Source organism: Enterococcus sp. AZ080 (assembly GCF_051714945.1).
Classification (GTDB): domain Bacteria; phylum Bacillota; class Bacilli; order Lactobacillales; family Enterococcaceae; genus Enterococcus_B; species Enterococcus_B pernyi.
Genome location: NZ_JBIOSV010000001.1, coordinates 600,344 through 715,686 on the forward strand (window position 1 = coordinate 600,344; position 115,343 = coordinate 715,686).

General features: G+C 38.3%; 101 protein-coding genes, 1 pseudogene, 1 riboswitch and 1 other annotated feature (1 of these 104 cut by a window edge). Of the genes and pseudogenes, 78 read left to right on the forward strand and 24 right to left on the reverse strand.

What is annotated here, in order from left to right:
* The 5 genes in view from IGK01_RS02800 to IGK01_RS02820 are tightly spaced (at most 12 nt apart) and all read left to right on the forward strand, a layout consistent with a single transcriptional unit that may run on beyond the window.
* Nucleotides 1–461 carry the end of an HlyD family efflux transporter periplasmic adaptor subunit gene (locus tag IGK01_RS02800; protein ID WP_438840484.1) on the forward strand. It extends 793 nt beyond the left edge of the window, so only the last 461 of its 1,254 coding nucleotides appear in the window; its start codon lies beyond the left edge, outside the window; it ends in the stop codon at nucleotides 459–461.
* Nucleotides 448–1,131 (forward strand): ABC transporter ATP-binding protein, encoded by a 684-nt coding sequence (locus IGK01_RS02805; RefSeq protein ID WP_137072014.1) that lies wholly within the window; start codon nucleotides 448–450, stop codon nucleotides 1,129–1,131. Before IGK01_RS02800 ends, IGK01_RS02805 begins: the two co-directional genes overlap by 14 nt.
* Before the next feature lie 6 nt (nucleotides 1,132–1,137).
* Nucleotides 1,138–2,370 carry an ABC transporter permease gene (locus tag IGK01_RS02810; RefSeq protein WP_137072016.1) on the forward strand — a complete coding sequence of 411 codons (1,233 nt, stop codon included), beginning with the start codon at nucleotides 1,138–1,140 and terminating at the stop codon, nucleotides 2,368–2,370.
* 12 nt (nucleotides 2,371–2,382) lie between these two features.
* The gene (locus IGK01_RS02815; RefSeq protein WP_019723143.1) at nucleotides 2,383–3,039 is read left to right on the forward strand and encodes a response regulator transcription factor; all 657 of its coding nucleotides are present in this window, start codon (nucleotides 2,383–2,385) and stop codon (nucleotides 3,037–3,039) included.
* On the forward strand, nucleotides 3,036–4,394 hold the full coding sequence (locus IGK01_RS02820) for a HAMP domain-containing sensor histidine kinase (protein ID WP_438840485.1): 1,359 nt from the start codon (nucleotides 3,036–3,038) through the stop codon (nucleotides 4,392–4,394). Before IGK01_RS02815 ends, IGK01_RS02820 begins: the two co-directional genes overlap by 4 nt.
* 337 nt (nucleotides 4,395–4,731) lie before the next feature.
* Here IGK01_RS02820 and IGK01_RS02825 read toward each other — a convergent pair whose 3' ends face one another.
* Entirely contained in the window at nucleotides 4,732–6,102 is a 1,371-nt protein-coding gene (locus IGK01_RS02825) for an amino acid permease (RefSeq protein ID WP_023519175.1), read from the reverse strand.
* Between the two features lie 241 nt (nucleotides 6,103–6,343).
* Here IGK01_RS02825 and IGK01_RS02830 point away from each other — a divergent pair, with 241 nt between their 5' ends.
* The 6 genes from IGK01_RS02830 to IGK01_RS02855 all read left to right on the forward strand — a co-directional run bounded on the left by IGK01_RS02830 (nucleotide 6,344) and on the right by IGK01_RS02855 (nucleotide 12,099).
* Nucleotides 6,344–7,090, forward strand: a complete 747-nt coding sequence (locus IGK01_RS02830) for a metal ABC transporter ATP-binding protein (protein WP_023519176.1) — start codon at nucleotides 6,344–6,346, stop codon at nucleotides 7,088–7,090.
* Entirely contained in the window at nucleotides 7,087–7,944 is an 858-nt protein-coding gene (locus IGK01_RS02835; protein WP_023519177.1) for a metal ABC transporter permease, read from the forward strand. The genes IGK01_RS02830 and IGK01_RS02835 overlap by 4 nt, the downstream gene beginning before the upstream one ends.
* Before the next feature lie 31 nt (nucleotides 7,945–7,975).
* Nucleotides 7,976–8,911, forward strand: coding sequence for a metal ABC transporter substrate-binding protein (locus IGK01_RS02840; RefSeq protein WP_153830460.1), 936 nt, complete (start codon nucleotides 7,976–7,978; stop codon nucleotides 8,909–8,911).
* A gap of 273 nt (nucleotides 8,912–9,184) precedes the next feature.
* Nucleotides 9,185–9,931 (forward strand): hypothetical protein, encoded by a 747-nt coding sequence (locus IGK01_RS02845; RefSeq protein WP_010736215.1) that lies wholly within the window; start codon nucleotides 9,185–9,187, stop codon nucleotides 9,929–9,931.
* Nucleotides 9,932–9,946: 15 nt separating this feature from the next.
* The gene (queG, locus tag IGK01_RS02850; RefSeq protein ID WP_153830461.1) at nucleotides 9,947–11,113 is read left to right on the forward strand and encodes a tRNA epoxyqueuosine(34) reductase QueG; all 1,167 of its coding nucleotides are present in this window, start codon (nucleotides 9,947–9,949) and stop codon (nucleotides 11,111–11,113) included.
* Between the two features lie 377 nt (nucleotides 11,114–11,490).
* Nucleotides 11,491–12,099: a LysM peptidoglycan-binding domain-containing protein gene (locus IGK01_RS02855; RefSeq protein ID WP_023519180.1), complete on the forward strand. Its 609-nt coding sequence runs from the start codon at nucleotides 11,491–11,493 to the stop codon at nucleotides 12,097–12,099.
* A 64-nt stretch (nucleotides 12,100–12,163) separates the two neighbouring features.
* Here the strand turns inward: IGK01_RS02855 and IGK01_RS02860 are convergent, their stop codons facing one another.
* Both IGK01_RS02860 and IGK01_RS02865 read right to left on the reverse strand, forming a co-directional pair.
* Complete coding sequence (locus IGK01_RS02860; protein ID WP_023519181.1) at nucleotides 12,164–13,270, reverse strand: NAD(P)/FAD-dependent oxidoreductase; 1,107 nt, start codon at nucleotides 13,268–13,270, stop codon at nucleotides 12,164–12,166.
* 178 nt (nucleotides 13,271–13,448) lie between these two features.
* On the reverse strand, nucleotides 13,449–14,825 hold the full coding sequence (locus IGK01_RS02865) for an MFS transporter (protein ID WP_438840486.1): 1,377 nt from the start codon (nucleotides 14,823–14,825) through the stop codon (nucleotides 13,449–13,451).
* A gap of 209 nt (nucleotides 14,826–15,034) precedes the next feature.
* On the opposite strand from IGK01_RS02865, the gene IGK01_RS02870 reads away from it, so the two are divergent.
* The 3 genes from IGK01_RS02870 to IGK01_RS02880 all read left to right on the forward strand — a co-directional run bounded on the left by IGK01_RS02870 (nucleotide 15,035) and on the right by IGK01_RS02880 (nucleotide 16,595).
* Nucleotides 15,035–15,685: a GyrI-like domain-containing protein gene (locus IGK01_RS02870; protein WP_438840487.1), complete on the forward strand. Its 651-nt coding sequence runs from the start codon at nucleotides 15,035–15,037 to the stop codon at nucleotides 15,683–15,685.
* 57 nt (nucleotides 15,686–15,742) lie between these two features.
* Nucleotides 15,743–16,198 (forward strand): arginine repressor, encoded by a 456-nt coding sequence (locus tag IGK01_RS02875; protein ID WP_438840488.1) that lies wholly within the window; start codon nucleotides 15,743–15,745, stop codon nucleotides 16,196–16,198.
* Between the two features lie 190 nt (nucleotides 16,199–16,388).
* Nucleotides 16,389–16,595: a hypothetical protein gene (locus IGK01_RS02880; RefSeq protein ID WP_023519183.1), complete on the forward strand. Its 207-nt coding sequence runs from the start codon at nucleotides 16,389–16,391 to the stop codon at nucleotides 16,593–16,595.
* 50 nt (nucleotides 16,596–16,645) lie between these two features.
* Here IGK01_RS02880 and IGK01_RS02885 read toward each other — a convergent pair whose 3' ends face one another.
* Nucleotides 16,646–17,476, reverse strand: a complete 831-nt coding sequence (locus IGK01_RS02885; RefSeq protein ID WP_010736207.1) for a manganese catalase family protein — start codon at nucleotides 17,474–17,476, stop codon at nucleotides 16,646–16,648.
* Between the two features lie 623 nt (nucleotides 17,477–18,099).
* Here IGK01_RS02885 and sapR point away from each other — a divergent pair.
* The 4 genes from sapR to IGK01_RS02905 all read left to right on the forward strand — a co-directional run bounded on the left by sapR (nucleotide 18,100) and on the right by IGK01_RS02905 (nucleotide 22,438).
* Nucleotides 18,100–18,774, forward strand: coding sequence for a two-component system response regulator SapR (gene sapR, locus IGK01_RS02890; RefSeq protein WP_010736206.1), 675 nt, complete (start codon nucleotides 18,100–18,102; stop codon nucleotides 18,772–18,774).
* A 17-nt stretch (nucleotides 18,775–18,791) separates the two neighbouring features.
* On the forward strand, nucleotides 18,792–19,817 hold the full coding sequence (gene sapS, locus IGK01_RS02895) for a two-component system sensor histidine kinase SapS (RefSeq protein ID WP_375152106.1): 1,026 nt from the start codon (nucleotides 18,792–18,794) through the stop codon (nucleotides 19,815–19,817).
* A gap of 331 nt (nucleotides 19,818–20,148) precedes the next feature.
* Complete coding sequence (locus IGK01_RS02900) at nucleotides 20,149–21,015, forward strand: GRP family sugar transporter (RefSeq protein WP_019724165.1); 867 nt, start codon at nucleotides 20,149–20,151, stop codon at nucleotides 21,013–21,015.
* 43 nt (nucleotides 21,016–21,058) lie between these two features.
* Nucleotides 21,059–22,438: an APC family permease gene (locus IGK01_RS02905; protein ID WP_019724164.1), complete on the forward strand. Its 1,380-nt coding sequence runs from the start codon at nucleotides 21,059–21,061 to the stop codon at nucleotides 22,436–22,438.
* Nucleotides 22,439–22,502: 64 nt separating this feature from the next.
* Here the strand turns inward: IGK01_RS02905 and IGK01_RS02910 are convergent, their stop codons facing one another.
* On the reverse strand, nucleotides 22,503–23,702 hold the full coding sequence (locus tag IGK01_RS02910; protein WP_010736201.1) for a toxic anion resistance protein: 1,200 nt from the start codon (nucleotides 23,700–23,702) through the stop codon (nucleotides 22,503–22,505).
* 89 nt (nucleotides 23,703–23,791) lie between these two features.
* Complete coding sequence (locus IGK01_RS02915) at nucleotides 23,792–24,454, reverse strand: 5-bromo-4-chloroindolyl phosphate hydrolysis family protein (RefSeq protein ID WP_438747696.1); 663 nt, start codon at nucleotides 24,452–24,454, stop codon at nucleotides 23,792–23,794.
* A gap of 217 nt (nucleotides 24,455–24,671) precedes the next feature.
* Here IGK01_RS02915 and IGK01_RS02920 point away from each other — a divergent pair, with 217 nt between their 5' ends.
* From IGK01_RS02920 to IGK01_RS02955, 8 genes are all read left to right on the forward strand, one after another.
* The gene (locus tag IGK01_RS02920; RefSeq protein ID WP_010736199.1) at nucleotides 24,672–25,235 is read left to right on the forward strand and encodes an NUDIX hydrolase; all 564 of its coding nucleotides are present in this window, start codon (nucleotides 24,672–24,674) and stop codon (nucleotides 25,233–25,235) included.
* A 12-nt stretch (nucleotides 25,236–25,247) separates the two neighbouring features.
* Complete coding sequence (gene macP / locus IGK01_RS02925) at nucleotides 25,248–25,532, forward strand: cell wall synthase accessory phosphoprotein MacP (protein ID WP_010736198.1); 285 nt, start codon at nucleotides 25,248–25,250, stop codon at nucleotides 25,530–25,532.
* Between the two features lie 17 nt (nucleotides 25,533–25,549).
* On the forward strand, nucleotides 25,550–26,242 hold the full coding sequence (locus IGK01_RS02930) for a 5'-methylthioadenosine/adenosylhomocysteine nucleosidase (RefSeq protein WP_010736197.1): 693 nt from the start codon (nucleotides 25,550–25,552) through the stop codon (nucleotides 26,240–26,242).
* A gap of 12 nt (nucleotides 26,243–26,254) precedes the next feature.
* Nucleotides 26,255–26,806 carry a cysteine hydrolase family protein gene (locus IGK01_RS02935; RefSeq protein ID WP_023519187.1) on the forward strand — a complete coding sequence of 184 codons (552 nt, stop codon included), beginning with the start codon at nucleotides 26,255–26,257 and terminating at the stop codon, nucleotides 26,804–26,806.
* A gap of 150 nt (nucleotides 26,807–26,956) precedes the next feature.
* Entirely contained in the window at nucleotides 26,957–27,244 is a 288-nt protein-coding gene (locus tag IGK01_RS02940) for a hypothetical protein (protein ID WP_438840489.1), read from the forward strand.
* Between the two features lie 594 nt (nucleotides 27,245–27,838).
* Entirely contained in the window at nucleotides 27,839–28,201 is a 363-nt protein-coding gene (locus IGK01_RS02945) for a hypothetical protein (RefSeq protein ID WP_065096110.1), read from the forward strand.
* 605 nt (nucleotides 28,202–28,806) lie between these two features.
* Nucleotides 28,807–28,893: a putative holin-like toxin gene (locus IGK01_RS02950; protein WP_410779225.1), complete on the forward strand. Its 87-nt coding sequence runs from the start codon at nucleotides 28,807–28,809 to the stop codon at nucleotides 28,891–28,893.
* Nucleotides 28,894–29,049: 156 nt separating this feature from the next.
* Nucleotides 29,050–29,145 (forward strand): putative holin-like toxin, encoded by a 96-nt coding sequence (locus IGK01_RS02955; RefSeq protein ID WP_353629272.1) that lies wholly within the window; start codon nucleotides 29,050–29,052, stop codon nucleotides 29,143–29,145.
* Between the two features lie 188 nt (nucleotides 29,146–29,333).
* Here IGK01_RS02955 and IGK01_RS02960 read toward each other — a convergent pair whose 3' ends face one another.
* Nucleotides 29,334–31,241: a M13 family metallopeptidase gene (locus IGK01_RS02960; protein WP_010736193.1), complete on the reverse strand. Its 1,908-nt coding sequence runs from the start codon at nucleotides 31,239–31,241 to the stop codon at nucleotides 29,334–29,336.
* A gap of 237 nt (nucleotides 31,242–31,478) precedes the next feature.
* Here IGK01_RS02960 and IGK01_RS02965 point away from each other — a divergent pair, with 237 nt between their 5' ends.
* From IGK01_RS02965 to IGK01_RS02980, 4 genes are all read left to right on the forward strand, one after another.
* Nucleotides 31,479–32,333 (forward strand): dihydrolipoamide dehydrogenase, encoded by an 855-nt coding sequence (locus IGK01_RS02965; protein WP_153830468.1) that lies wholly within the window; start codon nucleotides 31,479–31,481, stop codon nucleotides 32,331–32,333.
* Nucleotides 32,334–32,410: 77 nt separating this feature from the next.
* Nucleotides 32,411–33,391, forward strand: coding sequence for a ribose-phosphate diphosphokinase (locus IGK01_RS02970; RefSeq protein WP_010736191.1), 981 nt, complete (start codon nucleotides 32,411–32,413; stop codon nucleotides 33,389–33,391).
* A 166-nt stretch (nucleotides 33,392–33,557) separates the two neighbouring features.
* Complete coding sequence (locus IGK01_RS02975) at nucleotides 33,558–34,688, forward strand: cysteine desulfurase family protein (protein WP_306795947.1); 1,131 nt, start codon at nucleotides 33,558–33,560, stop codon at nucleotides 34,686–34,688.
* Nucleotides 34,689–34,763: 75 nt separating this feature from the next.
* A complete protein-coding gene (locus IGK01_RS02980) occupies nucleotides 34,764–35,111 on the forward strand; it encodes a DUF1831 domain-containing protein (protein ID WP_010736189.1) in 348 nt (115 codons plus the stop codon).
* 142 nt (nucleotides 35,112–35,253) lie between these two features.
* Here IGK01_RS02980 and IGK01_RS02985 read toward each other — a convergent pair whose 3' ends face one another.
* On the reverse strand, nucleotides 35,254–36,033 hold the full coding sequence (locus IGK01_RS02985; RefSeq protein ID WP_010736188.1) for a hypothetical protein: 780 nt from the start codon (nucleotides 36,031–36,033) through the stop codon (nucleotides 35,254–35,256).
* Between the two features lie 91 nt (nucleotides 36,034–36,124).
* On the opposite strand from IGK01_RS02985, the gene IGK01_RS02990 reads away from it, so the two are divergent.
* The 3 genes from IGK01_RS02990 (at nucleotide 36,125) to IGK01_RS03000 (ending at nucleotide 38,940) form a co-directional block, all read left to right on the forward strand.
* Nucleotides 36,125–37,396 (forward strand): MFS transporter, encoded by a 1,272-nt coding sequence (locus IGK01_RS02990; RefSeq protein ID WP_226076711.1) that lies wholly within the window; start codon nucleotides 36,125–36,127, stop codon nucleotides 37,394–37,396.
* A 92-nt stretch (nucleotides 37,397–37,488) separates the two neighbouring features.
* A complete protein-coding gene (locus IGK01_RS02995; protein ID WP_108146445.1) occupies nucleotides 37,489–38,097 on the forward strand; it encodes a metallophosphoesterase in 609 nt (202 codons plus the stop codon).
* 156 nt (nucleotides 38,098–38,253) lie between these two features.
* Entirely contained in the window at nucleotides 38,254–38,940 is a 687-nt protein-coding gene (locus IGK01_RS03000; protein ID WP_438840490.1) for a hypothetical protein, read from the forward strand.
* A gap of 304 nt (nucleotides 38,941–39,244) precedes the next feature.
* Here IGK01_RS03000 and IGK01_RS03005 read toward each other — a convergent pair whose 3' ends face one another.
* A complete protein-coding gene (locus IGK01_RS03005; protein WP_438840491.1) occupies nucleotides 39,245–41,167 on the reverse strand; it encodes a hypothetical protein in 1,923 nt (640 codons plus the stop codon).
* A gap of 1,277 nt (nucleotides 41,168–42,444) precedes the next feature.
* On the opposite strand from IGK01_RS03005, the gene IGK01_RS03010 reads away from it, so the two are divergent.
* The 5 genes from IGK01_RS03010 to mnmA all read left to right on the forward strand — a co-directional run bounded on the left by IGK01_RS03010 (nucleotide 42,445) and on the right by mnmA (nucleotide 47,836).
* On the forward strand, nucleotides 42,445–42,711 hold the full coding sequence (locus tag IGK01_RS03010) for a hypothetical protein (RefSeq protein ID WP_438770569.1): 267 nt from the start codon (nucleotides 42,445–42,447) through the stop codon (nucleotides 42,709–42,711).
* A gap of 1,281 nt (nucleotides 42,712–43,992) precedes the next feature.
* A complete protein-coding gene (locus IGK01_RS03015; protein ID WP_023519200.1) occupies nucleotides 43,993–44,280 on the forward strand; it encodes a hypothetical protein in 288 nt (95 codons plus the stop codon).
* A 389-nt stretch (nucleotides 44,281–44,669) separates the two neighbouring features.
* On the forward strand, nucleotides 44,670–44,933 hold the full coding sequence (locus IGK01_RS03020) for a hypothetical protein (RefSeq protein ID WP_224434552.1): 264 nt from the start codon (nucleotides 44,670–44,672) through the stop codon (nucleotides 44,931–44,933).
* Nucleotides 44,934–45,891: 958 nt separating this feature from the next.
* A complete protein-coding gene (locus tag IGK01_RS03025; protein WP_023519203.1) occupies nucleotides 45,892–46,515 on the forward strand; it encodes a hypothetical protein in 624 nt (207 codons plus the stop codon).
* Between the two features lie 199 nt (nucleotides 46,516–46,714).
* Nucleotides 46,715–47,836 (forward strand): tRNA 2-thiouridine(34) synthase MnmA, encoded by a 1,122-nt coding sequence (gene mnmA / locus IGK01_RS03030; RefSeq protein WP_153830476.1) that lies wholly within the window; start codon nucleotides 46,715–46,717, stop codon nucleotides 47,834–47,836.
* A gap of 50 nt (nucleotides 47,837–47,886) precedes the next feature.
* On the opposite strand, the gene IGK01_RS03035 is transcribed toward mnmA, so the two are convergent.
* The gene (locus IGK01_RS03035) at nucleotides 47,887–49,149 is read right to left on the reverse strand and encodes a multidrug efflux MFS transporter (RefSeq protein WP_023519205.1); all 1,263 of its coding nucleotides are present in this window, start codon (nucleotides 49,147–49,149) and stop codon (nucleotides 47,887–47,889) included.
* A gap of 147 nt (nucleotides 49,150–49,296) precedes the next feature.
* Between IGK01_RS03035 and IGK01_RS03040 the strand changes: the two genes are divergently transcribed.
* The 3 genes from IGK01_RS03040 (at nucleotide 49,297) to IGK01_RS03050 (ending at nucleotide 52,373) form a co-directional block, all read left to right on the forward strand.
* Nucleotides 49,297–49,863, forward strand: coding sequence for a TetR/AcrR family transcriptional regulator (locus IGK01_RS03040; RefSeq protein WP_010736170.1), 567 nt, complete (start codon nucleotides 49,297–49,299; stop codon nucleotides 49,861–49,863).
* 124 nt (nucleotides 49,864–49,987) lie between these two features.
* Entirely contained in the window at nucleotides 49,988–50,365 is a 378-nt protein-coding gene (locus tag IGK01_RS03045) for a DUF1033 family protein (protein ID WP_010736169.1), read from the forward strand.
* Nucleotides 50,298–52,373: a DNA topoisomerase III gene (locus tag IGK01_RS03050; protein WP_080674304.1), complete on the forward strand. Its 2,076-nt coding sequence runs from the start codon at nucleotides 50,298–50,300 to the stop codon at nucleotides 52,371–52,373. Before IGK01_RS03045 ends, IGK01_RS03050 begins: the two co-directional genes overlap by 68 nt.
* Before the next feature lies 1 nt (nucleotide 52,374).
* On the opposite strand, the gene IGK01_RS03055 is transcribed toward IGK01_RS03050, so the two are convergent.
* Nucleotides 52,375–52,860: a YbaK/EbsC family protein gene (locus tag IGK01_RS03055; RefSeq protein ID WP_023519207.1), complete on the reverse strand. Its 486-nt coding sequence runs from the start codon at nucleotides 52,858–52,860 to the stop codon at nucleotides 52,375–52,377.
* A gap of 92 nt (nucleotides 52,861–52,952) precedes the next feature.
* Nucleotides 52,953–53,183 (forward strand) — a binding site (T-box leader).
* 91 nt (nucleotides 53,184–53,274) lie between these two features.
* Here IGK01_RS03055 and IGK01_RS03060 point away from each other — a divergent pair.
* The 4 genes from IGK01_RS03060 to IGK01_RS03075 all read left to right on the forward strand — a co-directional run bounded on the left by IGK01_RS03060 (nucleotide 53,275) and on the right by IGK01_RS03075 (nucleotide 57,054).
* Nucleotides 53,275–53,916, forward strand: a complete 642-nt coding sequence (locus tag IGK01_RS03060; RefSeq protein WP_010736166.1) for an amino acid ABC transporter permease — start codon at nucleotides 53,275–53,277, stop codon at nucleotides 53,914–53,916.
* A gap of 20 nt (nucleotides 53,917–53,936) precedes the next feature.
* Complete coding sequence (locus IGK01_RS03065; protein WP_010736165.1) at nucleotides 53,937–54,572, forward strand: amino acid ABC transporter ATP-binding protein; 636 nt, start codon at nucleotides 53,937–53,939, stop codon at nucleotides 54,570–54,572.
* A gap of 18 nt (nucleotides 54,573–54,590) precedes the next feature.
* Nucleotides 54,591–55,403, forward strand: coding sequence for an amino acid ABC transporter substrate-binding protein (locus IGK01_RS03070; protein ID WP_010736164.1), 813 nt, complete (start codon nucleotides 54,591–54,593; stop codon nucleotides 55,401–55,403).
* A 205-nt stretch (nucleotides 55,404–55,608) separates the two neighbouring features.
* A complete protein-coding gene (locus IGK01_RS03075) occupies nucleotides 55,609–57,054 on the forward strand; it encodes a glycoside hydrolase family 1 protein (protein WP_066025120.1) in 1,446 nt (481 codons plus the stop codon).
* A 136-nt stretch (nucleotides 57,055–57,190) separates the two neighbouring features.
* Here IGK01_RS03075 and IGK01_RS03080 read toward each other — a convergent pair whose 3' ends face one another.
* Nucleotides 57,191–58,645: a metallophosphoesterase gene (locus IGK01_RS03080; RefSeq protein ID WP_438747718.1), complete on the reverse strand. Its 1,455-nt coding sequence runs from the start codon at nucleotides 58,643–58,645 to the stop codon at nucleotides 57,191–57,193.
* A 512-nt stretch (nucleotides 58,646–59,157) separates the two neighbouring features.
* Here IGK01_RS03080 and IGK01_RS03085 point away from each other — a divergent pair.
* The 6 genes from IGK01_RS03085 to IGK01_RS03110 all read left to right on the forward strand — a co-directional run bounded on the left by IGK01_RS03085 (nucleotide 59,158) and on the right by IGK01_RS03110 (nucleotide 66,725).
* Nucleotides 59,158–61,596: a DNA translocase FtsK gene (locus IGK01_RS03085; RefSeq protein ID WP_153830480.1), complete on the forward strand. Its 2,439-nt coding sequence runs from the start codon at nucleotides 59,158–59,160 to the stop codon at nucleotides 61,594–61,596.
* A gap of 467 nt (nucleotides 61,597–62,063) precedes the next feature.
* Nucleotides 62,064–62,474, forward strand: a complete 411-nt coding sequence (locus IGK01_RS03090; protein WP_051377631.1) for a hypothetical protein — start codon at nucleotides 62,064–62,066, stop codon at nucleotides 62,472–62,474.
* A gap of 15 nt (nucleotides 62,475–62,489) precedes the next feature.
* Nucleotides 62,490–62,903, forward strand: a complete 414-nt coding sequence (locus IGK01_RS03095) for a hypothetical protein (protein ID WP_438747722.1) — start codon at nucleotides 62,490–62,492, stop codon at nucleotides 62,901–62,903.
* 120 nt (nucleotides 62,904–63,023) lie between these two features.
* A complete protein-coding gene (gene rlmN / locus IGK01_RS03100) occupies nucleotides 63,024–64,097 on the forward strand; it encodes a 23S rRNA (adenine(2503)-C(2))-methyltransferase RlmN (protein ID WP_010736158.1) in 1,074 nt (357 codons plus the stop codon).
* Nucleotides 64,098–64,182: 85 nt separating this feature from the next.
* Nucleotides 64,183–64,725 (forward strand): aminoglycoside N-acetyltransferase AAC(6')-Ii, encoded by a 543-nt coding sequence (gene aac(6') / locus IGK01_RS03105; protein WP_438840492.1) that lies wholly within the window; start codon nucleotides 64,183–64,185, stop codon nucleotides 64,723–64,725.
* Between the two features lie 332 nt (nucleotides 64,726–65,057).
* Nucleotides 65,058–66,725, forward strand: coding sequence for a peptide ABC transporter substrate-binding protein (locus IGK01_RS03110; protein ID WP_010736156.1), 1,668 nt, complete (start codon nucleotides 65,058–65,060; stop codon nucleotides 66,723–66,725).
* Nucleotides 66,726–66,817: 92 nt separating this feature from the next.
* On the opposite strand, the gene IGK01_RS03115 is transcribed toward IGK01_RS03110, so the two are convergent.
* Nucleotides 66,818–67,162: a DUF3899 domain-containing protein gene (locus IGK01_RS03115; protein WP_010736155.1), complete on the reverse strand. Its 345-nt coding sequence runs from the start codon at nucleotides 67,160–67,162 to the stop codon at nucleotides 66,818–66,820.
* Between the two features lie 80 nt (nucleotides 67,163–67,242).
* On the opposite strand from IGK01_RS03115, the gene opp3b reads away from it, so the two are divergent.
* Genes opp3b through IGK01_RS03140 form a run of 5 tightly spaced genes read left to right on the forward strand, consistent with a single transcriptional unit; the run spans nucleotide 67,243 to nucleotide 72,264 of the window.
* On the forward strand, nucleotides 67,243–68,184 hold the full coding sequence (gene opp3b / locus IGK01_RS03120) for an oligopeptide ABC transporter permease (RefSeq protein WP_019722500.1): 942 nt from the start codon (nucleotides 67,243–67,245) through the stop codon (nucleotides 68,182–68,184).
* Entirely contained in the window at nucleotides 68,185–69,228 is a 1,044-nt protein-coding gene (locus tag IGK01_RS03125; RefSeq protein ID WP_019722499.1) for an ABC transporter permease, read from the forward strand.
* 5 nt (nucleotides 69,229–69,233) lie between these two features.
* On the forward strand, nucleotides 69,234–70,316 hold the full coding sequence (locus IGK01_RS03130) for an ABC transporter ATP-binding protein (protein WP_019722498.1): 1,083 nt from the start codon (nucleotides 69,234–69,236) through the stop codon (nucleotides 70,314–70,316).
* A complete protein-coding gene (locus IGK01_RS03135) occupies nucleotides 70,291–71,244 on the forward strand; it encodes an ABC transporter ATP-binding protein (RefSeq protein ID WP_375152115.1) in 954 nt (317 codons plus the stop codon). Before IGK01_RS03130 ends, IGK01_RS03135 begins: the two co-directional genes overlap by 26 nt.
* A 12-nt stretch (nucleotides 71,245–71,256) precedes the next feature.
* Nucleotides 71,257–72,264 carry an RNA-guided endonuclease TnpB family protein gene (locus IGK01_RS03140; RefSeq protein WP_010736150.1) on the forward strand — a complete coding sequence of 336 codons (1,008 nt, stop codon included), beginning with the start codon at nucleotides 71,257–71,259 and terminating at the stop codon, nucleotides 72,262–72,264.
* Nucleotides 72,265–72,571: 307 nt separating this feature from the next.
* On the opposite strand, the pseudogene IGK01_RS03145 reads toward IGK01_RS03140, so the two are convergent.
* Nucleotides 72,572–73,075: pseudogene (locus tag IGK01_RS03145) on the reverse strand (transposase); the annotation flags it as partial.
* A 207-nt stretch (nucleotides 73,076–73,282) separates the two neighbouring features.
* Between IGK01_RS03145 and IGK01_RS03150 the strand changes: the two are divergent.
* Nucleotides 73,283–80,038, forward strand: coding sequence for a hypothetical protein (locus tag IGK01_RS03150; protein ID WP_438840493.1), 6,756 nt, complete (start codon nucleotides 73,283–73,285; stop codon nucleotides 80,036–80,038).
* Between the two features lie 548 nt (nucleotides 80,039–80,586).
* Nucleotides 80,587–81,039, forward strand: a complete 453-nt coding sequence (tnpA, locus tag IGK01_RS03155) for an IS200/IS605 family transposase (RefSeq protein ID WP_010736145.1) — start codon at nucleotides 80,587–80,589, stop codon at nucleotides 81,037–81,039.
* 124 nt (nucleotides 81,040–81,163) lie between these two features.
* On the opposite strand, the gene IGK01_RS03160 is transcribed toward tnpA, so the two are convergent.
* Together IGK01_RS03160 and IGK01_RS03165 are read right to left on the reverse strand one after the other, a co-directional pair.
* The gene (locus tag IGK01_RS03160; RefSeq protein WP_010736144.1) at nucleotides 81,164–81,985 is read right to left on the reverse strand and encodes an NUDIX domain-containing protein; all 822 of its coding nucleotides are present in this window, start codon (nucleotides 81,983–81,985) and stop codon (nucleotides 81,164–81,166) included.
* A gap of 91 nt (nucleotides 81,986–82,076) precedes the next feature.
* Entirely contained in the window at nucleotides 82,077–82,355 is a 279-nt protein-coding gene (locus IGK01_RS03165) for a hypothetical protein (protein WP_080674305.1), read from the reverse strand.
* A 277-nt stretch (nucleotides 82,356–82,632) separates the two neighbouring features.
* Here IGK01_RS03165 and metG point away from each other — a divergent pair, with 277 nt between their 5' ends.
* Together metG and IGK01_RS03175 are read left to right on the forward strand one after the other, a co-directional pair.
* A complete protein-coding gene (gene metG, locus IGK01_RS03170) occupies nucleotides 82,633–84,642 on the forward strand; it encodes a methionine--tRNA ligase (RefSeq protein ID WP_010736142.1) in 2,010 nt (669 codons plus the stop codon).
* A gap of 340 nt (nucleotides 84,643–84,982) precedes the next feature.
* Complete coding sequence (locus IGK01_RS03175; protein ID WP_438840494.1) at nucleotides 84,983–85,744, forward strand: Fic family protein; 762 nt, start codon at nucleotides 84,983–84,985, stop codon at nucleotides 85,742–85,744.
* A 41-nt stretch (nucleotides 85,745–85,785) separates the two neighbouring features.
* Here the strand turns inward: IGK01_RS03175 and IGK01_RS03180 are convergent, their stop codons facing one another.
* Nucleotides 85,786–86,379, reverse strand: a complete 594-nt coding sequence (locus tag IGK01_RS03180) for a hypothetical protein (RefSeq protein WP_023519221.1) — start codon at nucleotides 86,377–86,379, stop codon at nucleotides 85,786–85,788.
* A gap of 168 nt (nucleotides 86,380–86,547) precedes the next feature.
* On the opposite strand from IGK01_RS03180, the gene IGK01_RS03185 reads away from it, so the two are divergent.
* The 5 genes from IGK01_RS03185 (at nucleotide 86,548) to IGK01_RS03205 (ending at nucleotide 91,100) form a co-directional block, all read left to right on the forward strand.
* Complete coding sequence (locus tag IGK01_RS03185; RefSeq protein ID WP_010736139.1) at nucleotides 86,548–87,870, forward strand: APC family permease; 1,323 nt, start codon at nucleotides 86,548–86,550, stop codon at nucleotides 87,868–87,870.
* 136 nt (nucleotides 87,871–88,006) lie between these two features.
* The gene (locus tag IGK01_RS03190) at nucleotides 88,007–88,783 is read left to right on the forward strand and encodes a TatD family hydrolase (protein WP_023519222.1); all 777 of its coding nucleotides are present in this window, start codon (nucleotides 88,007–88,009) and stop codon (nucleotides 88,781–88,783) included.
* Nucleotides 88,776–89,345 carry a ribonuclease M5 gene (rnmV, locus tag IGK01_RS03195; RefSeq protein WP_010736137.1) on the forward strand — a complete coding sequence of 190 codons (570 nt, stop codon included), beginning with the start codon at nucleotides 88,776–88,778 and terminating at the stop codon, nucleotides 89,343–89,345. The genes IGK01_RS03190 and rnmV overlap by 8 nt, the downstream gene beginning before the upstream one ends.
* On the forward strand, nucleotides 89,338–90,222 hold the full coding sequence (gene rsmA / locus IGK01_RS03200; protein WP_010736136.1) for a 16S rRNA (adenine(1518)-N(6)/adenine(1519)-N(6))-dimethyltransferase RsmA: 885 nt from the start codon (nucleotides 89,338–89,340) through the stop codon (nucleotides 90,220–90,222). Before rnmV ends, rsmA begins: the two co-directional genes overlap by 8 nt.
* 251 nt (nucleotides 90,223–90,473) lie before the next feature.
* The gene (locus IGK01_RS03205) at nucleotides 90,474–91,100 is read left to right on the forward strand and encodes a hypothetical protein (RefSeq protein ID WP_019722490.1); all 627 of its coding nucleotides are present in this window, start codon (nucleotides 90,474–90,476) and stop codon (nucleotides 91,098–91,100) included.
* 93 nt (nucleotides 91,101–91,193) lie between these two features.
* On the opposite strand, the gene IGK01_RS03210 is transcribed toward IGK01_RS03205, so the two are convergent.
* Nucleotides 91,194–92,303 (reverse strand): ABC transporter ATP-binding protein, encoded by a 1,110-nt coding sequence (locus IGK01_RS03210; RefSeq protein ID WP_010736134.1) that lies wholly within the window; start codon nucleotides 92,301–92,303, stop codon nucleotides 91,194–91,196.
* A gap of 413 nt (nucleotides 92,304–92,716) precedes the next feature.
* On the opposite strand from IGK01_RS03210, the gene IGK01_RS03215 reads away from it, so the two are divergent.
* The 4 genes from IGK01_RS03215 (at nucleotide 92,717) to IGK01_RS03230 (ending at nucleotide 94,594) form a co-directional block, all read left to right on the forward strand.
* Nucleotides 92,717–92,950: an AbrB/MazE/SpoVT family DNA-binding domain-containing protein gene (locus tag IGK01_RS03215; protein ID WP_010736133.1), complete on the forward strand. Its 234-nt coding sequence runs from the start codon at nucleotides 92,717–92,719 to the stop codon at nucleotides 92,948–92,950.
* Nucleotides 92,951–93,277: a type II toxin-antitoxin system PemK/MazF family toxin gene (locus IGK01_RS03220; RefSeq protein WP_010736132.1), complete on the forward strand. Its 327-nt coding sequence runs from the start codon at nucleotides 92,951–92,953 to the stop codon at nucleotides 93,275–93,277. It abuts the gene before it with no gap.
* Nucleotides 93,278–93,340: 63 nt separating this feature from the next.
* Nucleotides 93,341–93,772: a methylglyoxal synthase gene (gene mgsA / locus IGK01_RS03225; RefSeq protein WP_023519225.1), complete on the forward strand. Its 432-nt coding sequence runs from the start codon at nucleotides 93,341–93,343 to the stop codon at nucleotides 93,770–93,772.
* 154 nt (nucleotides 93,773–93,926) lie between these two features.
* Nucleotides 93,927–94,024: riboswitch (THF riboswitch) on the forward strand.
* A 36-nt stretch (nucleotides 94,025–94,060) separates the two neighbouring features.
* Entirely contained in the window at nucleotides 94,061–94,594 is a 534-nt protein-coding gene (locus IGK01_RS03230; RefSeq protein WP_375152120.1) for a folate family ECF transporter S component, read from the forward strand.
* A gap of 77 nt (nucleotides 94,595–94,671) precedes the next feature.
* On the opposite strand, the gene IGK01_RS03235 is transcribed toward IGK01_RS03230, so the two are convergent.
* The 4 genes from IGK01_RS03235 to IGK01_RS03250 form a co-directional block, all read right to left on the reverse strand.
* The gene (locus IGK01_RS03235) at nucleotides 94,672–96,447 is read right to left on the reverse strand and encodes an ABC transporter ATP-binding protein (protein WP_438840495.1); all 1,776 of its coding nucleotides are present in this window, start codon (nucleotides 96,445–96,447) and stop codon (nucleotides 94,672–94,674) included.
* A 1-nt stretch (nucleotide 96,448) separates the two neighbouring features.
* Entirely contained in the window at nucleotides 96,449–98,164 is a 1,716-nt protein-coding gene (locus tag IGK01_RS03240) for an ABC transporter ATP-binding protein (protein ID WP_375152122.1), read from the reverse strand.
* Between the two features lie 395 nt (nucleotides 98,165–98,559).
* The gene (locus tag IGK01_RS03245; protein WP_224434567.1) at nucleotides 98,560–99,210 is read right to left on the reverse strand and encodes a lytic polysaccharide monooxygenase auxiliary activity family 9 protein; all 651 of its coding nucleotides are present in this window, start codon (nucleotides 99,208–99,210) and stop codon (nucleotides 98,560–98,562) included.
* Between the two features lie 612 nt (nucleotides 99,211–99,822).
* Entirely contained in the window at nucleotides 99,823–100,764 is a 942-nt protein-coding gene (locus IGK01_RS03250) for a transcriptional regulator (protein ID WP_438840496.1), read from the reverse strand.
* Nucleotides 100,765–100,977: 213 nt separating this feature from the next.
* Here IGK01_RS03250 and IGK01_RS03255 point away from each other — a divergent pair, with 213 nt between their 5' ends.
* From IGK01_RS03255 to IGK01_RS03290, 8 genes are all read left to right on the forward strand, one after another.
* Nucleotides 100,978–102,714, forward strand: coding sequence for a fibronectin type III domain-containing protein (locus IGK01_RS03255; protein ID WP_438840497.1), 1,737 nt, complete (start codon nucleotides 100,978–100,980; stop codon nucleotides 102,712–102,714).
* Between the two features lie 766 nt (nucleotides 102,715–103,480).
* Nucleotides 103,481–104,494, forward strand: coding sequence for an NAD(P)H-dependent glycerol-3-phosphate dehydrogenase (locus tag IGK01_RS03260; RefSeq protein WP_010736124.1), 1,014 nt, complete (start codon nucleotides 103,481–103,483; stop codon nucleotides 104,492–104,494).
* 30 nt (nucleotides 104,495–104,524) lie between these two features.
* Nucleotides 104,525–105,406, forward strand: a complete 882-nt coding sequence (gene galU, locus IGK01_RS03265; protein ID WP_010736123.1) for a UTP--glucose-1-phosphate uridylyltransferase GalU — start codon at nucleotides 104,525–104,527, stop codon at nucleotides 105,404–105,406.
* A 63-nt stretch (nucleotides 105,407–105,469) separates the two neighbouring features.
* Nucleotides 105,470–105,844, forward strand: coding sequence for a hypothetical protein (locus IGK01_RS03270; RefSeq protein ID WP_438840498.1), 375 nt, complete (start codon nucleotides 105,470–105,472; stop codon nucleotides 105,842–105,844).
* Between the two features lie 510 nt (nucleotides 105,845–106,354).
* Entirely contained in the window at nucleotides 106,355–106,960 is a 606-nt protein-coding gene (locus IGK01_RS03275) for an SIS domain-containing protein (RefSeq protein WP_010736121.1), read from the forward strand.
* A 521-nt stretch (nucleotides 106,961–107,481) separates the two neighbouring features.
* Nucleotides 107,482–109,221, forward strand: coding sequence for a putative basic amino acid antiporter YfcC (gene yfcC / locus IGK01_RS03280; protein WP_019722929.1), 1,740 nt, complete (start codon nucleotides 107,482–107,484; stop codon nucleotides 109,219–109,221).
* A gap of 203 nt (nucleotides 109,222–109,424) precedes the next feature.
* Entirely contained in the window at nucleotides 109,425–110,615 is a 1,191-nt protein-coding gene (gene iadA, locus IGK01_RS03285) for a beta-aspartyl-peptidase (RefSeq protein WP_226076671.1), read from the forward strand.
* Between the two features lie 90 nt (nucleotides 110,616–110,705).
* The gene (locus tag IGK01_RS03290; RefSeq protein ID WP_010736118.1) at nucleotides 110,706–110,927 is read left to right on the forward strand and encodes a CsbD family protein; all 222 of its coding nucleotides are present in this window, start codon (nucleotides 110,706–110,708) and stop codon (nucleotides 110,925–110,927) included.
* A gap of 62 nt (nucleotides 110,928–110,989) precedes the next feature.
* On the opposite strand, the gene IGK01_RS03295 is transcribed toward IGK01_RS03290, so the two are convergent.
* Nucleotides 110,990–111,655: an ABC transporter ATP-binding protein gene (locus tag IGK01_RS03295; protein WP_438840499.1), complete on the reverse strand. Its 666-nt coding sequence runs from the start codon at nucleotides 111,653–111,655 to the stop codon at nucleotides 110,990–110,992.
* A gap of 12 nt (nucleotides 111,656–111,667) precedes the next feature.
* Entirely contained in the window at nucleotides 111,668–113,176 is a 1,509-nt protein-coding gene (locus IGK01_RS03300; protein ID WP_438840500.1) for an ABC transporter permease, read from the reverse strand.
* Between the two features lie 473 nt (nucleotides 113,177–113,649).
* Here IGK01_RS03300 and IGK01_RS03305 point away from each other — a divergent pair, with 473 nt between their 5' ends.
* Nucleotides 113,650–115,329: a ribonuclease J gene (locus IGK01_RS03305; RefSeq protein WP_010736115.1), complete on the forward strand. Its 1,680-nt coding sequence runs from the start codon at nucleotides 113,650–113,652 to the stop codon at nucleotides 115,327–115,329.
* The last annotated feature ends 14 nt before the right edge of the window (nucleotides 115,330–115,343 follow it).

Here is a 115,343-nt window from a genome sequence, read left to right on the forward strand (position 1 = left end):
AAAAAGTTGCTGTCGATCAGCGAGTAGAAATTATGGATCGTAAAGACCAAGAGAATACTTGGCAAGGAACCATTGTGCAGGTGGCAAATTTAACAAGTGATGCAAAACAAGACGATCAAAAAGAAGAGAATCCAAATTTATCTAAGTTTCCTTACAAAGTTAAGATTGATCCAAAAGAAGAAATGCCACTGATTGGTTCCAATGTGTATGTCAATGTTTTACCGAAAGATTTTGTGTCAGGAAAAGTAATCATCAACCAAAGATACCTCATGGAAAAAGATGGAAAATATTATGTATGGAAAGTAGAAAATGATCGGATCAAAGAGCATGAAGTCAAGGTAAATCCGATGGATAATGAACTCGCAGAAATAGTCGAAGGATTGACTGTTGAAGATCAACTTGCTTTGCCTCAAACAGGAATGGTCGAGGGAATGGAGGTTGGTGCAAGTGTTGACGCTTAACAACATTCAGAAGTCATATTGGCAAGGCGGGAAAGAACTAAAAGTCCTTAAAGATATCTCTTTGCAAATCAATGAAGGAGAACTGGTCGCAATCATGGGGCCATCGGGGTCAGGAAAGTCGACGTTGATGAATATCATTGGTTGTCTGGATACAGCTACATCAGGGGATTACATCGTTGAAGGAACGAATGTCAAAACGTTAGCGGACAATTCATTAGCCGATTTTCGTAACGCAAAAATCGGCTTTGTTTTCCAGAATTTCAATCTCATGCCAAAATTAACTGTTTCGCAAAATGTGGAAATGCCATTAACGTATAAAAAAGTCAATAAAAAAGAGCGGCGTAAGCGTGCCTTGGATATGTTGCAACTCGTAGGGTTAGAGGATCGAAGTGACTTCAAACCAATGGAATTATCAGGAGGACAAAAGCAACGTGTCGCAATTGCGAGAGCTTTAGTGACTAACCCTAGTTTTGTTTTAGGGGATGAGCCGACAGGGGCACTTGATACAAAAACCAGTAGCCAAATCATGGACCTTTTTAAGGAATTCCACCAAGCAGGAAAAACAATTATTCTAATTACCCATGAGCCAGAAATTGCAGCGTTATGTCAGCGCACGATCACTTTACGAGATGGTCAAATAATCAGTGATGAACAAAATAAAGTGAGGTGATCAAGAATGGAAGAAATCAGATTTGCCTTACAATCGATTTTTGCTCATAAGATGCGTTCAGTGTTGACTATGTTAGGTGTCATTATTGGGATTGCTGCCATTATTTCGATTTTCAGCATCATCGGTGGAAATACCGAAAAAATGAAACGAGAAATGATTGGTGGTAACAATAATACGATGAACATCCAATACGATAAAAAAAGTTCATTCCAAAGTGGAAACCTATTTGGGGGAGGCCTATCAGAAAAGGAAGAAAAAAAACCGTTATACCTTCCGTTTTTACGTGAAGATGTATTAAATAAAATTAATGAGATACCAGAGGTCTTAGCAAGTGGCTTGTCATATCAAAAAGATGGGAAAATCTATAGGAAAGCAAAAGGGGCTGACGCCAAAGTTTCTGCTGTCACTTCTTCTGTTGAGGATTTGGAGCAATTAAACTTCATCAAAGGGGAAGGTTTTGCTTCTCAAGCCTTCAAGGAGCAACAACAAGCCATTTTTCTGGAAGATTCCTTGTATGACGAATTATTTCCCAATGAAGAAGGGATCGGACAGTTTGTCGAAGTGAATGGCGTGCCATTCAAAGTTCAAGGTGTATTTCAGTTAGATCCCAATAGTAGTAATCTATTTAGCTTTGAGAAAAGAGCTTATGTTCCTTTACAGCAAGCACATAAACTATCTGATGAGTTAGATATTGTGCCACTTGTCACGATCCAAACAAATAATACCGATCAATTACAAGGCGCTGCAGAAAAAGCAGCAGAGATTCTTAATCAACAGATCCCACCATCCGATTATGAATATGGGGTAATGAATCTGAAAGACTTTGCCAGAGAATTGGAACGAATGAACCAGTCAAGTTTTATTCTCTTGTCCGGTATAGCAAGTATCTCGTTATTAGTAGGGGGGATCGGTGTGATGAATATCATGTTAGTCTCTGTCACGGAAAGAACGAAAGAAATCGGGATAAAGAAAGCACTCGGCGCAAGAAGAAAAATTATTTTAAAACAATTTTTAGTAGAAGCGGTAGTCTTGACATTGATTGGTGGGATACTGGGGATACTTATAGGCTTACTAAGTGGCTATGTTATCACACAGTCGCTTGATTATCCTTATATTGTGTCTGTACTGTCTATTATCGTTAGCTTAGTTTTTTGTTCCCTAATGGGTGTGATATTTGGCTTATTACCAGCGATGAAAGCATCCAAATTAAACCCTATTGAGGCACTACGCTTTGAATAAGGAGAGAGTGATATGGAAAGAATTTTAGTGGTTGAAGATGAATATATGATCAATCAAATCGTGACGGAATTTTTAAAAGAGCGTAAATATGAAGTTTATTCAGTAAGGAGTGGCGAACAAGCATTGGAAGTTTTTGCTGAAGAAACATTTGACTTGATCCTATTGGACATTATGTTGCCTGGGATAAGGGGGACGGATGTTTTAAAGAAAATTCGGGAAACGTCGGATGTGCCGATCATCATGCTAACTGCCTTGGATGATGAATATACGCAGTTGCTCAGTTTTTCCCATTTGATCAGTGACTATGTCGTCAAACCTTTTTCCCCACTTATTTTGATCAAACGGATCGAAAATGTGTTTCGGATGAATCAAGGAAATCCCCACATCACTATCGGGGAGTACGCCATTGATCTCGATGGTGGTCTTGTAAAATACCAAGAGGAAGAAATCCATTTAACAAGAAAAGAGTACGATATTTTAGTGATTCTAATAAGAAACAAAGGGAAAATCATCACGCGAGAACAATTAGTGTATCAAGTTTGGTCGTATGAATATCATTTGGAAAATCGAATATTAGATAATCATATAAAAAATATCCGAAAGAAAATGCCACTTTTATCAATAAAAACGATCAAAAATAGAGGCTACCAGCTTGAGGACACCCCATGAGTATCATGCTGAAAAATTTTCTATTTTCTGGAATCATCATTTTTCTAGTTTCGATTCTTTCATTGATTGTCTTATATTTTACGATGCCAGTCTACTATGAACGAATGAAGCTGAACGAAATAAACAAGGAATTCAATCAAGTGGCAAAGAGTATAGAGCACAAAGATTTAGCTACCATGCAAAGCGCTGTTGATCAATACTGGCTTGAAAGAGAACAAAATCTTGATATCATGCTGTTGGATAATAATGGCCTAGTTCTTGGTCCTTTCTTTGACGGGAATCTTGACTATTCAGGCATCAGTCTTCTATCTGATGAAAAGAGAATTTTTCAAGAGATTACTGACAAACAAGGTAACACTTATTATTTATTTGGCATATACTCGATGCAACCAGTCGCAGAAGCAAGTCAAGTGTTACTTCATTTATATCCATTTATCATCATTGTCTCACTAATCATTGGGGGCATCGGCGCTTACTACTATAGTATTTATTCGACAAAAAAAATCAAAGAGATATCCAAAGTAACAGAAAAAATGATCGAATTAGATGCGGATATTCGTTGTGATGTCAAAGGTACGGATGAAATCTCACTTTTAGCGCAAGATATCAACCATCTATATGTTTCTTTGATCCAAACAATTGAAGTGTTAGAGCTTGAAGTAGCTAAAACGAAAGAATTGGAACAAGCAAAGTCAGAGTTTATGCAAATCGCTTCTCATGAATTGAAAACACCTGTTGCTTCATTGATGGGGTTGATTGATGGCATGATCTATAATGTCGGAAAATTTAAAGACAGAGAGCGATATTTAGAAGTTTGCAAAAATATTTTGCAAGAACAAACAGAAATGATCAATAATATCCTCTTTGCCTCAAGAAACAATTTGCCTTCAGATGATGTGGTCTATGAAGAAGTCTCAATCAAAGAAATGATCGAACATAAATTGACTTCTTTCCGGATACTTGCGGAAGCAGAACAGAAAAAACTAGTCGTTAATCTAATAGGGGAGAAAATCATCGGTAATAAAAATGATATTGATAAAATTTTAGATAATCTACTAAGTAATGCCTTCAAATATACGAAGCATGAGGGAGAAATCAGTCTGTTTTTTGATGGTAAACAATTAGTGATTGAAAATGAAGTGAATCAGATACTTACGGAGGAGGAATTAAGTAAGATTTTCCAACCTTTTTATAGACCAGATTTTAGCAGAAGTCGAGATACTGGAGGTTCTGGTTTAGGATTGTTTATCGTACAACAACTTTTTGAAAAATATGGCTGGGAGTATTCATTCAAGTCAACTGCTAATTCCAGGATGTGCTTTTCTGTCATTTTTAGTGGAAGAAGCCTAAATTGATCGATGGTATTCCTAAAGGACAAACGGTCTGTCGCCACAAGATTTATTGGATATTTTTGTGATGGTAGCGAAGCTAATAGCCAAATTGCACAACTGCTATTTGCCAGGGACTTTGATTTTTTATTTTTACACACTCAACTGGAATGTACAAAACCACACTATACCATACCACTAAATAGTAAGAACAAAATGATCAAAAAACTCACAACGTACTAGAAACTCTTGTAGAAAATTTAGTCCCTGGTAAGTAGCAGTTGTGCAATCAGGTTGTGATAGATTAAAAGAAGTCAGGACTACGTTCGCGCAGTCCTGACTTCTTTTTGTATACTTTCTTATACTATTCCTTGATTTTTCTTTCGCGTACAAAATAGTAACCCGCCATATAGATCAAGAAAATCAAACCAATCATCAATGAGATCCTTGTTTCGGGATTGATGAACATAAAGACTAATACCACTGCCAAAAAGGCCAATGACAGGTAATTGGTATATGGGGATAAGGGCATTTTAAATGGATGTTCAAGCATTTCTATCGGATGTTTTTTTCTGAATTTGATTTGACTGATCAAAATAACGATCCAAGGTACCATCCCTGGTAAGATACTGGAACTATAGACAAAAACAAATAAATCCTGTGATTGGGAGTAGACGAAGGGCAACAAATAATTCAAAATCAACCCAATCAAAATACCAAATGAGATGGCTACTACTGGGTAAAATGGCACTCCATGACGTGTAAGTTTCAAAAACTTTTTAGACATTTTGCCGTTGATGGCTAATGTGTAGACCATGCGACTGGCGCTGAAAATACCGGAATTACAACCAGATAAAGCAGCAGTGATGACAACAAAATTGATCAAACCAGCAGCAAACGTGATCCCGATTTTAGAAAAAGTTTGAACAAACGGTGATCCTAGTTCGCTCAATTGATTCCAAGGATAGATGCTGACAATGATGAAGATCGCCCCAATATAAAAAATCAAGATCCGCCCGATCGTTGATTGGACAGCGTCTACAATCGTTTTTTGGGGATCTTTCGCTTCACCTGCAGTCATCCCAATCAACTCGATTCCTTGGTAAGAGGCAACGACGATCGATAGAGCAAAAAAGAATCCTTTCACGCCACCAGTAAAGAAACCACCATTTTTCCATAAGTTTGAAATCCCGATTGCTTCTCCATGGTTACCGAATCCAAATAAAATGATGCCTAAACCGGCGATGATCATCAAAATAATTGTCACTACTTTAATAGTAGAAAACCAAAATTCTAATTCACCGAATGCTTTGACAGAAACAAGGTTGGCGAACATCAAGAAAAGGATCACAACGATTCCTGGAATGATCTGGGGCAAGTCTGGCCACCAATAGTTCATATATTCCCCTACAGCAATGACTTCACTGATACCGACCACGATAAACTGAAAAATATTGCTCCAAGCCGTCAAATAACCTGCGACGGGATGGATGTATTCACTTGCATAATTAGCGAAAGAACCGGTAGAAGGATCTAAATACAACATCTCGCCCAATGCACGCATGATCAGGTACAAAAAGAAGCCTGCTACAGCATATGCAACCATTACAGAAGGTCCTGTCCAACGGATGGTGGATGAAGCACCCATGAACAGACCGACACCGATCGTTCCTCCTAGCGCAATCATTTGAATATGACGTGCACTGAGACTACGAGTTAATTTTTCTTCTTCCATACAAAAACTCCTTTTTTAAGTTGAGTGATAAAGTAAAAAATAAGTTTATTCTATAACTAGCAAACAAAATAACGACCATTACTTTATAGCTCTTGTTTGTGATTTTACAGAAAATTTTCAAAAATTGCGAGAAAAATCTAAAAAATCAAAAAAATTAGCTATAACACTTGTAAATGATTTTGATATTAGTTAAACTAAGTTTGAATAAAAAGTTAGGTACACCGAAAAGGAGTGGTAAGAGGTGTCTAAAAATGAAATATCCGTTAAAGATTTGACGGTTGCTTATCAAGGAAAGACAGTATTAAATCATGTATCAACAGTTATCCAATCACAAAAATTTACAGGGATCATTGGACCGAATGGCGCTGGGAAATCTACTTTTATGAAAGCTTTATTAGAATTAGTTCCTAAAATTTCCGGAGAAATCACTTTCGACGGTCGCTCCATAAAAACGATTCGTAAAAAAATTGCCTATGTCGAACAGCGTAGTGAGCTGGATCTTTCTTTTCCGATCGATGTATTAGGGGTAGTTTTGTTAGGAACCTATCCATCCTTGCGCTTGGGGCAACGTCCTGGGAAAAAAGAAAAGGAACGAGCAAAACAAGCCTTAGCGAAAGTGGACATGACAGATTATGAAAATCGACAAATCAGTGAATTATCTGGAGGACAATTACAGCGGATATTTATTGCTAGAGCCTTGGCTCAAGGCGCAGAATGGATTTTTTTAGATGAACCATTTGTTGGGATCGATGCGGTCAGTGAAAGAAAAATCTTTGCTATTTTGGATGAACTGAAAAATGAAGGGAAAACTATTGTGATCGTCCATCATGATCTGCACAAAGTCGAAGCCTATTTTGATGAAGTAATTTTATTGAATAAAGAATTGATTGCAGCTGGATCAGTTGACGAAGTATTTACTTCAGAAAATCTACAGTTGGCTTATGGGGAGATCATTGGGCAATTAGTTAAAGGGGTAATGGAAAAATGATTCAATCGTTTATTGAGGGATTAATGGATTATCAATTTCTGCAATATGCATTGATTACATCTATGTTAGTTGGATTGGCTTCAGGGGTGATTGGCTCTTTTATTATTTTGAGAGGGATGTCTTTGATGGGGGATGCGATTTCTCACGCGGTACTGCCTGGAGTCGCGATTTCGTATATGTTTGGTTTTAGTTACATTCTAGGAGCCACTGCATTTGGGATGTTGACAGCTGGCATAATCGGATTTGTCACACAGCGTAGCCGTTTGAAAAATGATACAGCTATTGGGATCGTTTTTAGTTCATTCTTTGCATTAGGTGTCATCTTGATTTCTTTTGCTCAAAGTGCAACTAATCTGTACCATATCTTATTTGGAAATGTTTTAGCAGTTAGAGAAAGTGATATGTTGATGACTGCCATAGTGAGTGGGATCGTCTTATTGTTTGTATTTATTTTTTATAAAGAACTGAAAATCACTTCTTTTGATCCGATGATGGCAAAAGCTTATGGGTTGAATACGACACTTGTTCACTATTTGTTGATGTTCTTCTTAACACTGGTTGCCGTTGTGAGTTTACAGACAGTAGGAACGATTTTGGTCATCTCGATGTTGATCACACCAGCAGCAACTGCATACCTATTGACCGATCGATTGGCAAAAATGATTTTTATTTCGGCAACAGTCGGCGTGTTAAGTGCGATCATCGGTGTGTTTTATAGTTATAGTTATAATTGGCCTTCTGGGGCGACCATCGTGTTGACCAGTGCAGTATTCTTTACGTTGGCCTTTTTATTTTCACCGACTAAAGGGATTATTTTTTCAAGAAACAAAACGAAAAAAAATGCCGAGTCGTAAAAAATCTAACGAATAGAAATGGAGTATGTACATGAAAAATAAACTGAATATCTTATGGTTAATGGGAGCTGTCTTATTTATTTTTGCAGGTTGTGGCAGTTCCGCAGCAGAAGAGAAAGAAGAAAACCTGACCGTCGTAGCAACAAATTCGATCATCGCCGACATGGCGAAAGAAGTTGGAAAAGAACATGTCGATGTGCATAGTATCGTCCCTGTTGGAACTGACCCACATGAATACGAGGTATTGCCAGAAGATATCAAAAAAGCAAGTGATGCTGATGTCATCTTATACAATGGGTTAAATTTGGAAACAGGGGATGCTTGGTTTGAAAACTTGATGGATACGGCAAATAAAAAAGAAGATGAAGACTATTTTGCAGTAAGTAAAGAAGTTGAACCACTTTATTTGACCGGTGGAGAATCAGAGACAGAAGCAGATCCACATGCGTGGTTGGATCTTTCAAACGGAATCAAATATGTACAAGAAATCGCACGCATCTTTGCCGAAAAAGACCCAGACCATGCTCCGCAATATGAAGAAAATGCAGATGCATATATCGTAAAATTGAAAGAATTAGATAAACAAGCGAAAGAGAGTTTCGGATCGATCCCAGACAATAAAAAACTATTAGTAACAAGTGAAGGAGCTTTTAGATACTTCTCACAAGCATACGATCTACCAGCAGGGTATATTTGGGAAATCAACACAGAAAGCCAAGGTACACCTGAACAAATGCAGTCGATCATCAGCCAAGTTCGTACTTCGGATGTTCCAGTCTTATTTGTGGAAACAAGTGTTGATCCGAGAAGCATGGAACGTGTCGCAAGTGAAACAGGCCTTGAAATCTATGATGAGCTATTCACTGATTCCATTGCAAAAGAAGGAGAAACTGGTGATTCTTATTATGGAATGATGAAATGGAACATCGAAACGATCCACGATGGTCTATCTCAAGAAAAGAAATAATCACTAATCGATTTAATAATCTAAAAAGAGGCAAAAGTGTGTAGCCTCGATAAATAAGGCGTCATCCACGAAAATTGTTCTTTAAATTTTTGTGGATGGCGCTTTGTTTTTGAAGAGAGTCCTTCTATTCCTTCCGTTTGCTCAGTTTTGGAGACGTGAGGACTAATGCTTCCGCAATTTATACAAATAAAAATTCGTTCGTTTATTGTTTTAAAGATACCAATTTTAGTGAAATTCCGTTATAGTTAAAAGAGAGGAAAGGAAGGTGAAGCTATGAATTTTACTAGCAAAGACAAACAATTGATTGCAAAAGAAATAACAAAAAAAATCAACCAACTAGAAAATAAGGAGAAAGATCAAGATCTCCTATTTCTTGAAGCAGAAATGGCGAAAGCGTTCATAGCAAGCCCAGAAGAATTGGAAACAGAGGAATACCCTGGAAAATGGTTATTTGATGATTTTCAGCCATTAGATGAAGAAACAGGCATTGGCTACTTTGTCTTTCTTTCATCCGTCGGTTTTACTCCTGGTGTATTAGTCAAACAAAAGAACGAACTAAAGGTTCAAGCATGGCCCGCGTTGTTTTCTTTGATAGGGACAGAGGGTGTGATTCCAAAAATCCAATCCGCATTTTTCAAGAGTGCATTTATTGCAAATAGCAAACTAATGAATACGTATTATAATCGTTTAGTAGAAATTGCTCGTCCAGGAGAAATTCCACAAACGTTCACTTATGGGCAACAAAAAAATCTATACGAAGATGTTGTTTATTCACGGGATCTATCTGAGTTCTCAGCAAGAGAACAACTACGTTTACATGAACTACTCCACACAAAACCTGTTTCGTTGAACTTTTTCAATGCATTAGACCAACGTCGAAAATGGGTATCCGTGAATTTCTGGGAAGTATTTGCTGCTAGAAATCGTTGGATGGAAGAAAGAAAAATCCCAGATCAACAGATCCAATTCGTTCAATTGAAAAAAGAACGATTATATTACGGATTATATAGTCGTGTCTGATCGAGGGTGGTAATGATGGCACTAACATTAAAGGAAGAAATCATTCAAGAAAGTAAGCGAATCGGGATTGATAAAATCGGGTTTACTACAGCAGAGCCATTTGATCATTTGAAAGAATCGTTGGTAGAACAAAAAGCTGCTGGACATACTTCTGGATTTGAACACCCTAATATCGATGAACGTTTATATCCGGAAATGACGTTTGATCGGCCGAAATCAATTATTGCAATTGCTTTAGCGTATCCGACAAAGATCCATGAAAAGATGCCTAGAGATGAAAAGCGTGGACAGTTTGCTCGTGCTTCTTGGGGCATCGATTATCATGATGTCTTACGGGATCGTCTGCAACAATTGATTTCATTTATTGAGTCACGAGCGACACATTGGCAAAAGGAAGAAGAATGGCGCTTGGCGCCGCAAGTAGATACAGGTGAGTTGATCGACGTAGCTGTGGCGCAACGTGCTGGATTAGGGTTTATCGGTCGAAACGGATTATTGATCACAGAGGAATTTGGCTCGTTTGTCTATTTAGGTGAGATCGTGACCAATATCGACCTAGAACCAGATACTCCTGGTGTCTTTGGGTGTGGCGAATGTACGCGTTGTGTGACGGCTTGCCCAACGGATGCACTTTTAGGTGATGGGCGAATGAATGCTAAACGCTGTTTGTCTTATCAAACGCAGACAAAAGGCATGATGCCAGAGGAGTATCGAAAGAAGATGAGCAACGTCATTTATGGTTGTGATATCTGTCAGTTGGTTTGTCCTTATAATAGAGGGAAAGATTTTCACTTTCATCCAGAAATGGAACCAAAAGTAGACGAAGTCTATCCGAAACTCACGCCTATGTTAACGATCTCTAATAAAGAATTTAAACAGCAATACGGTCATTTGGCTGGCTCATGGCGTGGAAGGAAACCTCTTCAACGAAATGCGCTGATTGCCTTAGCCAATTTAGGAGAACGTGCCGCTTTGCCTCATATTGAAGAGTGTCTAAGTGATGTTCGTCCAGTGATTCGCGGGACAGCAGCGTGGGCAATCGGTAAGTTAGGAATCAAAGATCCTGAAAAATGGCAAGAAGTATTAAGTTGCGCACTGGAAAAAGAAACAGACGAAGAAGCAATCCATGAAATGAACCAAGCAATCCAATTGTTACAAAAGAAAAAAACTCCTAAAAAATGACTTTTTTACTCGAATACGTCATTTTTCCCAGTAATTGTTGTAACAATTACTGGTTTTTTTGTGTTTATTGCATCAATTTTTGGGAAAATGAGAAGAATTTCGCAGAAAAATACAATAAATTGAAAAAAATTTATTCTAAATATTACAGAATGTAAGTTTTTTTAAAGTTTCTGTGAAAGGATTGAAAAACGATTCCAACGTTGATTTATAAAGCTTCTACGACTTTAGTCCTAGTTTTTCGGAAAATCAAATATTACAAATATTAAAAATGTGACGATTTTGTCATTAAATGTCATAATTCTTTCACCTATGAAATATTTCTAGATGATAAAGTTAGTGACGTTGAAACAAATCAAAGAGAAAAAAAGGAGCTTACTATGAATTCAATTAAAAAGATCGTTTTGGGGACAACTGTTGCCGCTGGAGCAACTGCAATGTTTGTAGGGACTACTGCTCATGCAGATGAAGTCTATACAGTAAAAGCTGGAGATTCATTATCTAAAATCTCACAAAAATTTGCAGGTGACAATTCACTGATCAAAGCTATTGCAGAGCAAAATTCGATTGACGATATCAACCGCATTTTCGTTGGTGAAGAATTAACAATTCCAACTGACGCTTCATCAGTAAAAACAACAGAAGTAGCACCAACAACTGAAAAAGTAGAAACTCCTGTAGTAACAGAAACACCAGCGCAAGAATATACATACGTTGCGCCTGTTGAAACAGTTGAAGTAGCACCAGCTACAACTACTGTAACAACAAACAGCAACTCTGCGAAAGAATGGATTGCACAAAAAGAATCAGGTGGTTCTTACACTGCAACAAACGGCCGTTACATCGGACGTTACCAATTAGATTCAGCATATTTGAACGGTGACTACTCACCAGCGAACCAAGAACGTGTTGTAGAAGAATACGTTGCTGGACGCTATGGTTCATGGGATGCTGCAAAAGCATTCTGGTTAGCAAACGGTTGGTACTAAGATAACCATCAATCATGAATCCAAAAAAGAGGGCTACGCAAGTAGGCCTCTTTTTTTACTTCTTTTATAATCTTGAAAGGTACGTATCGATTGATTTTTGATAATGGTCGCCTCGCCAAATGCCTGTGTTGAGATACTCTGCAATCAAATAGCCGATATAAGGGCCAGTAGTCAAACCAGAGGAGCCTAAGCCACTTGCGGCGATCAAGCTTGGTTCATCTGGAACAGGTGCAAAGAACGGCGCAAAATCGGAGGTGTACGCCCGTGTGCCTACTCGCATGGTGTGTTTCCATGTAGCAAGTTGATCGGGTTCAGCTAAAAATGGTACTGTACTTTTTATCAATTGCTGATAAGCAGATTCGGTAGGAACCAAATCCCAACCCGCATCATTTTCATGGGTTGCGCCAACTAGTATAGTCCCATCGTTGAATGGGATAAAATCGGCTTCCCCTTCTAACATGGCAACAGGCCATTCTTGGCTGTTCGCATAAGGTGTTTGAAAAACGATCAGCTGTCCTTTTTGTGGACGAATATCAGCATGAAAGCCAATCTGCTCCAGTAACGGCTTCAATGAAGGGCCAGGCGCTAGAATGACTCGGTCAAAGTCAAGTTGTCCAAAAGTACCAGAGATGACCCAGTGTGCGGTTTCTTTGCGTAACTGGACACGTTCAGAGATTACTTTGACCATTTGTTTCTCCAAGCGTGTGGCAAGGTGAGATAGATAGGCATGACCGTCTAAACGTCCCCCTCCAGTCACAAATAAAGCAGGTGTTGGTTTTAGCAATGGGAGAACTTTGGCTGTTTCTTCAGCTTGTAACAGCGAAATATCGCCGATTTCAGGTGCGTCTTTCTTTCGTTGTTCGGCAAGTGCAGCAAGATCTTCCAAAGCTTCTTTTTGGCGAAAAATCAGTGTGCCGGATTGTTTATAGATGGAATCATCAAGTGATAGATCCTGGATTAGTTTTGGGAAAAAAGCCGCACCATCTTTTGCTAACTGATACCACTGTTTATTTCGTCTTTTTGAAAGCCAAGGCGAGATGATGCCTGCACTAGCGCGAGTAGCTTGTCCTTCTTTTGCATCAAATAAGGTCACCTCAAATTTAGAGGTGTCTAAATAGTTGGCTAATGTCATACCGATGATGCCACCACCGATAATAGCAATTTTTTCCATAGAAAAACCTCCTTTACTTATCTACCATCTCATAAAATCATTAGAGATACAATATTTTATCCAAGGATTTTTTTCTATTTCATCCGAACGATTGTATGGTGAAAACTGATTATTGATAAAGTTAGAGACAAAAAAAACAAGGAGGAGTGAGCTTCATTCTCTCACACCTCCTTATCTATTAATTTGGTATTTGCTTAGGTTTTTGCACCATATAGCGGATAAATAGGATCAAACTAATGATCAACAAGCCAAGTAGGACACTTAAAGCAACTTTTGATCCTAACGTTGTTGCTGCTTCATAACTATCTGAACGATGATCTTGGAAAAAGTTGATGATCACAGCCACCAACGTAGTAGCGACAGCGCCAGAAAATTGTTGCAACGTATTGAATACGGCGTTGCCATCACCTTGTAATTCCATCGATAAAGCATTCATTCCAGTAGTCATCATATTGCTATAAGACAAACCAATACCGATCATATAGAAGAAATGACAGGCAATCAAAAAACCTAATGATGCATGACCTAAGATCAGGACAAGGGTAGTCCAGCCAACAAGTGAAAACAAGAGACCGATGAAAATTGGTTTTTTAGGTCCATGTTGGTCGAGTAGCTTTCCTGAAAAAGGTGATAACAGGGCACCAATCGTTGCACCTGGAAGCATAGCTAAACCTGCGACAAAGGCATTGTTCCCTTGGACGATTTGGACAAAGTTCGGTAGGACAAAAGAAACACCAAGTAATAAAAATTGATAAACTAAAAAGCTAAATAAGAATAAGCGAAACGTATGGTTTTTAAAAATTTCAAGTCGGATCAACGGATGATCGGCTTTTTTTGTTCGTTGATAGAAAAGGATGAATCCTAAAATGGCGATGACTAAGGATGCCCAGCCAATCCAGTCTCTGAACATGCTTAGAAAAGTTAAGCTTCCACTGAACATCAGACTAATACCAAGGACGCTGAGTAAATCTAAGCGGCCAGATTTTTCCACCTTAAATTTAGGAATCGCGTATAAGCCAATCCCAAGTGAAAGGAGTAACACTGGTAATAGAAAGAGAAAAATATGACTCCATGAGAAATTAGCAGTTAAGATCCCACCATACGTAGGACCAATCGCTGGTGCAATGGCGGTTGTTAAAGTACCAAGCCCCATCATCGTTCCTCTTTTTCCCATAGGAGCAAAAGTCAAGATGATGTGAAACATCAATGGCAAGGCTATCCCTGTCGCAGCACCTTGGAGTACCCGTCCTAAAAGCAGTAACAAGAAGGTAGGGGAAAAGTAATCGACCAATAAACCAGCAATAAATAGTAAATTGGAACTCAAGAAAAGAGTACGCAGGCTAAAGTTTTTTGTCAGATAAGTTGAAAGTGGCACAATGATCGCAATCATTAATAAGTAAATGGTTGTTACCCATTGTACTTGGGAGGTACTGATTTGAAATTCCTGAATCAGCGTTGGGAAGGTCACGTTCATTGCGGTTTCGATCAAAACACCTGCAAATGACATGATCCCTGTGGCAAGTACAGCAGGAATTAATTGTAGTTGTTTTTGCATGTTTTTCACCTCTAAATTATTTCGTAAAAAAAGAGAGAGATCTCTATTCGAAAATAGAAACCGCCTCTCTCTCGACACGCTAGGCGTGTTATCTGTACGATTTATCGTTCGGCTTATTCTAGCACAAGTCTAAAAATAGTGTCAACCAGATTAGCCAATCCAATGTAAAAGAGTTATGATAGTAGTGAAGAAGAAAACAAGGAGGGCCTATGGAAAAAATCGAATGGAGAAAAACCGACCCTAGTTATCGTATGTCAAAGAAACCGCAATTGATCACACTCCCTGCTCAAAATTTTTTTTGTATCAACGGAATAGGTGATCCAAATGGAGAAGAATTTAAGCGTCGTGTAGGTAGTTTGTATGCTGTTAGCTATACGATCCGAATGGCACCTAAAAATGATTGGCGGATCCCTGATTACTCCCCCTATACTGTGTATCCTTTAGAAGGTCAGTGGGGACTGCAAGAAAAATTTTTGAACGAACCAGTGATGTTAAAAGAGCATTTTTCTTATCAGTTGATAATCAAGCAACCGGATTTTGTGACTCCTCAAGTTGCTGCAGAGGCGTTAGTACGAGCCAAAACCAAAATTCCAGAAGACCTAGCGAGTCAGCTCGTTTTTAAGACGATTGAAGAAGGCCTTGTGGCACAGATCTTACACATTGGTTCCTACGACGATGAACCAGAAACATTTGAAAAGTTGGCTTTATTTCTCAAGGAAAAAGGCTATCGCCGAACTTCAAAAGAGCATAAAGAAATCTATATGAGTGATCCCAGAAGGACGGCACCAGAAAAATTAAAGACGATTTTGCGAGTAACCGTTGAACAAGACAAATCAGTCGAAGTGTCAGACATCAACTAAAAGAGAGAAAGATTCCCTGTTTTTTTGCTATAATAGATACGAAGAGGTGTTTTTTGTATGAAAAAAAATCAACGACAATCATTGATTCGCCAATTGATTACTGAGCATGCCATCGGTACGCAAGAGGAATTATTGAATCATTTGCAGATGAATGGGGTCAATGCAACGCAAGCAACGATCTCACGAGATATACGTGAGTTGAAACTTGTGAAAATCCAAGATGAGAATAAACAAATACACTATGCGTTATTCAATCAACAAGCGGATTCTTTGATGGAAGATCGCTTGCGAAGTGCGGTCAAACGAGAAGTATTACGAATTCAACGGATTCAATTCATGATCGTTGTCTTAACAGAAAAAGATGGTGCGGATGTGGTAACAAACTGGTTAGATGAAGTTGATTATCCAGAAGTGGCTGCGACGATTGCCGGCGTTGATACGTTCATTATTATTTGTCGCACAGAAGAAGAAGCCCAGGCTTTCGCTGAAAAATTAGAGCAAATGAGAGAATAGCTCACGTTTAGTCTAATGATCAATGGAAGCGCTAAACATATTGACGTTGTGTAAATCGTACTAAATTCCATGGATACTGGACTTGCAAGAATGGTACGTAATGATTGGAAGGGTGTCTTTACAATCTGGATCATTCTAAAGCTCCAATCAATTTGAACAAGTATACAGTGAAAGAGGGGCGAGCAGTCCAGTGATGACAAACATGATCATTTTTCTGACGATTTTAGTTTACGGCGTCAATTTTTTGGCATTTATGTACATTAAAATAAAAGAAATCAAAAATTACCTAGAAAAAATTGCGATCTATTTTGGTGTGAACATGACATTGTTGTTCACCAGTAGTATTTTCCTATTTTTTGGTAAGATCGTCGAAGACGGAATATTGTTGATAGAATAATAGAAAAAACTGATGCCCATTAATATAGGGCATCAGTTTTTAATTTTCATTTATTTTTTTTTGGGAGGGGTACCGTACATTTTAGGTGTTACCGGTTTTAATTTAGGTGCTTTGCCTTCGATCTTAGGTTCTTCCAACCATTGATACTCCCCTTCACCATCTAAAGCTTTACCTTTTGCCCAAGAACCTTCGCTACTTTCGTCACCTTCTGAAAAGTTATAGAAATCATAAGCAATATCTTTACGTTCTTCTTCTCTTGGGAAAGTCGTAGGAACAAGAATACCGCCTTCTGTTTCTTCTAATTCTTTGACAGCCGCTGCCCAAAGGTTTTGATGATAACTGTCTCTAGCCAATAAAACTGATAGTAGGTCTTTTACGCCACGATCATCGATCATTTCGTAAATACGTGCCACTTGTAGTCTTCCTTGAGATTCTGCGTTTAAGTTTGCACGAAAATCAGCAAGTAAATTTCCACTAGCAACAATATAACCACCACTCCAAGGATTACCAACGCTATCCGCAGGACGAGGTCCTAAGCCAGCTACAATAGCGTGTTGAGGATTCATGCCGGAAATGATCGCACCAATCGTTGGGTCTTTTTTCATTGCTTCTTCTTGATCTTCAACAGGTGCATCTTCAAGTAAGCGAGCAACCATTGTCGCTAACATTTCAACGTGTCCAAGTTCTTCTGTTGCAATGTCCATCAGCATATCTTTATATTTTTCTTCTCCACGACAGCTCCAACCTTGGAAAAGATATTGCATCGCTACACTCATTTCACCATACTGTCCGCCAATCAATTCTTGTAAATATTTTGCGATTAATGGATTCGGACGATCTGGTTTTGCCTCAAACTGTAATTCTTTTTGGTGTCTAAACATCAAATCTCCTCCTAATCATTTTTTAATACATTACTATTGTTATATGTAATGGAAAAAAATTCAAAGAAAACGCTCTAGATATTATAGTTATTTTATAAATGTTGATTTATCAATGTTTTATTCTGTGAGAATGACTTCGTTAAAAGAAAATATTAGGAATAGCTCAATGAAATATTTTTATTTATAAATGATAACTATTGATAATTTCCAATTGTATTCTCATTTTTGTTAACAGAAAGTAAGTAACGAGAAAGAAGAGCTGGTCACATCAAAGAACGATTGTTTTTAAGTCTCAGGTCAAAACGCTTTTGTCACGACCTGATCCACGGTGTTCGAAAGCCAACTCCTACGATATTAAGTCAAAAATTGAAAAAATATGAGAAGCTATTTTCTCAATTTCCGTCTTAATACTTGGAGCTGACCGGCTTTCTCAAGACCTGATAAACGGTGTTCAAGAAGCAACACTTCGGTCCTAAGCAAAAAAAATCAAAAATGAAAGAGCCATTTTCGCTTTTTTTTTGCTTATGCCTTAGTGCTGATCGCTTCTTTCACGACCTATTGTTACTTGTAGAATGTTTGCTTCTTTGATATGGTTAGTACAAGAAAAACATCGGAGGTATATCATGGCTAAAATTATGGTAGTGGAAGATGAAGAGATCATTCGTCAGCTGATTATGGAAGAGTTGGAGAAATGGCAATTTGAAACCTATGGAACGTCAGATTTCAATCAGGTTTTTGCTGATTTTGAGAAAGAAGAACCACAACTTGTTCTTTTAGATATCAATTTGCCAGTGTTTGATGGTTATTATTGGTGCCAGAAAATACGAGAAATTTCCAAAGTCCCAATCATTTTTATTTCAAGTCGTAATACGAATATGGACATGATCATGGCGATGAACATGGGGGCAGACGATTTTGTGACGAAGCCGTTTCAAATCGATGTCTTGATTGCTAAAATCAATGCTTTGTTGCGTCGTTCATATAATTATGGTGAGTTGTCGAGTGAAATGATGACCCATAATGGAATCACGTTGAACGTCGATAATGGCAGTATGGAGATTAATGGTGAAATGATCGATTTGAGTAAGAATGAGTATCGCTTGTTGTTTATTTTAATGAAACAACACGGGAAAATTTTGACTCGTGAAAAATTGTTGCGTGCGTTGTGGGATGATGAACGGTTTGTCGATGACAATACACTGACGGTCAACATCAATCGCTTACGTCGTAAAATCGAACAGGCAGGGATCACCGATTATATCGAAACAAAAGTCGGCCAGGGGTATATTGTTCCCTGAAAGGATGAAATACAACTATGAACTTTTTTAAGTATTTGAAAGATCAATGGTCGCTGATCGTCGGTTGGATATTTTTTATTTTATTGACGATTTTTGTGATGTGGTTAGCCCCTAATATAACGGTCGATTGGGCCACGATTGCTTACTTAACATTGATCGAAGGTGTTTTCTTAATCTTTTTTTTACTTGTCTGTTACTTGAGTAAACGTCGGTGGTGGGCAAAATTGGCAAATCTACAAAAAAATTCTCCCTTGCAAAATTATTTAGATGGTGGACATACAGAGGAAGAGAAGTTGATAGAAGATTATATCAATCAACTGATACGTGAACATCAGGAAGTGATGCAAGAAGCCATCACGAACCAGCAAGATCAAAAAGATTATATCGACTCATGGGTCCATGAAATCAAAGTACCCGTAGCGGCTTCAGAATTATTAGTACGATCGATCGAGTTTGATATCGATGATCAAAAATATACATTGTTAGAAAATGAGTTGTCTAAAATCGATGAGTATGTGGAACAAGTATTGTATTATGCGCGCTTGGATAGTTTTTCAAGAGACTACTTGATCCAAGAATACAGTATCAAGAGTATCATCCAACCCGTCATTCGTAGCCAAGCAAATTATTTTATCCAAAAGAAAATACGTTATGAAGTGATAGGTGAAGATCAAACGATTTTGACTGATTCCAAATGGGTGGCTTTTATTTTCAAACAGATTCTTAGTAATGCCATTAAGTATACGTCGGATGAAGGCGAGATCAAACTATTGATCGAGAAGACGACAAAAGGCGTAAAATTTTCTGTCAAAGATTCAGGCATCGGTATACCGAAAGAAGATGTTGGACGGATTTTTGACAAAGGCTTTACAGGGACGAATGGCCGTCTGAGCAAAACCCACTCTACTGGTCTAGGATTATACCTCGCTAAAAATCTTGCGGAAAAATTAGGGATTTCTCTCACTGTTGACTCGATCGAAGGAGAAGGGACGACTATGTCTTTGTTTTTCCCTATCTTGAGTTTTTACCAAGAAGAACGCTAAAAAAATGGGATTGCGACATGTTCACGCGTATTTCTGAAGGAACTACCGGTTGAACATGGTCTAATTTGGTTGTGATAGAAGTATGTTGACCTTAGATGATGATTGGAAAAGTTTTAATATAGTTATACATCAGCTGTTGCCCCGAAAGTAGAAGAATTTTCGAGGTAACGGTTGATTTTGTTTATGATTTATTAGTGACTGATTGAACTTCATAAAATCGTCAAGGAAGTTAAGTTAGAAAAAAGTGAGAAATAAAAAATAACTCTTGTGTTGTTAACGTTTTCGTTGATATGTTCTATAACATGTGACATTTAAAAGAAGGAGAATGTTTATGGAATTATTAATCGCATTAGTCCCAATGGTCGCGTGGGGAAGTATTGGTTTAGTCAGTGGAAAGATCGGTGGCGATGCCAATCAACAAACATTAGGAATGACGATCGGTGCATTTCTTTTTTCACTCGTTGCTTTTTTCATCGTTAATCCAACGATCACGCCATGGATCACATTGATTGGATTTTTATCTGGTCTAGCGTGGAGTGTCGGACAAAATGGGCAGTTTCATGGGATGAAATTCATGGGAGTATCTGTAGGATTGCCGTTATCCACTGGTTTTCAATTAATTTTGAATACGATTGCGGGCGCTGTCTTTTTCCATGAATGGACACAAACAAAAGATTACGTTTATGGTATTTTAGCGCTGATTCTTCTTGTAAGCGGTGCGTATTTGACTGCTCGACAAGATGATGAAGGAAAAGTCGATACAGATAATAAAATGCTTGATTTTGGTAAAGGATTCAGAGCATTGATCTATTCTACTTTAGGTTATGGTGTCTATACGATCATCGTCAACTGGGCGAATTTAGATGCGATGTCGATTATTTTACCGCAAAGTATCGGTATGATCTTAGGGGCAAGTTTCTTTGCTTTCCGAAAAGTAAAAGTTGATCAATATGTTTGGAAAAATATGGCGAGTGGATTGCTATGGGGAATCGGTAACGTATGTATGCTATTGACCGTTAAGTCATTAGGACTAGCAGTCGGTTTCTCTCTTTCTCAAATGGGGATCATCATTTCAACTCTAGGTGGTATTTTTATCTTAGGGGAGAAAAAGACAAAAAAAGAGCTTATATTTGTAATTGTAGGTTGCCTTTTAGTTATTTTTGGTGGTATCCTTTTAGGGTATATGAAAACAGCGTAAAGCTGTTTTTTTATATACTCAAAAATCAGGGGGAGGGAATTTAATGGATTTGTTTCGTAAGAAAGAAATCAGTCTCAATCATACGAGTGAGATGAAGAAAGAACTAAAAACATCCGATTTGATCATGCTTGGCATTGGCGCGATCATCGGTACAGGTATATTTGTCGTAACAGGAGTGGCAGCAAACCAAAATGCAGGTCCGGCACTATCATTATCGTTTGTTTTAGCAGCGATCGTTGTGATTTTATCTGGTCTAAGCTTTGCAGAATTTGCTTCGCGGGTACCAGTGATTGGCGGACCATATGCGTATCTATACGTCGTATTCGGTGAATTTGCCGCTTGGTTGACTGGATGGTTATTGATCGGTGAGTTCTTATTGGCCGTTTCATCCGTTGCGTCAGGTTGGTCCGGTTATGTACAAGGGTTTATTGAAAGTCTTGGTTTTGGCTTACCAACGGCGCTAACAGGTGGATATAATCCAGCCAATGGTACATACATCGACTTAATTGCGGTGCTTGTTGTGATTTTCGTCACATACATTGTTTCTTTGGAAGCGAAGAAAGCGTTACGATTGAACAACATGATGGTTTATGTGAAATTTGGAATCATTGCATTATTTATTATTGTAGGAATCTTTTTTGTTAAACCAGAGAATTGGCAACCATTCACACCATTTGGCTTTGAAGGTGTCCTAGATGGAGCAGCATTAGTTTTCTTCGCATTCTTAGGATTCGATGCGGTAGCGATGGCTGCGGAGGAAGTAAAAAATCCTCAAAAAGATGTACCACGTGGAATCATTGGCTCGATCTTGATCGCAACCGTGTTGTACATCATCGTGACATTGATTTTAACAGGGATCGTGCCTTATACAGAATTAGGTGTGAATGATCCTGTGGCATTCGCGATGCGTTATGTAGGACATGGTACAGTAGGAGCGATCATCGCCGTTGGCGCGATCTTGACCTTATTGACTGTGACGATCTCCATGATGTATTCATTAGCTAGGTTATTATTTGCAGTAAGTAAAGATGGCTTGTTACCACAGTTCATGACAGAAATCGACAAGAAACATCGCACACCGAAGAAAGCAACGTATGCAGCAGGTATCGCCGCATTATTCTTCGCAGGATTCTTCCCATTGAATATCTTGGCAGAGTTGACGAACATCATGGCATTGGCTTATCTAATGTTAGTTAGTCTAGGCTTACTGAAATTACGTAAAATGTTTGGCAAACCAAAAGCAGGCGAGTTCAAAGTACCATTGGTACCGATTTTACCAATCATTTCGATCTTATCTTGTCTAGTCTTGATGTCACGTTTACAAGCGGTGACTTGGTTAGTCTTTGGGATTACGATGGTGATCGGCCTAGTGATTTACTTTGGCTATGGTTACAAACACAGTAAGATGAATACCGAAAAATAAAAAGATAAACAAAAAACCTTGTATCAAGCAGCATTGCTGATACAAGGTTTTTTCATTCTATTTGTTATTGCGTTAAATCGAGTAATTTTTGTTTCAAGTCTTCTTCCATATGGCCAAGTTCGACTTCTGCATGACGACGTTTTTCTTTTCCTTCTTGTTGGATACGAAGTGTTTCTTGGATCGTTTCGATCAAATCATTTTGTGTGGTTTGCAATGTTTCGATATCCACGATGCCACGTTCATTTTCTTTAGCAGTTTCGATGGCAGAGATTTTCAACATTTCTGAGTTTTTCTTCAATAAATCATTGGTTGTTTCAGAAACTTGTCGTTGTGCTGTAACTGCATCTTTTTGTCGAAGCAAGGTCAATGCGATAACCACTTGGTTTTTCCATAATGGGATGGCTGTAGCAATCGATGCTTGGATCTTTTCTGCCAATGCTTGGTTTGTATTTTGGATCAAACGGATCTGTGGCGCTTGTTGGATCGTGATCTGTCTGGCTAAGCGTAGATCATGAGTGCGCTTGTCTAGGCGATCAAGAAACTGTGTATAATCATTGGCGATCTGTACATCCATTTGATCCCCTGTTTCTTCTGCTTTTCGCATGGCTTCTGGAATGATCTTTGTCTGTAATTCTTCCATTTTTAATTCGCCAGCAGCGATATAAATGTTCAACGCATCAAAATAATCTTTATTTTTTTGATAAAGTTGTTCTAACATCAGATTGTCTTTTAATAGGCCATCTTTTTCTTTGTCTAATTTGACTGAGATCTTGTCGATTTGCGCACCGATTTTTTGGTATTTGGCAGTGACTTCATAAATCGATTGTTTGACTTTACCGAATACGCGTTGGAAAATATTTCCTTCTCCTGCACGTAATTCATCTGGATTTGCTTCTTGAAGGCGGTACATCAGTTCAGTCAATGAATCACCGACTGGTCCGATATCTTGTGCTTGCACGTGATTCAACATCGACTGTGAGAACTCACCTAATTTTGTTTGAGCAGCTGAACCGTAGCTGATGACCGATTGAGAATCAGTGACATCGATTTTTTCAGCCAATTGTTTGGCTTGTTCTTGTCTTTCAGCAGGTAATTTATCAATCAGCCGAGCAGCAGTTTGCTGTTCTTGAAGTGCATTGATTTCATTTTGTTGTGTTTGAGTCAATTTATCGACGGGTGTCGAAAAAGGATTATTCAATAAATCTTCTAAAGTATCATTTACAGGGGTTACTTCGTGTTTTGGTTCATGTGGATTATTTTCCATTAAAATTCCTCCTTATCGATTAAGCTAGAAAAAGTACCCGAAACAATCAGACGATGTCTAAGTGTTCCGAGTCCAAGAAATAAACGTGCTTATTCTTCTGGTACATCTTTATTATCACGCTTTAAGCTTTGTTTCGCAACAGATATCTCTACATCGATATCTTCCAAATCTTCCGAAACGAAATCTTGATAGTCTTTCGCGACTAATGAAGCAAGTTGATCAATAATCTGGGTACTTTCTTCCAGTTTTTGATAGGTCTGTTTGTTTTTGATCTCGTGTTCATTGATCTCAATATATTTGTTTGTCAAATCCACTAGGTTTGGCAAGTGGGTGTAAAGGAACTGACTCGCATCGTGCAATCGAGTGGGTTCTTTTACGAGTTCTTTGAACAAACCTTTTGCTGCTTTTACCGGTTCGTGACGAAGATCGATCGCTTTAAGCTTTGCCGTTTCGTACATATTTTTTTCTAGTTGTTCGATTTCATTTTTTGTTTGATTCATCGTTTCTCTAAAAAAAGAGATTTCACTCGGTGTCATGCCGTTTTCGCTATAATGGGTCGCTAATTTGTCAGATAGATTTGGTAAAGCTGTTTTGTCCTTAGGTTTTTTACGAAAACCAAAAAGCCCCCAAATCAGCAAAACTGCGCCAATTAACAAGATCATTGATATGATCGATACATCATTTTCACTATAACTGAAGAACAGTATCACTAAGAGTAAACCTACGATCCATTTCCAATTCTTTTTAATCATCCTAAAAACCTCCATGTATATTCATTGTCCACTCTGCTCATCTACTTCTTTATTTTAGCACAACCTTCTTAATAATTAGTATCGGACTAAAGGTGGATTTTATGAGTTTATAGAATTTCTAAGGTTTGGATATGGTAAACTAAGTAAGAAATCAAAAAGAAAATTGAAAAAAACAAAAAAAGTAGTTATTATAGGACAAAAGAAAGCAGGGGAAAAGATGCTTGAATATGAACAGTTTGAAGAGAAAACGATCCAACGAAAAGAAATTTATCATGGAGCGATCATTGATGTCGCTGTGGATGATGTTCGCTTACCAGATGGAAATATCGGGAAGCGTGAATTAGTCTTTCACCCCGGTGGTGTAGGAATCATTGCTTTTGATGAAAAGGATCGTCTACTATTAGTCAAACAATTCCGCAAACCTTTAGAGAAAGTGATCCTCGAAATACCAGCTGGTAAAATTGATCCAGGAGAAAAACAAGCGCCTGAGATCACTGCTGCTAGAGAATTAGAAGAAGAAACTGGATACCGCGCAGAGCGTTTGGATCATTTGACTTCTATGTATTTGTCACCAGGATTTGCGAATGAACTCCTGCATATCTATCATGCAGTAAATATCGAAAAAGTGGAACAGCCTCTCGCACAAGATGAGGACGAAGTATTGGAACTTTATGCGTTGACTTTAGCAGAAGCAAAACAAGCGATGTCAGATCAAGTCATTTGCGATGCAAAAACGATTTATGCGATTCAATACTGGGAATCAATGAACAAAGGAAAGTAGAGGGATCGATTGATGGTCAAAGGACCGCTAGTCACACGTAGCGAAATCCGTAAACGACAGCAAGAACAAGCACAAGAATCATTAAAAAAACAAAGAAAAGCGGAAGCTACGTACAAACAAGAAGAAAAAAAGATCGCGAGTTTTTATCGTAAAGAACAAAAGAAAAATAAGCCAATCACGAAAACAAGAGCAGGCGAACGAGAAAAAACACGTAAATGGAATGCTGTTTTGATGAAAGGCTTGGTTATAGTCATTTTATTGTTAGCCATCGTTTTTCTGGCAGTTGCATTTATATAGAAAGAAGGAACAACTAAATGAAAATTGGAATCATCGGAGCAATGGAAGAAGAAGTAAAAATTTTAAGAGAGCAACTAGGACAACCCTTATCATGGGAAAGAGCAGGCGCTCTGTTTATCTCAGGCTCATTAGGCAACCATGAAGTCATCGTTGTACGTTCAGGTATCGGGAAAGTCTTAGCATCGATCACAACAAGCTTATTGATCCAACAATATGGTGTAAACATGGTCATCAATACAGGATCAGCTGGTGGCATTGGTGAAGGTCTACGTGTAGGGGATGTAGTGATCTCTGACAAAGTTGCCTATTTTGATGCAGATGTTACAGGGTTCGGTTACAAGCCAGGACAATTACCAGGTATGCCACTTTATTATGAAGCAAGCACGTATTTACGTTCAGAAATGAAAAGAGCCGCAGAAGCAACCAACTTGAATGCAAAAGAAGGCTTGATCGTCACAGGAGATACATTTGTTGATTCGCCAGTCAAAGTCCAAGAGATCTTAGGCAATTTCCCTGAAGCACTTGCTTGTGAGATGGAAGGGGCTGCAGTCGGTCAAACGGCACAACAATTCAATATTCCTTTCTTGATCGTGCGAGCAATGAGTGATACTGCGGACCATTCAGCGACACAAAGCTTTGACGAATTCATCGAAGAAGCAGGGAAACGTTCAGCTGAAATGGTGATTGAATTTGTCAAACATCTTGTATAAGGAGTGAACCGAATGAAAGCATTGATTTCGATTGATTACACCTATGATTTTGTGGCAGACGATGGGAAATTGACGACTGGAAAGAGCGGTCAGGCAATTGAACCAGCTTTAACGAAGTATACAAAAAAGTTTATTGATGAGAAAGAATTTGTCGTATTTGCGATCGATGCACATGATCCCGAAGATGCTTTTCATCCGGAAAACCAATTGTTTCCACCACATAATGTAGTCGGAACGAGTGGCCGCGATCTGTATGGTTCATTGCAAGAGATTTATGCGGAACATCAAACACAAGCCAATGTTTATTGGATCGATAAACGTCACTATTCTGCATTCAGTGGAACAGATCTTGACATTCGTTTACGGGAACGTGGGATTACAGAGATTTATTTGACAGGTGTTTGTACGGATATCTGTGTCTTGCATACAGCAGTCGATGCCTATAACCTAGGCTATCAATTATTTATTTACGAAGATGCAGTTGCCAGCTTTGATCCAATCGGACATGACTGGGCATTGAAACATTTTCAAACAGCCCTTGGTGCGGAGATCATTAAGGGATAAAAAGAGTGAATAAAGTGGATAAAGGCGTTTATATCGTACTTTATCCACTATTTCTATTGGTCATTAACTGAAACAAAGAGAAATAGATACATACAAATTGATCAATGGGGTGTGCATAAAGTCGTTTCTACGTGAAGGGAAGGAATCGGTATGAGAAAAGGGAAAGCAAATTTGGGTTTTTTAGGTTTACTGGGAATTTTAGGGTTTTTAGGATATTTACCAAATCTCTCAGGGTTATTTTCGCTCTTTGCATTATTTTCTTTGTTTGGCTTTTTTTTGGATAACAAAAAATGGGGAAGGTTTGAAAGATTTTTTTACGAAAGAAAGAGTTTTAACCAGAAGTATCTTAGTGAAAATTATAATTTTTTCACTATTATTAGCATATATTCTAACTATAAAACTGGGAGAGTTACAAGCGTTCGTCACTATATTTATTAGTATGTTTTTTTCTCTGTTAATTGTTTTAAATTCATATCTGAGCAGAGACTAGTAGGAGTAGTGTCTGCTGATCGGTGAAGAAAGTGTAAAATCATACATAAATTCAAATTAAAAATATCAAAAAGAAATATGAAATAAGCTGAAAAAGGCTCTTCGACAAGTAGTGTTTCTATTTCTACTATTAAGGGGAGTAGAAATGAATCTGGCGACTGAACCCGTCAGCAGTACTTGCAAGTTTGGTAGTAGGTTGTGATTAAGAATATTCCTTTGAATACCATAAGTTAAATAATTGTTATTTGCGAAACTTTTAGAGTATTAATGATAATAAAAGCCAGCTTCGAAATATACTAATCTTGTAGTAGAAATAGATTTGTTTGCATTCTTTACTGCTCTCTCATTTGGGGAAGTAGTTTCTTTTTGAGGTATTTTTGGAATAACTACAAAAGGTTTTAGTACTGAAGATGCTATTGCTAGAGGATTGGACACAAGTGGAAATGGTTGGATTGGATGATAGGTTGGTGAACCAAGCAATGTTTCACAGACTGTTTATTACGTAAGGTACATAAAATAAAACAATGTAAGTAAGGTGAAATAATGAAAAAACTGGATTCCCGATATATCGTGGGTGTATTTCTCTTATTGTTTGTTTTAAGAGGAATCTTAGAATTTATTTGGAAAGGAAATCATTCATTTACTCTCGATGAAATTTATTTTAGAGTCCCGATTGTTGTTGGTGTTGTGATTGGATTGATACCAATTCATAAAGGCTGGGGTACGTTTAAATCTCTTTTTTTCATCTTTTTGAGTGATTATTTACTGAAAAAATCATTTGATCTTTTAGGATTAGAAAAAATAACTTTTACACTAGTACCTTATCTTATTATCTTAGGAGTCCTTTTAATTATTTTTTTTGCTAGATTGATTATAAAAAACAAAAAAGGGGTTTCCCTACACTAAAAGAAGATCAGATAAAAAGGGGTTGTGACAGAAGTGTTCAGCCTTATTTTAGAAGAGGTTAATTCTGTTCCTACCCTTAGGTGGTGGAAGGGTACTAATGTATCACTCCTTTTTTGGTGTTTATTTATTAATGAGGAATGGAAGAATATAACAAATAAGAAGAATCGGTAATTTTCCATTATTTTCAGATTCAGACTTCTGTTTGTGGTTGATAGGAGAAGTGAGTGCAAGTTTCTAAGCTCACTTCAGCTGATTAAGTAGGAGATTATCTATAAAAATGAGCTAAATATAACAGAGCTTTTTTCGATTGGAGAAATGCACAAACTTTTGAAAATAGAGGTGGGTGGAAAAAACCAGGAAACCCACCTGAAAAACTGAACACCGCTGAAAGTCAGTTAAGTCAAATTGTGGGAGTAACCACCACTCGAGAATCAGAGTCAAAGATTGGTATAGAGATAAAATGAAAAAAGACTGTTTATCGAAGAAATCACTGTAAATAATATGATATAATTTTGAGGTAGAGAAGTGAAAAGATGGTGGCTAATCTCTTGAAAAAGGGGTGATGCCTATGGTTCATAGCTTTATCCCTAGAAGGGGGTAGGCAAGTGTCAAGTTTTGAAGCAATGCAACTGATGATCGCTTTTGCGACGTTAGTTTTGCTGATTATTGACCATAAAGACCAAAAAAAGTAACCATCTAATCCACTTTGGCGAGTAATTAGATGGTTAGAATATCAAACTAATAAAAGCTGCCGTCTTTTTAACGGTTCTACAAATGAGCTATGTTAGCGCATAGCTCATTTTGTTAATCATAGTATAGCAAAATAATTTTACCCCTGCAAATATGAAATAGACAAGTGTCGATTTTTTGAAGCAATGCAACTGATGATCGCTTTCGCAATGTTAGTTTTGCTGATTATTAACTATAAGACGTTAATACAATGAAATATAACTTTAAAAATAAGAGTATAAAGCAAACATTTTGGTGTGTCTGCTCTATACTCTTTTGACTTGTTATTTAACTAAGGTTAGCTTTTGGAACATCGTTTATTTGAATTTAAATCAGAAACAAAAATGAATTTGCAAATGAATTTATTTTTTTGCCCCATACACCTAGTTTGTTAGGGAATTATTTACCAAATATGCACACGTTCTTCAGGTGCTAGATACATCGGATCTTCTTCAGTGATCGCAAATGTTTCATAAAACTCTGCTAAGTTTTGTGGCTGGATATTCGCCCGAAGTTTCGCAGGTGCATGAACATCGATTTGTAAAAGTAATTGTTGGTATTCTTTTTTCGCTTTTGTACGCCAGATTGTCGCCCAATTCATGAAGAAATCGGCTGCTGAATAATCGTCTTCTGTCATTGCAGCTTCTAGTGCGCAACTTAATCCGCCAGCATCTGCAATATTTTCAGAAACGGTTAGTTTTCCATTGACTGTGCCATCAGCAAAAGGTACACCGTCAAACTGTTCGATCATGGCTTGCGCTTTTTCTTGGAAATGAGCGAAGTCTTCTTCTGTCCACCAGTTATTCAAGTTACCGAACTCATCAAATTTCGCCCCGTTGTTGTCAAACGCATGGGAAATCTCATGGGCAATGACTGCACCGATTCCGCCGAAGTTTGCCGAGCTAGATTGTTCCAAACTATAAAATGGTGCTTGTAAAATCGCAGCTGGGAAAACGATCACGTTTCGGAATGGATGATAGTACGCATTGACTGTATCCGCGCTCATTTCCCATTCATCACGATCAACAGGCTTGTTCCATTTACTGAAACGGTCTTTTAGGGTTAGATGACTAAAGTTCAACGCATTTGAAAGCAAGGTTCCACCTTCATTTGCGGGAACTGTTTGGAACGCATCGAACAAGGCAGGGATTTTATCAGGGTAACCGACTTGGATGCCTAATTTGTTCAATTTCACAATTGCTTTTTCTCGTGTCGCATCACTTAACCATTCATTCGTTTCGAGTCGTTTTTGGTAAACATTGATCATTTTCTTGACCATTTTTTCGACATCTTTTTTCGCTGCTTCGCCAAAATACTTGTTACCGTAGTAATCGCCCAACACATGATCAAACTGTCCAGAAGCAAGGTAGTAAGCTGCTTTCTTTTGTGGCATTGCTTCATCGGTTCCTGATAAAGTCCGAGAGAAGATCCCACTGACTTGACGGAAATCTTCAGATAGATAACTGCTTAGTGAACGCACCGTTTTTACGATCATCCAACTTTTAAGTAGTCGGAAATGTGGTGTCGTCAAAAGTTCAGCTAAATGTTCAAAGTAGACAGGGTCAGTAACGATCACTTGGTCTGGACGTGTGCCGATCAAGCCAGTAGTCAAGGTAGTTAAGTCAAGAGCATCGGTATATGCCGTAAATTCATTAAAGGCACGTGGATTGTACATTTGGCTATAATCTGCATTTTCTTCCGCGCTTTTAACATGGGGCGCAATCAATTTATCGAATTGGATCGCTTGTTCGACGATTGCTTCTGCCTGACTTCTTTCTCTGCCTGTCATTTCTAAAAGTTGGACCATCATATCAAAAAAGACGGACAATAATTGAGCACCATTTGGATGTTCTGCTTCATAATAAGTTTTATCTGGTAAAAATAAAGAGGGTGGTGAAGCGAAAAAGGCATTGACTTGCGCATTTTTCATATCTGCATCCACATCTAAGACAACAGGCAACGGTAAGCTGTCCAATGTCCATTCGGGAAATTGCTGATTTAATTCGTCAAAGGAAGTGAGTTGCTCGATCCTTTCGAGGATTGGTTGTAAAGGTGTAGCACCTAATTGATCTCTATATTCATAATCATTTGCTAGTTGATAATATGCAAGGAAGTGACGCATTTTATCAGATGTAACTTTTGTTGGATCAGCTAACATCTCATCTGTATCTCGCATCATTAGTTGATCAATGCCATCAACTAAATCCTGAAACCCACCAGTTGCTGGCTTATCGGCAGGAATTGTTGCTGTTTTTAACCATTCTTCATTTACTGCTTCAAAAAAATCTTGTTTCAAACGTTCTTGGTTCATTGAATCATCGCTCCTTTTTAGTTCCGTGTGCCCATTATCTAACAAAAAAGCAGAATAAACAAATGGAATGTAAAATCTATTTCAAAGCGACAAATTTTGTAATCGGTTTCTTTTGTAAGCAAGCTCTAAAAATCATTTTACATACGAATCAGGAAAAATGTTCAAAACGCGCAATCAACCATTAGTCGATCTGATTTATTTTTTTAGGACTATCCCTTATAATGTAGGTGGAGGTGATTGATTCTGAGTAAAGTAAGTGGGAAATGGCAAGAAATCACGCTCGATGGCAAAACAGAGCGAATCAGTGAGTTTCGTCTGCTAAAGAGAAGACGGGAGAACGAATACTATTTAGCAGTGATTTTTGAAAATGAGAGTTATTTGATCGTTGATCCTCATGGAAAACCAGTCGAATTTATTACAGCGGTAAACGCCTATTCAACAAGCATTGCAACATCCACTATGTGGCAAGAAGCCAGTATAAATGCAGAAGGAATTGACGATGAGCTGATCGATAAACTTCTGGCAAAGTGGGCGCAACAAGCGCCAACGACTTATTTAGTTGATTGTTGGGTAGGCTTGCCAGAGCAACGTTTCTTGACTTATAAAAAGTGGCGAACAACGTCTGGTTATCTTTGTGGCACTTATGCGGCAGCAGTGTTACTTGCCTACTATCAAGATTATCGTATGCCGAATCTGATTCCTTCAGATATTCGCCGAAAAGATTCCCGCGATGCGAAAGAATTGATCCAAAAACTGCGTAAAACGATCCAACCTTTAGGCTTGCCCACTGTACCTATCCAAGTAAGTACAGGGATCTCAGCCTTTTTTAGAACACAACAACAACCGATTTATGCCAGAAGTACAGTAGTCGGTTCTTGGCAACGAGCAACAAAGCGGATTCGCGAAGGAAAACCTGTGATGATCGGTATTTTAAGATTGCTAGGCAGTACCTACGGCAATCATTGGGTCACTGCTTATGCTTACTATGAATCAGCTTCTGGTGAGCGTTATTATAAAGTCCATGATAATTGGGGAAACACAAATAAAGTGATTCCTGCAAGTTGGGGAAATGGAACAGTCTCACTTCCTTGATTATTTTCAGAAAATACCAGAAATACGGAACGAAATATGTTAAACTATCGAAGAATAGAGAAGTTTGGGAGGATGTCATGAGTAAAAAGTATCAGGACGACACGTTGAAAATCTTTAGTTTGAATGGGAATCGACCGTTAGCAGAAAAAATCGCCAAAGTATTTGGAACAGAGTTAGGGAAAAGTGTAGTCAAACAATTTAGTGATGGAGAAATTTCAATCAACATTGAAGAAAGTATCCGTGGCGACCATGTCTACATCGTTCAATCGACGAATGCACCAGTCAATGATTACTACATGGAATTATTGATCATGATCGATGCGATGAAACGTGCAAGTGCCAAAACGATCAATGTGGTGTTGCCTTATTATGGTTATGCGAGACAAGACCGTACAGCGAAGCCCCATGAACCAATTACAGCAAAATTGATTGCGAACATGCTTGAAGAAGCAGGAGCGACACGTGTATTGACCTTAGATCTGCATACGGTGCAAGTACAAGGATTCTTTGATATTCCAGTAGATAACTTATTTACAATGCCATTATTTGCGCATTATTACCGTGAACTTGGTCTGGTCGGCGATGACATTGTCGTTGTTTCACCAAAGAACAGTGGTGTCCAACGCGCGCGTAGCTTATCAGAGTACTTGAATAGTACGTTAGCGATCGTTGATCATGCGGACGAAGAAGTCGAAGGGACAGCAGCAAGTTACGTGATCGGGAATGTTCAAGGAAAAACGTGTATCCTGGTTGATGATATTTTAAATACTGGATTGACATTCGCTCGAGCAGCCAAAGTCTTGAAAGAAAATGGCGCCAAAGATATCTATGTTTGTGCTTCCCATGGCTTGTTGTCAGAGCCTGCAAAAGAGATCTTGGACGAAGCACCAATCAAAGATATCTGTATCACTGATTCTGTGTATACACCAGAAGACCGTCACCCAGAAAAATTGACGATCGTCACTTGTTCAAACTTGATGGGTGAAGCCGTCAAGCGTATCCATGAAAACACGCCAATGAGCCCACTGTTCCGTTTGGAAGAGAAGAGCTTTAGATAAAAATGAAACACCATAAAATGACGGAATTTAGGTCATTTTATGGTGTTTTTTGCTAGGAACTTGGACATATCTACTAAAAAATCCTCTTTTTGCCTAAGTTTATTTTTGGTAACTGGCTATTTCTATGCTAGAATGTGCCTAGTTCTATTTGAAAGGGATGAATACATTGGGCAATATTTATTTAGATCATGCAGCGACGACGCCGATGCATCCGTTGGTAATCAAAGAAATGATGGATATCATGGAAGGGACATTTGGCAATCCTTCGAGCATTCATGGATTTGGTCGGATGGCTCATGAAAAATTAGAAAATGCTAGACAAATCGTGGCAGATAGTTTGCACGCCCGCCCGCATGAGATTATTTTTAACAGTGGCGGAACGGAAGGTGATAATACTGCGATTCTTGAAACAGCATTCTCACGTCAAAATGAAGGGAAACATCTAATCACTACAGTTATTGAACATCCAGCAGTCTTGAATACGATGAAGTATCTTGAAAACAAGGGTTTTGAGGTTACATATCTACCAGTTGACCAAAAAGGAAATATCTCGATCGCTGACTTCCGCTCGGCTTTAAGAGAAGACACGATTCTAGTCTCGATCATGTACGGGAACAATGAAATCGGTAATTTATTACCAATCAAAGAAATCGGTGAAATTTTACGAGAACATCCAGCCTATTTCCATACGGATGCTGTTCAAGCTTATGGTAATCAAACGATTCATCCTCAAGAGTTAGGAATCGATCTTTTGAGCATATCTGGTCATAAAATCAATGGACCGAAAGGAATCGGTTTTTTATATAAAAGAGATGGCGTAAATATCCCACCTTTGCTTTTAGGGGGAGAACAAGAAGAAAAACGCCGTGCCGGTACAGAAAACTTAGCGGGGATCTGTGGATTAGCGAAAGCGGTAGAAATATTAACACTTGAAGAAAGAGAAGCACGTAATAAAAAATACTTGGACTTCCAACAACTGATTTTAGATAAATTGACAGAAAATGAGATTGAATATGCAATCAATGGGGATTTGACGAATAAATTACCTCATGTACTGAATTTACGTATTCCAGGGATCGTCAACGATCTATTGTTGATGAAATTGGATCTACAAGGCTTTGCGATCTCGATCGGTTCGGCATGTACTGCTGGAAATATCGAACCTTCTCATGTACTAGAAGCCATGTATGGAAAAGGAACACCATTCTTGAAAGAATCCATCCGCATCAGTTTTGGCTATGGGAATATAGAAGAAGAAGTCCAACGATTTGCTGATGGTTTAGTCAAAGCAATCTAAGCGCTAAAAAACCTAGTAAAACGAGTTAGAAACTTTTATAATAAAGAGGAAACTAAACTTACTGAGGTGAAAAAGATGGCATTTGAACAAACAGCGTCCGTACTCGGTTCTCCAGTTAGCTACCGTTTACATCCAGATGCAAAAAGATACACATTACGCGACAATGGCTTTACAGAAACAAATGGCGGGAACTATCAATTGATACGTCCGCTTGATGCAACACCACAAAGCAAAGAGGGTTTTAAATTAAAAATCACGGTTGCAAAAGACATCAAGACAATGAAGATGTCGATCACGACAGCCAATGGCTTGCGTGCAGTCGATATTTTTAAAGATCCAAAGCAAAAAATGAGTCAAGATAAGTTTTATTTCTTGATGGATAGCATGATCAGTCGTGGACTATTTGAAAAAGTAGAAGGCTAAGTACTCATGTGAAACAATAAAGAAAAACAAAAAAGTACCTAAACACTAGAAAAACAAGTGCATGTATCGTCTTCATGTGACAGCGAGCATGCGTAACTGTCCTTCCTAGCGCTTGGGTACTTTTTTATTTATCGGTCAATGATCATTCAACTTTTGACCATTCATCTAATGTTTTTCCTTGGGCATCTTTTAGTTCTAACCAACTATTTGTTCCGCCATAATACAGTAATAGGCTAGCTTCATTCACACTTTTGACGATGATGTCCTCCACAACTTTCCCATCTTTGATCTGCTCTTGGTAGTCAGCCCGCATCTTATCTCCATATTTCGCGGCATAACTAACCGAACCATCTTTATTCAAAGGGGCATCAAGTAATAACGTAGCGCCAGCTTTGATCAACATCTCATTGCGACTGATCCAGTAAAGTGTTGCCTTGCTACCACGAAATTCCACAGTAAAAGGAATCTCGCTGATTTGTTTCGTCCACCGATGACGCGCTTTGGCAGGTTTCTTTTTCGTTGCAGCAAGCGGAGCAAATCCGTAGCCAAACGTTGATAACACAGTCATTACTTTTTCGATCGTCGGGGCTAATTTTTTGGTTGCTTCAACTGGGATTTTTTCTTTGAAATCTTTGTCTTTTTCTAATGTTAGACCAGCTTCGGTGGCTTGATTATTCATTAGATACATAAAATAATCTGCTTCAAGATCCCATGGTAAATGGATAGTGATGACTTGGTCAAAGGATTTTGGGCGGATCTTTGTACCAATTGCCAGACACTTTTTGTCTAAGTAATAAAGATAAAAGGAATTTTCTATTTCTTTTACTGGCTTTGAACAAATAGAGAGTTGGATTTGTTCTTCCTCTAATTGGATCTGTGTTTCAGAAGCAGTGATCGTTGTGTGAAAACTAACCTTAGTCATAGGTGTATCCTCCCGTTTTTTTCTACAGTGTACCATGTTTTTCAAGCAATAATAAAATAATCATAATTATAAAAAAATATAAGACAAATGAATGGTAAAATACAGAAAGAATACAAAATTAGGAGGCGTTATGCAGAAATACTGGAAAAAGAATATTAATTTATTTTTGATGGGACAATTTTTATCAGGAATCACAAGTATGGTTGTTCAATATGCTATTATTTGGTATTTGACGCAAGAAACAGGTTCTGCGACTATTTTAAGTTTTGCCACATTATTAGGAATGCTGCCGATGGTTCTATTAAGTCCATTTGTTGGGCCACTGATCGATCGCTGGGATAAGAAAAAATTATTGATTTATACGGATATCATTGTTGCGATCTTTGCACTTATTTTATCCATTGTAGGAACAGTGATGTCGACCTTTCCGCTCTGGTTAGTGTTTGTCTCTTTATTTATTCGTTCGGTCGCACAGACATTCCAAATGCCGACGATCCAATCAATTTTACCAACAATGGTTCCAGAAGAAGAATTAACAAGGATCAATGGGCGATTGGGTATGGTGCAATCAGCGAATTATATCGTTGCTCCTGGATTAGGTGCTTTTTTATTTGCTGCGGTACCAATGAATGCTTTGATTCTTTTGGATGTATTAGGTGCCATTCTTGGTGTAGGATTGTTGATTCTTGTGGTAATTCCCAAGATGGACATCCAAGGAGAAACGGTTCATTTGTTAGCGGATACTAAATTTGGAGTAAAGAAACTATATGAGAAGCGAGGGTTATGGCATATCATGCTCAATGGGGCAGTTTTCATGCTGTTGTTCATGCCTGCCGCAAGCTTATATCCACTGATGACCATGGGTTATTTTAATGGCACAGTTGGACAAGCGGGATTGATCGAAGTCATTTACGCCGTTGGGATGTTAGTCGGAGGCGCAGTCATTGGTTTTTCTGGTCATTTTAAGAATCGAATGCAGCTAGTGATCATCTCTTATATCGTTTTAGGGGTATCCGTCACAGCAAGTGGTTTATTGCCAGCAACCTCACAAGGATTTATTTACTTTGTTCTGTTGAATGCCATTGCCGGTTTGGCTACGCCTTACTACAATACATTAGTCATGGCGATGATCCAACAAAGTTTTGAGCCAAGCATTTTAGGAAGGGTGTTGGGTGTGTTCAATTCACTGATGTCTCTGTCTGGTCCAATCGGTTTGATCTTTGCTGGACCACTAGCAGATGCTCTTGGCGTGGAGAAATTGTTTGTGATTGCTGGTGTCGGTACATTACTTTGCGCAATTGCACTGTACCTGGTTCCTTCAGCCAGAAACTACGATTTAGAATTACAAAGTAAACATAGCTAAGACAAAGCAATAAATTTCTTTTTTAAAGATAGGCATTGATTGCCTATTTTTTTGTTTTCACATACGATATTTATAAAGGAGAGTGAGCTTAGATGAATTATTTTATCAGTGATATGCATTTTTTCCATGAACGGTTGCTCGGTAATAGTGATTTTTCGCCACGACCATTTAAAAATATTGCCCACATGCACCATCAATTAATCACTAGTTGGAATGCAGTCGTAAAGGAATCCGACCATGTTTATCATCTAGGGGACCTCGCGATGCACCCTAAGTATGAAAAAGGTAGCGCAGAAATTCTTTCCTTAGTCAAAGAACTGAATGGCACGATCCACTTTATCAAAGGGAATCATGACAGTCGGGCCTTTTTCAACTACTTGGAACAACATGATCCGTGGAAAAAGGAAGGAAAGCAAAAGTTTCACTTTTATGATGTAGGTGTCATCATAAAATTCAATCACCAACAATACTATTTGACCCATTATCCATTGTTGCTCGGAGGTAATGATAAAATACGCAATCTTCATGGACATATCCATCACTACAGCGTACCCATCGGCAACGACGTCAATGTAGGCGTAGATGCGCCAGAGCGAGAATTATTAAAAGCAAAACGCCCGTTTGGCACGCCACTTTCGGAAGCAGAGATTGAAGAAATCTATGAAGCCAAGTTTCAAGAGCTACAAAAAATCCAACGCTAAACATCGCTCGATAATTTTAAACCGTTAGTTATTTTTAAATTATTCTTAATTAAAGAATAGTTTAGATAATAAGCGGTTTTTGTTTGCATTTAAATCCATTTTTTTTCTAAATTTTAAGTTATTATAAATCCATATCAAATAGAGAGGTGATGACATATGATCAAAAAATTGAGTGTAAGTTTAGCTTCAGTTGTCCTATTCAGTGCATTTGCTTTTGGTGCTGTTTCTACCTTTGCTGACACATCGCAAGGAACAGAACAAGTCGGTGAAGAAGTAGAAACAAAAGAAGAACTATTAAAAATGTTGCAAGAAGAATACGGCACAGAAGACAGATTTTATCTTGAATTTGAGGATGATGAATACAAAGAAGAAATCAATCCAGTAACTGGAATGGCTAGAACCACTAATAAAAAAACAGGGGAAACGGAAGAATATGAAGCATTCGGGGAATTTGAATTATTTACAAAAGAAGAATTTCTAAAATCACTACAAGAAGAATACGGGACAGAGGACAAATTCTTTTTAGAGTATGAAGATGATCAAACGAAAGAAGAAATCAATCCGATTACTGGAATGGCTCGAATAACAGATAAGGAAAAGGGGACGATTGAAGAGTACGATGCGTTCAAAGCACTTGAAACAGTCACAAATGACAAACTGCTTCAAACATTGCAAGAAGAATATGGTACAGAAAATCGGTTTTATCTAGTCTATGAAGATGAAGAGATCAAAGAAGAGATTAATCCTGTAACAGGAATGAGTCGACTGACTGATAAAGAATCCGGTGAAGTCGATGAACTCTCCCTCATCGAAGAGACAGAAGTTGCTGGATCAAAAGAATAACCATTAGGAAAAGTAGGTGAGAAGAAGGTGGGGGATGGATTACCTCAAGAAATAAGGCGACAGCTACAAAAATTGTTTTCAAATTTTTGTAGCTGTCGCTTTTCTGATGAGGTTACCTATGTTTCCAACGCATATGCGGTTTTAAGGTGTGAGACAAAAGGAAATGTTACTTTTGTCTCACACCTGTTTTATTTTCGACATTCATCTAGATACTAGGTGGAAAAAGTGTAGAGTTCATTTGTTCAATCCTTGCTAACAACTTTATAGATTCATCAGACATAAAATCCAAGGAGCTATTGAAAGTTTAAATAATACAATTGACGAGTTTTCCTTGATTATTCAATCCTTTACCAACAGTGGCTGTCCCATCATTCAAACGTTTAAGATCATTCGTGATATTTGTTGAGTAGACGATAAGGACCTCTTCTTTTGTATATTGATTCAACCAGTCGATCGCGTAATCCACAGATTGGTTGACGCCGATATGATAGTAATAATTTTGGTAAATCTTTTTGGCTTCATCGGTCATTGTAAAATCATGGTTCAGTCCATACCCGTTTTTCTGAGAAGCAGGCGTAGTGAAAGAGCCATGGAATCGTAGATAAGTAGCGGAACGATAGGTACCATTTTCTAGCTTGATCAAGGCATGGAAGTTATTAAAGAAGTAATACCAAGTCGGACGGTTCTTCGTGTAGGATACATCATAATTCAATGGATTCGGATAGGCTAGATCATAATTTTCATAGACACTTAAATTCTCAGTGTAATCAAATTTTCTTTGAGTAAATGCTGGAGGAGTATGTACTACTTGACTAACTAAATAGCCATATGAAGGATGTGCTTTTTGATCGATTTTTGAATAAGTCGGATTATAGCGTAAGTGATTACTATCCGTCGTGATATCTTTTGAGTAAACAATATCAAAGCTACACTGAGTATAGCGATTGATCCAATTCATCACGTAATTTGGGATATCCGCAAGTTCAATACCATTAGGTACAACAGGGATATTTTTATCTGCGTATTTTTGCTTCGCTTCATCAGTCAAAGCGAAATTGGTGAATAAATCTAATTGTGCAACAACATTTCCACTGGCGTTCCGACCGAGTGTAAGTGATTTGTTGGTGTAGGGACGTTGGTTGTTTTGGTCGATGGCTAAGAAATGATAGTCGTTTTCAAGGTAATAAAGGTTAGAATTCGGGCTGAAAACAAAATCTTCACCTTGAAGCGGCGCACCTTCCCCTGACCAAGTAATATTTTTTATATAATCGATGTGTTCGGGAAACGAAGGACTGATTTTTTCCAGTTTATCGGAGCGTTTTATATCATTAGGCGTAATCGTTGGAGATTCGAATAGGTCATCTTTTGACTCGATATCAATTCCTTGAAAATTCGGATCATTTTCAGGCGTCAGGTCATCAATGTTGCCATCAGGTGTAGCGTTCATGTAAGCAGCCCATACAAGCATGGAACAATACCATGTAGATCGGCTAGAGGAGCGGTTACGATGATTATAAAGATCATCAAGATCATGTAAGGCATAACCTTTTCCTAGTTGTGATTCCATAAATCTTACGGCAGCTTTTTTTTGTAAAACTGTTGCTTCAGGTACTCGTAGGATGGAGGCATTGGTATAATCAAAGCGTTCGTCATCTAATACTCCGTAGACAACTCCATCACTTTTGGCACCGAAGTTTCCTTTTGTCGCTTCAATTGTTCGAATATATGTAAAGGTTTCTTCTTTTCCATTGATTATATGTGTTTCTTCAACAATATCATCGACAATCATAACATGATGAAGGTATCTTATGAGAATATCAGCTCTGTTTACCTCAAAAATAACATCTCCAGGCTGGACCGTATTTAACAAGTCATAAGTACCATATTCCGGCTTCTTTTCAAAAGTAATATTATCTAAAGAATTGCCAATATTGAAAGACCATAGTGGTGGGATTTTCGCTAACCGTTCTGCTTCCTCGGTTAAATACGTGTCATTGACGGAATGTGCATATTCTTTTAATTGATCCTCATCTAAATAAGGTGTCTGGTTGTAGTAACCAGCTGAAAATTCCTCAAATGTCTGCTCGAAGGAAGCGTATTCATTTTCGAAAAATTCATAATAATCCTCTAAAGACTGATAAGAGTCCGCTTCGGCATGTACCTGCATATTTGAGAATTGAAGTGAAACGATTAATATAAAAGTTGTGAAAAAAAGTTTGAGCTTCATGATATTTCCTCCTTAATTTTATGATAAAATAATAACATATAAACATTTATAAAAACACCTATTTTTTAATTTTATATGTTTTTTTATATGAATTTATGGAAAAGCTTTTATCTAATTATGTTTATCATTAAAAGTTAATGTGAAGAATTTTTCATTATTTCTCTGCAAGTTAATTGATTTATTTTAAAGTTATTTTAAATTTTATTTTAAATAACAATTTATTGGTTTTTGATTGTTAGATGTATAATTTTTCTATTAATCCAAAAATAGCTTTGATTATTTTAAATGAAGCGAAGAAAGGAGTAGCTTATGAATGGGTACAAAATCGGCTTGTGTATGTCAATGTCCTTATCTATTCTGTGTATTATTGGTTCGCTGATTGATGGACGTGGACTAATTGGATTATTGTTAGTTTTTTTAACAATTATTCCAGGATTTTTTGGGATCTATTTTACAACTAAAATCACTATGGATAAGCTTCTGAAATCTTTTTTGTTCATCGTAAATTATTTATTCGCAACGCATCTTCATATCAGATATTTCATCCAGTTTTTAACGAGGGTTCTATAGGTTGTAAGAGATCAACGAATAAAAATCAGCTGAATCAGCGAATAGCGTTACCTAAAATTTTTAGAAGAAAGGAAGATTAGATGAACGGTTATAAAATCGGGTTAATTGTTTCTATGATTTTATCGATCTTATGTTTATTGGGAATACTCATAGATTATAGAGGGTATGTTGGTTTTATTTTGTCATTTGTAATCATAATTCCTGGCTTTTTGAGAATTTATTTTACTACAAAAACTACCATGAAAAAGTACTTAGAGTGGACTCTGTTAGTTGTGAATTATTTATTTGCGACTACGCTTAGTGGTTGGTATTTTATTCAGTTTATTTTACATTTATACAAGTAATGTATGATACATATCAAAAAATGGAAAAAGGAGGAAATATAATGACCCAAAATAAAAAGTATTTAATTCTATCATTTGTCTTTTTAGGTCTGTCATGTCTGCTTGCTAGGCATTATTTTTTACCCTATATGCAATATCCTCTTATATATAGAAGAATCATTATTATCGGCTGTTGGATACTAAGCGGATTTAGTTTATTTTTTTGTCGAGGAATCAGGAATAAACTTCTGAAAGTGATTGTCATTGGCATCAACATTTTCTGTATCTATGGTTGGTGGCTTTTTTATTGATTGTTAAATTCTATCAAGTAAATTGGTCATCCGAACAATAATAACTTAAATGAAATTATGAAAGGAGATAGTTATGAACGGTTATAAAATTGGGTTAATTGTTTCTATGATTTTATCGATCTTGTGTCTATTGGGAACAATCATAGATTATGGCGGATATATCGGCTTTATCTTGATGTTTGTGATCATTACCCCAGGATTTGCGGGAATCCATTTTACCACAAAAATCACTATGAATAGGTACTTGAAATGGGCTCTGTTAGTCGTGAATTATTTATTTGCGACTACGCTCATCGGATGGGACGTTGTCCATGTTTTCTTACGATTTTTTTATAAATAAAAAGGACCAGACGTATCAATAAAGATATTGAAAGCAGGAGAAAAAAATGATTCAAAATAAAAAATACTGGATTTTGTCGTTTGTATTATTGATACTTTCATGTCTACTTGCTAGACATTATTTTTTATCCTATAGACTATATCCACTTGTATATCAAAGGATTATTGTCTACGGTTGTTGGATACTAAGCGGATTTAGTTTATTTTTTTGTCGGGCGATCAGTAATAAATTTCTGAAACGTATTGTCATTAGCATCAACATTTTCTGTATTTATGGTTGGTGGTTTATATATGATTTTTGAAAATACAGATATTCATAAATTTAAAAGGAGAATAAGATGACGAATAACCAATTCAGATTATCTATAGCAATGTTTTTTTCGATGAGTTGCTTTGTTGGAGGAATCATTTCCGGAGAGAGTGCTCTACGGATTATTTTGTTTTTCATGATGACTTTTCCAAGTCTGCTAGGACTTTATTTTTCCACTAAAGCGGAACTTCGACAGTATAAATGGTTGCTTATTTCTTTGAATTACTTTTTTGCTACGTATATTGTTATTGGGCAATTCATTGAATGGTTTATTAGAAAGTTTATCCAAATGAGTTAAGACTATTTACGAGGAGGAATAGGAATGTTAACCAAGAAAAATTATTTAGAATTTATTCTTTCAATTGTTTTATTGGCAATCTCTATTCTTTTATTTTTATTCTATGCCTATCCGTATTCTAAATTGTAATATGAAATCAGAATATTCATCATGACGGTTTGTTGGTTATGTAGCACTGCAAGTTTGTTTTTTTCAACGAAAATCACTTATCCATATTTGAAAAGAGGAATCATATTAGTGAATTTTTGTTGTATCTATGGTTGGTTATTTTATTTTGGTTAGTCTATGTGTGCTTGTAAAATAGTAAAAAGGAGCGTATAAATGTCTTTTCCAAAAAAATAAGTCTCGTACAAAAAAATCAGTAGTTCTATTGGTATTATCAATTTTTCTTGTATTTATTACGTGTGTCTTTGCTAGTCCCATCTTGTTTGACTCATTTAAGTATCAACCGCATCTATTTATAGTCACAATTTCGATTTGTTGGGTCATCAATGGAGGGAGTATCGTTTTTGCGTTAGGAATCGCAGATAGATACCTGAAAAGGACGTTGATTACGTTGAATTTTGTGTTTAGCTATGTCTTTTTATCTACGATTTTTCATTTTTCTTTGAATTTTTGAAGCTATTTCTGTTTTTAGTGAGAAATATTGATGTTGATATGGAGGAGAAAGAAGTATGAAACGTGCATTGAATCTAGTCGTTTTATTTTTGTCAATACTTGCATGTGTCAGTGGTCTGTTTTATATACATATTTATTTAAGTGGAGAAATTGAGGGGATTCTTTTTGCATTAGGTTTAGGTTTTCCGGGTTTGATTGGTTTTTATTGTTCGACAAAAATAAAAAAGACGAAGTTGAAATGGCTACTGCTAGGGCTGAATTACCTTTTCGCTACTTACAGTACCGTCTTGATTATCGTAATTTATTGGTTACAAGTCTTCGGGATAGAGTTTTTTACAAGTTAGTACATTTTATTTTATGTATCAATTGAACAATTTAAAAATTAATAGAAATTATATCTAGTTGTGAGTGGATTTAAGAAAGAAGGAGTCACATATGATTATAAAACAGAATAACAAGTACTGGATTTTATCGATCATCTTTTTGTTCGCTTCTTGTTTATTTAGTAGCAGTTATTTTTCATCTTATAGAACTTTGCCTCTTGTATATCAAGGAATCATCGTTATCAGTTGTTGGTTATTGAGTGGATGTAGTTTATTTTTTTCTACAGGAATCAACAATAAATTTATTAAGTGTATTGTTGTAGGAGCGAATATTTTTTGTATTTATGGTTGGTGGTTTATATTTTGATTTTTGAAACTACAGATATTCATAAATTTAAAAGGAGAATAAGATGACGAATAATCAATTCAGATTATTAATTGCGATGTTTTTTTCGATTTGTTGTTTTGTTGGAGAAATCGTTTATGGAGATAGTCCTCAGAGTGTCTTATTGTTTTTCATTATGACATTTCCTGGATTAGCTGGGTTTTATTATTCGATGAAAGCGAATCTTGGACGATACAAATGGATGATTGTTTCTCTGAATTATTTTTTTGCTACATTTATTATTATTGGACAATTCATTCAATTAATTGTTTTAACTTTGAACAATTAATAGAGTTAAATATTACTTGAAAGGGAGATTGAAATGAAAAGTACATACAAAAGATATTGTTCATTGATTATTTTACTCTTATCGATCAGTGTGATTACGTTCAGTATGGTTCAAGGAGGTCGCTATAGTATTGAATGGCGAGTAATATTGACATCGATTTGTTGGCTACTTAGCAGTATAAGTTTATTTTTTTCAAGGTTCATTGAAAGTAAAGCCTTAAAAAACTTAGTCATTTTTTTTGAACTTTAGTTGTATCTATGGTTGGCTGTTTTCCTTTAGTTAAGACTCTATTTACTGGTGAAATGAACAGTAACTGTACATAGAAAAAAGCACCATAACGCCACAATAAATAAAAGATGAATAGGAGATCACCATGAAATTCCATAAAATAGGATTGGGTCTTTCGATGCTGTTGTCTATCTTATTTATGATAGGGAGCTTTCTATATCGAGAAGAGCCACTTTCAAGTTTTGCATTTATCCTGTACATGGTAATTCCTGGACTTATGGGGATTTATTTTACGAACTGTCTTACGATGAGTAACTATCAGAAAGGATTTCTCTTAGTCGTAAATTATGGATTTGCGACCGCTATGAGTTTGATGCGTGTGATTGAGTTTATTTCTAGTAAGCTATGATCGGTAATCGTTGAAAAAAGGAGTGAGATGAATGATTTCGATTGAACCTAAAAGATTTAAGTTTTTTCCCTACTATTTATGTGCTTGTCAGTTTTTTTGCGATTTTTTATTTTTTACCGTATTTACCATATTTACCATATACTGGCGAGACTAAATTGATGATTTCCACGATTTGCTGGTTCTTGAGTGGGATTAGTTTATTTTTTTCGACAGGAATAAAATTCGGTTGGGTAAAAGTATTGATCATTTTGGTTAACTGGTTCTGTATCTTTGGCTGGTGGTTTTCTACTAGATAAGTATGTTTTAAAAGGAGTGAGTGGAATGTTTGTAAAAAAAAGTATGCCGAATAAATATATTTCGTTCTATCTATTGGCGCTTTGTTTTCTATTAGGAAGTTTAGTTTTTGTTTTCAAATTTTATTGGTTATTTGCAACAGTCCAATATTCTTGGTGGATCATCAGTGGAATCAGTTTGTTTTACTCAACTAGAATCCCCTCAGCATTCTTAAAAAGAGTGCTCATTGGCATTCATCTTGTTTTGATGTACGGTATTGTACTAGGAACTTTATTAGGTTTTGTCAGCTTTGGTAAGGTGGAGTATTTATTGTTCCCTGTTGCGTACGTATTAATTGTGGGCGCGCTTCATGAGTTAGAGAAAAAGAAAGCATTCTTTATCATGGGATTGATCATCCCGATGTCTATTTCTACACTCGCATTTATTTATGCTCATTATTTGATTATTTTTCAAAGTCATTCATTCGAAAGTTATTATTTGATTCCTTTACTGATGTTGATGGTGATCTCTGGCTTGATTGGATTATACGCCGCAACAAAGCTTGAAACTAGCCGGCGAAAATTTTACTTATTGTTTATCAACTATTTGTTTTCTACATATTTCAATGTTGTGCTGTTACTTTTGTTTTTGGTGAATGTAGTAAGAAACTGAATCACGAACAAAACGCCTCTCATAGCAAAGTTTTGGTATCTGAAAAGTACAGAATAGGCCAACTAAAAAACGTCGTTTTTTTAAATTGATTATTTAGGGGTGAAATTTTCAGAAAGATGACGTATAATGTAAAATACTGAAAAGTTGCGACCTTCAACTCGTAGATGTTTCAGAATCTAATTGAAATGATGGTGATACCATGACAGACAACAGCAAAACACGCGTTGTCGTTGGGATGAGTGGCGGTGTTGACTCATCTGTAACAGCACTTTTGTTAAAGGAACAAGGCTATGATGTAATCGGGATCTTTATGAAAAACTGGGATGATACCGATGAAAATGGCGTCTGTACGGCGACGGAAGATTATAAGGATGTAGCGAAAGTCGCTGCCCAAATCGGGATTCCTTATTACTCGGTCAATTTTGAAAAAGAATATTGGGATCGTGTGTTTGAATATTTCTTAGCAGAATATCGTGCAGGACGTACCCCGAACCCAGATGTAATGTGCAATAAGGAAATCAAATTTAAAGCATTCTTAGACTATGCAATGGACTTAGGAGCGGAATATGTTGCTACTGGTCACTATGCGCAAGTCACACGTGATGAAAATGGCGTGTCACATATGTTGCGTGGGGTCGATAATAACAAAGACCAAACGTATTTCCTTAGCCAATTGTCACAAGAACAGTTAGCAAAAACGATGTTTCCGTTAGGCGGTATGGAAAAATCAGAAGTACGTGCGATTGCGGAACGTGCCGGTCTAGCAACGGCGAAGAAAAAAGACTCAACTGGTATCTGTTTTATCGGCGAAAAGAACTTCAAACAATTCTTAAGTAACTATTTACCAGCTAAAAAAGGCAATATGGTGACCCTTGATGGTGAAGTGAAAGGCGTACACGCTGGTTTGATGTACTACACGATCGGACAACGTCAAGGCTTAGGTATCGGCGGCGGTGGCGATTCACAAGAACCTTGGTTCGTGGTGGGGAAAGATCTTGCGACGAATACATTATATGTTGGACAAGGCTTCCACCACCCTGCATTGTATGCAACCAGTTTGGATGCAAGCGAAATCCATTTTACAACGAATGAACCAATGCCAAAAGAATTCAAATGTACAGCGAAATTCCGTTACCGTCAGCAAGATGTACCGGTAACCGTGCGCTTATTAGAAAATAATCGGGCAGAAGTCATCTTCGACGAACCCGTACGCGCAATCACACCAGGACAAGCCGTTGTTTTTTATGACGGAATGGAATGTCTAGGTGGCGGATTGATCGATCATGCGTATCAAGAAACGAAAGTTTTGCAATACGTCTAAGATAGTCTAAAAAAGCCACAGGATTTTTTACGAATCCTGTGGCTTTTTTGCTATTTATTGACAAAAGCATGACCATTGCTTGTTTCTTCCTGCTTATGAATCTCCTTCGTATTATGGTGGACCAGCACAAAGTTTGCAAGTACAAGTAAGGATGTGGATAAAAAGACACCACGATAACCGAAGATACTTGAAACGCTTGAACCGATCAAGGGGCCAACGACATTTCCAGTGGCTTGGAAGGATTGGTTGTAACTAAAGATTCTTCCGGCAGCTTGTGGGGGAGAGTATTTAGTGATCAATGCTTGCACGGCTGGAAGGAGGCAAGCGTCTGAGATCCCGATCAAAAATCGTAGTCCTGCAAGTTGCCATACATTCGTTACGAAAGCCATTGGGATATAGACGATCAAGGCGAAGCCTAATCCGATGGCTAAGATTCGTTCACTACCGATCTTATCACCTAAGCGGCCGAAACGAGGAGCGGCTATCAGGGTGGCAATCCCAGGAATAGAAGCAATGATCCCGCTGACCAACGTGACGTTGCCATGTCCATGTAATAATTGTCGGATATATAAACTAATGATCGGACTGATCGAATTATTTGATGCTTGAATGATCATTGTGGTAATAAACATGCCGATGACGACATGTGGGTATTTCAGGTCACGGAAAATTTGTTTAGCAGAAACCAACTCGCTTTTTTCTACTGGCACAAATTGTTCATGGACAAAAAATAAGCTAAGTAAGAAAACGAAGAACAAAATTGTCCCGGTAATAAAGAAGGTAGGGCGATACCCAAAAGCAGAAGCAGAAAGTCCGCCAAGTAAAGGACCAAGTAATGTTCCGGTCACAGAGCCGGTCGCCAAAGTGCCAAGTACTTGTCCACTTTTTTCTCTTGGGGTACCAGTGGCGACTAAAGCTGTAGCGTTACTGATATAGCCGGAAAAAATTCCCTGCAACAGACGTAATGCGACTAATTGATACACGCTGGTTACTAGACCCATCAAGGAAATCACTACCGCCATCCCTAGAGAAGCGCGCAACAACATCATCTTTCGGCCTTTTTGATCGGCAAGTCGTCCCCACCATGGAGAAATCAAAGTAGTAACAAGGAATGTAGAGGAGAAGGTCAAGCCACTCCAAAAGTTCAATTGTGACGTACTGTAATTTCCTAACGTATCTATGTAAAGCGACATAAAAGGCATCACTAGACTAAACCCAATCCCTGCCATAAATGTACCAAACCACAAAACAACTAGGTTTTTCTCCCATGTTTCTCTTTTTCTGAATACTGTCTCTTTTACTCTTGACACCACAATTAAAGCCTTCTTTCTGAAAATTTTCATCTACAATCATTTATTATAAACTACAAAGTGTAGTTTATCAACAACAAGTCTTTTTTCTCTTCGTCTTTCATGGTAAACTTAAAGGGATTGAGTTTATTCCATAAGAGGGGAAATCAAATGAAAAAACGAACGCTGTCACAAGAGAAAATCATAGACTGCTTTCGAGAATTGGCAGAAGAGATGGCTGTACAGCAAATCACTTTCCAACATTTAGCTAAGGCATTGAATATCAAATCACCGTCGCTTTATAACCACTTTAAGAATATTCGAGAAGTGAAAACGGCGTTGACTGCGAAACTTTTAACGGAGTTGAATGATCAATTACGTCGAGTGTTAGTTGGGAAAAGTAAGGGAGAAGCGATCCAAGCGTACGCGCAAACCTATCAGTCATTTGCGTTTCAAAATCAGGCAGTCTATGAACTGCTGATCAGTGTACCGCATACAAATGAAGAAATTCTATTAGAGGGAATACACGAAACGAACCAAATCATTTTACAAATATTTGACGCTTTTTCTTTGTCGAAAGAAGAAAAGGTCCATCGAAGTCGAGAACTGCGAAGTATGATCCATGGGTACCTTTCGTTACGTTTTTTAGGGTACTTTACCAATGAACCGAATGTTTCTCCAGAAGAAAGTTATGTCTGGATGATCGACGACTTTATTGCAACTTTACCAATAAAATAAAAGGCATCATTTAAATTAATTTTCTGAACATTCATAAAAAGCCCCTTTTAAGCAAAATTTCTTGCAACTTTCTTGGAAAGTGACTAATATGTTTTTAAGATGACCTGAGAAAAGGAGCGCATGTATGTATCAAGTAATTACAATGTTCGGTGATAATGAGCCTTGGTGGTTCTTTGAAGATTGGCAAGAAGATATTCAAATGGAGGAAACTTTCTCCTCTTTTGAAGAAGCGCAACAAAACTATGAAGAAAAATGGCTGGCCATTAAAGACAACTATGAGTATATCCATGCCAAAAATAATTTTCTTAGCGCTTTTTGGAATGATGGCGATGAGCGCTGGTGTGAAGAATGCGATGATGATTTGCAGCAATACAAAGGACTGGCTTTGCTGAAAGATTATCAACCGATCACTTTGGAAAGCAGAAAGGATTTTTATGAAACAACTAATTCTAGCGGAAAAGCCAAGCGTTGCGAAAGACCTAAGCAAGGTGCTTGGTGCTAATCAAAAACACAAAAACTATTACGAAGGACCCAAGGTGATCGTGACTTGGGCCCTTGGTCATTTATTAGGTCTAAAGATGCCAGAGGATCTGAATAAGGAATGGCAAAGCTGGCAGATGGAGACCTTGCCGATGATCCCTAAAAAACTAGGGATCAAACCCTTACCAAAAACTGGTCATCAATTGAAAGCCATCAAGCAATTGGCTAGTCGTAAAGATGTCTCAGAAGCTGTGATCGCCACAGATGCCGGACGTGAAGGAGAACTCGTTGCACGTTGGATCTTGGAATACGTTCACTTCAATAAGCCGGTGAAACGTTTGTGGATCTCCTCTCAAACGGACAAAGCGATCAAGACAGGTTTCAGCCAATTGAAACCAGCTAAAAGCTATGATGCGCTGTATGAGTCTGCTTTGGCCAGGGCAAAAGCAGATTGGTTGGTCGGGTTGAATGTGACACGTGCACTGACAGTAAAATATCAAGACAATTTATCAGCGGGTCGGGTACAAACCCCAACCTTAGCTTTGGTGCGTAATCAGGAAAAGAAAATCGAATCATTCCGACCACAAACGTATTTTACGATTTCATTGACAGTCGGCAATGAACAAGCAAAAATGGTCCAAAAAAACCAGTTTGCTTTGAAATCCCATGAAGAAGCCCAAGCGTTTGTTAAAACCCTTAGTCAGAGTAAGGGAACAGTAGTCAACATTGAAGAAAAAACAAAGACAGAAAAAGCTCCTCTGCCTTATGATCTCACGGAGATCCAACGAGAAGCCAACCAACGTTATGGTTATTCTGCAAAGAAAACGTTAGGACTTGTTCAAAGTTTATACGAAACGCACAAGATCGTCACCTATCCACGAACAGATAGTAAATATTTGACGAATGATATGAAAAGTACCATGAAAGAAAGACTTCAAGCCATCAGCGATTTTGCACCAGAAGTGAAAACTTATTTGAAGAATGGGGCAGTGGTTCGTCAAACGAGTGTCTTCCAAGATAGTAAAGTAACAGATCACCATGCTTTGTTACCGACGGAAAATCGTCCACGCTATGAAAAATTAAGTAACGAAGAACAAAAAATCTACCAAATGATCGTGACACGATTCTTAGGGTTATTTGCAGAACCACATAAAATCAGTCAAACGAAAATCACTGTCGTATTTGGGAACGAACAATTTGTTTTCCGCCAAAACCGGGTGTTGGAAGCTGGTTGGAAAACGTCTGCTGAAAGTCATGTGGATTCGTTTGACTGGAAAAAAGACATGCGCATCCAACCTGATTTTACGATCAAAAAGGAATTGTCGGCACCGCCAAAACCTTTGACAGAAGCAAGTCTGTTAGGTTTGATGGAAAAACACAGTTTAGGCACGCCCGCGACTCGTGCGGAGATCATTGAAAAGTTGATCAAATCCGAATTAATGGAACGCACACCGCAAGGCTTACAAGTCTCACCGAAGGGCAAGCAGTTGTTAGAACTGGTCAATCCATCACTTGTGACACCAGATTTGACTGAAAGTTGGGAAAGAGATCTAGAAGCGATCGCGCTTGGAAAAAAACAAGCCAACGTCTTTTTACAATCCATCGAAAAAGAAACGAAGCGACTTGTCCAAGAAATCAAAACAAGTAAGCAAGAATACCAAGATTTTTCGATTACCCAAAAGAAATGTCCGGATTGTGGCTCGAATCTTCGTGAGAAGAACACAAAAGATGGCAAAATCTATGTGTGTACGAATCAAGATTGTAGCTATCGTCGTCGGAAAGATCCGAAAGTCTCTAACCATCGTTGTCCACAATGTCACCGCAAAATGGAGATCATTGAAGGCAAAAATGGCGCTTACTTCCGTTGTAAATTTGACGGGACGACAGAGAAGATGCTAGAAAAAAAAGAGCAGAAGAAAAAAATGACAAAACATGAAGAACGTCGCTTGATGAAGAAATATTCTCAAGCAGAAGAACCGGAAGAAAGCCCATTAGCAGCAGCCTTAAAAGCTGCGATGAAGGATAGTTAAGTTACAAGACTTCATACCTTGGCAGATGATCCACATGAGCGAGTAGTCGTTCAAAATCTGCAAAGGGAAAAATGATGGTACTGGTGTTGCTGTTTGGATGAAAGCCCACGGTATCTTTGCGATCGATCGAGGAATCAATGACGACTTGGATCTCGTTTTCTAAATCGTTGACTAAGGCAAATGGATTGACGGTACCTGGCGGAACATGTAACAACTGTTTGACTTGGTCTCCTGACACAAACGATAATCGTTTTTCATTCAACTGTTCTGCCAATAACTTCAAGTCGGCTTGTTTTTCATCAGGTAAGACGACAAAATATATTTGTTTGCCTTTCTTTGATTTGACCAAAAGATTTTTAACTTGTGGACCTGGTAAAGTAAAAGTTAGATTTTTGACAGAAGTAATGGCTGGATGATTCACTTCTTGGTAATTGATTGCCAATAGATCAAGCAATTCATAGGCCTCTTGTTTCGTGGCATGACACATAAAAAACAATCCTCCATTCATTTTTTATTTATTTTAGCACAAAAAAGATTGACAAATAAAAATGAATCAGGTAAATTACTCATTAAGTTAAATAAAAGACATCGAAAAGAAGAGTAGCAATTAAGTGTTTGAAGAGAGTCTCTGGTTGGTGAGAAGAGGCAATAACTGATTGTGAAACACATCTTGGAGTCGATTTTCTGAACAGCCAGTAAGAAAATCCGGGAAGCCCGTTATAGCTGCGGTCGTTGTTAGACGACCAGATAAGGTTAGTTTTGCGAGAAACTAATAAAAAAAGGTGGAACCACGTATTTTGCGTCCTTTGATCTTCGGATCAAAGGACTTTTTTTGTTTTTCATGTGGTTGGAAGGGACAGCTAACAATGTACCCCTTTAAAGAAAAGAGGAGGAAAAGAAAATGAATGATTTATTAGAAGTGATGCCACAGTTGTTAGTAGGGGCGCTGACAACCTTGAAATTATTTGCCTTTACCTTGATTGGTTCTTTGCCATTAGGAATTATTTTAGCCTTAGGGTTGTCGTTACATTTTAAACCGATCCGTTATTTCCTACAAACGTATGTCTGGATCATGCGAGGAACACCGCTATTATTACAATTGATCTTCGTGTTTTACGGTTTGCCAACGATCGGGATCGTGTTTGATCGTTTCGAAGCTGCTTTGATCGCATTCGTTTTAAATTATGCTGCCTATTTTGCTGAGATTTTCCGTGGTGGTATCCAGTCTATCCCTAAAGGGCAGTATGAAGCAGCTCAAGTCTTACAGTTGAGTCCTTTCCAAACAGTGACAAGAATCATTATTCCGCAAGTAACAAAAATCGTGTTACCTTCTGTCGGCAATGAAGTCATCAATCTAGTGAAAGATTCTTCGTTGATCTATATCTTAGGTTTAGGTGATGTGATGCGAGCGGGTAAGATCGCGATGGAGAGAGATGCAAGTTTACTTCCATTGCTTGGCGTGGCACTGATCTATCTCGCACTAACAGGAGTGCTGACGATCGTGTTGAAGCAAATTGAAGAAAAATTAAATTATTACCGCTAAGAAACGAGGAGGGAACAGCGATGATTGAATTAAAAAAGATTAGTAAATCATTTGGTGACAAACAAGTGATCAAAGATTTTGATTTAGTAATACCGGAAGGACAAACATTAGCGATCGGCGGACCGTCAGGAGGCGGTAAAACAACGATGTTACGGATTTTAGCCGGTTTAGAAAAAGCTGACAGTGGTGAGTTTTACCTGGATGGCACGAAATTTGACCCTTTTGAATTGAAAACAGAAGAACAAGTGGTAGGCGTCGTGTTTCAAGATTTCCAGCTTTTCCCACACTTGAGTATTTTTGACAATATTACTTTGGCACCTAAAATGGTGTTGAAACAAAGTAAAGAAGAATACACGAAAAAGGCGGAGGAATTAGCGGACTCATTAGGGATTCGTGATTTATTAGGAAATTATCCTTATCAATTATCTGGAGGACAAAAACAACGTGTGGCCATTGCTCGTGCGTTAGCGATGAACCCACGAGTGTTAGCTTATGATGAACCGACGAGTGCATTAGATCCAGAGTTACGCCAACAAGTAGAGAAGTTGATTCTTTCATTAAAAGAAGAAGGCGTGACACAAATCATCGTGACCCACGATTTAGTCTTTGCTGAAAACGTTGGGGATCAATTGATCAAAGTTATGCCAAGTAAGTAGGAAAGCGGTGGGGAGAAAATGAAAAAATTCAGCTTTTTGATTTTATCTTTGATTGGTTTTTTCTTTTTAACTGGCTGCACGAATGAGCGGACAGCGACAGAAAGCTGGTCAAGAATCAATGAAGAAAAAAAGATTATCGTAGGACTAGACGACAGCTTTGTACCAATGGGTTTTCGTGATAAAGATGGTAAACTGACAGGATTTGATATTGAGTTAGCGAAAGCTGTCTTTGATGAATATGGCATTACTGTTGAGTTCCAACCAATTGACTGGTCAATGAAGGAGTTCGAATTAAACAACGGAACAATTGATTTGATCTGGAACGGGTATTCAAAAACGCCAGAACGTGAAGAAAAAGTCTTGTTTACAAAACCATATATGAAAAATGATCAAGTGTTGATCACACCAAAAACTTCTGGTATTACAAGCTTTGAACAAATGCAAGACAAAATCTTAGGCGCACAAAACGGTTCTTCTGGTTATGATATGTTTGTCAGACATCCAGAAATACTCAAAGACTATGTGAAAAATCAAGAGGCAGTTTTGTATGCAAGCTTTAATGAAGCATTGATCGATTTGAAAAGTGGCCGTACAGATGGTGTGTTGATCGACAAAGTCTATGCCGAGTATTTTTTGAACATACGAGACGAATTAGACAATTTCAATGTGATCAAAGGGGACTTTGATGGAGAAGATTTTGCTGTCGGTGCGCGAAAAAATGACGAAATACTTGTGGAAAAAGTCAATGATGGCATAGCCGAATTGGTTGAAAACGGAAAATTTAAAAAGATCTCAGAGAAGTGGTTTGGTGAAGATGTCACACCAGAATAGGTGACAGGATGACATGAAGGATCGAATCATAGGGGAAGTCAAAATAGTGGAACAGCATCTGCTGCTCCGCTTTTTTTATTTGTTTTGGACTTATTTTTTAAATGACTAGACTTTTATTTAGAAATGTCAAAAATCTACTTGGTAATGAAAAGGGTTTCGTGTTATTCTAAAGAGGTAAAGATTGAACTAGGAAAGGAAGATGTTCATGGAACACCAAAAATTAACGGCATTTCCTGATGATTTTCTTTGGGGATCTGCTTCAGCTGCCTATCAAGTAGAAGGTGCATGGCAAGAAGGCGGAAAAGGAGAGTCTGTATGGGATCGCTTTGTTCGTATTCCAGGTAAGACATTTAAAGGAACAAATGGTGACCTAGCAGTAGATCACTACCATCGTTATAAAGAAGACATTGCCTTGATGAAAGAACAAGGTTTGAAAACGTATCGCTTCTCTGTAGCTTGGACACGTATTTTTCCAAATGGCCGCGGCGAGATCAATCAAGAAGGCTTAGCTTTCTATATGGATTTGATTGATGAATTGATCAAACACGACATTGAACCAATGTTGACTTTGTATCATTGGGATCTGCCACAAGCATTGCAAGATGAATACCAAGGATGGGAATCTCGTCAGATCATCGAAGATTTTACGAACTATGCAAAAACATTATTCGAAGCATTTCGTGGCAAAGTCCACTATTGGGTTAGTTTGAACGAACAAAATATTTTTACTTCACTCGGTTATTTATTAGCGGTACATCCTCCAGGAGTGACTGATCCAAAACGAATGTACCAAGTGAACCACATTGCCAACTTAGCTAATGCAGCAGTGATCAATGCGTTCCATGAAATGGATATGCCTGGGAAAATTGGACCAAGTTTTGCGTATACGCCAAACTATCCGATCGACAGTGATCCAAAGAACATTTTGGCTGCTGAAAATGCGGAAGATTTGATGGCACATTATTGGATGGATGTTTATATGTGGGGCAAATATCCAATCGCTGCGATGAAATTCTTGGAAGAACAAGGGTGGGCGCCAACGATTGAAGAAGGCGATGAGGAGCTACTAGCATCTGCGAAACCTGACTTTTTAGGCATCAACTACTACCAAACAGCAACGAATGCCTTTAATCCATTAGATGGTGTCGGCGCTGGTAAGATGAATACTACAGGTAAAAAAGGCTCATCAGAAGAAACAGGCGTGCCTGGCATGTACAAAAAAGTAGAAAATCCATTTGTCGAACGTACAAATTGGGATTGGGAAATCGATCCAGAAGGTTTACGTATTGCTTTGCGACGAATCACGAGTCGCTACCGTATCCCTGTGTTGATCACGGAAAACGGTTTAGGTGAATATGACAAATTGACAGAAGATAAAAAAATCCATGATGACTACCGTATCAACTACTTGGAAAGTCATGTCAAAGCCATCAAAGAAGCTATTTCAGATGGTGCAGAAGTCTTGGGCTATTGCACATGGTCTTACACAGACTTGCTGAGCTGGTTAAATGGCTACCAAAAACGCTATGGCTTCGTTTATGTAGATCAGGATGAAACACAAGAAGGATCACTTGATCGCTACAAAAAAGATAGCTATTACTGGTACCAACAAGTAATTCGTGAGAATGGCGCGAATATTGGGAACCAATAAATATTGCACGAATAATACGTACTAAAGTGGATGGCACAATTTAAAAAAAGGAACAAAAGAGGAGGTACTGCTCATCTTTTGTTCCTTTTTTTGTTTGTCTTTTAGCTTTTACATCACCTAGAATTTCTGTTGATCACTAGTCTAACATAAATTGTTGAAGCACCGTTACACCAAAATCAGGTGCAGTCAATAATGTTGCGCCGATTGCGGCATCCGTCAATTTCCCACTATACGAATTTAGTGTGAGTAGTTTTCCGCTTCGAACGTTTCTGAACTTGTACAAAGGAATGGTTCCATAGGCATTTCCTGCGCTTACTACTCGCCATTGTGCCCGTTTATCTGAAGCATTTAAAACCCCAGTGCGTACAATAGAGAAGCCATTCCATTTACTATCTGATTCATACATTGAAAAATTATTTGCTCGATTATGGATGACAAAGGAATTGTTAGCCTCATAGAATACAAATCTCCATTGTTGGTTCGTATTCCTATGTTCATTAAAAAAGATGACATCATCACTACTTGCTGAATCATCTAGCGCTCTACTATTATTAAGAGAATTAATGATGTGATAAGAATTACCTACCCTATTAGCCAATTCTTTTTGCTGTTGGTAGTCTCTGTCATCATTCACAGCAGTGAGTCCTTTCGAATTTATAGCAATTGTATCAATGAGTTGTTTCTTTTCCCAAACATTCCCAATCACTCGATAGATTTTCATCTCATTTTTTGAATGATCGACTTCTGCAGTTAAGTAAGTTTTTTGAGAAGCACTGCCAGAAGAATAAACTGGGACTTTGCCAAAATACTGTGGGTAAGAAACCTTACCGATTGTTTTGTGATAATGCCCTGCAAAAACGGCTCGCAACGTTCCATTATCATAATATTTTTCTACCATTGCCTTGAATCTTCCTTGGGGATCACTTCCCAATTTCCAATCATTTGGTTTATGTATATAAAGAATAGCCGGTTGGTTTGCACTTCTTGCTTCTTCTAACTGTCTCTCGATATAGTCCATCCCAGGTGTTAACCAATAAGTAGGACCAGTCCCTCCAGAGCAAGAAAGATGCATCGTGGGATAATTGTTGGCTGTGATCATTCTAAAATCCCCAATTTTTTGTGAATAGTTTAGGCTACCAACATGCTTAGATTCAAAAAAGTAATCTTCTTTCCAAGTATCTTTTGAAATCCAATTATGAGGTCTATAGGTATGCATTCTGTTAAAGGTTATCCGCCAAGCTTGGTTGAGGAAAGTATCCTCGAAATTATTTTCAATATCATGGTTTCCTAGGCCATAAGAATAAGGCATTTTTAGTCTACTGAATAATTGATCCATGCGACTCCACTGAGAGCCTTGACCGTAAGCAGTGACATCCCCATTGACATAGGTATGTATTACTTTATTGCCGATGCTTGTTGAATAATCATTGATACTGTCATACTGATTTAAAATTAACGCAGCGGACTCCGCTCTGAGATCGCTATCTGATTGATAAATACCATCATCTGTTTTTGCTGTCCATGGAAATTGAGGATCAGAGGTAACTACAAACGAATAGTCGATGTCTGCGAATGCCGTAGTGCCAACCATAATTGTACCTACTAGAATACTCGCACTCAAAGTAATGCTTTTGATCATTTTATTTATTAATATTTTAGTACGCTTTTCAAATTTCATTTCTACTCCATTCTCTTATATTAATTTATTTTTTAAAGTTTGTTTCACTTTTATTTTGAAATTCTACACTCGAAGGCTTTTTTGATTCTTGTGAGTGTTATGACAAAACAAAAAGTGGTGTGATTTCCTATATTGTCGTAACCTCCTTTAAAGTTGATTGTTTTAAAAAAAGTATATCTTCCTATAATAGGTACTGTTCATAGTGTGTGGTGTTGCAACAAATAATTCTTCTTACAAAGACATAAAAGAATTTCTATCCTCATCTCAACGAAAGAGCGAAGACCATGGAGGCAAAAGGGGTGGCGAGGATCGTAGGAAGAGTTTTGAAGAATCAGATAAAAAGAAAATCAGCAATCGGGCAAACAAAACTTTTGTTCGCTTGCTTTTTTTTGTATAATGGAACTTGATGAAAAGAGGGATATATCATGGCAAAGAAAAAACGTCCTGCTAAGAAGAAGAGAAAAACTAAAAAACAAAAACAGCAGCAGGAGCAAATGATTGCGATCGGTGTTGGCTTTGCTTTTATACTATTTGCCGTCTTTGGGTTTTTGAAATTAGGCTTTTTAGGCATTTTAGTGGCGAATGGCTTTCGCATAGTCGCTGGAAATACGTATCAGATCCTCTGTGTATTATTAGCAGTTTTAGGATTTTGGATCATGGTCAAAAATAGAGAATTCACGATGGGTAAGAGTCGTCGTTGGCTGGGAGTCGGTCTGTTTTATTTAGGTATCTTACTCTTTTTACATGCCAATCTTTTTGGAAAATTGAACAGCGGAGAACCCAATATCATTGGAACGACTTGGGATCTACTATCGGGAGATATTCGTCAAAGCCAAATCACCACGAATGTCGGTGGCGGTATGTTAGGTGCATTTATTTATAATCTGACATTCTTTTTGATTGCTCAACCGGGAAGTTATTTCGTAGCTGTTTTATTGATTATTGGCGGAGCAGTATTATTCAGTAATGTTGAGGGTCATCAATTATTGAATGCCTTACAAGTCATGGGAGATAGATTCCAAGAACTGTTAGAAGGCGATCCAGAAAAGCAGGCACGTAAACAAGCTGCGAAAGAAGAGCGGCAAAAACAACGAGCAGAAGCGAAGGAAGCAAAACGTCTTGCTGCGAAAGAAGCAGCCGAAGCTGAAGCTGCGGAAATAGAACAAAAGCGAGCCACTCGTCAAAAGAATCAGGTACAAAAGGAAACTTCTCCTATTTATGAAGAAAGTGAACCTGAACAATTAAGTTTTGTGCCGATTGACAGTTTCCAAGGAAATGTCCAACCTCCTGTTATGGAACGTCCTAAACAGGATGAGATGAGCCAAGTACAAGAGTCTTCCGAAGATGAGTTATTTGAAGATGATGGCACTGCATTAGAATTTGAGATCGAAGCAGAAGAAGAAAATCAAGCATACGAGCTACCTTCAATCGATTTATTAGACTCAGCGCAAACCGTGGATCAAAGTGATGAGTACAAGAAAATTGAAAAGAACATTGGCGTGTTAGAACAAACTTTCCAAAGTTTTGGTGTCGATGCGAAAGTCGTCAAAGCAAGTTTAGGCCCATCTGTGACGAAGTTTGAGATCCAACCAGCTGTCGGAGTAAAAGTAAGTAAAATCGTTAGTTTGACTGATGATATTGCCTTAGCTTTAGCCGCAAAAGATGTTCGTATGGAAGCACCGATCCCTGGGAAATCACTGATTGGGATCGAAGTGCCGAATAGCAAGATCAGTATGGTTTCGTTTAGAGAGATCATCGAAGCCCAACCGGATCATCCAGACAAGCTATTGGAAGTACCTCTAGGACGAGATGTTTCGGGTCGTGTCCAAACGGCCGATTTATCGAAAATGCCTCACTTGCTCGTTGCCGGATCGACTGGTAGTGGGAAGTCAGTAGCGATCAACGGCATCATCACAAGTATCTTGATGCGAGCAAAACCTCATGAAGTCAAACTGATGATGATCGACCCGAAAATGGTTGAGTTGAATATGTATAATGGTATCCCGCATTTGTTGACGCCAGTTGTGACCAATCCTAGAAAAGCAGCACAAGCATTGCAAAAAGTCGTTCAGGAAATGGAAGAACGTTATGAGAAGTTTGCTGCAACTGGTGTGAGAAATATCTCTGGGTACAATGAATTTGTCCAACAAAAAAATCTAGAAAATGGAACCAAACATCCGACCTTACCATTTATCGTTGTCATTGTTGATGAATTAGCGGATCTGATGATGGTTGCAAGCAACGAAGTCGAAGATGCGATCATCCGTTTAGCGCAAATGGCTCGTGCCGCAGGTATCCATATGATCTTAGCGACACAACGCCCAAGTGTGGATGTTATCACCGGGATCATCAAAGCCAATGTACCTTCACGAATGGCGTTTGCTGTTTCCAGCGGAACAGACTCACGAACGATCATTGATTCTAATGGGGCGGAAAAGCTCTTAGGACGAGGGGACATGCTCTTCTTACCAATGGGAGAGAACAAACCGATCCGTGTTCAAGGCGCCTTCATTTCAGACCATGAAGTGGAACGTGTGGTTAACTTTGTCACCGATCAACAAGAAGCCAATTACGAAGAAAAAATGATGCCAACGGATGAAGTTGAATCAGCTGGTTCAGCTGAACAACCTCAAGATGAACTATTTGAAGAGGCAAAAGCATTAGTTATCGAAATGCAAACCGCTAGTATTTCTCTGTTGCAACGTCGTTTTAGAATCGGCTACAATCGGGCAGCTCGTTTAGTCGATGAATTAGAAGCTCACGGCGTCGTAGGCCCTTCAGAAGGCAGTAAGCCTCGAAAAGTTTTTATTGAACAAGTGGAAGAGTCAATGGAGCAACCATTATCTGAAAATCAGGACATATAAAATGAAAGCAAGAAATCTTTTCTTATCGAATTGATTTTTTGCTTTTATTTTGCGTTTAGTCCATAAAAATATTTTTTGTGAAAAAAAACAGGTAGTAACAACACGACTATTATAAAATCATTCATGTTAAAAAATGATAAGCGTAAAGTCACAATAGTTTTTTTAGATGAAAGGAGATTCACTGAATGAACGATGAGACAATGAAAAAGATTGATCAAGTAACGAATGAAGTTTCCGAAAAAATCACGAATGAACAATTAACAGAAACAAGGGATGAAGCGACTGGAAAACCAGTCAACGAACAACCTAAAGAACGAGCCAAAGAACCAATCGAAGAACCAGTCAAAGAACTGGATGCGGATGCCGGTGTAGATGCAACCGAAGAACCAATCGAAAAACCGATCGAAGAACCGATACAACCAACGAGTCACACAAAAAAAGCAACGCGTGATGAACCCCGAGTCGGCTTGGCAAATTCTGAGTTTCAAAGGGGCAATCAGGAAGTACCGGAAGAAATCAAAAAATGGAATTGGGGCGCCTTCTCTCTTAACATCATCTGGGGAATTGGGAACAAAACGTATCTTCCATTACTGTGTCTGATTCCACTATTCAATTTTGTTTGGGTGTTTATTTGCGGATTCAAAGGCAATGAAGGGGCATGGAGAGATGGAAACTATACGGATGTTGAAACATTCAAACAAGTCCAAAAAACTTGGAGTAGAGCTGGCATAGCGATGTTTATTATTCAAATTGTGATTATCCTCTTATATCTTGTTTTCGTCGTATTCATTCTTTCTAGCTTATGGTATATTCGTGATTCTTTTATCCGGGATTCTTATAACTATGATCCTTACATTTATGATGGTTATTACTACTAGAAAGGAGAAAACAATATGCATCAAAAAATGATCAAAACTATTTTTATATTGAATATCGTTCAAACAGTGATTTATCTTTTTGGTTTCTTTAACCGAGTAGCAGAGCAGTCAGGTCTGGTTCCTCTCGTCTATGTGACACGTCTATGGGGGAATTTTTATGGAATTATTTTTTGGTCGATCCTAAGTATGATTTGCGTGATCGGCTTCACTTTGAGCTTATATTTATTGCTTTCAAAAGCAGTAGATTCTAAAAAAACAGTCGGGTTGATCATTTCTGCTATTGGTTATGGTTCCCCACTACTATTCAGTTTTTTCTCGATCATTCCAGCAACCTTGTTGATTTTAGGGATTATCTTTATTAAATGGATGATTATAGATCCAGAAAAATCAGTAGAAGAATACGATGAGTGGCATGATACCCATGCATGACCTAAATAAGATTTAGTACAAGTTTTTAACGATTATTTAGTTTCTTTTGTGAACTATTGCATTAATAAAGGGAATCAGTTATAGTATGTAGCGATACTTTGAAAAAAAGAGGGAATAATCGTGGAAAAACAATCCATTTATGGTTTAACAAATAAAGAATTGACTGCTTGGTTTTTAGAACATGGTGAAAAGAAATTCCGTGCCTCACAAGTATGGGAATGGCTCTATCAAAAGCGTGTCACAAGCTTTGAAGAAATGACGAATCTTTCAAAAAGTTTGATTGAAAAACTATCAGAAAATTTTGAGATCAATCCATTGAAACAAGTGATCGTGCAAGAGGCAAGTGATGGGACAGTCAAATACTTGTTTGAGTTGCCAGATAAAAATATGATCGAAACGGTGTTGATGAGACAAGAATATGGCTTATCTGTGTGTGTAACTACACAAGTCGGATGTAATATTGGCTGTACTTTTTGTGCCAGTGGTTTATTAACGAAAAACCGAGACTTAACTGCGGGTGAGATCGTGGCTCAGATCATGATGGTCCAACATTACTTTGATGAACGTCAATTGGGGGAACGTGTATCCCATGTCGTGGTGATGGGGATCGGTGAACCGTTCGACAATTATGACAATGTCATGGATTTCTTGCATATCATCAATGATGCCAAAGGTTTAGCAATCGGTGCTCGTCACATCACAGTGTCAACTAGTGGGTTGGCAAATAAAATCAAAGAGTTTGCTGAAAATGGATTACAAGTCAACTTAGCAATTTCATTACATGCACCAAATAATGAAGTCCGTACGTCCATGATGCGCATTAATCGCCGTTTTCCAATCGAAAAATTGATGGAAGCAGTGGATGAGTACTTGGAGAAAACTAATCGCCGGATCACGTTTGAGTACATCATGCTGAATCAAGTAAATGATCGGCCAGAACATGCGCAACAACTTGCTGATCTGTTGAAAGACAAGAAAAAATTAACTTATGTCAATTTGATTCCTTACAACCCAGTAAGTGAACATGATCAATATTCAAGAAGTCCAAAAGCGGATGTATTGAAATTTTATGATGTGTTGAAAAAGAACGGCATCAATTGTGTGATTCGCAAAGAGCATGGGACAGATATTGATGCAGCTTGTGGGCAATTGCGTAGCAAACAAATGAAAAAAGAAAAAACTGTAGCAAAATAAATATTCTTAAAGTTAAGTTTTCTTTCCTTCTCTTTTTCCCGTTTGGCTGATAGAATAGGCTGAAATTGGAATGGAGGGGAATAGGATGATCATCAGTGAATTTGATCGTAGAAATATCGGTTTGAAGGATCAGCTAGCTGACCTTTTGCGATTGACTTGGCCGAAGGATTACGGTGAACAACCAATGAAAGAAGTCGAGCAACTGCTGGCGATGGATCGAATCGCTGTCTCAGCGGTGGAACAAGATCGTTTGGTTGCTTTTATCGGTGCGATTCCGCAGTATGGAATGACTGGTTGGGAAATTCACCCTCTAGTAGTAGAAACTTCTTATCGAAAGCAGTATATCGGTAGCCGCTTAGTTGCTTATGTGGAGAAAGAAATCGCTTCTAAAGGTGGTGTGATGGTTTATTTAGGAACAGATGATACGGATGGGGACACGAGTCTTAGTCATACGGATCTTTTTGATCATCCGTTAGATAAACTGAAATCAATCGAAACTTTCAACAAGCATCCTTATACATTTTATGAAAAAATGGGCTATCAAGTCGTTGGAGCGATTCCTGATGCAAATGGGCTCAATCAACCAGATATCATTCTGGCAAAACGACTTGGAGAAATAAATCAATGAATGAAGCACCAAAATGATTTTTTAAAATCGAATAAAACATGCGAGCCTCCCCTAGTGTGGAGGCTCTTTTTTGTAGCAAAAACCGAACATTCATATCAAACGTTCTTATAACGACCATTTTTTTATGATTATTTTATTCGAAAGAGGATTAGATAAAAATCCTTGATTTATCTCATTTTTTCAGAAAAAAATAATAAAACGTTCATGGAAAAGTCATTATTTTTTAGAAAAAGCGAAAAAAACTGTTGCAATTTTAATAATTATTCATTAAACTCATAAACAACTCAGAAAATACTAATTATTCTGAAAATTTCGATAAAGGGGTACGGAAGATGAAAAAGAATTTAACTTTTGGTGTTGTGGCCTTATGTGGGCTTGTACTTGCTGGTTGTTATGGTGGCAGCAGTGCAGATACAAGTGGTAGTGGTTCTTCAAGCAGTGGATCAGCAGATGGAGGAGGCGTCTTCAACTTAGTAGTACCTCAAGAAATGCCGTCAGCCGACCTATCGGTTGCAACAGATACAATCAGTTTTACTGCACTAAATAATGTGTATGAAGGAATCTATCGTTTAGATGAAGATAGTAAACCTCAACCAGCCGGTGCAAGTGAATTGGCTGAAGTTAGTGAAGATGGATTGACTTATAAAGTCAAATTGCGTGAAGACGCAAAATGGTCAAATGGGGAGCCTGTCACTGCAGCTGATTATGTTTACGGTTGGCAACGTACGGTAGATCCAGCGACGGCATCAGAATATGCGTATCTTTTTGCACCAGTTGAAAATGCTGAAGCAATCACAGCAGGCGACAAAGACAAATCAGAATTAGGCATCAAAGCAGTTGGCGATTATGAATTGGAAATCAAATTAGCCAAACAAACACCATACTTCCAATACTTACTTGCTTTCCCTTCATTCTTCCCACAAAGTCAAGCAGTGGTTGAAGAACATGGAGATGCGTACGCATCATCAAGTGACAACGCAGTATACAACGGACCATTTACTTTAGCTGATTTTGATGGACCAGGTACTGATACAGAATGGACGTACAAGAAAAATGAAGAGTACTGGGATAAAGATGCAGTTAAATTATCAGAAATAAAAGTCAGTGTTGTAAAAGAATCTTCTACTGCATTGAATCTATTCAAAGATGGACAAGCAGATGATGTCATCTTATCAGGTGAGTTAGCACAACAAAATGCGAATGATCCAGCTTATACGTCAGTTAAAGAAGCACGTACAAGTTATATCGAGTTCAATCAAAGAGAAGATGATTCACCATTCAAAAATGTGAACTTAAGAAAAGCCATTTCTTATTCAATCAACCGTGAAGCATTAGTGAAACAAGTCATGGGTGATGGTTCAGTTGTTTCAACAGGCTTGATTCCTGCTGACATGACTAAGAATCCTGAAACAAATGAAGATTTTGCAGCAGAAGCCGGCGAATTAGTATCATATGATCAAGACAAAGCAAAAGAATATTGGGAAAAAGCGAAGAGTGAATTAGGAATCGACTCATTAGAATTTGAATTGATGGCATCAGATGATGACTCAACGAAAAAAGTGATCGAATATATCCAAAACTCTATCCAAGAAAACCTTGACGGTGTGAAAGTAAAACCTACACCAGTACCATTCTCTGTTCGTTTGGATCGTTCATCATCTGGTGATTTCGATACAGTATTAGGTGGCTGGGGCGCAGACTATGCTGACCCAAGTAGCTTTACTGACTTATTTGTAACAGGCAATTCTTACAACCGTGGACAATGGTCAAATGCGGACTATGACAAAGCCGTTGAAGCATCTGCTTCTAAAGATGCTGGTGACGAACAAGCGCGTTGGGCTGACTTACAAGAAGCGAATAAAATCATCGCTGAAGATATGGGTGTCGCACCAGTTTATCAAAAAGCTGAAGGTCATTTAGTTAATCCAAAAGTCAAAGGTATCGTTCATCATGCTGCTGGCGCATCATGGGATTACAAATGGACATATATTGAAGAATAAACTGTCCTAAAAAGAAAAAAGAGTGTCTGGGATGTATTACAAATCCCAGACCTCTCAATTTTCTGATCCTAGTTATTCTTTTGGCCGTTCATTTAGACAAGTGAGATGAGCGCAAAGACAATCGAAAACACAAGCAAAATTCCAGCGATGATCAGCCAAAAGGTATACATACCGTAGCTGACCGAAGATAGGGAAGTAAATTCTGGTTTTTCCTTCCGGTTTCTCGTTCGTGCTAAGTGAAACGAACGTTGAAAGTGATCAAAGAAACCTGAGGAGAACACCCATAAAAATCCGCCGATAATCAAAAACGGCAACGCACATAAAAATAAATCATTGGATAATTGAAGAAGGGTCAACTGATCAGTCAAAGCATTTTTAAGTAACACGAGGACGATCACTAAACCGGCAAACAAATAAGGACGATATTTTTTTTTCATTTTTTTGCTCCTTTATCATTGGTTCATTAAATAATGTAGCGAAACATTGATCAGAAGTCAAAAGCTAGGGGGAAACATTCGTGAATAGTTATATAAAATATGTATTAAAACGTGTCTTCTTTATGGTCATCACACTTTGGTTGATTGCAACCATCACATTCTTTTTGATGCAATTATTGCCTGGTACACCTTACACAAACCAGGAACGTTTAAGTCCTGAAACAATTGAGATGTTGAACAAACAAGTTGGTTTGGATAAACCAGTCATCGTTCAATATGGGATCTATCTTTCTAATTTGATCCAAGGAGATTTTGGTATCTCTTTCCAATTCAAAAACCAACCAGTTGCTAACTTATTAGCAGGACGAGTAGGACCTTCATTACAGCTTGGTCTACAAGCAATCATTTTCGGAACTTTCTTTGGAACGATCCTAGGAACAATCTCAGCAATGAAACAAAATACATGGGTCGATACGTCTTCTACATTAGTCGCGATCTTAGGACGTTCTATCCCTAACTTTGTTTTTGCTGTATTGTTACAATACATTTTTGCCATCCAATTTCGTGTATTACCGATCGCAAAATGGGATGGGTTCATGTATACGATCTTACCAACGATTGCACTAGCCATGTCGCCATTAGCCGACTCTGCCAGATTCATCCGAACAGAAATGGTCGAAGTCTTGCATAGTGATTATGTTGAATTGGCTCGAGCAAAAGGCTTGAGTCGTTGGGAAATTGCCTTCAAACATGGTCTACGTAATAGTTTGATCCCGTTGATGACCTTGTTAGGCCCATTAGCAGTCGCTTTGATGACTGGTTCATTAGTTGTTGAAAATATCTTTGCTATTCCGGGGATCGGTGAGCAATTCGTTAAGTCGATCACAACAAATGACTATCCAACGATCATGGCTGTCACGATCTTGTATTCATTTATGTTGATCTTAGTTATTTTAGTCGTGGATCTATTGTACGGACTAGTTGATCCGAGAATCCGAGTTTCTGAAGGGAGTCGAAGCTAGATGGAACTGATACCAAAACGCTACGAAACAATTGCAGAAATTCCTGCAGATGAATTTTTACCGTTACAAAAAAACACAGAAGAAGAACGTGAAAAAATCGAAGCTCCTTCACTGAATTTTATCCAGGATTCTTGGCGTCGATTGAAGAAAAACAAAGCGGCAGTTATTTCTATGGGATTACTGATCGTGATCATCTTTATCTCGATCATCACGATTTTCGTTTCACCCCATGATCCAACCGCTCAAAATGTCGATTACATCAACTTACCACCACGTATTCCTGGTATCAATATCGACGGACTAAACGGAAAAGCAATGGTTGCTGGTGAGTTAGTCGATAAATATGCGCAAGCAAATGTTCCCGCAGACGTGAACTACTTTTTAGGAACAGATGGTCTAGGTCGTGATGTGTTAAGTCGTTTGTTCATGGGAACACGTATCTCTCTACTGATTGCCTTCATTGCTGCGTTACTAGATGTAACGATCGGTGTTGCCTATGGTTTGATCTCTGGTTTGTTAGGTGGTCGTGTGGACAATGCGATGCAACGTTTCTTAGAGGTCTTATCTGGTATTCCTAACTTAGTCGTGATGATTTTGATGTTGGTCGTCTTTGAACCAGGGATCTTCTCGATCGTGGCAGCGATGGCGATCACGAACTGGATTCCGATGGCTCGGATCGTCAGGGCGCAAACCTTGAAATTAAAAGACCAAGAGTATGTGTTAGCAGGAATGACATTAGGTGAATCCAAATGGAAGATCGCCTTCAAGCATATCTTGCCAAACATTTCGAGTGTGATCATCATCCAAATGATGTTCAGTATCCCATCAGCGATTTTCTTCGAAGCTTTCTTAAGTTTCATCGGCCTAGGCTTGACACCACCTTCTGCTTCATTGGGAACGATGTTGAGTGATGGATACAAAACATTCTTATACTTGCCGTACCTATTATGGATACCGGCAGCAACCTTATCGGTGATCATGATTGGTTTCAACTTATTAGCAGATGGCTTACGTGATGCCTTTGATCCTAAAATGAAAGAGTGAGTACGATGACGAAAATTCTTGAAGTAAAGAACTTACAAATCTCCTTTGATACCTATGCTGGAAAAGTCCAAGCAATCCGAGGCGTCGATTTTCATTTGAACAAAGGTGAAACATTGGCAATCGTTGGCGAATCCGGTAGTGGGAAATCTGTAACGACTAGAAGTATCATGCGTTTACTGTCAAGTAACGCATCGATCGATTCTGGTGAGATTTTATTCAAAGGACAAAACATTGTTGATAAAACAGAAAAAGAAATGCAAAAGATTCGTGGGAAAGAAATTGCGATGATTTTCCAAGATCCGATGACTTCATTAGATCCAACGATGACGATTGGTAAACAAGTAGCAGAATCTTTACGTAAGCATAATAAAGTATCGAAAAAAGAGGGGCAAAAAGCCGCTTTAGAATTATTGAATCTTGTAGGAATCCCGGAAGCTGAGAAACGCATCCATAGCTATCCTCATCAATTTTCAGGGGGACAACGGCAACGGATCGTGATCGCGATCGCGTTGATTTGTTACCCAGAAATCTTGATTGCAGATGAACCAACGACAGCCTTAGATGTGACGATCCAAGCACAGATTTTAGAGTTGTTGAAAAAAATCCAATCAAAAATCGACACGTCGATCATTTTTATCACCCATGATCTTGGTGTCGTAGCGAATGTCGCTGATCGAGTAGCAGTGATGTACGGTGGAAAAATCATTGAAGTGGGAACATCTGAAGAGATTTTTTACAATCCACAGCATCCGTATACATGGGGCTTACTTGGCTCTATGCCTACATTGGAAAGTGGCAATGACCGCTTATATGCAATCCCAGGTTCTCCACCGGATTTATTGAATCCGCCAAAAGGTGATGCCTTCTATCCACGAAATGAATTTGCATTGAAAATCGATGCGGAACAAGCACCACCGTTTTTCGAACTATCACCAACACACCAAGCAGCTACTTGGCTATTAGCCCCACAAGCTCCAAAAGTGACACCGCCAGAAGAGATTCAACGGCGCTGGGCGATTTTTCAAGAAAAACAAAAAGCACATGGCCAAGGGGGATTGAACAATGAACAAAAAACTGCTCGAGGTTAAAGGCTTAAAACAGTATTTTAATGTAGGAAAGAAAAATGAAGTCCATGCGGTGAATGATATCAGTTTTCACATCTATGAAGGAGAAACATTCGGCTTAGTTGGCGAATCTGGTAGTGGAAAGTCAACCACAGGTCGAACGATCATCCGTTTGAATGAACCAACGAGTGGCGAGATCTTATTTGATGGGCAAGATGTGACGAAATTAAAAGGCAAACAAGCCATGACAAAGTTTCGTCATGAAGTCCAAATGATTTTCCAAGATCCATATGCTTCATTAAATCCAAGAATGAAAGTACGAGATATTATTGCAGAAGGAATCGATGTCAACGGACTAGCTAAATCACCCGAAGAACGTGCAGAAAAAGTCAACGAGTTACTAAAAACAGTTGGCTTAAATCCCAGCCATGGCACACGCTATCCTCATGAATTTTCAGGGGGACAACGCCAACGGATCGGGATTGCACGAGCATTAGCAGTCAATCCGAAGTTTATCATTTGTGATGAACCAATCTCTGCTTTAGACGTATCGATCCAAGCCCAAGTGGTCAATCTTTTACAAGATTTACAAAAAGAGCAAGGATTGACTTACTTGTTTATCGCGCACGATCTATCCATGGTGAAACATATCAGTGACCGTATTGGTGTGATGCACAATGGCTTGTTGCTTGAGATGGGAACCAGTGAAGAAATCTATAATCATGGAGTGCACCCATATACGGAAAGCTTACTATCAGCGATCCCATTGCCTGACCCTGATCATGAACGCCAACGTCGCCGGATCAAGTATCAACCTGAACCAGATGATGGACAAATCCGCACGTTAAGAGAAATTGCTCCTGAACATTTTGTATATGCAACAGAACAAGAAGTTGCTTATTATGCGAAAAAATTAAAACGGCAGAAAGAAGCCTTGCTAGTCGCAAACTAGGGGGAGAAGCCGATGCTAAAAGCCTTTAAATTTCGAATCTATCCCACTGATTCACAAAAACAGTGGTTGATCCAAACATTTGGTTGTGTGCGTTTTACTTACAATCATTTATTAAAAGCCAGACAGGCGTATTATTTAGAAACACAAGAGATCGATTATACGCTGACACCAGCTTCTTTAAAAAAGCAATATCCGTTTTTAAAGGAAGTCGATAGTTTAGCCTTAGCGAATGCCCAATTAAACTTGGATCGTGCATTTCGTAATTATTTTAAAGGACGCGCAAGCTTCCCCAAACTAAAAAATAAAAAAAGTATTTGGCAGTCGTATACGACGAATAATCAAAAAGGAACAATCTATTTAGAAGAAACATACCTCAAATTGCCAAAGCTAAAAGAGAAAATTCGCATCCATGCCCATCGCCCGATTGAAGGAACGATTCGTTCAGCAACGATCTCATCTCGATACAACGAGATCTTTTATGTCTCCTTGCTCTGTGAAGTTCCCCAAAAGACGATGAGAGCGTCAAATAAATGGATCGGGATTGCCTATGATCCAGATCGTCTAGTGGAGATGTCTACACCGCTTGACATCACGATTCCTAAATTCAAACAAGTTGATCAACAACTCCTGCGGGCAAAGAGAAAGCTTGTGATCAAAGGACGATCAGCACAGCATCGACGAACACACGTTGAAAGAGTTAAAAATTATCAAAAGCAAAAAAGGAAAATCAAAGACCTTTATTTAAAACAAAAATTTCAACGAGAAGACTATTTAGAACAAATTTCAGGAACAGTGATCCATCATTATGATTATTTGTTTGTCGAATCGATTTCAGCAGATTGTCCGAAAGGTGATTTTTCTATCCAAGACTGGCATAAGCTATTAGCAAAGCTCCAATATAAATCGCAATGGTATAGCAAAAAGTTAGTATTGATCGATATGAAAGAACAAACAAATGCTTCCACAAATAAAAAGAGTCTGGAATTAGTTGAAATCGGGAAGCAAGTCCTTTTTGAATAAAAAAACTGGTAGGGGCGCCAGGGTTCGCCTTGCTAATAAAAAACATCTATTGTTTTTGTTTCTAGGAATTTCTTTCAGAGAAGCTCACTAATTATGACAAACCAAAAAAGAGGAGAAGAGCATGAATGCTCTTCTCCTTTCAGACTGTAGACAAAAGCATCAGTTTCCTCTTTACTAAGAGTGTAGATTAATACTTTTGTCTATTTTTGTATAATAAAAGATATGGGCTCTTTGTCAATAAGGACTGATGAGTTGCGAAAAACTAAATCTGGGTCAGAACAAACCTCATTCTGACTCAGATTTTGTGTTATCTAACTTTGATTAATTGATTGGTCAAAAAGATTCTAATTTTCATATTCTCAAATGATTTAAATCCGTAGGATACTCGTTTCATTGTTTTTATGTGGGTATTCTTTGCTTCTATTTTTCCATTGGAGTAAGGATAAATCATCGCATTGCCGATGCCTTCTTCGTAGATCAGAAGGTTTTGAAGTTTCTCACGAAATCCTTCATCTAATGTTTCGGGAAGTTCTGCCAATAAGGAGAAAAGCAAGTCAGGATCTTTGTCTCGAAAAGCTTCAACTAATTCATGGAAAACGGGATACGCCTCCTTTAGGGGCGTGGAAAAGCTAAGCAATCGATCAATCATCATTGCTTCAGTAAGAAATGGGTATTTAGGTGCTCGGAAACTTTTCCATGTTTTATATTCATAGTGGTTAATGTTTGCACGATTTTTTAGCAGAAAGCGCCAGTTCTTTTTCAGTTTTTCTGCATGGCTTTTCTGTTCTACTTTACGTTTCTCATTCATTTGATTGTTTGGACAGCATTATACATTCCTCCTCAAAAAGCGAACGTTTTTTTTTAATTGTAATAAAAAAACTGTAGTCTGAGTTTTCTTTTTTAGTGTATTTTTTGAAGTTTGTATTATATGATACAAAAAAGAGTGATTAGGAGGTGCTTTTTGTTGACTACATATAAATAAACTATCTATCTTATTAATTAACGAGGAGTGAAAGAGATGCCAAAGTTACCAGAAGATGCTCATAGAGAAAAAATTGGAAATAATTACAACAAACGGAATGATGAACATCCGCCAGGAACGGATCAAAAGATTTTAACCTATCTAGCCAATCACAGGGGGCAAACGCTGATACGCAATGGTGTATGGACATTTACTGGATTGGTTTATCTAGCCACTATTTTTCAAAATTTTCGGCCAGTAGATCCTCCCGAACAACATCCGGTTATAAAAAAAGACTCGCCAGCATTTGAAGTCACTACACGAGTTGACGTGAGAAGAGAGGGGAATCAGGCAAGGATTCACTCCTTTGTTTCCACCTCCACCATCAATCGTGCTCGAATCCATTCCTTGAATCCAAACCATGCGATATCCCATTCGGATACAGACAAACTTTCTTATGACAATCAGACGTTTGCTAATACGACATCCATGGATCTATCACCGTACGTTGATCTCGCGAAGATGGTGCATGAACGAAGTCTTTCTTTGTACCGACGGAGGCATAAGATTCATCAACTGATCAATTGTACCACCACGAGAAGGACAGATCAGGTAAACACATGGATCGTCACAGGAACAAGTGTGGAACAAACGAGATTGACCACTATTTGCCAAGAAGCGATTACTCGATCGAATGCGCAAAATGAGCAAAAGAAACAAGAGAGGGAGAATTCTACACACTCTTCTCACCATAAGAATGATTCAAAAACTCAAGATTTTCCTTATTTTTCTGCACAAGAGTCGGCTCAAAAACTAAGTGAAGCCATCCGAACCACCTTTGAAACCAAATATAATAGCACAACAGATGCCCCAACGAATGTACATAGACCAATCCCAGCCACGTTTTGGAAGGGATTAACGGAGCGATTTTACCAGATCTTTCACCAATACGAGAATACGAGCTACACCCAAGAACAAAAAGACACAAGTGGTGGGTCAGTGCTGTCGCAGTTTGTGAATTTATTGTTGCGTACTTTTTCGATAGATTATGAGGAAGAGCTATCTAGTGATTTCCATTTAGAAAAGGATCAACAGATACCGATGAATGTGTACTCCACGAAAGACTCGCATCCATCCAAGATTTCACCAAAAAAATCAAGGGAGGAAAAACAGGCGCAGGATCCTCAGGAAACAGCTTCAGAGGAAGTGACAGGCACACCACCAGAAGGTGAATCTGTACTATCTCCTGAAAAAGTGAGTTTCTTCACGCAACTTTGGGATCTAGTAGAAGATTTTTGTGAAAAAGTAGGGAGCTTTGATATTTTCCCAACATTTGGGGTGGAAGCAATGCCCCTTCCTGTTAGCACTGAAACAACTCTCGAAGACAGTTCGGTGAATGCGACAGCTATTCCTACGGAAGTACTTGGATTAAATGTGACAACAGCTGGAGAATTTGACACCACCCAAGAGCAAGAGATAAATGAAAAAATCCAAGCATTTTTGCGTGAAAATAGAGCTGATCCAGCAAAGGAAATAATTCAAGAAGAACAGGAAACACCTCTTCCAATGTGGAATAAGGAACAAAAAGAGGACATAAATAAAAAGCTGACTCATTTTTTCACGGAAAAAGGAATTGCTTGTCAAGAAAATGCTGAGGAATTAATGGAGACAGTCGGTGAGTGGGTACTTCTTGAAGGTGCAGCGCCACCAACGTTGGATATGGTGAAAGTTAAACAAATTGCAAAACTGATCTTGGAAATGAGCGAAGAGACAGTGATTTCAGAGGAACAAGCCGGTCTAACGGTCGGGACATGGATCTATGAAACAGTGAAGGACAACCAATCTGTGGCTTTAAATCTTGTTGTGGAAACGACTAAACAACCAGAAGGAACCAGTACGCCCCACCCCACAAGAACAGAAAACCAACCTGTGGCTTTAAATCTTGTTGTGGAAACGACTAAACAACCAGAAGGAATCAGTACGCCCCACCCCACAAGGACAGAAAACCAAAAAAATAACAGCGAAACTGATGGAATTCAATGGCGTGACCCTAATGTGCGAAAACAAATGGAAGCATTTTTTCAAGAAAAGGAATTATTACCAAATCAGCCAACCAAAGAACAAATATTGATCGCCTTAGGAAAATGGATCATCAAAGAAGAAAATAACAAATTCGTCTTCAATTATAAAAGAATTCAAGCAGTAGCAAAAGTGATTATAAAAGGATTGAAGCTTTATGATATAAAAGGAAAGGAAAAGATTTCAAACAAAGATGCCGAATTAACTGTCATGAAATGGGCCTTTGAAACGATATTAGGAAGTTCGATTGAAGCTTATATAGTCAAAACCTTAGTGTCGGCTCCTGATGTAGAGCAATTTACCATAGGTCGATTGAGAGATTTATTCACTGCCAGAAACTTAGAAAAAGAGGGATTAATTCAGTTAGATACGCCTACCCTTTCTCAAGAACAGAAAAGAGTCTTTAACAAATTATGGAATTTGTTACTTCATAAAGAGCTACCAAATTATTTTCTAGATAGCAGTGGTTTAGCGGATCACTTATTGATTTCTGATTATCAATCATTGATGCAGCTGACAGGAGCACAAATTTTAAATGAGAGTGGGTACCCACAGGCATTCAGTCAAGAAGATAGTTGGTTGATGGGGCAACATTTCTGGGAAACGATCCTTGAAAAAGGCGTGACCAGCTATGAAGAATTCCGTCAACTTCTAATGCCTTCTTTGCTTGCGGTCGCCCAACTAGAACCAAATCTATTACGAGAGGCATTGGCTACGGACACCTACAAAGAAGTGGCAATCAGTACCTTTATTGGATATCAACAAGAAGGTTATTATAAGCTAGTCGAAAATCAAGAACTCCTCAGTCAATTGTATAAAGCTTATCAAAAAGTCTTTCTTCAATGGCGTCGAAAAAAAGCATTAGCTATAACTGTGGCACAGACTTGTCGCGACAAAGGTTCCCTCATTTCATTTCATGTGATCAAACAAAATTATCTTATAGGTTCAGAAGATCCTTGTCCAGATATTGACTGGATTCCAGAGAAATTAGAAACTAGTTATGTTAAATTGACGAAAAATGTAGCAGATACGTATTTGCCACTGAATAAAAAACTGATAGAGTTTGCATTACTCGCCTTCGACAAAGAGGAAAGAGCGTTTATTTTCTCAGAAGGAACTCAGCTATATGAGGCAAATGCCGAGTTGACAAATGAAAGTGACTATATGGCTGAAGTGCCAGTCGCAAGTGTGGCTCTGAAGATGTATCAGTTGCTTTCTATGAAGAAGAAACAGAGAACGATTCTAAATCTAGACAAAACCGATCTGTTTGTAGCGGACAACGAAAAGGAAAAACGTTGGTATGCCCTGAAGCAGTTGGCTGGCGAAGGAGGTTATCGTTTTTATCGTGTTGATCAAAATCCTCTATTATACCTCAAATTTGGGTTATTTGATCAGAAAAACCTTTGGAAAAATGGGTATAAGAAAGAAGGAAATGAGATTCGGATCGGGGATAAACTTTTTACATTTTCTACTCGTATGAATTGGAGTAAAAAATTATCCCATGGAGTTGAGACAACTCCATTCATTGAAGCACTTAGTCGTAAACATAGTGATCAACTGTATCAACAATTGTATGATTCGGGAGACGACAAAGCGGATCTCGAAAAAGCTTTGGAGGTCGTCAAGCATTTTATTCCTTTTTATGATTGTGTGACAGGGAGCATTAATCAAGACACAGAAGGAGCAATTGTTTCTTGTACGATTGATGCCTTACTCATGATTCCGGTACTCGGTCAAATCACTTCCCTCAATATGAAATTTACATTAGGTGCGGCTCGAGCGTTTGCCAGTAGAGGAATTCGCAACGCCATCAGAAGTGGTAAAAGTTTCCTACCAACAGCGGCCGAGACCAGAAGACTTGCGTTAACTCTTGCACAAACGATTGATCCAGGATTTGAGACCATTGTAGGTGGAGGACGATGGATCATTAGAAAAGTAGTGCAGTTCAAAAATGAACTTCGTGTGGGTAAAAAGACGAGAGAAATGTTAGAAAGAGTCGAAGCGTGGGAGAAGACGCAAAAAGCGTGGGAGAAATCAATCGAGATCGTTCAGTTAAATGGTCTGGAAGTACCAGTGAGAAAAGTGAATGCTCATTTGTATATGCGCGTGACGAATCTAGAAACTGCAGAGGTGTTTGGCGGCTTGTTTATGAAAAAGGGGGATCGCTTAGAGCCCTATAGACCCGCTACATTTACGAATGAACAACTCAACTTGATTAACCTCTTGGAGGTGAAGTTGGATGAAAATCAGATCTTTGTCGTGGAAGATAATTTAAATCCTCAAGCCTATGGTACAGGGAAGATCACAACTGTAGCAAAAGAAGGTGAAGAAACGAAGCGTTGTATTGAAATGAAGGGGAAATTGATTGAAGTGACCATGACAGTCATCAAAAAGCATGGAATCCGATTAGATGTTTATGATCGTCATGAAGGAAAAATGTTACCAGTGAATTTTAACGGGATGGAATGGTATTTTGAAGAAGCAACGTCTACTTTCATATCAAAATCCGTAGAGGAAAAAATCGCTGGGATGTTAGATAAGTTTGAAACACTAAAAGATCCAAGTGGACTTTCTGCTTCGTATGGAAAGGGGATGATGTGGAATGAATCAGGCAGATCCTACATCAAGATCAATAATCATTACATTCCGTTGATCGCATTGGATAAAAATAGCAATCGGTATCATTTAGTGAAAAAGGAATACAATGAACCGATGACGATTTTGATATTTGATGAAAAAAAAGGCAAGTTTCGTTTTGAGACAGATTCGGAAAGAGCGAAGGTAGAAGCAATTGAACAAACAAGTAAGAAAGAAAAACCTCATAAGTTAGAGGCTTTACAGCATAAAAGAAAAACCACTTCAGGTGAGTCAAGAGTGTCGCAAGGAGAGACACCGGGCACCTCAGGTACTTCAAGCACAAGTTCTCACGATAAAAGGGTTAAAATGGGCACATTGGTTGGTCAAGTGGAAAATAATGATATTCCCAAATCCGCGGGAAAATATGATTTATGGAGTAAACTTAGAGAAGCAGAGCTTTCTAAAGGTGTAATTCCAAGAATAGAAGATCCTAATGTTCGACTTGCACCGTTAACTGAATTTGTTTCAGATTTGCCTAATAAATATCATTTTAGTGACGAGGAAATAAGACAGAGTATTTTGAAAACAATTAAAGTGAACTTGCCGCCCAATTCTACTTTTAAAACAGTGGCAGGAGTTACTTCTGATAAAGTGCCAGACTTTCTCAAACCGTTTGTTCAAGATATGGAATATGGTCTTGAACAATTAATGGATTTTGCAGATTCTGGAATAGCCATATTTGAAAAATTATTGCTTGACAAAACTACTGAAAAAGTTGAGCTTAATAAAGCCGTGGCAAACGCTGAGGTTGAAAACGCTGTGGCAAAAGCTGTAGTTAACGATGCTGTGGCAAAAGTTCAGCTTGCAGAATCTCCGCTTGACAAAGCTATTGCACAAGCAGAGCTAGAAGAAGTTATGGCAAAAGCAGAGCAGGCACAATTTGAACTTGACAAAGCGATTGAACTAGTTAAGTTTGATCAAACTCTTTCACAATCTAAGGAAGGGAAATATTTAATAAAATTATTTTCAATAGGTGAGACTCCTAGCCAAGAACTCATCATAACAGAAACGATTAAAAGACTGTTGAATAGGTTGAAAAAAATCAAAAACTTCTATAAGCAATCAAAGGAATGGGACTATGAAAATATTTTGCTCGTTTGGAGTGATTCATTCACCAAGAAAGAAGGATTAGATGTTTATGTATCAACAGCTGATATAAATATTCCGAAAGCAGAGGTTTTTCCAGTTGATGGAGAATGTCGGGTCATTATTTATGCAGATAGTTTTCATTTGGATCCTCAAAAATTTCCAGAATATGAGCTAACAGCAAGACCTTCTTCAGTGCTCTTTCATGAAGGATCACATCTTGTTTCAAATACAAACGATCTGGCAGTTCAATATTATTCTCCAAGAGGGACGGAATTGACTACAGTACAAGCAATAAACCGGTTTTACGAGGAATTAAAAAACATAGTAAATGTAGATTCTAAACCTTTCGGTGTTTTTGTGGATCATTTAGCGAAAGAATTGAATTTACCTACCTTATCCAAGTCTGAGGTTATAAGGAGAATGTGTGAAGATGATGTGTTGCTTTATAATTTTTTATTGACAGATGCAGAATTCTTTACAATGATTTTAAGGGACATTATCGAAGGAAGAGAGGTGGATGAAATCGTTCGTGTCCCAAGAAGTACAGATAATAAAAAAATGAAACTAAAATTTCTGTTCCTCTATACGGCAATGGCTTATCTGTCTAGAAATTCAAATTTAGAGGTAAATCATCAGTTAAACCAAATGAAAGAACAGACCACAACAAAAGTAATGGATAATGTAAGTACAGATATCCCAAGTAAAGAAATGCCGAAAGAAACAAGAATGCCTGTACACACGGAATCTTTAAAAATACTAAAATATAAAGCAAAAGATATGTTGAAAAAGGAAGTCTCAGACCTTCTAACGGCTAGTATGATAAAAAGTAATAACAGTACAACTGAATATATTATAAAAGAACAAGGAGTAATGAGCCCAACACACCCTTCATTGACTTTAAGTTTCTCGAACCTTGTAACTAGTAGTATTGAAAAAAGTAATAAACTTCGACAAAATGTCTCGAAGAGACGAACAAACCATCTGCAAGAAGTAACTCCACAATATTAATTCAAGTAGGTCATTCAAAAATATATGGGCTTGGTATAATAAACTAAACAAAAAATTAAGGAGGAGTGATGGACGAGTTATATTAAAGTAGACACCAAGTTAAGAGAGTTTGTGGGGGAAATTACTATGAAACATGGACCATTTACACAAGAATTCAAACGATAAGCGGTTTTATTCATCTTGGATGAAGGACTACCTGTCCAAATTGTTTCAAAAAATTGGAAGTCCATCCTCACAAAATTAACTTATCTTTTTGTTCATAAAAGTCTTGCCAGTTCCCCCTTCATATTTAAATGAAAAAGGCTCGAGTAATGAAAAGCAACTCCCACAAATAGGAACCAAACATAATCAGACTGTAGACAAAGAAAAAATTTCTTTGTTCTACAGTTTTTTTGTTATTGACTTTAGTCAGTTTCGTTCGCGTAGCGTACGAAATAAAAAAACCGCGCGTTTCTATGCGTGGACGAAATAGCTTTAGCGATAAAAAACTCCTTTCGATATACTAATAGTGGCTACCAACCGCATATCAGATTGAAAGGAGTTTTTTTATGTCTAACAATGATAAAAGTTTAGCACATACAAGATGGAATTGTAAGTATCACATAGTATTCATCCCGAAGTATCGACGAAAAGTGATTTATGGAAAGTTAAGAGTAAGTATTGGTCAGATATTAAGAAAATTGTGTGAGATGAAAGATGTTGAAATCATTGGAGCACATGCAATGCCTGACCATATTCATATGTTAGTAAGAATACCGCCAAAGATTAGTATTTCTAGTTTTATGGGCTACTTAAAAGGACGAAGTGCAACTTTAATCCATGAAAAACATGCGAATTTGAAATATAAGTATGGGAATAAAAGCTTTTGGTCCAAAGGATACTACGTGAGTACGGTTGGGTTAAATCAAAAAACAATTGAAAAATATATTCGAGAACAAGAAGCAGATGATCGAATTAGAGATAGTATAAGTAAACAAGAGTATGTAGATCCATTTAAATAGTTAAAGAGAGATAGAGCTGTGAGCGAGCGGTTGGTGGTTATTTAAAAAGCCCCTTTTAAGGGGCTAGCGAGTGGTGAGCCCTTCTAGAGCTGTTAAAAAGCCACCCGTTTTCACGGGTGGATATTTACTCTGTATGTCCAGGTTTTAATTGATAGATCTTTGAGGGACGTCCGATACCGACAGGACGTTCACCGATTTCATCGAAGTATTGTAACATAGCTTTTTTGAAATTGGAATGATCGATCATTTTAAAATCGATCCCTAAGAATTTAGCGAATACTTTGCGTGCTTCAGTGATCGTGAAGTCTTTTCCTAGCACTTGAAGCACTTGGGGTTCATGTTCCATTTTGTTGACGACACGGTTGAAGGCTTTGACAATGATCTCGCTATGGTCAAAAGCTAATGTGTCTTTGCCAGAAGACTCGCTCGTCGTCAAGTCTAGAGTGATTGCTACATCCCCACTCGATAAATGCAGTTTGTTTGCATTGCGTTCAAGTGAAAACCACTGCACTTCTTTGGCATCGTCTCCAGCGATCAAAGGTTCTTCACCGATAAAGGCGAGATAGCTGACTGTCACGACCCAGCCACGAGGATCACGATTCGGTGTACTGAAGGTATGCAGTTGTTCAATATTTTCTTCGGATATGATGACGCCTGTTTCTTCTTTTGTTTCTCGCAATACGCTGGCACCAGTCGATTCATTTTTTTGGACGAATCCTCCGGGAAGTGCCCAAGAATTTCGGTAAGGATGGCTTTTACGTTGGATAAGTAAAACTTTTAATTGATCTTCTTCTTTGTTGTAGCAGAGTAAAACGATATCGACGGTCAAGGAAGGTTTTTCATATTCAGGACGTTCTTGGTCTTGGTACCAAGATAAGAAATCAGTTTCAGAGGCCTCTTGTTCATAATATGTTTTTTCTTCTTCTTTTGAATGAAAATGTTCCACTTTCTCACCTCCTATTATGTTAAGGTACTTTTTACTTTATTGTAGCAGAATCTCTCTGAAAACCAAAGATTTCTAGACAAATAAATCCAACTCAGAGTTGAAAAAGAAACGGTAAGAGTAGATTAAATAGGAAGAAAAGCAAATAAAAAGGGGGAAGCTTCTGTTTTTCTTCTCGAATGGCGAAAAAGCCACAGAGGACGATATACCCTGCTAGGATCACTCGAAGGATCAAAGTGAGCAAAAGAAAAGTATTTAATTGCCCATGTAGATTGAAATAACCATACAGATGTAAATAGTAAAAACTAAATAATAGATGGATGAGAGAAAGTAAAGCAATGCTGATAATCATTCGTTTGTGTTTTTTTGTCATTAGTCTCAAAACCTTTTCTTATATGATATTGCTTATTATAGCATGTTTGTAAAGTAAAAATGAGAGAGTAGACGATCCTGAAGAAAAAGGAGCGAGAGTGTGGGTAGAGAAGGAAGTGGTTCATCACGATAACGTAGGTTCTTTATAAATGTTTTCTTGAAGGGAAAGGACATCTTTACATTTCGGGAGTTATCAAAAAAAGCTAACAGCGTATTCATTTTATGGTATACTAGCAAGGAAACGAATTCGCACCATGCGATAAAGGAGGAAGTACCCCATGGCAGAAAAGGAAACTTTTTATATCACTACGCCCATCTATTATCCAAGTGGCAAACTGCACATTGGCAATTCTTATACAACGATTGCATGTGATGCTGTTGCACGTTATAAACGTTTGATGGGCTTTGATGTGTTTTATCTAACTGGGGTAGATGAACACGGACAGAAAATCGAGAAAAAAGCAGAAGAATTAGGCGTAGAGCCACAGGAATATGTAGACAAAATGGCTGCAGATGTCAAAAAACTATGGAAAACATTAGATATCAGCTACGATAAATTCATTCGCACAACTGATGATTATCATAAAGCAGCAGTTCAAAAAATCTTTGATCGTTTGCTTGAACAAGGCGATATTTACTTAGGTGAATATGAAGGTTGGTATTCTGTCTCTGATGAGGAATTCTTTACAGAAACTCAACTTGCAGAAGTATACAAAGATGAAGACGGCAAAGTGATCGGCGGGAAAGCGCCAAGTGGTCATGAAGTTGAGCTAGTCAAGGAAGAGTCTTATTTCTTCCGTATGAGTAAGTATGCAGATCGCTTGTTAGAGTACTACGAAGAACACCCAGAGTTTATCCAACCTGAATCACGTAAAAATGAGATGATCAATAACTTCATCAAACCAGGTTTAGAAGATCTAGCAGTTTCACGGACGACATTCAGCTGGGGAATCAATGTTAAAAATGATCCGAAACATGTAGTGTATGTCTGGATCGATGCGTTGTCGAACTACATCACCGCACTGGGCTACGGTTCAGAAGACGATCAATTATTCCAGAAATATTGGCCCGCAGATGTCCATATGGTTGGAAAAGAAATCGTTCGGTTCCATACGATCTATTGGCCGATCATGTTGATGGCATTAGATATCCCATTGCCAAAGAAAGTCTTTGGACATGGCTGGTTGTTGATGAAAGACGGCAAGATGTCTAAATCGAAAGGCAATGTCGTTTATCCAGAAATGCTCGTAGAACGCTATGGCTTAGATGCTTTGCGTTATTACTTATTGCGTGCAGTACCATTTGGTTCAGATGGCGTATTTACACCAGAAGACTTTGTGTCACGTGTGAACTACGATTTGGCGAATGACTTAGGGAATCTTTTGAATCGAACGATTGCAATGATCAATAAATATTGTGATGGCATGGTTCCTGACTATGCGTCATTAGTGACACCGTTTGACAGTGAGTTATCAACAACTGCTGCGAATGTGGTTGGTCGTTATCATGACGCAATGGAAAAAATGGAATTCAACACTGCTTTAGCCGAAATCTGGGTATTGATTTCTCGTGCCAACAAATATATCGATGAAACAGAACCTTGGGTCTTAGCAAAAGACGAAGAGAAGAAAAAAGAGTTAGAGAGCGTGATGATCCACTTAGCTGAATCGTTACGTATCACTGCGATCCTCTTACAACCGATCATGACAGAAACACCAACTAAAATCTTCAATCAATTAGGGTTGGATGCCGAGACGATGAACCTTGAAGGATTACACTTCGGTGAATTCCCATCTGGGACAAAAGTCGTTGCAAAAGGTACACCGATTTTCCCACGCTTAGAGCTGGAAGAAGAAATTGCGTATATCCAAGCAAAAATGTCAGAAGGTACTCAAACAAATGAGGACTCTGTCAAATGGGACCCAGAAGAAACAGAGCTTGTTTCGACTAAAGAAAAACAAATCAAATTCGATGTATTTGAAAAAGTCGAATTAAAAGTAGCAGAAGTCATCAATTGCCAAAAAGTCGAAGGGGCAGATAAATTATTGCAATTCCGTCTAGATGCAGGAGATGACCAAGACCGTCAAATCTTATCCGGTATTGCCGAATTTTATCCTGATCCAAGTGAATTGATCGGCAAAAAATTAGTGATCGTTGCTAACTTGAAACCACGCAAAATGCGCGGGCTGATCAGTCAAGGAATGATTCTTTCAGCAGAAGCAGCTGATGGTTCATTACAAGTGATCGAAGCACCAAAAGGTATGCCAAACGGTTCTGAAGTTGGCTAATCAATGACTGTTAAGAACTATTCTAAGCAAATAAGCTTAGAATAGTTCTTTTTTGATAACCTTACTTTTCATGGCTCTATAAAAATAAAACTAACGAGGTTGTGCGAACACCGTTTATTTGTTTTTAGGGGGTACGAAAGGACGAATCTCCTCGGCTTTTTTATAACTTTGATTGAGTGACAAATTTTTTGGAACTGCAGTATTAAACCATTCATTCATGTTACAATAAGAAAGAAAAGTGAGTAAGTAAACGATCCAAGCCGAATGAGCAGGTCATTGGCTTAGTTAGCGCTTGATAAGAAATAGGATAACTATGCTATCTATTGGAAGGAGACGAAAGATGAATGTGGCTGAGTTAGATTTAGTTACCCGATTTGTACTGGAAAAAAAAGCAAATCTGCATGGCGGAATTTACCATTTGACTCAAGTAGAAATGGCGTATAACTCCAATCGAATCGAAGGGTCGAGAATTTCTGAGAAGCAAACCGCCTTAATATTTGAAAATAATATTCTCCCTCCTGCTGAAAGTGGCGAGGCAACGAAACTAGATGATATCAAAGAAACAGAAAATCATTTCAAAGGTTTCGATTACGTGATCGATCATATCGAAGAACCGTTATCGAATGATTTTATCAAAGAACTACATCGAATTTTGAAACGAGGAACAACTGATGAAAACAATCCGCTAACACCTGTCGGAGAATTTAAACTTGTTCAAAATATGATTGGTTTTGGTTATGATGAGGTTGAAACCATAGCACCCGAGGAAGTAACTGAAAAAATGACGGAATTACTTGCTCACTATGAGAACTCAAAAAAACAAAGCTTAGTTGAAATTGCAGATTTTCATGTGAAATATGAACGCATCCACCCATTTGCAGATGGCAACGGACGTACGGGACGTTTGATGATGTTCAAAGAATGCTTGAGGCACAATATCATGCCTTTCGTGATCAAAGTTGTCCATCGTGAGTTCTACTACAGAGGTTTAAGTAATTGGGGAACCGAGAATGGTTATTTACTTGATACTTTAGGTATGAGTCAAGATATGTATGAACAGTTTTTAAAAAAAATGAAATTCACAGGATCGGTTCATCAATAAAATAGCTTTATAGATATATTGAAAAAGTCGAGCGATGATAATCATCGTCCGACTTTTTTTAGTTTTAGCCGTTGTTTGACTTTCGTTGGCAATAATGCTGCGACGATTGAAAATGGAATACATAGAATATACCAAGCAATCAGGCGGCTATTGCCGTAACGTACATAAATCTTGGTCAATAGCGAGTGAAGGATCACCAGCCCTAGGAGCAAGCTGATCGCAAAGAACCATCTTGTATCCCAATCAGTCAAGTGGCGCAAGGCGTTCATGGTTAAAGGATAGCCGTAGAAAAAAATCCCGACCATCGTGACGCGCCAATTTTTGACGATCGTTTGAACATTCAATAGTAAAAAGATGACCGATAGTAAAAAAGCAATGGGCGGAAACAAGCCGACGAGAAAGGAATAGACGATTCCCCACAACAACATCCCAGGCCCTTTGATCAAGGCGGCAATGAGAAGAAAACTAGCCATCAATAGCAATTGCTGTGTCAATGTCGCAATTGTTAGCCAGCCAAATAAAATCAACAATAACCAATGTAGCTTGGATTGTTTTTGTTCTTTTTGTGGAAAGAAAGTAGTACCTTTATCTTTTAGATAAGATGCTAGTTTTGGATCGATCGATTGAAAATCCATAGGGTACCTCCTGACATTTCAAGTAGCTTCATTCTATAAGAAGTAAGACAAGAATACATCCGTCTTTAGAGGGATATTTTCACTACAAATTTCTGAAAAGAATGGTAAAATGAAAAGTTCTCGGTTATACTGAAAAAAATAAAAAAGAAATACGAAATGAGGAAGAGGATGAAGGGGAAATTAAAACGCGAGATCAATTTGTTTGGTGCATTATCCACAGTAATGGGAACTGTGATCGGCGCCGGCGTCTTTTTTAAAACAGCAGCGGTAGTGGCAAGTACACAATCAACAAGTTTGACGTTACTCGCGTGGTTGTTAGGGGGATTCTTAACGATCTGTGCGGGGCTAACAGTCGCTGAATTAGCCACTGCCATTCCTGAAACAGGTGGAGCTGTCAAGTATATTGAAGCAGCTTACGGTAAGTTACCAAGTTTTTTGTTAGGCTGGGCACAAAGTTTGATTTACTTTCCAGCCAACATTGCGGCATTATCGATCATCTTTGCAACACAGCTGATCAATCTCTTACAGCTATCTCCTGATTATTTATTGGTGATTGCTATTATTACAGCACTTTCTATCACTGGATTGAATCTGTTAGGGACCAAAGTTGGTGCGTACGTTCAATCGATTACATTGGTAGTCAAGTTGATCCCAATTGCAGTGATCATTATTTGGGGGCTTCTGACACCCGGACAGGGTACTGTTCAATTATTTCCAGTAGAAGCCGGACAAGGTGTTTCATGGGCAGAAGGACTTAGTGGTGCTTTGTTGGCGACACTATTCGCTTACGATGGCTGGTTAGGTGTCGGAGCCATGGCTGGAGAAATGAAACGTCCAGAAAAGGATCTACCAAAAGCGATTATTTTAGGATTGAGTTTTGTGACATTCGTTTATCTATTGATCAACTTCGTCTTTTTAAAAACATTACCGATTGATCAAATTGCTGGAAACTTGAATGCTTCATCTGATGCGTCAGCGGTCATCTTCGGTGAACTAGGAGGAAAAATCGTTACGATCGGTATTTTGATCTCTGTCTACGGCGCACTGAATGGTTATACGTTGACTGGGATTCGTGTTCCATATGCAATGGCATTAGAAAATGAGTTGCCGTTCAGTAACCAGTTGACAAAGCTCTCAAAAAAATTCACCGTTCCTTATGTCCCTGCGTTGTTCCAACTAGCGATTGCATGTATCATGATGAGCTTGGGTTCATTTGATTTTCTGACAGATATGTTGATTTTTGTCATGTGGCTATTTAGCTTATTGATTTTTATTGGCGTATTTATTTTAAGAAAGAAAGCCCCAGAGATGCCTCGTCCATACAAAGTACCCCTTTATCCAGTGATACCGATCATTGCGATTTTAGGAGCCATCTTTATTTTAGGGATGACACTGATCACACAAACGAATTTGGCATTGATCGGAATCTTAGTCACATTGTTAGGTGTACCTGTGTTTTACTACAAAAAAAGACAAACTGAAAGTAACTAACTGATAATGAAAAGACAAGAAGTGAATCAAGTCATTTCTTGTCTTTCTTTGTACGATATCTCATGTTTTTTAGTCTTTGAGACTTCTTTAACGCCTGCTTATATGCTAAAGTAATGAATGAAAAGGAGAGATAAAGATGATATTTGATTCTCATACTCATTTGAACGCGGAACAATTCAATGATGATATTCCTGAAACGATCCAGCGTGCAGAAGAACTAGGTGTGACTAAAATGGCCGTTGTAGGCTTTGATACACCAACGATCGAAAAGTCCTTGATGCTTAGTCAAGATTACCCAAACATTTATAGCATCATCGGCTGGCATCCTACAGAAGCTGGTAGCTATACGAAAGAAATCGAAAACAAACTACAAGAACAACTGACTTTACCAAAAGTGGTTGCTTTAGGTGAAATCGGACTGGATTATTATTGGATGGAAGATCCCAAAGAAGTCCAAGATAAAATCTTTAGAAGACAGATCGCCATCGCAAAAGAAATGCGTCTACCGATCAGTATCCATACGAGAGATGCCTTGGAAGACACTTATAAGGTGTTAAAAGAAGAAGACATTCGTGATATTGGCGGAATCATGCATAGCTTTAGTGGTGATTATGAATGGGCACAACGTTTCCTTGATTTAGGGATGCACATTTCTTTTAGTGGTGTCGTGACATTCAAAAAGGCGTTAGATGTGCAAGAAGCAGCGACAAACGTCCCAATGGATCGTCTATTAGTGGAAACGGATGCTCCTTATTTAGCGCCAGTGCCCTATCGAGGAAAAAGAAATGAACCAGGGTATACTCGTTACACAGTCGAAAAGATCGCTGAACTTCGTCAACTACCAATGGAAGAAGTTGCGGCACAAACATGGAAAAACGCCCATCATTTATTTGGATTATCAGAGCATGACTAAGTTAAAGATCCAAGAAATCATTGTTGTCGAAGGGAAAGACGATACGAGAAGGCTACAAGAAGTGGTTGAAGCCGATACGATAGAAACGATTGGTTCAGCGATCAATGAAGAAATCTTGATGCAGATCGAACATGCACAGGAAACTAGGGGAATCATTATTTTTACGGACCCAGATTTCTCAGGTGAGAAGATCCGTAAAACGATCATGGAAGTGGTACCACAAGCAAAACATGCATTTTTGCCAAGGAACCAAGCCGTACCGAAAAAAAAGGGAAGCTTAGGGGTCGAACATGCGAGTGATGAAGCGATATTAGAAGCGTTGAAAAAGGTCGTTACGCCAGTCGATGATGAGACCCAAGTACCGGAGATCACTAGACAAATGCTGGTTGCATATGGATTGATTGCCGGAGCACATGCAAAAGAAAAACGTGAGATGCTAGGTGATGAATTACGCATCGGCTATACGAACGGAAAACAATTGGAAAAACGATTGAACATGTTCCGAATTACGTTAACTGAGTTTAAGCAGGCAATGAAAAAAGTGGAGGATCATTATGAGTGAATATCGGGATATTGCAACACCCACTAGAACAAAAGAAATTTTATTGAAGCACGGCTTCTCTTTTAAGAAGAGCTTAGGACAAAACTTTTTGACAGAGCCGAATATCCTTCGGAAAATCATTGAAACTGGTCAAATCGATCAGCAGACTAATGTGATCGAAGTAGGGCCAGGAATTGGTGCATTAACAGAGCAAATCGCGCGTCATGCCAAACAAGTAGTCGCATTTGAAATCGACGATCGATTGATTCCTGTCTTGGCAGATACCCTTTCACCTTATCCGAATGTCACAGTCATCCACCAAGATATTTTGAAAACTGATTTAGCAGAGGCAGTCAATACTCAATTCAATGAGCGGTTACCATTGAAAGTGGTGGCTAATTTGCCTTATTATATTACGACACCGATCATGATGCACTTTCTTGAATCAGACGTAGTGGTTGACGAAATGATCGTGATGATGCAAAAAGAAGTCGCTGATCGCATCTCAGCAAAACCGGGAACAAAAGCATATGGTTCTTTATCGATCGCTGTGCAATACTATATGGAAGCAAGTTTGGCGTTTATTGTGCCAAAAACAGTATTTGTGCCACAACCAAACGTGGATTCAGCAATCTTGAAATTGACAAGACGCGCAATACCAGCAGTTTCCGTAACGGATGAAAAAGCCTTTTTCCGTCTGACAAAGGCTGCGTTTCAACAGCGTAGAAAAACTTTATGGAATAATTTGCAACATGCCTATGGGAAAGACGAAGAAACTAAAAGTTGGTTAACCGCAAGTCTAACAGAGGCAGGAATCGATCCGAAAAGACGAGGAGAAACACTTTCTTTAGAAGAATTTGCTGCTTTGAGCAATGCTATGGAACATCTAAAAAAATAAAATGAGGAATAGAAGGCTGAAAAAGTCTTTTCGCTCTAAGTCTGAAGGCATCACTTGAGAAAACCATTTTGGGTATTCTTCAAGTGATGCCTGACTATTTTAGGAAACAAGATCCCAAATCAAATTCTTGGATTTTAAAGAGGGTGGTATTTCAGGCGCCTTGTTCCTCTTGATGTGTCTTGACACATTAGAAAGTTAGCGGTACAATAGGTCAAAACAAATGTGTCAAGACACATCAAGGGAGTAAAAAAATGAAAACAAATTCTGTAAGAAAATTGACAATTTCCGCTTTATTGATCGGGATGGGCGTTCTTATTCCGATGATCATGCCTAAGATCGTAATTCCGCCTGCTTCATTTACACTAGCTTCACATGTGCCATTATTTATCGCAATGTTTTTTTCACCCGGTGTAGCTGTGGCAGTGGCGCTAGGTACAACATTTGGTTTCTTCTTGACGACACCTGTGATTATTGCGCTTCGTGCATTGTCTCATTTGGTATTCGCTCTAATCGGTGCATGGTATTTACAAAAAAAACCAGGGATCGTCTTAAAAGACGGGCAATTCACATTAATGAACTGGCGTTTTCAAGGGTTTAACTTATTGATCGGCGTGATCCACTCGATCATCGAAATGCTAGTGGTGAGTGTGTTCTTCTTCATTGGGAATATGCCGGAAACATACTATGCAGAAGGCTACTTCTATACCGTATTCATCTTGATGGGGATCGGTGGCTTGATCCATAGTTTGGTGGATTACAATATCGCTTACTTCATTGCCGGAACATTGAGTAAATTCTTTGATGTCCCAGTTTTCACTGCTGCCAAGAAACAGCAAAAGAAAGAGATCGTGCAAGGAACGATCAAAAAAGTCGTTTAGCAATGCCACAGATAAAGACTGAAAAATAACCAAAAAAAGACCCAAGATCGAACGATCGTTGGGTCTTTTACGTATCATCAAGTTCTGTTTCGTTTATGGGATCGTGATGACATCTTCTGTATCTTTATCAAAGAAATGGCCTTTATTGATATTGAAGGCAAGGTCGATCATTTCTCCTGGTTTATGGAAGTCACGCGCGTCAACTTTTGAAATGAACTCAGTTGTTCCAGTGCGAGTATAAAGCATGGTTTCTGCGCCTAGTAATTCTGAAACAACGACTTCTGAATTGACAACAGTTTCTGGTGAGGCATCCAAGACAACTTGTTCACTGTGGATATCTTCAGGACGAATACCAAAGACAAGTTCTTTGCCTTCATAACCTTTTTCAACTAGTACTTTATTTTTACCTTCAGGGATTCTCAATTTTAGTCCATGACCATCTGAGATAACGCCTTGGCTTAATTTTACGTTGAAAAAGTTCATGGCAGGCGAACCAATGAAACCAGCAACGAACATGTTGACTGGTGTGTCATAAACTTCTTTCGGTGAACCGATTTGTTGGATAAATCCATCTTTCATGATGACGATACGGTCTGCCATCGTCATCGCTTCTGTTTGGTCATGGGTAACGTAAATGGTTGTTGTTTCTAAGCGTTGATGCAACTTCGCGATCTCGGCACGCATGGCTACACGTAGTTTGGCATCCAAGTTTGACAATGGCTCATCCATCAAGAAGACTTTCGCATCACGTACGATGGCACGACCTAAAGCCACACGCTGACGTTGCCCCCCAGAAAGAGCAGCAGGTTTACGTTTTAAGTATTCAGTCAAACCAAGGATCTCTGCAGCATTTTCTACACGTTGTTGGATGTCTGCTTTATCGTATTTACGCAATTTCAAACCAAACGCCATGTTGTCAAATACCGTCATGTGAGGGTATAAGGCATAGTTTTGGAATACCATCGCGATATCACGGTCTTTAGGAGCAACATCGTTCATTACTTTGCCTCCGATATTCAATTCTCCTTCGGAAATATCTTCAAGACCAGCGATCATTCGTAGAGTTGTTGATTTCCCACAACCGGAAGGACCAACGAATACGATAAATTCGCGATCTTTGATTGCCAAGTTAAAGTCAGTAACAGAATAGTTTTCTGCATTATCATATTTCTTGTATACATTTTTCAGAGCCATTTCTACCATCGTACAAACCACGCTTTCTTTTTTTCTTTTATTTGATGTGTTTAGTATAGTTGAAAGCGCTATCTATATTCAATGTCACAATGAACAAGAATTCGTAGGAACTTTCGTCAATGTGTACAAAATAATTGGAAAGTGCGTGAGATTACTAAATCTGCCACCTATAAAATAGAATAAATGATGTTCATGAAACAGATCCTTCAACAATGAGAGCAAACTCCAGCAATATGGCAATTTATTTTTTTGTTTTTACTGCTCGAGTTATCAAAGATTTACCGTGTATTCACTATCTTAGAGCGTATAATACTTTGTAGATATTAAGAGATATAAAAAAGGAGGCAACCAAGAAAACAAAATTTGATTTTCATGTTAAATTAAGTTAAACTCGATTTAACATAAGCTGGGAGATGATAATAATGGAAACGACTGTTAGAAAGATTGGAAATTCTGTAGGAGCGATTTTTCCCAAAGATATTTCTCCAGAAGTTGGAAAAATATATACGATTATTAAAATAGGTGAAACATATGTATTAAAGCCCAAAAAAGAAGATATTTTTAAGACTCCAGAGGCATGGGCAGGCTTTAGAGATTCAATCACCCAAGAAGATAAAGAGTGGGATGAGATGAACCTTGAGGGGGAGGAACTATAAATGGATTATCCAAAGCAAAAAGATATTGTATGGCTGGATTTTGATCCAGCTAGAGGAAAGGAAATAAAGAAGCGAAGACCAGGTTTGGTAGTAAGTAAGAATAACTTCAACCAATACACTGGTTTTTGTTTGATTTGCCCAATCACATCAACTGAAAGAAAATTTGATACATATATTAAGATCAAAGAACCACAAATCATTTCTGGACAAGTTGTTACACATCAATTGCGTTCAATTGACTACACCGCTAGAAACATAATAAAAATTGAACAATGTGATATTCTCACATGGGTGGATGTACTAGAAGTCCTTGATATGTTTTTATAGAAATTTGAAAAATATCAAACCACAAAGAAATTTGGTACACTGGTAAAAAAGGAGTGAGGACGGATGAAGATAGCATTGATTGCACATGATCGCAAAAAAGAATTGATGATAAAATTTACCACTGCTTACAAAACGATACTGGAACAACATGAACTATTCGCGACAGGGACGACCGGACAAAAGATTGCAGAAGCCACAGGATTATTGGTCCATCGGTTCAATTCAGGACCTTTAGGCGGTGACCAACAAATTGGCGCGATGATCTCAGAAGATGAATTGGATCTAGTGATTTTCCTGCGTGATCCTTTAGCAGCTCAACCTCATGAACCTGATGTCACTGCGTTGATCCGCTTGGCTGATGTATATGATATTCCTTTAGCAACGAATATCGGTACCGCAGAAGTTTTATTACGAGGGCTTGAAGCCGGATTTTTGGAGTTCCGACAAGTGATCCATGAAGAAGGAAGTAAGATCCCTTTTCCTAATAAGATTTAAAATTCGGATTTTATGAGGATAGAGACAGTTGATCAAGGCGAATGTCTGCCATGTTACGAACTTAGGAATCGTTTTCGTTTAGAACATTAGGTTTTTTTATTTACAGTTCTTCCTTTTCTATGCTATAGTTTGTCTGGGATAAGTTCCCACTATTAACAGAGTAGAAAATAAAGCGTTAAGTGCTTAGAGGATGGGATGTTGCCTCTAGGACGAAGGACGTAAGTTCGCGGTTTTATTTTCGCATTCGCTGCATGAAACATGTAGCAGCTCTTAAAGGAGATGCTAGAAATGAAGAAAAATCGTTTAGATGCTCGTATGATTACGATCATGGGACTGCTGATCGCATTGATGGTCACGTTGTCTCGCTTAGTTTCATTTGAAACACCATTACTCAAAATCAGTGTAACGTTCATTCCCCAAGTAATCATGGGTATTTTATTTGGCCCATTTTGGACAGGGGTCGGTTCTGTGTTAGCTGATGTGGTGGGTATGGCATTATTTCCTAAATCTGTCTTTTTCATTGGCTTCACGTTGAATGCTTTTATTGAAGGAGCGATTTATGGGTTCTTTTTCCATCGCAAAGAGATCACTTGGAAAAATGCAATCTTAGCCACGCTCAGTGTGACAGTGTTCGTTAGCTTGATCCTGACACCATTATGGTTGGTCATCATGTATCAAGTACCGATGAACTGGGTATTCTGGGGACCACGTTTATTAAAAGCCATTATCTGGTTGCCGATCCAATCGACGATGATCTACGTGATTGGGCGCGCCATGCCATATAAAAGAATTTTGCGGAGTTTAACGACGCATACAAAATAAAAAACAAGCAGTCTTCCCATCCCAGAAGACTGCTTGTTTTTTGCATAGATCAGAAAAATCATCTGATTCGATGTTCACTATTTTTCAACCGATCCAGTAAATTGCGCTTGATAAAGTTGACGATAGCTACCATCTTCGATTTTCAATAATTCATCATGTGTTCCTATCTCAACGATTGCCCCTTGATCCATCACGAGGATCTGATCGGCATTTTTGATCGTGGACAAGCGATGGGCAATCACAAAACTAGTTTTTCCTTCCATCATTTTTAGGAAGGCATTTTGGATTTTCTTCTCTGTCAATGTATCCACTGAACTTGTTGCTTCATCAAGTATCAACATGGGTGGATTACTGATCATCGTACGAGCGATCGTCAGTAATTGACGCTGCCCATCGGAGATTTTTAATCCCTGTCCACCAATGCGTGTATCTAGTTTTTGTGGCAAGCGTTGGACAAATTCATACATATAGGCTGATTTTAGGGCCTCATTGATTTCTTCATCACTGGCATCTGGCTTCCCGTAACGTAAGTTTTCTCGTAGCGTACTGTCGAATAACCAAGTATCTTGTAAAACCATCCCAAAGCTTTTACGTAAGGAATCACGGGCGATTTGGGTAATATCATAATCGTCGATCGTGATCGTCCCAGAATTGACATCGTAAAACCGCATCAATAAATTCACTAATGTGGATTTACCAGCTCCTGTTTTACCAACGATTGCCACTGTTTGACCTGGTTTGGCAACAAAGCTGAAATTCTCGATCAACCGTTGTTGTGGCTCATAAGAGAAAGAAACATGTTTAAAAGCGACCTCGCCTTTGATCGTTTGAGGCTCAAGTTGATACGCAAAAGGTTCATCTGGCGTTTCTTCCGGTTGGTCGATCAATTCAAATGCTCGTTCTAAACCAGAAAATGCTGTTTGGATCTGTGTCGTGATCCCTGATAATTCAATAAAAGGTTTTGAAAACTGACTTGAATAGATCGTAAAGCTTGAAATGATCCCGACAGTAATCGTTGAATCACTTCGTAAGGCAAGTAAACCACCAATCAAACCAATGGAGAGATAGGCTAAGTGATCGACAAAACGAGAAGATGGGTTCGTTAATGAAGAAGAGAATTGCGCGCGCTGCCCTTTCTCATATAAGTCAGCATTCAATGCGCTGAATTGCTGTTGATTGACTTCTTCTTGTTGGAACGCTTTGATGATTTTTTGATTACCGATACGTTCCGTAACGAATCCTGAAATGTTCCCAATGATTTTTTGTTGGTTATCAAAATCATTTTGAGAAGCCCGTGCGACTAACCAGCTGACTAAGAAAATGATTGGTGTCGAACAAATGACGACAAGTGTCAATAACGGATTCAAGTTGAGCATGAAGATCAGTGAGAGGATAATGATCGCTACCCCAGAAAATAATTGATTGAACGCCGCTGATATCGCGATGGAGATATTGTCCATGTCATTTGTGAAACGGCTGACGATATTCCCATGTGAATTTTGATCATAGTATCTTAAAGGTAAAAGATTCAAACGAGCAAAGGCATCTTTTCGTAGATTCGCAACGGAGAGGTAAGCCAATCGGTTACTTAATACTTGGATCAGCCATTGACTGATGACATTAAGTAAAACGATCCCGCCAAACATCACCAGAAGTTGGACTAATCGAGTAAAGTTGACTTGTCCCACACCAACCATTTGATCGATACTTTGACCGATTTGTAAGGTCATTACGACGGTAGCAACACCATTGACGATTCCCAACAAGACAGCTAACCAAATTTCACGTGGATGGGCCGTCAGATAAGGAACAAAACGTTTGAGCGTTTGCCAAGATAGTTTTTTTGTTTTCATTTTATTCCTCCTCCTGTGATGCCACGATTTCACGATACTCAGAAGATTGACTAAGCAATGTATCGTGCGTACCCTGGGCTACGATTTTTCCTTGATCCATGACGAGGATATGCTCTGCTTGTTGAATCGAACGGATGCGTTGAGAAATAATGATGACCGTTGTGTTGAGGGAAGTTTGTAGTGCTTGGCGTAAGTTTAGATCCGTTTGATAATCAAGGGCACTCAAGGAGTCATCTAAGATCAATAAGGCGGGTTTGGCGATCAATGCACGAGCAATCGTCAACCGTTGTTTTTGTCCTCCGGAAAAGTTTTTCCCATTCTCCATGACTCTTGTGTCTAAACCTTTGGGTAATTGGCGAACAAAATCCTCCGCTTGGGCAATTGCCAAAGCTTCCCAACACTCTGCGTCTGTCGCGTCAGGTTTTCCCCACTGAAGATTTTCCCGAATGGTACCGGTGAATAAGACAGCCGTTTGTGGTACTTGCGAAATCTGACTTCGTAATGTATCTAAGGGCCAGTCACGAACGTCTTGTTCATCAAATAGCACAGAGCCTTCACTAACATCATAAAAACGTGGGATCAATTGTGTCAATGTCGTCTTCCCACTTCCGGTCGGACCAATGATCCCTAAGACAGTTTGGCGTTTCAAAGTGAAATTGATTCCTTGTAATGACAGACCAGATTCTGGCGTATAACGAAAATCTACGTTTTTAAATTGTAGAATTGTTTCAGAATCCATGACTGGTTCACTAGGAGTCTCAGCATCTGTAATGGTATTTTCGGTATCTAAGACTTCTTTGACCCGCCGAGCAGAAGCTTCTGCACGAGTAAAAATCACGACAAGATTGGAAACGACGATCAAGGCTAATAACATTTGGTTCATGTAATTGATCAATGCTAAAACTTGTCCTTGTTGTAAGGAACCGATATTTACCTTGACCCCGCCGACAGTCAATAGACAAATGATTCCGACATTCATGATCAATGTCGTTGCCGGAGAGAGCAAAGCGGAGATATTGGAAACACGTAAATAATTTTTTGCTAAGACATCTGTGTTTTCATCAAATGTTTCGATTTCTTTATTGGTACGTGAAAATGCTCGGATCACACGAACCCCGCTTAAGTTTTGGCTAACAGTCTCGTTTAGACCATCCAACTTTTCTTGGACTTTTTGATAGAGGGGGATCGTCTTACGGATAATAAAGTATAAAATGATTGAAAAAATTGGTAATAAAGCTAAGAAGAATAGCCCGACTTGCCAGTCGATCACAAACGCCATCACTACTGATCCAATACTTAAAAAAGGTGCTCGGATCAATAAACGGATAACCATTGCGAGTGCAAGTTGTAGCTGATTGATATCATTGGTCATCCGCGTGATCAATGTATCCGTCCCAAAATGATTTAATTCACTATGGGAGAAAGAGTTGATTTTTTTGATGAGTTGATTTCTAAGTTCTGTTCCAAACCCTTGAGAGGCAATGGATGAATAATATTGACAAATAATGGCACAGATCAATCCGATCACCGACATCGCGATCATCCAGATACCCATATTGATGATCACTTCACGATTGTTCATTTTTAGCCCATTATCGATCAGCGAAGCCATCAGTAAAGGTAAAATCAATTCAAAGACTGCTTCTAAAAATTTAAATACAGGACCTAGGATGATTTGTTTTCGATAGTCTTTCGCATAGCGCAATAACTGAATCATAAAAATTTCCTCCTAAAAACAAGTTACCCAATATTGTTCGAACGTCTATCGGCAAAAAACAACCGATTTATGATAAATAGATATCCTTAAAGCAACAAAAATATCTTGCAGCGAGAAATCTAACGATGATATAACTAGGTACTCTCATATTGTAGCTTATGAAATTTAGAATGAAAAGAGAACAAGCCTTTTCATAATCCGCACATTTTAGTAAAACTTAAGAAATCACACCATAACGCTTAACGCGTTGTCGCTCTTGCAACGCCTATAATTGAATAAACCATAGAAAAAAATAATTACAAAAAAGCACCATCTACAAAAAATTGACGAACAACTCTCGTAGATGGTGACTTATTTCCGTGGCTAAAGATTCCTGCCTTGGTCTCTTTCGGTCATTAATAATTTTTTTTTTGTAAGTCAGCTAAAACTGTTTCACCTTTAACATCGACATCAATGACATTATAGAACCCATTTTTAGTATCAGCGACATCCCAAACAGCTAAGATCACATGATAACCTAATCGGTCATTGGGAATGTTGATCGAATGTGTCGGATTAGTAGAAGCTAGTTGTCCATCATTGCCTACTTCACCAATGAATTCCAAGTCGTCTCTTGTCAACGCATCATTTTGATCCCAACCGGCTTTCGTCATGTAGTAATGCCATTTCGTTGTTGCATGGTTGGCAGTGAATGTCCAAGTAAAATCATTTGCACCAGCTGTCAGTTGTTGTTTTGTCCACAATGAGGCTGTTTGTTGATCCAATAAGAAATCACCTACCGTACCATTTGCAGAAGCGATTTGACCATCTTCAGGTCCTGCAGCTGGGAATCCTTTTGGTGCTTCAAGGGATTGTGGCTCATTGATAACAGCTCCGTATTTTTTGAATGCAGCATTCCAGTTTGTATTTTTGTCAAGGCTTCCTTGGTAGCCACGACTTGCTGGTTCAGAAACATAACCATGAGCAGCAACATCAACAGAAGTAAGCGTGCTTGCTCCGATACCTGCCAAAATGAATCCTAAACCAATTAATGTACTCTTTTTCATAATAATTCCTCCGATATTTTTACTTTGTGTAATGTACGATTGTTATCATAACTGATATATTTTTAATCTGAAAATTATGTATGTTATTGCAACAAAAAAATTTCGTTCATCGCGAGTGTTATTAGAAATTATACTATTTAGTCATTTTTTAGGTGAAACGCAAATGTTCGCTGGAGAAAGAACTGCCACTGAAGGAGTCGCGTTTGCACAGTATAGAAAGGGGAGACATGGGGATAAAACAAGTAACAAAAGAATTTATTGAGAGGAAATGTAGAGAACGAATCAGAAAATGAAGGAAGCAACGTTATGCACCTACACAGGCAGTAGGCTGGTGCGCCCTTGTAGGTGGTCCATATGACTGGCCAGGATTTGTTGACTTTAGTAATCGGTGCCCCTGAAAGGAATACACGAAGACGCATTTCTTCAATGCGTTGCATTTCTGATAGTTCTTTGATCGATAATCGTCTGACTACGAAATGTGCAATGAACTGTTTAGAAACTCTCGTATCAAGCACGCCATTCCAGTGGAACCTATCGAATCAATCGAGAATAAACAGAGAGACTTAAAAACCGTGTATCTTCTCATTGGGAGTGAGGAGATACGCGGTTATTTTAGGCAGTATTCACTTGGCGTTGTGGAGAGAGGCGATCGCACGTACTTTTGACAACGACTTTTGTGTGATGATCATTGTTCGGAAAATCACATACTTCAGCGCAAAATTTTTCTTTTAGATTGATCATGTAGTCTTTACTCGTAGAAAGATCTAACCATTCAAAAAACGCAATACCCGTTTCCACTTCTTTTAAAGCTGTTTTTTGTCCATCAGCTAGTTTATCTAAAGCAGTAAACACTTTGTAATGTGCAAGATCGAGTGTTTGTTTGTGTGTCGTCGCGATTTTTTTTAATTGGGCTAGAAATAATTTGCGTAATGTGGTTGATTCACGGTTAAAAGAAAGACGTATGCCGTTCAAAATAAAGTTAGAAAGAAGCTCCGAATAATAGGTATTATCTATGTAGGCTTTCATCTTTGTGACACTATTTTGGAACGAATAGGCAATGTATTCATCATCAAAAATAAATAAACAATTCGAAAAAATAGTCAATTCAAAGTGCCCCCATGTATCAATCTTTTCAAGATACTTCTTTATAACACTGATTTCTTTTTTCATTGATGCGGTAAAAGAGCTACTATACAGATAATTTGAAATCAATTTTCTTTGGGCGTAGATCAAACGATAATAAATGTTTCCTGTTTTTTCAAATTCGTTGAGCAATTCTTGTTCTTGAGCAGATGTAATGGTTTTTGAAGTGATTAAATAATTCGTTAATTTTTGTTTATTAGACAACGAATTACTATTCAATAAAAATTGATATTCTTCAAGTGTGATATTCATCCGATCAAGGTAGTTTACTATTAGTTCAAAGCCGATTTTTGTTCCACGTGATTCAAAAGCTGCTAAGGTTCCTCTTTGTGAGATACCTGAAGTTAGTTGTTCTTGTGTCAATCCACGATCTTTTCTTAATTTTCGAATTAGAGCAGCATGTTCTGTCATGTTCATTTCCTCCAGAAGCTGTTTTTTTGTACATGGTTATAATAGCATAATATAGTTATGTGGATGTTATGTTTTCATATGTGCGCCCTTTTGTTAAAAAAGTGCGATTTTTTTGTTTGGAAAGTTATTTTGTTGCAATACCAAACAAAAAAAATTTTGAAGGATAAAATATGTTTTAATCTCTTCTGTAATACAAATTTAGGAGGGAAAAAAATGAATAAGAAAAGTTTATTATTCTCAGTTGGTCTTTTAGGTTGTTTGTTTGGAGACGGAACAGATGTGTTTGCAGCAGATGCAGCAGATACGATGCCAGATATCTCAAATCGCCAAGTTTCAGTAGGTTATTATCATAATTGGGTGCCTGAACAAGGTGCTGGTTACCAAGGTGGCCGTCCGGCAGATACTGATTTGGCAAAAGTAAATCCTTTTTATAATGTGATTGCTGTGTCATTCATGAAAGGAGAAGGTATCCCAACATTCAAACCTTACAATATGTCAGATACTGAATTTAGACAAAAAGTAGCCACTTTGAATGCTGAAAATCGTGTGGTCATTATTTCACTTGGTGGTGCAGATTCACATATTGAATTACATAAAGGGGAAGAACAAGCCTTTGCCGATGAAATTATCCGTTTGGTTGAAGTTTATGGATTTGATGGCTTAGATATCGATTTAGAACAAACCGCAGTAGATGCAGGCGACAATAAAACAGTAATTCCAGATGCTTTGAAGATTGTCCGTGCGCATTTTGAGAAAGAACAAAAACATTTCATTATCTCCATGGCGCCAGAGTTTCCATATTTAAGAACACAAGGTAAATATGTACCATACATTACTGCTTTAGAACAAGAATATGATTTTATTGCACCACAGTTATACAACCAAGCAGGTGACGGTATAAGTGTTGGAACTGAATGGATCGCTCAAAATAATGACAGCAAAAAATTTGAATTCTTATATGGAATTTCAAAAGCTTTCAACGAAGGAAGCGGTGGGTTTATCCAAATCCCAGCGAATCGCTTAGCTTTAGGTATTCCAGCAAACGTAGATGCAGCAGCAAATGGTTTTGTAAAAGAACCATCAAAAGTTTACGATGTATTCGAACAAATGGAAAAAGATCAAACACCATTAAAAGGTTTGATGACTTGGAGTATCAACTGGGATGAAGGAAGAAACTCAGCTGGTGTCGAGTACAATGAATCATTTGCGAAGTCTTATCAGGATCTATTCCAAGAAAAAACACCTGATACAGAAAAACCATCACAACCAACAAATCTAGCAGGCACAGCAACACATTCAACTGTTGCTTTATCATGGACAAAATCAACAGATGATCGTGGCGTAGCAGGTTATTACATTTATCGTGATGGCGAACAAATTGGTAGAGCAACAAACAATGCTTATACAGACACAAAATTGACTGCCAGCACAGAATACACTTATACAGTGAAAGCATTTGATGCAGCTGGTAACGTTTCAGAAGAAAGTAAAGCATTAGTGATCTCTACATTAGAAGAGCCACCAGCAGACTTAGAAGCTCCATCAGTACCATTGAACATTACGGCTTCATCAATTAGTGACAAGAGTGTTTCTTTATCATGGACACAATCAACAGATAACGTGGGTGTAGTAGGTTACTATGTTTACCGTGATGGTGAGCAAGTAGGAGAAACAGAAACAAATACATTTAGTGACGCAGGATTAACAGCTAATACGGAGTATTCTTATACAGTAAAAGCATTTGACGAAGCGGGCAACATTTCAGAAGAAAGCAAAGCATTAGTTGTGACAACGGCGGATGCACCATCAGCAGAAGCATGGGATGCAGATACAATTTATGATTTAGGTGATATCGTGACACACAAAGGAAACACATATCGTGCAAAATGGTGGACACGAGGCAATGAGCCTGGAACTGAACAATGGGGACCTTGGGAATTGATTGGCTAATCGATCCATACCCGTTTTTATTAATGAAGCAATCGTTGATGCTGAATCAATCAACGAATAAGTGATTTGCTCAGTATTGTTAAGATTTTCGTGCATGTATAACGAGAATCTTAGCAATTGGGCAAACGCATGATAAAAATTCAATTATTTATTTATGTTTGTATAACAGAACATGAAAAAAACATATATTATAACAACTATTATAAAAATTCCAAGTCCTCTTTTTAGAGGGCTTTTTTTATTTTTTAAGAAACATAATTGTTTGGTTATGATATTGCTATGTATAAAAAAATCATCGAGAAAGAATTACGATAAATAGAAGAGATGGATAGAGACAGCTGATTTTTAGAAAAATAAATAAAAAAACGAAAATCGCTTGTTAAACGACGATTTTCGTTTTTTATTCTTGAGGATTTTGTCTATTCTTGAAACTTGCACTTACATTGGTGGAGTAACTGACCACATAAGATGCACCTCCTTTAGTTCGACTGTTGATAAATAGACTATATCATTGGAATAGACCAAAAAACATCTTGTATGGTATTGCAACATTATAATTTCTATTTAAGGTAGATCAAGAAATAAAATGGCTGAATAAAATGTTTCTGGGGCATTTGACCTCTCACACCATCTAAAAAGTAGCCACTTCGAAACACTTATATCTCGACCTCTTCTTAAACAAAAGCTAAAAACAATGAAAATAAGTCCAGTATTTTGTTAATCTATACTATAATAGAAACTAACTATGAATTTTGGAGGAATTTCCATGAAACAAAAAATTGCAGTATTAGGCCCTGGCTCTTGGGGAACTGCTTTAGCTCAAACCTTAGCAGAAAATGGACATGACGTCCGTATCTGGGGGAATGTTCCAGAACAAATCACAGAAATCAATACGTATCATACGAATAAACACTATTTACCTGAGTTACATTTACCAGAATCAATCATCGGTTACACAGAATTGGCTGAAGCTGTCAAAGAGGTAGATGCAGTATTATTTGTCGTACCGACGAAAGCAATCCGTGCTGTAGCACAAGAATTGCTACAACATTTAACGACAAAACCAGTGATCATCCATGCAAGTAAAGGATTAGAACAAGACACGCATAAGCGGATCTCAGAAGTGATTGCTGAAGAAATCCCAGAAGAAAAACGTCAATCCATCGTTGTTTTGTCGGGACCTAGTCATGCAGAGGAAGTGGCAGTCCACGATATCACAACGATTACTGCTGCAAGTGTTGATCAAAAAGCAGCTACTTATGTGCAAGAATTATTTATGAATGATTATTTCCGAATCTATACAAATAATGATGTGATCGGTGTGGAAACAGGTGCAGCATTGAAGAATATCATTGCAATCGGTGCCGGCGCGATCCACGGTCTTGGTTTTGGTGACAATGCGAAAGCGGCGATCATGACAAGAGGATTAGCTGAAATCAGTCGTCTCGGTGTAGCAATGGGCGCGAACCCTTTGACCTTTATTGGATTGAGCGGTGTTGGTGATCTGATCGTCACTTGTACCAGTGTCCATTCACGAAATTGGCGCGCGGGTCATATGTTAGGTGAAGGACAGAAATTAGACCAAATCCTAGAGAATATGGGAATGATCGTGGAGGGTGTATCGACAACAAAAGCGGCGGTTGAACTTGCTGATCAACTAGGTGTAGAAATGCCCATCACTCAAACAATCTATCAGGTCCTTTATCAAGGGAAGGATATCAAACAAGCAGCAAAAGAAATCATGTTGCGTGATGGCAAGATGGAAAACGAATTTCAGTAAATCAACAGAATGGAGTATATAAATACGCATATGGAGAATAAAATCGTAAGAAAAGCAGTCATTCCTGCAGCAGGTCTAGGTACACGTTTTTTACCTGCTACAAAGGCAATGGCAAAAGAAATGTTGCCGATCGTTGATAAACCAACGATCCAATTTATCGTAGAGGAAGCTTTAGCTTCGGGGATCGAAGATATTTTGATCGTTACCGGAAAAGAAAAACGACCGATTGAAGACCATTTTGATTCGAATATCGAATTAGAATTGAATCTACAAGAAAAAAATAAAATCGACTTGCTAAAATTAGTCGAAGAAACAACGAATGTCAATCTCCACTTTATCCGTCAGTCCCATCCTTTAGGACTAGGTCATGCGGTATTACAAGCGAAAACTTTTGTTGGAGATGAACCATTCATCGTTATGCTTGGGGACGATTTGATGGAAGATGAGATTCCACTGACAAAACAATTGATCTTAGATTACGAGAAAACAAAAGGTTCGACTGTAGCAGTCATGAAAGTTCCTCATGAAGACACGTCAAAATATGGGATCATCGATCCAGAAACAAAAGAATCTGAAGGCTTGTATGAAGTGAAACGATTCGTCGAAAAACCAACACCTGAACAAGCTCCGAGTGATTTAGCGATTATTGGACGCTACTTATTGACACCAGAAATTTTTGAATTATTAGAAACACAAAAACCTGGAGCTGGAAATGAGGTTCAATTGACGGATGCAATTGATGAATTAAATAAAAAGCAACCCGTATATGCGAGAGTATTCAAAGGCTCTAGATATGATGTCGGTGATAAATTTGGTTATCTAAAAACAAGTATCGAATACGGTTTAGGTCATCCTGAAATCAGCGAGCAGCTGAAACAATACCTCATTGATCTAAGTCATTCTCTGGACTAAAAACTTAACAATTAGAGAAATAAAATCTTGAGAAAAGAATAGTAAATGAGGTGTATTGCTTACATGGGGATTCTAATCAACATTGCACAAACGTTTCTTGATGGATTGAAATGGTTGATGGAGGGAAATAATTGGCTGTTTTTACTGCCAGTATTATTTATTAGTTTGTTTACGATGTTTTATATGGTCAGAATAAAAGAAACCTTTTTGATTTTTATTTGGTACTTAGCAACAGTGGCGATCGGTAGTTTGATCATCGTTCTTTTGTGGGGAGATCAACAGGCATCTCTTTTTGCGGCAGCTTTTCTTTTGCTGTACCTTTTTGCCTATATCCCGTATCTACTCAAAAGATTTCATGTCGTCAAAAAAGGCAAACATGCGGCTTCTCCGAACCGCTCAAAGGATGTCTCAGAAAGACGGACAAGATCTGACCGCTGATATTTTGATACTTGCACTTGTTTCGCACTTTCCTTACAATAGATGCAGATAGAAATAACTAAAAAAAAAGGCTCCTTGATAGTTAGCGGCAACTAACTATCAAGGAATGACCAGTCACACGTATACACCCTGACCGATCATTTTGCCATAGTCGATGCAGCGCACCGACCGCATTTATTGTACCTGATTTAAGGAAGATTTTCTACCTTATGAATCTAAAAAGCGGAGGAAGCGGGGCAGTTTATTTACTATGTCAAAACAGATGTATATTCAAGCGAGAAGTTTGTTTAATCCGTTTTAAAGACTTGCTTTTAGCGATACATCGTTCCTATCTTTTACACTGAAGCCGAAGAACATCAAGATGCTGCTACATCAGATCTTTTGCTTGATTGTAATGAATAAGTGGTTAAGGTAAAGATGAGACTGAGCAATTGCTTCGTCTCATCTTTTTGTATTTTTCTTTTTGATAGTTATCTCTATTCTGAAATAGCAGAAGAAGAGGAGAAAAGAATGAGCTTACCCTATTTTGATTATTGTCAAAAACTTGAACAAAAATTAAGGATCGAGGAACCCTTGATGGAACAAGCGGGTCGTTGGATCGCTACACAGATTCATCGAGGAGGATGTTTACATATTTTTGCTAGCCGTACCTTACAAGGCACTGCCTATGAATTTTGGCAACAATGTCCAAAAATCTTGCCAACTCAGTTGATTGAACATCCCGCAGCGGGGATTTATGAGTCGCTGGAAGGAACTGGCCAAGCAATCATTGAACAAATCAATGCGCAACCCGAAGATATTTTTCTTTTCTTATCAAATGAAGGTAGAAATCCTGCAATCATTGAACTGGCGGAATGGGTCAAAGAACAAGGGTATCTATTGATCGTGATCACCGGATTTGACTTATCCCGAAGTATCAAGTCAAGACATAGTAGTGGTTTGCGCTTATATGAATATGCAGATCTAGTATTAGATAACTATGCAACGATAGATGATGCCGTCCTTACGGTTCCTAAATTTGAGCCAGCTATATGTGGTGCAGCTTCCTTAGCAACCTTAATCCTATTACAGCAGATCGTTTATTTTTCAGTGTATTATTTGTTGGAGAGTCACTAAAGCGAGAAGGTTAAGAGTCCGAAAAAGAGACAAGAAAGAATCATGAAGATTCTTTCTTGTCTCTTTATACACGTTGATGAAAGAGTCTTCCCCAAAACTCTTTACACTCCAATTATAGTACATTTGTTATGAATATTGCAATGAAGATACCTAATGAAAATAAAAAGAGAGGAAGAGAGAGGCAGAAATTCAATCAAAAACATCGATTCAAATAGGAAAGGAGCGAGGAAGAAAATGTATAAATATTTGTTAATCGCTAAAAAATCTTTGTTTATACGTAATTAGAAATGAAAATAAATAGTCGGAAATAGCGACATTGTAAAAATAAAAAAAGAATTTTAATCCATTTTTATAGGTACTATGGCTTTGAAACCAGCGTTTTTATTAAAATGTGTCTTGATGATAACTAAAATCAATAGATTATTTTAATTGTTTATTCATGTGGTATAGAACATTTTACTGTATAATCTATTTGCTTATTCATTATTGACAAAAACGTAGCAAGAAAGGAAGAACGAGTTTTGAAGAGAAAAAATTCTTCAGTAAAGAAAAAACGAGACTTTACCAAAATGACGACACCGCATACGTATGTCATTATTTTTGGTGTAGTTGTACTTGCCTGGTTATTAACATTTATCGTACCAGCTGGGAGATTCAGTACGCAAGATATAGAATACAAAGATGCAAATGGAGAAACCAGTACCAGAACAGTATTACGCCAAGATTCGTTTCGTTATGCTTATGAATTAGATAAGGCTTTTGTATTTGATCAACTGGAAGAATTACAAAATGATCCAAAGGAAAGAGAAAAGCTAGCTGTTCCTGAAGAAGGATTAGAAGAAGTCTTGGCAGCTGGTGAGAAAAACTTGACCCAGGAGAAACTAGATGAAATCTCACTGACAGATGATGTTTTATACGATGAATATGGTGAAGACATCTATGACACCTCAAAGAAATTGCATAAAACAGCAAAACTATGGGGGACCGATGATTTCGGTGGTTTCGGCTTTTTAAACTTCGTTTTTGAAGGTCTAGTATCAGGTGATAAATATGGTTCAGCAGTCGGGATTGCTGCACTTATTTTAGTCGTGGGTGGTGCATTCGGGATCATTATGCGAACGGGTGCCATCGATGCAGGTATTTATGCTTTTATCAATAAGACACGTGGTCTAGAACGTTTAGCTTTACCGCTCTTATTCTTTGCTTTTTCATTTGGAGGCGCAACGTTCGGTATGGCTGAAGAAGTCATTCCATTCTCAATGGTCATGGTACCTTTTGTGATTGCCTTAGGCTATGATTCAATCGTCGCCGTCACAGTCACCTATGTGGCGTCACAAGTCGGGAATGCCACGTCATGGATGAGTCCGTTCAGTGTCGCCGTTGCTCAAGGGATTGCAGGTATTCCAGTCTTATCAGGCGCCACCTTCCGATTGATCATGTGGGTCGTCGTGACTGCGTTATCGGCTGGTTACTTAATGATCTATGGCGAAAAAGTTCGGAAGAATCCGGAAAGTTCATTAACGTATAAATCTGATGAATACTTCCGTAACCACTTGAAGAAAACATCCGATGAACAAAAACCATTTACACTAGGCCATAAATTGATTTTAGGCGAAATGTTGATCGTTTTAGTTTGGATCGTTTGGGGAGTCACACAAAAAGGCTATTATATCCCAGAAATCGCCTCTCAATTTTTTGTTATGGGACTCGTTGCAGGGATCATTGCTGTTTTATTCAAATTGGACGGTATGACGGTCAATGATATTGCCTCTTCTTTCCAATCTGGAGCAGCAGATCTAGCTGGAACAGCGATCGTTGTTGGGATGGCAAAAGGAATCTTACTTGTATTAGGTGGATCAGATGCTTCTGTACCTTCTGCGCTTAATACGATCTTACATGGTATTGGAACAGCACTGACTGGTGTGCCGGCAGTTATCGGGGCATGGGCGATGTACGTATTCCAAAGTTTGTTCAACTTAGTCGTCACTTCAAATTCTGGACAAGCGGCATTGACGATGCCAATCATGGCACCGTTGGCTGATTTAGTAGGTGTCTCTCGTCAAGTGGCTGTATTAGCTTATCAATTAGGTTCAGGATTCATGGATGCGTTCACGCCGGTTTCTGCTAGCTTGATTGGTGTCTTAGGTGTGGCACGGATCGAATGGGCAAAATGGGCACGATTCCAAATCAAAATGCAAGGATTCTTCTTTGTTTTAGGAACGATCTTCATTATGATTGCAATCGCGATCGGACTTCAATAAAACAAATAAGAACTGATTTATAGCAATCAAAGAAGTTATGCTAACCGATACGTAACTCTGAGACAATAAGCGAGAAAACCCGAAAGTATCTTCATATTTTTGGATTTTCTCGCTTATTTCCGAAAGAGCGATGGATTGCTTATTAAACAACCTTTTGAGTGTTCTAAAAGGTAAAGACTATTTTATAAAGGAGAAGATCAGATATGAAACTCATTCGACAAATCGATGTCTATGCACCAGAATATCTTGGTAAGAAGGACGTATTAGTGGCAGGAAATAAGATTGTTGCCTTGGAAGATCAACTATCCGGCGGTTACGAAGAATTGATCGTGGAAGAAATTTCAGGAGAAGGAAAACTCTTGACCCCAGGTTTTATTGATGCCCATTTCCATATTTTAGGTGGCGGCGGCGAAGGAGGCTATCATAATCGCACGCCAGAAGTCACACTTAGTCAATTAACGACAGCAGGAGTGACAACAGTCGTAGGTTGTATCGGGACAGATGGCGAGGGTCGAGATATGACTGCTTTGATCAGTAAAGCAAGAGGGTTAGAGGCAGAAGGATTGACTACGTATGTTTATGTTGGTTCTTATCGGTTGCCGGTCAAAACGGTGACTGATTCATTGATCAAAGATTTTCTTACCATTGATAAGATCATTGGGATCGGAGAAATCGCTGTCTCTGATCATCGCTCTTCTCAGCCAACATTCGATGAGTTTGCTCGGTCAGTGGCGGATGCTCGTGTTGGGGGCATGTTATCAGGTAAAGCAGGGATCGTGAATGTCCATTTAGGTGGCGGAAGTCGAAAATTGGAACTATTGAATCGTGTGGTTGAAGAAACAGAAATCCCTATTACTCAGTTTTATCCGACGCATGCGAATCGGACAACTGAATTATTAGCTGCATGTATCGAATTTGCGAAAAAAGGTGGAACGATCGATTTCACTGCAAGTGAAGATCCTGATTTTTGGGAAAAGACCGATGGTGAAGTTCGTTTCAGTAAAGCATTGAAGCAGTTATTGGAAGCACAAGTCTCTCTTGATAACTTCACCTTGACCTCCGATGGACAAGGTAGTCTCCCATATTTTGACCAAGAGAACCATTTTATCGGTATGGGCGTCGGTAGTGCGAAATCCTTACTGGTGGGCATCAAAGAAGCCGTTCAAAAAGAAGACATTCCTTTAGAGATTGCCTTACGAGCTGTGACGTCCAATCCTGCAAGAGTCCTTAAACTGGACCAAAAGGGAAGAATCGCTGTTGGTAAAGATGCAGATCTTTGTCTACTTGATAAAGAAACCTTAGAAATCGATACGGTGATCGCTAATGGCACCATCATGGTCCAAGAAAAACAAGTGAAAGTTTGGGGAACATTTGAGCAAATTCTTAACAACTAAATAACACAATAAGCATTCTGTTTGTTTGTTTTTATAATTGGTGTTACTCTAAAAGTAGTTACAAAGACAAATTTTAGAGGAGGAAATATTATGGCAGATTTAGAAGGACGCTCTAAAGATTTGAAAGACAAAGTTGCAGGTGAAGGCAAAGAAGCCTATGGAAAAGCAACAGGCGATAGAAGTAAAGAAACAGAAGGTAAAGCCCAATCTGTAGGTGCGGATATCAAGAGTAAAGCTCGTAATATCGGCGATGAAATCAAAGAAGGCTTTGAAGATGTAAAAGAAAAATTTTCAAAGAAAGACCATAAATAGTCTACTTGTAAATTCTTAAAAAAAAGCGTCCTACCAATAAGGTGGACGCTTTTTTTTAGCGGTTATCCAATGGCAATGGACGCGAATGTTTTATTTTTTAATTTAAAAACTTCATCACATTTTTTAGCCACTTCTAGTTCGTGTGTCACAATGATGATACAGCGATCTTGCTCATTGGCGATTTCTTGGAAGAGTTGAACGATTTCTTGTGAAGTCGTTTCATCAAGGTTTCCTGTTGGTTCATCCGCAATGATCAACTGATGTTCGCAACAAATCGCTCGGACGATCGCTACGCGTTGTTGTTGTCCCCCAGATAATTTAGTGACTTGTTGTTTTGCAAGTGTTTCATTTATCCCAACGCGTGCCAAGCGATCAAGTGCTACTTGGCGATACTCTTTTTGAGGAGTATTTGAAATTTCCATGGCGGTAATGACGTTATCAAGAGCGGAAAGGTAAGGCAATAAGTTGTACGCTTGAAAAATAATGGATACATCATTTTTGCGATAATTCCGTAGGCCTATTTTAGCTAAAGCTCGCTCTTCATAATAAACAGTCCCTTCTTTTGGTGTATCAAGTCCTGAAATCAACGAAAGAAAGGTCGTCTTTCCTGAACCACTAGCCCCTAATATGGCGTACATTTTTCCTTTTTCAAAGGATAGATTCACATCTTTATAAAGTGCTTCTGTTGGATTCTGATACCAGAAGCCCAAGTTTTCTGTACGTAACATCCAATTCCTCCTTTAGTTTAATAAAATTTTTCGTGGATTTAATCGTAGTATGCCGATGGAGGCTAGAAAAACTGAGAGTAAGCTGATCCCAAATGCAACAGCTGCTAGTAGGCCAAGTTGAGCTGGTTGAACAGTGATTTCAAGGTCGCTTACTTGCTCCGAAACGGTAAGTGGATTACTAGTTCCACCTGGTTGTCCGCCAGGTCCACGATTGCCACCACCAGGCATCTGCTCTCCTTGTTGCTCGGCAGGTGAGTCGGTTGACGTTTCAGTTTGTTGATCAAGCAACTGTTGACCGACAGCATTTGCAACGACATTTCCACTGAATGAAGCCACACCTAACGCGACGATCATACATATGGCCACTTCTGCAAACAATTGAAGGACGATTTTGCTTCTGGATTCACCTAATGAAAGCAATACCCCTAGTTCATGGCGACGCTCACGAATCGTGATCATGATGATCAAAGTCAAAATAATGATTCCAGCAACCGCAACGAGTAAAACGACATTTTGTGAAAAACTGGCCACGTTGTTAAGTGGTTCAAGCATTGCTTGGAACATGGTATCGTTTGATTGAAGACTGAACGTTGAAGTATCGATCAGGTTTTCTGCTTCATTGATAAAGTCTGTAATTTTATTAGGATCGGTCAGCGTATAAACCGCAGAATCGATTGTGTCATCTTCTGTCGAGCCATTCAATGTATTGGCAAACGTATAATAAGTATACAAAGTGTTCGCTGGATTCATGAAATTGAAATTCATTCCCATGCTACTACTTGTTTCACTTGACTCATAGATTCCTTTGATCGTCATTTCATAAGTTGTTTCTTCGTCTTCCGTGCTAGTAATTATGAAAGTATCTCCTACGGATAAGTCATTCGCACTAGCTAAAGTAGAGTCGATCACAACATTGTTCGTATCTTTGTCGCTATCAGTGATTCCTTCTCCTTCGATGATTTTAGCTGTGCCATCTGTAAAGCCACTGGTTTGGGCTGTATTGGATACCCCGCTGATTTGAAAATCTGCTTGGATCATTTGGGGTTTGCCACCTCCCATAGCTCCACCCATGTTTTCACCGTTTGGTGCAGCATCAGTTGCAGTATCAGTTTCTTCGGATGTTTCTGAGGTATCAGAGCTTGAAATGGCAGTGATCCCGCTATTGGCTAAAGCTGATGCAGAGCTTTCGAAGGAAAAACTTGCTACATTATCTAGTACTGCGATCTTTTCTGCATCGCTGACTGAAACAGGTGTGAGGGAGAAACTTCCAGGATCTGGTCGTCCACCGGATTCAGTATCAGTTTCCTCTGTTTGTTTTTGAAAAGCCGCTTCACGATTTGCACTTAAAGTGACCGTCGCACTGACATCTTTTTGAGCTTGCTCTGCTGCTTCTTGTGCCGCACTACGTATGGTTAGTCCAGCAAGAACGAAGACAAGGATTGCTGTAAAAACTGCTAATAATAGTAAAGAACGCCCCCATTTTACTTTTGTACTTTTTAATGCTCGTTTGAAAAAATTCATTGGTTCGATCTCCTTTCGAAATGAGTACAAAAAATAGAATAAAGGGAGTAGCTTAAGCCTACCTTAAAAAGCGGCCACGAATACAAACAGTTGAAAGCTAAAAACAGATCAAATGGAGCAGGAAATGAAAAACATTCTATAGTTATTGAGTAATTTATGTTAAAATAGACGAAGTATCTTCTAAAACAAAAGAAGAAAAAATGGTCTGGGAAAAACATGAAGACAGAAACAATCGTACATGCTAGCGATTTGTTTGATTTGTTGTATAATGATGTGGAGCAGTTGATCGAGCAACTGAAGCAATCCCGATTTTTTTGTGTCAAAAAAAGATCCTAAACGCCTGTAATATTAAGATAGATTTGATTATCTAATGAAATCATCCGAAAACGAGGCACTCAGAAATTGGATCGTTTTAAATAAAATAGAGAATCGACATCGTCAAAATGAAGATGTCATAAGAAGAGGTGAAATTTGTGAGTACCATTAAGATTATCCCTTTAGGCGGTGTACGCGAAAACGGAAAAAATTTGTACATTGCAGAAGTAGGGGAAGCTATTTTTGTTTTAGACTGTGGTCTGAAATATCCTGAAAACGAATTATTAGGGATTGACGTTGTGATTCCTGATTTTACGTATTTAGAAGATAATGTCGATCGTGTAGCAGGTGTCTTTCTGACACATGGTCACGCAGATGCGATTGGGGCGTTGCCTTATTTATTGTCAAAGATTTCTGTACCTGTGTTCGGAACCGAATTGACGATCGAATTGGCAAAATTGAATGTCAATCGCAATGATGCTGCAAAAGGATTCAAAGATTTTCATGTGGTAGATGAGCATACAGAGATCGATTTCGGTGAAACGATCGTTAGCTTCTTCCGCACCACCCATACGATTCCAGATTCAGTTGGGATCAATTTAAAAACCCAAGAAGGAAATATCGTTTATACGGGTGATTTCAAATTTGACCAAATGGCGATCCCAATGTACCAAACGGATTACGCTCGTTTAGCAGAGATTGGGAAAGAAGGCGTGTTAGCTTTACTAAGTGAGTCAGCAAATGCAGAAAACGCGACCCCTGTTGCTTCTGAGTTCCAAATTGCTGATGAAGTATTTGATACGATCAAATATTGGGAAGGACGGATCATCGTTGCTTGTGTTGCAAGTAATCTTCAACGCGTCCAACAAATCTTAGACGCCGCTGCTAAAGCAGGACGTAAGGTTGTGTTGACTGGGCAAGACTTTGAACGGATCATCCGAACAGCTATGCGCTTAGAAAAACTTCAATTACCAAGTGAAGACCTATTGGTCACATTAAAAGATATGAAAAACTATGAGCCTGAAGAACTGATCATTTTGGAAACAGGCCGGATGGGTGAACCAATCAAGTCTTTACAAAAAATGGCGAATGGCGCGCATCGCCATATCAAGATCAAAGAAGGCGATCTTGTTTATATCACAACGACACCAAGTATTGCGATGGAAACAATGGTTGCTAAGACAGAAGACATCATTTACCGAGCAGGTGGAATAGTCAAACAAATCTCTGACAACCTGCGGGTTTCCGGTCATGCAAATCCAAATGACTTACAATTGATGTTGAACTTCATGAAACCTAAATATTTCATCCCAGTTCAAGGAGAATACCGTGAACTAGCTGCCCATGCAGACTTAGCCCATGCAGTAGGTATCCCCTATAAAAATATCTATATCACAGGACGTGGGGATATTTTAGAATATAAAAACAAGCGGATGAGTGTGGCAGGTACGACAAGTGCTGAAAATGTCATGATCGACGGACTAGGTGTTGGCGATATTGGAAACATCGTCTTACGCGATCGTAAAATCTTATCTGAAGACGGTATTTTTGTTGCAGTAGTGACAATTAGTCGTCGCGAAAAGAAAATTGTCTCAAAACCGCAAATCACTTCACGAGGATTTGTTTATGTCAAAGCAAGTCGTGATTTGATCAATGAAAGTAGCAACATGATCGAAACCATTGTAGGCAAACATTTAGAAAGCGATGATTTCGAGTGGAGCAAGCTGAAACAAGAAATACGTGATCAATTAGGTCGCTATTTGTTTGAACAAACCAAACGCCGCCCAGTGATTTTACCAGTCATCATGGAAGCGACACAACGTCGCGGCAAAAGATAAAAAATGAAAAGCTG

Excerpts from the sequence above, each read along its gene's own strand:
- IGK01_RS02875 (WP_438840488.1), top strand. The coding sequence starts at position 15,743 with ATGAAAAAAAATCAACGACAATCATTGATTCGCCAATTGATTACTGAG.
- IGK01_RS02825 (WP_023519175.1), bottom strand. The coding sequence starts at position 6,102 with ATGGAAGAAGAAAAATTAACTCGTAGTCTCAGTGCACGTCATATTCAA.
- IGK01_RS03045 (WP_010736169.1), top strand. The coding sequence starts at position 49,988 with ATGTATCAAGTAATTACAATGTTCGGTGATAATGAGCCTTGGTGGTTC.
- IGK01_RS03245 (WP_224434567.1), bottom strand. The coding sequence starts at position 99,210 with ATGAAAAAGAGTACATTAATTGGTTTAGGATTCATTTTGGCAGGTATC.
- IGK01_RS03000 (WP_438840490.1), top strand. The coding sequence starts at position 38,254 with ATGATCAAAAAATTGAGTGTAAGTTTAGCTTCAGTTGTCCTATTCAGT.
- IGK01_RS02940 (WP_438840489.1), top strand. The coding sequence starts at position 26,957 with ATGAGAAAAGGGAAAGCAAATTTGGGTTTTTTAGGTTTACTGGGAATT.
- IGK01_RS03135 (WP_375152115.1), top strand. The coding sequence starts at position 70,291 with ATGAACAAAAAACTGCTCGAGGTTAAAGGCTTAAAACAGTATTTTAAT.
- IGK01_RS02835 (WP_023519177.1), top strand. The coding sequence starts at position 7,087 with ATGATTCAATCGTTTATTGAGGGATTAATGGATTATCAATTTCTGCAA.
- IGK01_RS03215 (WP_010736133.1), top strand. The coding sequence starts at position 92,717 with ATGGAAACGACTGTTAGAAAGATTGGAAATTCTGTAGGAGCGATTTTT.
- IGK01_RS03165 (WP_080674305.1), bottom strand. The coding sequence starts at position 82,355 with ATGACAAAAAAACACAAACGAATGATTATCAGCATTGCTTTACTTTCT.
- IGK01_RS02985 (WP_010736188.1), bottom strand. The coding sequence starts at position 36,033 with ATGACTAAGGTTAGTTTTCACACAACGATCACTGCTTCTGAAACACAG.
- IGK01_RS02920 (WP_010736199.1), top strand. The coding sequence starts at position 24,672 with ATGCTTGAATATGAACAGTTTGAAGAGAAAACGATCCAACGAAAAGAA.
- IGK01_RS03250 (WP_438840496.1), bottom strand. The coding sequence starts at position 100,764 with ATGACAGAACATGCTGCTCTAATTCGAAAATTAAGAAAAGATCGTGGA.
- tnpA (WP_010736145.1), top strand. The coding sequence starts at position 80,587 with ATGTCTAACAATGATAAAAGTTTAGCACATACAAGATGGAATTGTAAG.
- IGK01_RS03185 (WP_010736139.1), top strand. The coding sequence starts at position 86,548 with ATGAAGGGGAAATTAAAACGCGAGATCAATTTGTTTGGTGCATTATCC.
- IGK01_RS03070 (WP_010736164.1), top strand. The coding sequence starts at position 54,591 with ATGAAAAAATTCAGCTTTTTGATTTTATCTTTGATTGGTTTTTTCTTT.
- IGK01_RS02885 (WP_010736207.1), bottom strand. The coding sequence starts at position 17,476 with ATGTTTAGACACCAAAAAGAATTACAGTTTGAGGCAAAACCAGATCGT.
- IGK01_RS02995 (WP_108146445.1), top strand. The coding sequence starts at position 37,489 with ATGAATTATTTTATCAGTGATATGCATTTTTTCCATGAACGGTTGCTC.
- IGK01_RS03075 (WP_066025120.1), top strand. The coding sequence starts at position 55,609 with ATGGAACACCAAAAATTAACGGCATTTCCTGATGATTTTCTTTGGGGA.
- IGK01_RS03115 (WP_010736155.1), bottom strand. The coding sequence starts at position 67,162 with ATGAAAAAAAAATATCGTCCTTATTTGTTTGCCGGTTTAGTGATCGTC.
- IGK01_RS02865 (WP_438840486.1), bottom strand. The coding sequence starts at position 14,825 with ATGCAAAAACAACTACAATTAATTCCTGCTGTACTTGCCACAGGGATC.
- iadA (WP_226076671.1), top strand. The coding sequence starts at position 109,425 with ATGAAACTCATTCGACAAATCGATGTCTATGCACCAGAATATCTTGGT.
- IGK01_RS02870 (WP_438840487.1), top strand. The coding sequence starts at position 15,035 with ATGGAAAAAATCGAATGGAGAAAAACCGACCCTAGTTATCGTATGTCA.
- IGK01_RS03110 (WP_010736156.1), top strand. The coding sequence starts at position 65,058 with ATGAAAAAGAATTTAACTTTTGGTGTTGTGGCCTTATGTGGGCTTGTA.
- IGK01_RS03275 (WP_010736121.1), top strand. The coding sequence starts at position 106,355 with ATGAGCTTACCCTATTTTGATTATTGTCAAAAACTTGAACAAAAATTA.
- IGK01_RS03295 (WP_438840499.1), bottom strand. The coding sequence starts at position 111,655 with ATGTTACGTACAGAAAACTTGGGCTTCTGGTATCAGAATCCAACAGAA.
- IGK01_RS03085 (WP_153830480.1), top strand. The coding sequence starts at position 59,158 with ATGGCAAAGAAAAAACGTCCTGCTAAGAAGAAGAGAAAAACTAAAAAA.
- IGK01_RS03230 (WP_375152120.1), top strand. The coding sequence starts at position 94,061 with ATGAAGAAAAATCGTTTAGATGCTCGTATGATTACGATCATGGGACTG.
- IGK01_RS03095 (WP_438747722.1), top strand. The coding sequence starts at position 62,490 with ATGCATCAAAAAATGATCAAAACTATTTTTATATTGAATATCGTTCAA.
- IGK01_RS02915 (WP_438747696.1), bottom strand. The coding sequence starts at position 24,454 with ATGATTAAAAAGAATTGGAAATGGATCGTAGGTTTACTCTTAGTGATA.
- IGK01_RS03080 (WP_438747718.1), bottom strand. The coding sequence starts at position 58,645 with ATGGTTGGCACTACGGCATTCGCAGACATCGACTATTCGTTTGTAGTT.
- IGK01_RS03180 (WP_023519221.1), bottom strand. The coding sequence starts at position 86,379 with ATGGATTTTCAATCGATCGATCCAAAACTAGCATCTTATCTAAAAGAT.
- sapS (WP_375152106.1), top strand. The coding sequence starts at position 18,792 with ATGAACTTTTTTAAGTATTTGAAAGATCAATGGTCGCTGATCGTCGGT.
- IGK01_RS03065 (WP_010736165.1), top strand. The coding sequence starts at position 53,937 with ATGATTGAATTAAAAAAGATTAGTAAATCATTTGGTGACAAACAAGTG.
- IGK01_RS03190 (WP_023519222.1), top strand. The coding sequence starts at position 88,007 with ATGATATTTGATTCTCATACTCATTTGAACGCGGAACAATTCAATGAT.
- IGK01_RS02990 (WP_226076711.1), top strand. The coding sequence starts at position 36,125 with ATGGTAAAATACAGAAAGAATACAAAATTAGGAGGCGTTATGCAGAAA.
- rsmA (WP_010736136.1), top strand. The coding sequence starts at position 89,338 with ATGAGTGAATATCGGGATATTGCAACACCCACTAGAACAAAAGAAATT.
- IGK01_RS03140 (WP_010736150.1), top strand. The coding sequence starts at position 71,257 with ATGCTAAAAGCCTTTAAATTTCGAATCTATCCCACTGATTCACAAAAA.
- IGK01_RS02820 (WP_438840485.1), top strand. The coding sequence starts at position 3,036 with ATGAGTATCATGCTGAAAAATTTTCTATTTTCTGGAATCATCATTTTT.
- IGK01_RS03055 (WP_023519207.1), bottom strand. The coding sequence starts at position 52,860 with ATGTGTCATGCCACGAAACAAGAGGCCTATGAATTGCTTGATCTATTG.
- IGK01_RS02945 (WP_065096110.1), top strand. The coding sequence starts at position 27,839 with ATGAAAAAACTGGATTCCCGATATATCGTGGGTGTATTTCTCTTATTG.
- IGK01_RS03240 (WP_375152122.1), bottom strand. The coding sequence starts at position 98,164 with ATGATTCAGTTATTGCGCTATGCGAAAGACTATCGAAAACAAATCATC.
- IGK01_RS02935 (WP_023519187.1), top strand. The coding sequence starts at position 26,255 with ATGAAAGCATTGATTTCGATTGATTACACCTATGATTTTGTGGCAGAC.
- IGK01_RS03150 (WP_438840493.1), top strand. The coding sequence starts at position 73,283 with ATGCCAAAGTTACCAGAAGATGCTCATAGAGAAAAAATTGGAAATAAT.
- IGK01_RS02970 (WP_010736191.1), top strand. The coding sequence starts at position 32,411 with ATGAGTAAAAAGTATCAGGACGACACGTTGAAAATCTTTAGTTTGAAT.
- IGK01_RS02845 (WP_010736215.1), top strand. The coding sequence starts at position 9,185 with ATGAATTTTACTAGCAAAGACAAACAATTGATTGCAAAAGAAATAACA.
- IGK01_RS02930 (WP_010736197.1), top strand. The coding sequence starts at position 25,550 with ATGAAAATTGGAATCATCGGAGCAATGGAAGAAGAAGTAAAAATTTTA.
- IGK01_RS03260 (WP_010736124.1), top strand. The coding sequence starts at position 103,481 with ATGAAACAAAAAATTGCAGTATTAGGCCCTGGCTCTTGGGGAACTGCT.
- IGK01_RS03220 (WP_010736132.1), top strand. The coding sequence starts at position 92,951 with ATGGATTATCCAAAGCAAAAAGATATTGTATGGCTGGATTTTGATCCA.
- IGK01_RS03050 (WP_080674304.1), top strand. The coding sequence starts at position 50,298 with ATGAAACAACTAATTCTAGCGGAAAAGCCAAGCGTTGCGAAAGACCTA.
- galU (WP_010736123.1), top strand. The coding sequence starts at position 104,525 with ATGGAGAATAAAATCGTAAGAAAAGCAGTCATTCCTGCAGCAGGTCTA.
- IGK01_RS02900 (WP_019724165.1), top strand. The coding sequence starts at position 20,149 with ATGGAATTATTAATCGCATTAGTCCCAATGGTCGCGTGGGGAAGTATT.
- sapR (WP_010736206.1), top strand. The coding sequence starts at position 18,100 with ATGGCTAAAATTATGGTAGTGGAAGATGAAGAGATCATTCGTCAGCTG.
- IGK01_RS03015 (WP_023519200.1), top strand. The coding sequence starts at position 43,993 with ATGAAACGTGCATTGAATCTAGTCGTTTTATTTTTGTCAATACTTGCA.
- IGK01_RS03125 (WP_019722499.1), top strand. The coding sequence starts at position 68,185 with ATGGAACTGATACCAAAACGCTACGAAACAATTGCAGAAATTCCTGCA.
- IGK01_RS02810 (WP_137072016.1), top strand. The coding sequence starts at position 1,138 with ATGGAAGAAATCAGATTTGCCTTACAATCGATTTTTGCTCATAAGATG.
- macP (WP_010736198.1), top strand. The coding sequence starts at position 25,248 with ATGGTCAAAGGACCGCTAGTCACACGTAGCGAAATCCGTAAACGACAG.
- IGK01_RS03040 (WP_010736170.1), top strand. The coding sequence starts at position 49,297 with ATGAAAAAACGAACGCTGTCACAAGAGAAAATCATAGACTGCTTTCGA.
- IGK01_RS03005 (WP_438840491.1), bottom strand. The coding sequence starts at position 41,167 with ATGAAGCTCAAACTTTTTTTCACAACTTTTATATTAATCGTTTCACTT.
- IGK01_RS02910 (WP_010736201.1), bottom strand. The coding sequence starts at position 23,702 with ATGGAAAATAATCCACATGAACCAAAACACGAAGTAACCCCTGTAAAT.
- IGK01_RS02860 (WP_023519181.1), bottom strand. The coding sequence starts at position 13,270 with ATGGAAAAAATTGCTATTATCGGTGGTGGCATCATCGGTATGACATTA.
- IGK01_RS03300 (WP_438840500.1), bottom strand. The coding sequence starts at position 113,176 with ATGAATTTTTTCAAACGAGCATTAAAAAGTACAAAAGTAAAATGGGGG.
- mnmA (WP_153830476.1), top strand. The coding sequence starts at position 46,715 with ATGACAGACAACAGCAAAACACGCGTTGTCGTTGGGATGAGTGGCGGT.
- IGK01_RS02905 (WP_019724164.1), top strand. The coding sequence starts at position 21,059 with ATGGATTTGTTTCGTAAGAAAGAAATCAGTCTCAATCATACGAGTGAG.
- IGK01_RS03255 (WP_438840497.1), top strand. The coding sequence starts at position 100,978 with ATGAATAAGAAAAGTTTATTATTCTCAGTTGGTCTTTTAGGTTGTTTG.
- IGK01_RS02815 (WP_019723143.1), top strand. The coding sequence starts at position 2,383 with ATGGAAAGAATTTTAGTGGTTGAAGATGAATATATGATCAATCAAATC.
- IGK01_RS02840 (WP_153830460.1), top strand. The coding sequence starts at position 7,976 with ATGAAAAATAAACTGAATATCTTATGGTTAATGGGAGCTGTCTTATTT.
- IGK01_RS03270 (WP_438840498.1), top strand. The coding sequence starts at position 105,470 with ATGGGGATTCTAATCAACATTGCACAAACGTTTCTTGATGGATTGAAA.
- IGK01_RS03175 (WP_438840494.1), top strand. The coding sequence starts at position 84,983 with ATGAATGTGGCTGAGTTAGATTTAGTTACCCGATTTGTACTGGAAAAA.
- IGK01_RS03290 (WP_010736118.1), top strand. The coding sequence starts at position 110,706 with ATGGCAGATTTAGAAGGACGCTCTAAAGATTTGAAAGACAAAGTTGCA.
- IGK01_RS03130 (WP_019722498.1), top strand. The coding sequence starts at position 69,234 with ATGACGAAAATTCTTGAAGTAAAGAACTTACAAATCTCCTTTGATACC.
- IGK01_RS03235 (WP_438840495.1), bottom strand. The coding sequence starts at position 96,447 with ATGAAAACAAAAAAACTATCTTGGCAAACGCTCAAACGTTTTGTTCCT.
- metG (WP_010736142.1), top strand. The coding sequence starts at position 82,633 with ATGGCAGAAAAGGAAACTTTTTATATCACTACGCCCATCTATTATCCA.
- IGK01_RS03020 (WP_224434552.1), top strand. The coding sequence starts at position 44,670 with ATGACGAATAATCAATTCAGATTATTAATTGCGATGTTTTTTTCGATT.
- rnmV (WP_010736137.1), top strand. The coding sequence starts at position 88,776 with ATGACTAAGTTAAAGATCCAAGAAATCATTGTTGTCGAAGGGAAAGAC.
- queG (WP_153830461.1), top strand. The coding sequence starts at position 9,947 with ATGGCACTAACATTAAAGGAAGAAATCATTCAAGAAAGTAAGCGAATC.
- IGK01_RS02855 (WP_023519180.1), top strand. The coding sequence starts at position 11,491 with ATGAATTCAATTAAAAAGATCGTTTTGGGGACAACTGTTGCCGCTGGA.
- IGK01_RS03205 (WP_019722490.1), top strand. The coding sequence starts at position 90,474 with ATGAAAACAAATTCTGTAAGAAAATTGACAATTTCCGCTTTATTGATC.
- IGK01_RS02960 (WP_010736193.1), bottom strand. The coding sequence starts at position 31,241 with ATGAACCAAGAACGTTTGAAACAAGATTTTTTTGAAGCAGTAAATGAA.
- IGK01_RS02980 (WP_010736189.1), top strand. The coding sequence starts at position 34,764 with ATGGCATTTGAACAAACAGCGTCCGTACTCGGTTCTCCAGTTAGCTAC.
- IGK01_RS03010 (WP_438770569.1), top strand. The coding sequence starts at position 42,445 with ATGAACGGTTATAAAATTGGGTTAATTGTTTCTATGATTTTATCGATC.
- IGK01_RS03210 (WP_010736134.1), bottom strand. The coding sequence starts at position 92,303 with ATGGTAGAAATGGCTCTGAAAAATGTATACAAGAAATATGATAATGCA.
- mgsA (WP_023519225.1), top strand. The coding sequence starts at position 93,341 with ATGAAGATAGCATTGATTGCACATGATCGCAAAAAAGAATTGATGATA.
- IGK01_RS03025 (WP_023519203.1), top strand. The coding sequence starts at position 45,892 with ATGTTTGTAAAAAAAAGTATGCCGAATAAATATATTTCGTTCTATCTA.
- IGK01_RS03060 (WP_010736166.1), top strand. The coding sequence starts at position 53,275 with ATGAATGATTTATTAGAAGTGATGCCACAGTTGTTAGTAGGGGCGCTG.